Origin of the sequence: Nocardioides sp. Root151 (assembly GCF_001427925.1) — a bacterium.
GTDB lineage: Bacteria > Actinomycetota > Actinomycetes > Propionibacteriales > Nocardioidaceae > Nocardioides.
The window spans coordinates 845,511-927,768 of record NZ_LMGG01000007.1 but is presented as its reverse complement, the minus strand read 5'-3'; the positions used below and the strand labels follow the sequence as shown (position 1 = coordinate 927,768).

At 69.5% G+C, this 82,258-nt stretch carries 85 protein-coding genes and 4 tRNA genes (1 of these 89 running past the window's edge); 36 read left to right on the top strand and 53 right to left on the bottom strand.

Features of this window, described 5'->3' with window-relative positions; translation table 11 throughout:
• Positions 1–289: 289 nt before the first annotated feature.
• Positions 290–784: a DinB family protein gene (locus tag ASD66_RS21975; RefSeq protein ID WP_056892226.1), complete on the top strand. Its 495-nt coding sequence runs from the start codon at positions 290–292 to the stop codon at positions 782–784.
• A 41-nt stretch (positions 785–825) separates the two neighbouring features.
• On the opposite strand, the gene ASD66_RS21970 is transcribed toward ASD66_RS21975, so the two are convergent.
• Positions 826–1,746, bottom strand: coding sequence for a methylenetetrahydrofolate reductase (locus tag ASD66_RS21970; RefSeq protein ID WP_056892225.1), 921 nt, complete (start codon positions 1,744–1,746; stop codon positions 826–828).
• Positions 1,747–1,961: 215 nt separating this feature from the next.
• Here ASD66_RS21970 and ASD66_RS21965 point away from each other — a divergent pair, with 215 nt between their 5' ends.
• Complete coding sequence (locus ASD66_RS21965) at positions 1,962–2,951, top strand: GlxA family transcriptional regulator (RefSeq protein WP_056892224.1); 990 nt, start codon at positions 1,962–1,964, stop codon at positions 2,949–2,951.
• 23 nt (positions 2,952–2,974) lie between these two features.
• On the opposite strand, the gene ASD66_RS21960 is transcribed toward ASD66_RS21965, so the two are convergent.
• Positions 2,975–3,628 (bottom strand): HD domain-containing protein, encoded by a 654-nt coding sequence (locus ASD66_RS21960; protein ID WP_056675587.1) that lies wholly within the window; start codon positions 3,626–3,628, stop codon positions 2,975–2,977.
• 335 nt (positions 3,629–3,963) lie between these two features.
• Between ASD66_RS21960 and ASD66_RS21955 the strand changes: the two genes are divergently transcribed.
• Complete coding sequence (locus tag ASD66_RS21955) at positions 3,964–6,240, top strand: zinc-dependent metalloprotease family protein (RefSeq protein ID WP_056892223.1); 2,277 nt, start codon at positions 3,964–3,966, stop codon at positions 6,238–6,240.
• A 200-nt stretch (positions 6,241–6,440) separates the two neighbouring features.
• On the opposite strand, the gene ASD66_RS21950 is transcribed toward ASD66_RS21955, so the two are convergent.
• Positions 6,441–7,121 (bottom strand): FadR/GntR family transcriptional regulator, encoded by a 681-nt coding sequence (locus ASD66_RS21950; RefSeq protein ID WP_056892222.1) that lies wholly within the window; start codon positions 7,119–7,121, stop codon positions 6,441–6,443.
• A 176-nt stretch (positions 7,122–7,297) separates the two neighbouring features.
• On the opposite strand from ASD66_RS21950, the gene ASD66_RS21945 reads away from it, so the two are divergent.
• The 5 genes from ASD66_RS21945 to ASD66_RS21925 are packed head-to-tail and all read left to right on the top strand — an operon-like array spanning position 7,298 to position 12,186.
• Positions 7,298–8,725, top strand: a complete 1,428-nt coding sequence (locus ASD66_RS21945; protein ID WP_056675579.1) for an MFS transporter — start codon at positions 7,298–7,300, stop codon at positions 8,723–8,725.
• A 37-nt stretch (positions 8,726–8,762) separates the two neighbouring features.
• Positions 8,763–9,680 (top strand): ABC transporter substrate-binding protein, encoded by a 918-nt coding sequence (locus tag ASD66_RS21940; protein ID WP_056892221.1) that lies wholly within the window; start codon positions 8,763–8,765, stop codon positions 9,678–9,680.
• Complete coding sequence (locus ASD66_RS21935) at positions 9,677–10,663, top strand: ornithine cyclodeaminase family protein (protein ID WP_056892220.1); 987 nt, start codon at positions 9,677–9,679, stop codon at positions 10,661–10,663. The genes ASD66_RS21940 and ASD66_RS21935 overlap by 4 nt, the downstream gene beginning before the upstream one ends.
• Positions 10,664–10,669: 6 nt before the next feature.
• Entirely contained in the window at positions 10,670–11,425 is a 756-nt protein-coding gene (locus tag ASD66_RS21930; RefSeq protein ID WP_056892219.1) for an IclR family transcriptional regulator, read from the top strand.
• 23 nt (positions 11,426–11,448) lie between these two features.
• On the top strand, positions 11,449–12,186 hold the full coding sequence (locus ASD66_RS21925) for an aspartate/glutamate racemase family protein (RefSeq protein ID WP_056892218.1): 738 nt from the start codon (positions 11,449–11,451) through the stop codon (positions 12,184–12,186).
• Here the strand turns inward: ASD66_RS21925 and ASD66_RS21920 are convergent.
• The 12 genes from ASD66_RS21920 to ASD66_RS21865 all read right to left on the bottom strand — a co-directional run bounded on the left by ASD66_RS21920 (position 12,179) and on the right by ASD66_RS21865 (position 24,290).
• The gene (locus ASD66_RS21920; RefSeq protein WP_056892217.1) at positions 12,179–12,916 is read right to left on the bottom strand and encodes an IclR family transcriptional regulator; all 738 of its coding nucleotides are present in this window, start codon (positions 12,914–12,916) and stop codon (positions 12,179–12,181) included. The genes ASD66_RS21925 and ASD66_RS21920 overlap by 8 nt on opposite strands.
• Before the next feature lies 1 nt (position 12,917).
• Positions 12,918–14,306, bottom strand: coding sequence for an 8-oxoguanine deaminase (locus ASD66_RS21915; RefSeq protein ID WP_056892216.1), 1,389 nt, complete (start codon positions 14,304–14,306; stop codon positions 12,918–12,920).
• 140 nt (positions 14,307–14,446) lie between these two features.
• Positions 14,447–15,859 (bottom strand): nucleobase:cation symporter-2 family protein, encoded by a 1,413-nt coding sequence (locus tag ASD66_RS21910; protein WP_082599659.1) that lies wholly within the window; start codon positions 15,857–15,859, stop codon positions 14,447–14,449.
• Positions 15,860–15,867: 8 nt separating this feature from the next.
• Positions 15,868–16,788 (bottom strand): factor-independent urate hydroxylase, encoded by a 921-nt coding sequence (gene pucL / locus ASD66_RS21905; protein ID WP_056892215.1) that lies wholly within the window; start codon positions 16,786–16,788, stop codon positions 15,868–15,870.
• Between the two features lie 4 nt (positions 16,789–16,792).
• Positions 16,793–17,131 carry a hydroxyisourate hydrolase gene (gene uraH, locus ASD66_RS21900; RefSeq protein WP_056892214.1) on the bottom strand — a complete coding sequence of 113 codons (339 nt, stop codon included), beginning with the start codon at positions 17,129–17,131 and terminating at the stop codon, positions 16,793–16,795.
• Entirely contained in the window at positions 17,131–17,622 is a 492-nt protein-coding gene (uraD, locus tag ASD66_RS21895; RefSeq protein ID WP_082599658.1) for a 2-oxo-4-hydroxy-4-carboxy-5-ureidoimidazoline decarboxylase, read from the bottom strand. The genes uraH and uraD overlap by 1 nt, the downstream gene beginning before the upstream one ends.
• A 118-nt stretch (positions 17,623–17,740) precedes the next feature.
• Positions 17,741–17,929: a helix-turn-helix domain-containing protein gene (locus ASD66_RS25455; protein WP_235530225.1), complete on the bottom strand. Its 189-nt coding sequence runs from the start codon at positions 17,927–17,929 to the stop codon at positions 17,741–17,743.
• 237 nt (positions 17,930–18,166) lie between these two features.
• Positions 18,167–18,409, bottom strand: a complete 243-nt coding sequence (locus ASD66_RS21885; RefSeq protein WP_056675552.1) for a thiamine-binding protein — start codon at positions 18,407–18,409, stop codon at positions 18,167–18,169.
• 9 nt (positions 18,410–18,418) lie between these two features.
• Positions 18,419–19,831: a C4-dicarboxylate transporter DctA gene (dctA, locus tag ASD66_RS21880; RefSeq protein WP_082563464.1), complete on the bottom strand. Its 1,413-nt coding sequence runs from the start codon at positions 19,829–19,831 to the stop codon at positions 18,419–18,421.
• 192 nt (positions 19,832–20,023) lie between these two features.
• The gene (locus tag ASD66_RS21875; RefSeq protein ID WP_056892211.1) at positions 20,024–21,280 is read right to left on the bottom strand and encodes a DUF6986 family protein; all 1,257 of its coding nucleotides are present in this window, start codon (positions 21,278–21,280) and stop codon (positions 20,024–20,026) included.
• On the bottom strand, positions 21,277–22,878 hold the full coding sequence (gene aceB, locus ASD66_RS21870; RefSeq protein WP_056675545.1) for a malate synthase A: 1,602 nt from the start codon (positions 22,876–22,878) through the stop codon (positions 21,277–21,279). The genes ASD66_RS21875 and aceB overlap by 4 nt, the downstream gene beginning before the upstream one ends.
• 14 nt (positions 22,879–22,892) lie before the next feature.
• Entirely contained in the window at positions 22,893–24,290 is a 1,398-nt protein-coding gene (locus tag ASD66_RS21865; protein WP_056675543.1) for an NAD-dependent malic enzyme, read from the bottom strand.
• Between the two features lie 136 nt (positions 24,291–24,426).
• Between ASD66_RS21865 and ASD66_RS21860 the strand changes: the two genes are divergently transcribed.
• Together ASD66_RS21860 and ASD66_RS21855 are read left to right on the top strand one after the other, a co-directional pair.
• Positions 24,427–25,188, top strand: a complete 762-nt coding sequence (locus ASD66_RS21860) for an IclR family transcriptional regulator (RefSeq protein ID WP_056675540.1) — start codon at positions 24,427–24,429, stop codon at positions 25,186–25,188.
• 76 nt (positions 25,189–25,264) lie between these two features.
• Positions 25,265–25,338: transfer RNA gene (locus ASD66_RS21855), tRNA-Arg, on the top strand.
• Positions 25,339–25,359: 21 nt separating this feature from the next.
• Here ASD66_RS21855 and ASD66_RS21850 read toward each other — a convergent pair.
• The 8 genes from ASD66_RS21850 to ASD66_RS21815 are packed head-to-tail and all read right to left on the bottom strand — an operon-like array spanning position 25,360 to position 32,083.
• A complete protein-coding gene (locus ASD66_RS21850; RefSeq protein WP_056892210.1) occupies positions 25,360–26,571 on the bottom strand; it encodes a MalY/PatB family protein in 1,212 nt (403 codons plus the stop codon).
• 4 nt (positions 26,572–26,575) lie between these two features.
• Positions 26,576–27,589 (bottom strand): adenosine deaminase, encoded by a 1,014-nt coding sequence (locus ASD66_RS21845; RefSeq protein WP_200950162.1) that lies wholly within the window; start codon positions 27,587–27,589, stop codon positions 26,576–26,578.
• Positions 27,590–27,638: 49 nt separating this feature from the next.
• Entirely contained in the window at positions 27,639–28,562 is a 924-nt protein-coding gene (locus tag ASD66_RS21840) for a hypothetical protein (RefSeq protein WP_056892209.1), read from the bottom strand.
• Positions 28,559–29,257 (bottom strand): hypothetical protein, encoded by a 699-nt coding sequence (locus tag ASD66_RS21835; protein WP_056675531.1) that lies wholly within the window; start codon positions 29,255–29,257, stop codon positions 28,559–28,561. The genes ASD66_RS21840 and ASD66_RS21835 overlap by 4 nt, the downstream gene beginning before the upstream one ends.
• Complete coding sequence (locus ASD66_RS21830) at positions 29,254–30,504, bottom strand: hypothetical protein (protein WP_156388843.1); 1,251 nt, start codon at positions 30,502–30,504, stop codon at positions 29,254–29,256. The genes ASD66_RS21835 and ASD66_RS21830 overlap by 4 nt, the downstream gene beginning before the upstream one ends.
• A gap of 52 nt (positions 30,505–30,556) precedes the next feature.
• Positions 30,557–30,820 (bottom strand): hypothetical protein, encoded by a 264-nt coding sequence (locus ASD66_RS21825; protein WP_056675525.1) that lies wholly within the window; start codon positions 30,818–30,820, stop codon positions 30,557–30,559.
• Complete coding sequence (locus ASD66_RS21820) at positions 30,820–31,617, bottom strand: DsbA family protein (protein WP_056892207.1); 798 nt, start codon at positions 31,615–31,617, stop codon at positions 30,820–30,822. Before ASD66_RS21820 ends, ASD66_RS21825 begins: the two co-directional genes overlap by 1 nt.
• A 13-nt stretch (positions 31,618–31,630) precedes the next feature.
• Complete coding sequence (locus ASD66_RS21815; RefSeq protein ID WP_056675517.1) at positions 31,631–32,083, bottom strand: MauE/DoxX family redox-associated membrane protein; 453 nt, start codon at positions 32,081–32,083, stop codon at positions 31,631–31,633.
• 75 nt (positions 32,084–32,158) lie between these two features.
• Between ASD66_RS21815 and orn the strand changes: the two genes are divergently transcribed.
• The 3 genes from orn to ASD66_RS21800 all read left to right on the top strand — a co-directional run bounded on the left by orn (position 32,159) and on the right by ASD66_RS21800 (position 33,900).
• On the top strand, positions 32,159–32,794 hold the full coding sequence (gene orn / locus ASD66_RS21810) for an oligoribonuclease (RefSeq protein ID WP_056679032.1): 636 nt from the start codon (positions 32,159–32,161) through the stop codon (positions 32,792–32,794).
• 49 nt (positions 32,795–32,843) lie between these two features.
• Positions 32,844–32,919, top strand: a tRNA-His gene (locus ASD66_RS21805).
• A gap of 96 nt (positions 32,920–33,015) precedes the next feature.
• Positions 33,016–33,900, top strand: coding sequence for a helix-turn-helix domain-containing GNAT family N-acetyltransferase (locus tag ASD66_RS21800; protein WP_056892206.1), 885 nt, complete (start codon positions 33,016–33,018; stop codon positions 33,898–33,900).
• Between the two features lie 155 nt (positions 33,901–34,055).
• On the opposite strand, the gene ASD66_RS21795 is transcribed toward ASD66_RS21800, so the two are convergent.
• Positions 34,056–35,003 carry a pirin family protein gene (locus tag ASD66_RS21795; protein ID WP_056675511.1) on the bottom strand — a complete coding sequence of 316 codons (948 nt, stop codon included), beginning with the start codon at positions 35,001–35,003 and terminating at the stop codon, positions 34,056–34,058.
• Between the two features lie 138 nt (positions 35,004–35,141).
• On the opposite strand from ASD66_RS21795, the gene ASD66_RS21790 reads away from it, so the two are divergent.
• The gene (locus ASD66_RS21790) at positions 35,142–36,707 is read left to right on the top strand and encodes a phytoene desaturase family protein (protein WP_056892205.1); all 1,566 of its coding nucleotides are present in this window, start codon (positions 35,142–35,144) and stop codon (positions 36,705–36,707) included.
• Positions 36,708–36,762: 55 nt separating this feature from the next.
• Here ASD66_RS21790 and ASD66_RS21785 read toward each other — a convergent pair whose 3' ends face one another.
• Positions 36,763–38,439 carry an FAD-dependent oxidoreductase gene (locus tag ASD66_RS21785; protein WP_056892204.1) on the bottom strand — a complete coding sequence of 559 codons (1,677 nt, stop codon included), beginning with the start codon at positions 38,437–38,439 and terminating at the stop codon, positions 36,763–36,765.
• A gap of 109 nt (positions 38,440–38,548) precedes the next feature.
• On the opposite strand from ASD66_RS21785, the gene ASD66_RS21780 reads away from it, so the two are divergent.
• Entirely contained in the window at positions 38,549–39,151 is a 603-nt protein-coding gene (locus ASD66_RS21780; protein WP_162250905.1) for a DUF4357 domain-containing protein, read from the top strand.
• Between the two features lie 100 nt (positions 39,152–39,251).
• Here ASD66_RS21780 and ASD66_RS21775 read toward each other — a convergent pair.
• A tRNA-Lys gene (locus tag ASD66_RS21775) sits at positions 39,252–39,324 on the bottom strand.
• Between the two features lie 217 nt (positions 39,325–39,541).
• Between ASD66_RS21775 and ASD66_RS21770 the strand changes: the two genes are divergently transcribed.
• Complete coding sequence (locus tag ASD66_RS21770; RefSeq protein ID WP_056892203.1) at positions 39,542–40,216, top strand: Pr6Pr family membrane protein; 675 nt, start codon at positions 39,542–39,544, stop codon at positions 40,214–40,216.
• Here ASD66_RS21770 and ASD66_RS21765 read toward each other — a convergent pair.
• The 6 genes from ASD66_RS21765 to ASD66_RS21740 are packed head-to-tail and all read right to left on the bottom strand — an operon-like array spanning position 40,207 to position 43,254.
• A complete protein-coding gene (locus ASD66_RS21765; RefSeq protein ID WP_056679029.1) occupies positions 40,207–40,506 on the bottom strand; it encodes a GroES family chaperonin in 300 nt (99 codons plus the stop codon). The genes ASD66_RS21770 and ASD66_RS21765 overlap by 10 nt on opposite strands.
• Positions 40,507–40,533: 27 nt before the next feature.
• Complete coding sequence (locus ASD66_RS21760; protein WP_235530192.1) at positions 40,534–40,782, bottom strand: DUF3618 domain-containing protein; 249 nt, start codon at positions 40,780–40,782, stop codon at positions 40,534–40,536.
• Between the two features lie 49 nt (positions 40,783–40,831).
• Positions 40,832–41,587, bottom strand: a complete 756-nt coding sequence (locus ASD66_RS21755) for an energy-coupling factor ABC transporter ATP-binding protein (protein WP_056675495.1) — start codon at positions 41,585–41,587, stop codon at positions 40,832–40,834.
• Entirely contained in the window at positions 41,587–42,252 is a 666-nt protein-coding gene (cbiQ, locus tag ASD66_RS21750) for a cobalt ECF transporter T component CbiQ (protein WP_056675492.1), read from the bottom strand. Before cbiQ ends, ASD66_RS21755 begins: the two co-directional genes overlap by 1 nt.
• A gap of 4 nt (positions 42,253–42,256) precedes the next feature.
• Positions 42,257–42,571, bottom strand: coding sequence for a PDGLE domain-containing protein (locus tag ASD66_RS25070; protein WP_056675488.1), 315 nt, complete (start codon positions 42,569–42,571; stop codon positions 42,257–42,259).
• A complete protein-coding gene (locus ASD66_RS21740) occupies positions 42,568–43,254 on the bottom strand; it encodes an energy-coupling factor ABC transporter permease (RefSeq protein WP_056675485.1) in 687 nt (228 codons plus the stop codon). The genes ASD66_RS25070 and ASD66_RS21740 overlap by 4 nt, the downstream gene beginning before the upstream one ends.
• A 67-nt stretch (positions 43,255–43,321) precedes the next feature.
• Here ASD66_RS21740 and bcp point away from each other — a divergent pair, with 67 nt between their 5' ends.
• The 4 genes from bcp (at position 43,322) to ASD66_RS21720 (ending at position 45,503) form a co-directional block, all read left to right on the top strand.
• Positions 43,322–43,795 (top strand): thioredoxin-dependent thiol peroxidase, encoded by a 474-nt coding sequence (bcp, locus tag ASD66_RS21735; RefSeq protein WP_056675482.1) that lies wholly within the window; start codon positions 43,322–43,324, stop codon positions 43,793–43,795.
• 37 nt (positions 43,796–43,832) lie between these two features.
• Positions 43,833–43,917 (top strand) — tRNA-Leu (locus ASD66_RS21730).
• 22 nt (positions 43,918–43,939) lie between these two features.
• Positions 43,940–44,575: a hypothetical protein gene (locus ASD66_RS21725; RefSeq protein ID WP_056892202.1), complete on the top strand. Its 636-nt coding sequence runs from the start codon at positions 43,940–43,942 to the stop codon at positions 44,573–44,575.
• Positions 44,576–44,615: 40 nt separating this feature from the next.
• On the top strand, positions 44,616–45,503 hold the full coding sequence (locus ASD66_RS21720; protein ID WP_056892201.1) for a bile acid:sodium symporter family protein: 888 nt from the start codon (positions 44,616–44,618) through the stop codon (positions 45,501–45,503).
• On the opposite strand, the gene rdgB is transcribed toward ASD66_RS21720, so the two are convergent.
• The 5 genes from rdgB to ASD66_RS21695 form a co-directional block, all read right to left on the bottom strand.
• Positions 45,478–46,098, bottom strand: coding sequence for an RdgB/HAM1 family non-canonical purine NTP pyrophosphatase (gene rdgB / locus ASD66_RS21715; RefSeq protein WP_056675473.1), 621 nt, complete (start codon positions 46,096–46,098; stop codon positions 45,478–45,480). The two genes, ASD66_RS21720 and rdgB, sit on opposite strands and share 26 nt — an antisense overlap.
• The gene (gene rph, locus ASD66_RS21710) at positions 46,091–46,810 is read right to left on the bottom strand and encodes a ribonuclease PH (protein ID WP_056675469.1); all 720 of its coding nucleotides are present in this window, start codon (positions 46,808–46,810) and stop codon (positions 46,091–46,093) included. Before rph ends, rdgB begins: the two co-directional genes overlap by 8 nt.
• Entirely contained in the window at positions 46,807–47,622 is an 816-nt protein-coding gene (locus tag ASD66_RS21705; RefSeq protein WP_056892200.1) for an SGNH/GDSL hydrolase family protein, read from the bottom strand. The genes rph and ASD66_RS21705 overlap by 4 nt, the downstream gene beginning before the upstream one ends.
• A 155-nt stretch (positions 47,623–47,777) precedes the next feature.
• Entirely contained in the window at positions 47,778–48,569 is a 792-nt protein-coding gene (locus ASD66_RS21700; protein WP_056892199.1) for an ABC transporter permease, read from the bottom strand.
• Positions 48,566–49,471 carry an ABC transporter ATP-binding protein gene (locus tag ASD66_RS21695; protein WP_056892198.1) on the bottom strand — a complete coding sequence of 302 codons (906 nt, stop codon included), beginning with the start codon at positions 49,469–49,471 and terminating at the stop codon, positions 48,566–48,568. The genes ASD66_RS21700 and ASD66_RS21695 overlap by 4 nt, the downstream gene beginning before the upstream one ends.
• A gap of 130 nt (positions 49,472–49,601) precedes the next feature.
• On the opposite strand from ASD66_RS21695, the gene ASD66_RS21690 reads away from it, so the two are divergent.
• Together ASD66_RS21690 and ASD66_RS21685 are read left to right on the top strand one after the other, a co-directional pair.
• Entirely contained in the window at positions 49,602–50,762 is a 1,161-nt protein-coding gene (locus tag ASD66_RS21690) for a sensor histidine kinase (protein WP_056892197.1), read from the top strand.
• Positions 50,759–51,409, top strand: a complete 651-nt coding sequence (locus ASD66_RS21685) for a response regulator (protein WP_200950145.1) — start codon at positions 50,759–50,761, stop codon at positions 51,407–51,409. Before ASD66_RS21690 ends, ASD66_RS21685 begins: the two co-directional genes overlap by 4 nt.
• Before the next feature lie 196 nt (positions 51,410–51,605).
• Here the strand turns inward: ASD66_RS21685 and ASD66_RS21680 are convergent, their stop codons facing one another.
• The 3 genes from ASD66_RS21680 to murI form a co-directional block, all read right to left on the bottom strand.
• On the bottom strand, positions 51,606–52,568 hold the full coding sequence (locus ASD66_RS21680; protein WP_156388842.1) for a hypothetical protein: 963 nt from the start codon (positions 52,566–52,568) through the stop codon (positions 51,606–51,608).
• 257 nt (positions 52,569–52,825) lie between these two features.
• A complete protein-coding gene (locus tag ASD66_RS21675) occupies positions 52,826–53,584 on the bottom strand; it encodes an MBL fold metallo-hydrolase (protein WP_056675432.1) in 759 nt (252 codons plus the stop codon).
• Entirely contained in the window at positions 53,581–54,381 is an 801-nt protein-coding gene (gene murI / locus ASD66_RS21670; protein ID WP_056892196.1) for a glutamate racemase, read from the bottom strand. Before murI ends, ASD66_RS21675 begins: the two co-directional genes overlap by 4 nt.
• 93 nt (positions 54,382–54,474) lie before the next feature.
• Between murI and ASD66_RS21665 the strand changes: the two genes are divergently transcribed.
• On the top strand, positions 54,475–55,551 hold the full coding sequence (locus tag ASD66_RS21665) for an alkaline phosphatase family protein (RefSeq protein ID WP_056892195.1): 1,077 nt from the start codon (positions 54,475–54,477) through the stop codon (positions 55,549–55,551).
• Here the strand turns inward: ASD66_RS21665 and ASD66_RS21660 are convergent.
• From ASD66_RS21660 to ASD66_RS21645, 4 genes are all read right to left on the bottom strand, one after another.
• The gene (locus ASD66_RS21660; RefSeq protein ID WP_156388841.1) at positions 55,548–58,670 is read right to left on the bottom strand and encodes a DUF3604 domain-containing protein; all 3,123 of its coding nucleotides are present in this window, start codon (positions 58,668–58,670) and stop codon (positions 55,548–55,550) included. The two genes, ASD66_RS21665 and ASD66_RS21660, sit on opposite strands and share 4 nt — an antisense overlap.
• Positions 58,671–58,732: 62 nt before the next feature.
• A complete protein-coding gene (locus ASD66_RS21655) occupies positions 58,733–59,683 on the bottom strand; it encodes a PLP-dependent cysteine synthase family protein (protein WP_056892193.1) in 951 nt (316 codons plus the stop codon).
• Positions 59,680–59,952: a MoaD/ThiS family protein gene (locus tag ASD66_RS21650; protein WP_056675417.1), complete on the bottom strand. Its 273-nt coding sequence runs from the start codon at positions 59,950–59,952 to the stop codon at positions 59,680–59,682. Before ASD66_RS21650 ends, ASD66_RS21655 begins: the two co-directional genes overlap by 4 nt.
• Positions 59,953–59,968: 16 nt before the next feature.
• Positions 59,969–60,409: a Mov34/MPN/PAD-1 family protein gene (locus ASD66_RS21645; RefSeq protein ID WP_056675414.1), complete on the bottom strand. Its 441-nt coding sequence runs from the start codon at positions 60,407–60,409 to the stop codon at positions 59,969–59,971.
• A gap of 96 nt (positions 60,410–60,505) precedes the next feature.
• Here ASD66_RS21645 and gdhA point away from each other — a divergent pair, with 96 nt between their 5' ends.
• A complete protein-coding gene (gene gdhA / locus ASD66_RS21640) occupies positions 60,506–61,852 on the top strand; it encodes an NADP-specific glutamate dehydrogenase (protein WP_056675411.1) in 1,347 nt (448 codons plus the stop codon).
• A 69-nt stretch (positions 61,853–61,921) separates the two neighbouring features.
• Here gdhA and ASD66_RS21635 read toward each other — a convergent pair whose 3' ends face one another.
• A complete protein-coding gene (locus ASD66_RS21635) occupies positions 61,922–62,506 on the bottom strand; it encodes a DUF2017 domain-containing protein (RefSeq protein ID WP_056892192.1) in 585 nt (194 codons plus the stop codon).
• A complete protein-coding gene (gene clpS, locus ASD66_RS21630) occupies positions 62,503–62,808 on the bottom strand; it encodes an ATP-dependent Clp protease adapter ClpS (protein WP_056675405.1) in 306 nt (101 codons plus the stop codon). Before clpS ends, ASD66_RS21635 begins: the two co-directional genes overlap by 4 nt.
• A gap of 17 nt (positions 62,809–62,825) precedes the next feature.
• Between clpS and ASD66_RS21625 the strand changes: the two genes are divergently transcribed.
• Positions 62,826–64,145 (top strand): nicotinate phosphoribosyltransferase, encoded by a 1,320-nt coding sequence (locus tag ASD66_RS21625; RefSeq protein WP_056892191.1) that lies wholly within the window; start codon positions 62,826–62,828, stop codon positions 64,143–64,145.
• Positions 64,146–64,279: 134 nt separating this feature from the next.
• Positions 64,280–68,023: a S8 family peptidase gene (locus tag ASD66_RS21620; protein ID WP_056892190.1), complete on the top strand. Its 3,744-nt coding sequence runs from the start codon at positions 64,280–64,282 to the stop codon at positions 68,021–68,023.
• Here the strand turns inward: ASD66_RS21620 and ASD66_RS21615 are convergent.
• Positions 68,016–69,050, bottom strand: coding sequence for a helix-turn-helix domain-containing protein (locus tag ASD66_RS21615; RefSeq protein WP_056892359.1), 1,035 nt, complete (start codon positions 69,048–69,050; stop codon positions 68,016–68,018). The two genes, ASD66_RS21620 and ASD66_RS21615, sit on opposite strands and share 8 nt — an antisense overlap.
• A gap of 76 nt (positions 69,051–69,126) precedes the next feature.
• Here ASD66_RS21615 and ASD66_RS21610 point away from each other — a divergent pair, with 76 nt between their 5' ends.
• Complete coding sequence (locus tag ASD66_RS21610) at positions 69,127–69,702, top strand: nicotinamidase (protein ID WP_056892189.1); 576 nt, start codon at positions 69,127–69,129, stop codon at positions 69,700–69,702.
• A 20-nt stretch (positions 69,703–69,722) separates the two neighbouring features.
• Here ASD66_RS21610 and ASD66_RS21605 read toward each other — a convergent pair whose 3' ends face one another.
• Entirely contained in the window at positions 69,723–70,505 is a 783-nt protein-coding gene (locus ASD66_RS21605; RefSeq protein WP_056675392.1) for an enoyl-CoA hydratase, read from the bottom strand.
• Between the two features lie 142 nt (positions 70,506–70,647).
• Between ASD66_RS21605 and ASD66_RS21600 the strand changes: the two genes are divergently transcribed.
• Positions 70,648–71,214 (top strand): ArsR/SmtB family transcription factor, encoded by a 567-nt coding sequence (locus ASD66_RS21600; RefSeq protein WP_056892188.1) that lies wholly within the window; start codon positions 70,648–70,650, stop codon positions 71,212–71,214.
• Positions 71,211–72,443 carry an MFS transporter gene (locus tag ASD66_RS21595; RefSeq protein ID WP_056892187.1) on the top strand — a complete coding sequence of 411 codons (1,233 nt, stop codon included), beginning with the start codon at positions 71,211–71,213 and terminating at the stop codon, positions 72,441–72,443. Before ASD66_RS21600 ends, ASD66_RS21595 begins: the two co-directional genes overlap by 4 nt.
• Here the strand turns inward: ASD66_RS21595 and ASD66_RS21590 are convergent.
• Together ASD66_RS21590 and ASD66_RS21585 are read right to left on the bottom strand one after the other, a co-directional pair.
• On the bottom strand, positions 72,436–73,698 hold the full coding sequence (locus ASD66_RS21590; RefSeq protein WP_056892186.1) for a calcium-binding protein: 1,263 nt from the start codon (positions 73,696–73,698) through the stop codon (positions 72,436–72,438). The genes ASD66_RS21595 and ASD66_RS21590 overlap by 8 nt on opposite strands.
• 114 nt (positions 73,699–73,812) lie before the next feature.
• On the bottom strand, positions 73,813–74,349 hold the full coding sequence (locus ASD66_RS21585) for a DUF1697 domain-containing protein (protein ID WP_056675382.1): 537 nt from the start codon (positions 74,347–74,349) through the stop codon (positions 73,813–73,815).
• A 37-nt stretch (positions 74,350–74,386) separates the two neighbouring features.
• Between ASD66_RS21585 and ASD66_RS21580 the strand changes: the two genes are divergently transcribed.
• A complete protein-coding gene (locus ASD66_RS21580; protein ID WP_056675379.1) occupies positions 74,387–75,139 on the top strand; it encodes a hypothetical protein in 753 nt (250 codons plus the stop codon).
• Entirely contained in the window at positions 75,136–75,765 is a 630-nt protein-coding gene (locus ASD66_RS21575) for a hypothetical protein (protein ID WP_056675376.1), read from the top strand. The genes ASD66_RS21580 and ASD66_RS21575 overlap by 4 nt, the downstream gene beginning before the upstream one ends.
• Positions 75,766–75,775: 10 nt before the next feature.
• On the opposite strand, the gene ASD66_RS21570 is transcribed toward ASD66_RS21575, so the two are convergent.
• Both ASD66_RS21570 and ASD66_RS21565 read right to left on the bottom strand, forming a co-directional pair.
• A complete protein-coding gene (locus ASD66_RS21570; protein ID WP_056675374.1) occupies positions 75,776–77,209 on the bottom strand; it encodes a glycosyltransferase family 39 protein in 1,434 nt (477 codons plus the stop codon).
• Positions 77,210–77,383: 174 nt separating this feature from the next.
• Complete coding sequence (locus tag ASD66_RS21565) at positions 77,384–78,259, bottom strand: AurF N-oxygenase family protein (RefSeq protein ID WP_056679020.1); 876 nt, start codon at positions 78,257–78,259, stop codon at positions 77,384–77,386.
• 82 nt (positions 78,260–78,341) lie between these two features.
• Between ASD66_RS21565 and ASD66_RS21560 the strand changes: the two genes are divergently transcribed.
• The 5 genes from ASD66_RS21560 (at position 78,342) to ASD66_RS21540 (ending at position 81,728) form a co-directional block, all read left to right on the top strand.
• Complete coding sequence (locus ASD66_RS21560) at positions 78,342–79,034, top strand: TetR/AcrR family transcriptional regulator (protein ID WP_056892185.1); 693 nt, start codon at positions 78,342–78,344, stop codon at positions 79,032–79,034.
• Positions 79,031–79,363, top strand: coding sequence for a DUF4873 domain-containing protein (locus tag ASD66_RS21555; RefSeq protein ID WP_056892184.1), 333 nt, complete (start codon positions 79,031–79,033; stop codon positions 79,361–79,363). Before ASD66_RS21560 ends, ASD66_RS21555 begins: the two co-directional genes overlap by 4 nt.
• Before the next feature lie 70 nt (positions 79,364–79,433).
• Positions 79,434–79,880, top strand: coding sequence for a MarR family winged helix-turn-helix transcriptional regulator (locus ASD66_RS21550; protein ID WP_056675363.1), 447 nt, complete (start codon positions 79,434–79,436; stop codon positions 79,878–79,880).
• Positions 79,877–81,133: an MFS transporter gene (locus ASD66_RS21545; protein WP_082563457.1), complete on the top strand. Its 1,257-nt coding sequence runs from the start codon at positions 79,877–79,879 to the stop codon at positions 81,131–81,133. Before ASD66_RS21550 ends, ASD66_RS21545 begins: the two co-directional genes overlap by 4 nt.
• A gap of 76 nt (positions 81,134–81,209) precedes the next feature.
• Entirely contained in the window at positions 81,210–81,728 is a 519-nt protein-coding gene (locus ASD66_RS21540; RefSeq protein WP_082563456.1) for an RDD family protein, read from the top strand.
• Here ASD66_RS21540 and ASD66_RS21535 read toward each other — a convergent pair.
• On the bottom strand, positions 81,718–82,258 hold the final stretch of the coding sequence (locus ASD66_RS21535) for a multidrug effflux MFS transporter (RefSeq protein WP_200950141.1). Its footprint extends 692 nt past the window's final position; only the last 541 of its 1,233 coding nucleotides appear in the window; its start codon lies beyond the right edge, outside the window; its stop codon occupies positions 81,718–81,720. The two genes, ASD66_RS21540 and ASD66_RS21535, sit on opposite strands and share 11 nt — an antisense overlap.

The following is an 82,258-nucleotide window of genomic DNA, read 5'->3' as shown; positions in this document are numbered from 1 at the left end:
TCACCGCTGCGCACTCGAGCACCGGGTGGGTGCCGGGGCCGGTGTGGTCGGGGTTGCTCATGGACACGATTTTACGCCCGATATGCCTATTTTTGAACAAATGCACGAAGGTGGTGACCATTGTGAACACGTGTGACGAATGAGCCGAGTTATCCCCAGAAACACCCGAGCAGGTTTGGCCTGCACGGATCAATTTCGCTCCGACCACCGACAAGCCGGGCCCAGACGCGACATGCTCGGCTCCCGCCCAGGACGACACGCACTCCCGTGGTTCCACTAGCGTTCGGACATGCTTGAGTCCCAACGAGAGCCGACACCTCGCGAAGATTCTGGGGAACTGGAGACCGCCCTCGCGTTTCTGACGTTCGCCCGCCACTGCCTGCTGAAGAAGGTCGACGGGCTGAACGAGGAGCAGCTCCGCCGTAGCCTGGTCGTCTCGGACACCACGCTTCTTGGCCTGGTGCAGCATTGCGCAGCCGGAGAGCGCTGGTGGTTCGCCCATCACCTCGGAGGCGACCCGGCATACGCCACGACCGACTTCTCGATGGTGGTCCCTCCCGGCCGCTCCGCAGCAGAAGTGATCGCCGACTATCGCGCAGCCATCGCGGAGAGCAACCGCCACATCGCAGCGGCCGGAGCACCCGAGGCGCTGACAGTCCTCCCCGTCGATGGCTCCCACAAGACGCTGCGCTGGGTCTTGGCGCACGAGACCGGCGAGGTGATCAGGCACGTGGGCCACGCCGACATACTGCGCGAGCAGATCGACGGAGTCACCGGCCGCTGAAGGAGCTTCCTTCGCGCGCAGGTCTTCCAGCAGCAGGCTGGCTACTTCCGCAGATGCCCGGCTAGTTGACCGGCGAGCTCCACGGACGCTTCGATTTCTTCGCGGCGGATCGAAACGCTCTCGACGTTGAGGCCGAACGGCACCCCGAGCCGGCGGCAGTAGTCGATGAGCTCGACCGCCGTCGCGGTGGCTTGCGCCAAGGATGCCAACAGCGGGTTCGCCGCGTGCCGGAGGTCGTTCTCGATCCACCTCGGAACGTCGACTCCCAGCCAGCGCAGGAACTCCAGGGTCTTCATCGAGCCGCACACCGAGAAGGTGAACACGATCGGCACCGGCACCAGCCCTCGTGACTCGCACTCGTATCGGTAGTCGGAGACGAGGTTCTTGGCCGCATTGAGGTCGTAGACGACCTGCGTCACGAAGAACCGGCAGCCCGCCTCCTGCTTCGCGATCAGTCGCAGGTGCTCGTTCTCGCGGCGGCTGTGCCGCTCGGGGATTGCGACCCCGCCCAGCAGAAGGTCCGGGTTGAGCGCGACGCTCATCGCTTGCGCATCAGCGAGCGAGACCGAGGGAGAAGATCCGCTCGAGGCTGCGCCGACCATCACCGACAAGGTGCGCCGAGGGTCCTGCTCGGCGATCCAGGAGCGCAGGTCCTCGCGTTGGTACTTGCCCACGGCGCGGTAGACGATCACCGGAGTCCCCCACTGCTCCAGATGTTCCGCTCGGTATTCGGCGGGGTCGACCGTGGGACTGAACGGGAACGGACGCTCCTCCGGATTGCGGGAGCTCTCGTCGTCGATGTCGTAGAGGACCAGGCCATCGAGATCGAGGTGCTCAAGTCGTTCGACGGTCGCGCGTGCGATCTCCGGCAGTCGGTCCGTCGGTGTCGACCTCCTGGGCGGCGTCACCGCAAAGATGACGAAGTCCCCCTGGCCAGATTTGATGCGAGCTGCGATGTCCACAACGCGACCGTACGTCCACTCAAGGCCGAGACCGTTTCTCCCACTGGTTCGAGACTATGCAGAGCTGCACAGGAGCAGGGGTCCTACGTTGTCCGCGACGCTGCGCCACATGTCACCAGGCGTTGGTTCTCAGCCACCGTGCTCCGCCACCGTGCGAACGGGCACACTGACCCGAGCAAGACTCCGCCGTTGACTCAGCAGGGAAGGAACTGGCCATGCCCCGGACGCACCACGTCGTATTCCTGGTGTTCGACGGTATGAAGATGCTCGATGTGACCGGGCCTGCTGAGGTCTTCGCCGAAGCCAACCGACTCGGAACTCGCTACCAGCTTCGCTACGTCTCCCCTACGGGTCACGCAGTCGTCACGTCGATCGGAGCCACCCTGCCCGTCGACCGTGCGTCCACGGATGTCCTCGAAGCAGAGACGGTCATCGTCTCGGGCGGTGACGACCTCCCGGTGAAGCCCATCCCGGGCGACCTCACCGCTGCCGCGACCGAACTTCACGCCCGGTCGCGTCGCACGGTGTCCATCTGCACGGGATCATTCGTGCTCGCAGCCGCCGGTCTGCTGGACGGCCGTCGGGCGACAACACACTGGCGTCACGCGGATCTGCTCGCACGCGCGTTCCCCAAGGTTTCCGTGTCCCCGGATGCGCTCTTCGTGCAGGACCGCGGGATCTACACCTCGGCCGGTGTCTCTGCCGGCATCGACCTCGCACTCGCCCTCGTCGAGGAGGACCACGGACCAGATCTCGCCCGCGAGGTCGCACGCAACCTGGTGATGTTCATGCAGCGACCCGGCGGGCAGTCGCAGTTCGCCGCTCCCCTGCAGATCCGCCCTCCACGAACACCTTCACTGCGGGCTGTGGTGGACCTGGTCTCCGCACAGCCGTCTCTCGAGCACAGCACCCGTTCGCTGGCTCAGCACGCTGGGGTCAGCCCCCGTCACCTGGCCCGACTGTTCGCCGCCGAGCTCGACACCTCCCCGGCCAGGTTCGTGGAGCGCACCCGGCTCGAGCACGCCCAGTCACTCCTCGATCGCGGTCACGGGGTCGCCGAGGCCGCGAGCCTGGTCGGCTTCGGTAGCGCGGAGACCATGCGACGACTCTTCAAGGCCAGGTTCGGTGTCTCGCCGAGCCAGTACCGGGCACGGTTCACCACGACGACTCCCGCTCAGGAGACAGGAACGGGCGCGTCCCACTGACCCCGATGGGGCCACAGAAGACGTCACTCCGGCCAGGCGTTGTTCTCGATGATGTCGACGAAGTTCGCGCGCTCGAACCGGGGATCGAAGTGGGCGAGCACGTCGTCGTTCATCGTGCCGAACGTGGTCTCCGGGCGGTCCGCCATCCCCTCGTTGAAGGCGTGCAGGATCTGCCGCTTGAAGTCCGGGCGCGGATGGGCCGCGACAACAGTCTTCTTGTCCTCGTCGCGTATCTCGTCCAGATCCAGACCGAGTACGTCGGTCTCCACACCCAGCGTGACCACACCGACCTCGGGGGCCAGGTGCAGGGGCAGCTCGGGAGTCGTGTGGAGGGCGATGGCGAGCCACACGTCGCGCGCGTCCGCCTCCGAGCGGCCGTGCTCACGCAGGAAGTCGTACGCCGCGTCGGCACCGTCGATCTCGAAACGTTGGTCGGTCGTGCGGAACTTCTGAGTGAGTCCCAGGTCGTGGAACATGCCGCCGACGTACGCCAGCTCGGCGTCCACTTCGATGTCCCGCGCCCTCGACTTCAACATCCCCCAGAGGAAGACGCGCCGGGAGTGATGGAACAGCGAGTCCCCCACCAGCGGGTCGTCGGTCGCCTCCCGCACCAGCGCGGTGGCCGCGCGAGCCAGCTCGGTGTCGGGGATCTGGATGCCTGCGATGGTCTCGGTCACGGGTACGTCTCCTGTCGAGTGCTGATGACCCCACCAGCATCGCGCCGCCCTGCCCCAGACGACCCCGCGAAAACGGACAAGGATCACCTGATCTGCGCCAGACGGACGCAGCCCCAATGCCTCAGAACTCCTCCCGGCAACACAGCGACGCCACGAGCTGGACGCCCGCTTGCCTGCGTGGACAGAGCCTGCCGTGGCGTGATTGCGGAGGTTGACCGCAGCGAGGAGAACCACTGCGTCCTGCCACAAGATTGTGGAGCAGACCCACACAGGCGATGTCGGACGAGATTCCCAAAGCGCTGCGAAGACCGGTGCCCAACGGACAAACTCGCCCAATGGCCTTCGTGCGGTTCCTGACCGCAGCATCCCTGTCTGCTCTCGCCCTCGGTTCCATGTGTACGGGCACGGTGGCAGGAGCGGCCGCGGCGTCCTCGGACCGCTCGACGGATCCCGGCCTGCACGGGAAGGCCGCGATCGACCGGCTCGGTGACGAGCTCGATGACGCTGCCCGTCGTTCCGGGCTGAGCACGAGCGAGCTCCGCAGGATCTTGACCACCGACGACTCGGCCCAAGTGGTGCCGGGTGGTCAGTTGGTCTACGCCGACACGTTCCCCGCGCAACCCAGCGCCGCATCGGCAGAGGTGGCCCAAGCCCAGTTCCCCGAGGCCCAGACCTTCACCCTGCACAGCCGACCAACCTCGAAGCACACGATCTTCCTGGACTTCGACGGTGCCGACGTCAGCAACACGTACTGGAACTTTGCGTCCGGGATCCCGAACGGCCAGTACGACGGGTTCTCGATCGACGGCGACCTGGGCACCTTCAACGCCGACGAGCACAGCTACATCCAGGAGCTGTGGCGGATCGTCGCCGAGATGTATACGGCGTACGACGTCGACATCACCACCGAGGACACCGGCCCCCCGGCGTACCACCGCGACGGCATCGCCGACGACACCTACGGCGACCACGTCCTGTTCAGCGACGACCCGGACTCCAGACCGATCTGCTCCGGTTGCGCCGGAATCGCCGTCTTCGGCCAGTTCGCGGATCCGACCGACTCGGGGACCGACTCCAAGGAGCCCATCTGGGTGCGCAAGCAGGCGAACGCGTTCCTCACGGCCACCGTCACCGCGCACGAGATCGGGCACACTCTCGGCCTGAACCACGACGGACACACCCCTGACGAGGAGTACTACGGAGGCCAGGGCGCCTGGACGCCGATCATGGGCGCCGGCTTCAACGGGATCTTCCAGTTCAGCAACGGCGACTACACCGACGCCTCCAACAAGCAGGACGACTTCGCGACCATGGTCGCCACCGGCCTGCCTCTGCTGCCCGACGACGCCGGCAACACCGCGGCCTCCGCGACGAGCCTGGGAGCACGGACCGACTACACGGTCGACGGCATCATCACCAGTCGCGACGTCGACTACTACAAGGTCGGCCCGTGCGTCGCAGCACCTTCGGTGGGAGCCCTCGGAAACAGTGCGGGCAGCGGTCTCGATCTGCGCGTCGACCTGCGTACGGCGAACGACACGCTGGTCGCGTTCTCGGACCAGCCGTCCGGCCAGGTCATCGTCGGTGGCTTCGACCACCGGATCGCGAGCGGCATGGACGCGGACACGATCTCACCGAGCGGCGGGCCGGGAACCTACTACGTCAAGGTCGACGGCGTCGGCAACGGCGATCCGCTCGCCACCGGCTACTCCGACTACGGCAGCGTCGGCACCTACAAGCTTTCGATCACCGGCTGCGCGGACACGAACGGCGCTACGCCGAACGCTCCTGCGTCGATCAACCTGACCACCAGCAAGAGCGCTGGCACGCTGACCTGGACGGCCCCGTCGTCCGGACCGGCGCCGAACGGCTACCGGATCAGCGGGATCGAGGGAGGACCGGTCGAGGTCTCCGCAAGCACCAGGTCGAGGGCGATCACCGTGCAGGGCGGCCACGACGTCAACGTCGCGGTCACGGCTCTGAACGCCGCCGGGGGCGGAGTCCCGAAGACGTTGAACCGGCATGTCGCGAGCTGGGTCCCGACCACGGCGCCTGCCATCACCGTGACCACCAGCGGCCTGAAGGCCACGATCAACTGGAAGCCCGCCGCGAACCCCGGCAACGCCTACCTGCGCTACTGGTTGCTGACCATCGACGACCAGATCCTCCCGCAGACCGCAGCAGTGCGGAGCTTCACGAAGACGTTCTCGACGTACGGCTACCACACCGTGAAGCTGAGTCCCCAGATGGACGCCGAGCTCCCAGGAACGGCCCCGGGTCGGACCGTCAGGGTCCTGGTGGCTCTCAAGCCATCGGCTCCCAGGATCGGGAGTCCGTCATCGGGCAAGGCGGGGACGCCCGTCAACGCCACCGCTCGCTGGGCGGCTCCGTTGCACAACGGTGGCGCTGCGATCACCTCGTACAAGGTGATCGCCTCGAAGATCGTGGAGGGCCGGGTCGTCGGCTCGAAGGTCTCCGGACCGGTCTCGGCCAAGGCCCGCGCGTACACGTTCAGGCTCGCGAAGGGCTACTACAGGTTCCGGGTCGTCGCCTACAACGCCAAGGGCGGGTCGCCAGCGTCGGCGTACTCGAAGAAGGTCACCGCGAGGTAGGTCGTCCACCCGGAAGACGGGCCAGGACCGAGCCTCACGACCACCCGACCGTCCGAACCGCCCGGACGACTGCCGAAACACTCGTCCCAACCGCCGGTGGAGATGACGGTTCGCTCGCTCAGGGTCGCGCGTAGCGTCATCGTGTCGCGGGCGCCGTACTCCTCTCCACGACGACTGCCACCCGAACTGCGCGCACTGTCTCAGCCGATCTCCCCCTCGCCTGCGCCGGCGTTGTCGATCAGCGCCAGGGCAGCGGTCGCAGCCGCATGGACGTCGCCGTCCCGGATGGCAACGAACAATCCCTCGTGCCAGTCGTGCTGCCCCGTGATGAACCGGGAGAAGCACTGCCCGCCCTTCAGGTCCAGCGCCATCGCCTCACTCAGACTTGAGTAGAGCTCCGCGAGCACGTCGTTCCCCGAGACCTCGGCGACCGCGAGGTGGAATGCGACGTCGGCGGTCGCAAAGTCCTCCTCCGCCAGTGCCGCGCCTGCTGCCGCTCGGGCGTCCAGGGTCTGACGCAGGTGTTTCAGCTGGTCCTCGGTGCGCCGTTCGGCTGCGAGCCGCGCCGCGATCACGTCCAGGCCGCGGCGTACGTCGGCGATGTCGTCGTGCGTGGCAGTGAGGAGCCGGCGCCGCAGCGCCACCTCCGTGGCATTGGTCGCGACGACGTAGGTGCCGTCGCCCTGGCGCGGTTGCAGCAGTCCCGCGTGCACGAGGCCGCGCACCGCCTCGCGCACGGTCGTGCGGCTCACGCCCAGCGACTCGATCAGTGCGGTCTCGGGCGGAATCCGGTGCCCGACCGGCCAGTTTCCTGCCGCGATCTCCTCGCGCAGGGACTCGGTCGCGGCGTCCGCCATGGACATACGCGGGATTGCTTTCATCAGAACTCCCTCTTGCAAATTCGTCATACGTATGGTCATAGTACATCTACCGAGTGACGCACACCACATGGCATGGTCGATGAAGACCTCACCCGAACCCAGCCTGTGATCCCCCTCTTCTCGCTCGCAGCTCTGGAAGGTCCGCCCTGATGACCACCTCAGAATCAGTACCGCCCATGACATCCTCCGACGCCACCGATGCGTCACGTTCCTCGTCCGGCGCCGTGACTCGCGCCCTCGATGCGATCCCATTCAACCGTGCCCACAAGCTCATCCTCGCCATGGTGCTCTTCGGCGCCTTCTTCGACGTGATGGAGGAGAACGCGCTGGGTGCGATCGGCCCCACCCTGAAGGACATCTGGGGCATCTCCACACCACAGCTCGCATTGCTGCAGACCATCACCATCTCCGCGATGATCATCGGCAAGGTCTTCGCCGGCATCGTCGGCGACTACCGCGGCCGGCGCTATGCCCTGGCGTTCAACCTCGTCCTCTACTGCTTCGGCGCCCTCGTCTGCGCTCTGGCGCCCAACTACCTCGTGCTCGCCATCGGCCGCTTCATCGTCGGGCTCGGCCTCGGTGGCGAGATCGCCGCCGGCATGACCATCCTGAGCGAGTTGGTCGCCACCAAGTACCGCGGCGCCATCGTCGCGTCGCTCAACATCGGAGCCGGCGGCCTGGGCAACGTGATCTCCTTCGGCTTCGCCGCGATGGTGCTCGGTCCTCTCGGCCAGTTCTTCGGCGGCCCCGAGACGAGCTGGCGCTGGATGTTCGGCCTGCTCGTGCTTCCCGCCCTCATGGTGATGTTCTACCGGCGCTACCTGCCTGAGACTCCGCGCTATCTGGTGAGCAGGGGACGACACGACGAGGCCAACCGCGTGCTCAGCCTCCTGCAGGCGGGGAGGCTGCACGACGACCAGCTCGTCGTGACGGAGTTCGTGCCGCCCAAGACCGACGTCGAGGGTCCCGCTCCGAAGGTGCACCTGGGCGAGGTCTTCCAGGGCGTGCTCCTGCGCCGCACCTGCGCCCTGGCCGTCGCGTCGTGGATGACGTTCGGTGCCCAGATCACGGTGCTGGTGCTGATGCCGACCATCTTGGTCGAACAGGGCTTCACCGTGACCAAGAGCCTCACGTTCACCATGGTGATGAACTTCGGCAGCCTCTTCGGCGCCGTCGCCGCGACGTACGCCGCGATCCACTGGCCACGCCGTCTGGTGATGACCGTCGGCGCCATTGCCGCCTGCCTCTCCGCCCTGGCCTTCGGCACGCTCGCATCGTCGGCTGCCACGATCCTGCTCTTCGGCGGTGCCTTCCAGTTCTTCGTGCTGCTCCTGAACAGCACGATCTTCGCCTGGTCCCCCGAGCTCTATCCCACCCGCGTGCGTGCCTTCGGTACCGCGATGATCGCTGTCCAGGGGAACGTCGCAGGGGCCCTTGCGCCGATCGGCGCCGGCTGGCTGCTCGACAGCTCCGGCATGGGAACCGTCTTCATCGTGATCTCCGGAATGTACGCCGTGATGGCCGTCGCCACCCGCTTCGCCCCGGAAACTCACGGCCGGACCCTCGAGGAGATCAACCCCACCTCACTGCTCCCCCGCTCCTGACCACCACCAGATCACCAATTCCGAAAGGACCATGACCATGGACAAGTTCCACGTCTCAGCCACCTCCCACTGGCCCAACTACCTCCCCGAGTACGTCGCCCGAGAACAGGGCTTCTTCGCGGACGAGGGACTCGACTTCACCCGCAGCGCGCCGACGGACTGGACGCAGGTCCTGACCGACCTCAGCGACGGCACCGCCGACCTGGTGCTGGGCGGGATCTGGGTCCCGACGATGTATCACGGCCGCGGCCGCGACTACGTCGCCGTCGCCGCCCTCAACTCGCGAAACCCGAAGGTCCTGGTGATGCGCGAGCCAGCTCCCGGATTCTCCTGGCGAGACCTTGAGGGCAAGATCGTCCTGGCCCCGGGGGCCGGTGGCACGGCGCCGTACGTCCACACCGCTGGCCTGATGCGGAAGGCCGGGGTCGACATGACCAAGGTCCGCTGGGTCCGCGACCTGGCCGGCTCGACCCTCACCGAGCTCTTCCTCGGGGGGCACGGCGACGCGCTCGTCACCGACGCCATCAACGGCGCGCTCCTCGAGCGTGCGGGCAAGGCCTCGATCGTGGCACGCCACGACGTCGACGGCGGGCTGATGCCCAACAGCGTCTACTACACCGACCGTGAGCGGCTCGAGCGCGACGACACGGTGTGGCGCTTCTGCCGTGCGATGCAGCGTGCCTACGACTGGCTGCGGGAGCACTCCGCGGTCGAGGCGAAGTCGCTCCTGGCCCGCGAGTGGCCGGGGATCGAGACCGACCACCTGATCGAGATCGTTGACGACCTGCGTCAGCGCGGGATCTGGGAGGACATCCGCATCGCGCCCGAGGGGTACGACGAGTGGTTGCGGATCCAGGTCGAGGACGGCCTGGTGGGAAAACCGGTCCGCTACGACGACCTGGTCGACCCGCGCCCGGCCGAGGACGCCGTACGCGCCGTCGGAGCAGCCCGATGACGATCGTGCTCACGCGCTCGGACGTGGCCGAGGTCATCGACATGACCGACGTGATCGAGGTCGTGGAGCAGGCGCACCTCGCCCTCGCCTCAGGCGACGCGATCCAGCCAGAGCGCGCGGCCTTCGAGCTGAAGGGCAGCGACGTGCTCTATGTGCCGATGGTCGCCGGCATCGGCTCCATGGAGGTCGGGGGCGTCAAGCTGATGACCGACACCCCGAGCAACCGGGCCCGGGGACTGCCCGCCCAGCAGTCCGCCATCTTGCTGGCCGACGGGACGTCGGGTGCCCCGAAGGCGCTCATCGACGGTGGGATCGTCACCCGATTTCGCACCGCCGCCGCCTCGGCCGTGGCTACCAGACACCTCGCGAACCCGTCCGGCGGTTGCCTCGGGCTCATCGGGGCAGGCGGGCAGGCTCGGGCACACCTCGAAGCCATTCGGCTGGTGCGCCCCGTGGACCGGGTCCTGGTCTGGACGCGATCCAGCGCGACCGCCGCGGGCTTCGTCGAGCACGCCCGACAGACGGGCGTGCACGTCGAGGTGGCCGACTCCGTCGAGGACGTCGTGTCGCAGGCGGACATCCTGTGCACGCTCACCCCGTCGAGGGAACCGCTGGTGAGCGGCGCCTGGTTCAGGCCGGGCATGCACATCAACGCTGTGGGGGCGCCGCCACGGGTGGACCACCGCGAGATCGACTCCGAGGGCATCCGCCGCAGCCTGGTCGTCGTCGACCGGGTGGACGTGGCACGCCAGGAGTCGGGCGACGTCATGATTCCGTTCGCGAACGGCGACATCGGCTACGACCACTTTGACCTGGAGCTCGGTGAAGTCGCGTCCGGGAGCAGGCCGGGTCGCAGCTCGCCGGACCAGATCACGCTCTACAACTCGGTCGGCCTCGCCATCCAGGACATGGCGACCGCACGCATGGTCGTGGAGAAGGCGCTGCTCAAGGGTCTCGGCCGGACCATCGACCTGGGCAGCTGACCTGCCATGGCCACCGGCGCCCAGGTCGAAGCCCACCGCGCGCTGCAGCGGGCGTTCGAGGTGCTCGAGCTGATCGCGGACAACGACGGGAGGATGGGCGTTGCTCAGCTGGCGGCTGAGTCGCGCCTCCCCTTGTCGTCGATGCATCGACTGGTCAGCACGTTGGTCAAGCTCGGCTACCTCCACCAGGAGCCCTCACGGAAGTATGTCCTGGGCGCTCCGCTCGTCCGTCTGGGCCACGCGTCCTCCAGGCTGCTGCTCGCGAACTGGGGGCAACCGAGGTTGGCCAGGCTTGCGGACGAGCTCGGAGAGTCCGTGCACCTGGCCATGCTGGACGGGGACGAGGTGCGATACGTCGCCCAGGCCCCGTCCAGCCGTTCAATGCGGATGTTCACCGAGGTCGGCCGCCGCGTACTGCCGCACTGCTGCGCGGCCGGCAACGCGATCCTCTCCGCGATGGCGGAGGACGAGGTACGCCGCCTGCTCGCCCGCACCGGCATGCCGCGCTACACCGAGAACACGATCACCGACACGGACACCTATGTCGAGAGACTGCGCCTGACCGCCGAGGCGGGCTACGCGCTCGACGACGCAGAGCAGGAGACGGGGGTCCGCTGCGTGGCAGTCCTGGTGCCGGACAGTGCGGAACGGTTCGCGCTCTCGGTCTCCGGCCCCACCACCCGGATGTCGGACGAGGTCGTCTCCCGGGTCGTGCCACTGCTGATCCGGGCCAGCTGGGACATCGCCGCCGTCCTGCCCTGACCCAACAACGAAAGGCTCACCTCATGCGCATCCTCGTGGTCAACGTCAACACCACCGTCTCGATGACCGACGCGATCGTCGCCTCGGCCCGGTCCGTCGCCTCCTCCGGCACCGAGATCATCGGCCTCACTCCCTCGTTCGGTCCCGACTCCTGCGAGGGCAACTTCGACAGCTACCTCGCCGCGGTTGGCGTGATGGACGCGGTCGCCCGCTACCAGGGCACCTACGACGCCGTGGTGCAGGCCGGCTTCGGCGAGCACGGCCGCGAGGGTCTCCAGGAACTCCTCGACGTGCCGGTTGTCGACATCACCGAAGCAGCCGGCCACGTCGCCTCCCTGCTCGGCCACAGCTACTCCGTGGTCACCACCCTCGACCGCACCGTGCCCCTGATCGAGGACCGGCTCAAGTTGGCCGGCCTCGACGCCCGATGCGCATCCGTGCGCTCCAGCGGGCTGTCCGTCCTCGAACTCGAGGAGGACCCCGAGGCCGCCGTGAAGGCGATCACCACACAGGCACAGCGCGCGGTCCAGGAGGACAGGGCCGAGGTGATCGTGCTGGGTTGCGGCGGCATGGCCGGTCTGGACCACGCCGTCAGGGCCGCCACCGGCGTGCCCGTCGTCGACGGCGTGACCGCCGCCATCAAGCTCGCCGAGGCCCTGATCGGGCTCGGCCTTTCCACCAGCAAGATCCGGACCTACGCCACCCCGCGAACGAAGCGACTCAGCGGCTGGCCACTCGGTGCCGTGCATGAGGTCAGCTGATCACCCGGTGCAGTTCGGCGGCGAGGGCGGGGACACGCTCTCGGGTGACGCGGGCGGACGGGCCGGCCACGGAAACCGCCAGCGGGAACGGCGCGGACGGCACGGGTACGGCGACACAGCGCGCGCCGTACTCCTCCTCCTCGTCGTCGAGGGCGAAACCCTGGCGGCGTACGACGCGAACGGCGGCGACCAGCTCCGAGACTGACCCGACCGTGTGTGAGGTCGACCGAGCCAGGCCGGTCCGCGAGGCGAGAGCAGTCACCTCGTCGTCGGCCAGCAGCGACAACAGCGCCTTCCCCACGGCCGAGCAGTGCGCCATCGTCCGGCGGTGCACCTCGGTCGAGGAGCGCATCGCCTGTGACGACTGGACCTGCGCGACGAAGAGCACCGTGTCCCCGCACAGGGTCGCGGCGTTCGCCGTCTCACCGGTGGCCTCGACCAGCCTGGCCAGCCAGGTGGAGACGTCGGGAGCGATCGGCAGCATGGCCGCACCACCGAGGGCGACCAGACGCGGGCCGAGGCGATAGCGCCGGTCGGATCCCTTGTAGAGATAGCCCGCCTGGCACAACCCGCCCAGCATCCGGTGCGTCGTCGAGACCGGGATCCGACAGAGTGCCGCGAGCTCCGAGAGCCCCAGGGGCTGGCCGGCGTCGGCGAGGTGCTCGAGCAGGCCGAGCGCGCGACCGATCGACTGGACCGGACCGCTGGGCGCGGCTGCCTCGGCGCTCACGTCAACCGGCCTTTCGGACCAGGTCGCGCTGCACCCGGGCCACTCGACGCGCGAGCGACTCCTCGTCCACCGTGGCCATCCGCCCCTGCTCGACCACGGGACGGCCGTTGACCAGCAGCAGCTCCAGCGGCGGGGTCGACCCGAGCACGAGCGCCGCCACCGGATCATCGATGCCGGCATGGGCAAGCGTGTCGAGCCGCCACACGGCGAGGTCCGCGAGCTTGCCGACCTCGAGGGACCCGATCTCGTCCTCACGGCCGAGGATCCGGGCACCGTCGAGGGTTGCCATCTCCAACGCGGCACGTACGCCGAGCGCTCGCGGCCCACCACGCGCCCGAGCGAAGAGCACCGCGTGCCGCGCCTCCTCCAACAGCGACCCGGCTTCGTTGCTGGCCGCGCCGTCGACACCGAGGCCGACCGGCGAGCCGGCCTCGCGCAGGTCGGCGGCGCGGGCGATTCCGGCACCGAGGCGGGCGTTGGAGCTCGGGCAGTGCGCGACGCCGGTCGCGGCCGCCCCGAGCCGCTTGACCTCGGCGTCGTCGAAGTGGATGCCATGGGCGAACCACACGTCGGAGCCCGACCAGCCCAACTGCTCGGCGTACTCCAAGGGCGTGCAGCCCCGCTGCACCTCGCACCACTCGGTCTCGTCGACGGTCTCGGCGAGATGTGTGTGGAGCCGTACGCCGCGGTGTCGGGCCAGATCGGCCGAGTCACGCATGAGCCCTTCACTGACCGAGAACGGCGAGCACGGCCCGACCGAGATCCGCAGCATCGACTCTGGCGACGGGTCGTGCCAGCGCGTGATGGCGGCATCCGTCGCGGCGAGGATCTCGTCACGCTCCTGGACCACCGAGTCCGGCGGCAGCCCGCCGTCCTTGCGGCTGAGGTCCATCGAGCCGCGGGCCGGGTGGAACCGCAGCCCGACCTCCTCCGCAGCCACGATCGATGCGGCGAGCGGGTCGCCGCCCTCACGCGGGAAGACGTAGTGGTGGTCGGCTGCCGTGGTGCAGCCGGTGAGCGCCATGCGGGCCAGGCCTGCCTGGGTCGCCACGTGGACGGAGGTCTCGTCGATGCCGGCCCACACCGGGTAGAGCGTGGTGAGCCACTCGAAGAGCGTCGCGTCGGCGGCCAGCCCGCGGGTGACCCACTGGTAGAGGTGCTGGTGCGTGTTGACGAAGCCCGGGGTGATCAGGCAGCCGCGGCCGTCGGCGACCCGGGCACCTGGGTACGACGGCGCCGGGCCCGGGCCGACGTCGACGATGCGCGAGCCCTGCACCACGACGTACCCGTCGGCGATCTCGCGCCGTGAGCCGTCCATCGTGACGATGGTCGCGCCCTCGATGACGGTGCTTCCCGAGGGGGCAGTGCGTGCGGAACTGGTGAGCTGCATGGCCTGTCTCCCGATGAGTCGTGGGTGGGATTCCAGTGAACCCGCGCACGTCCGGCGCGGTAAGTCACAGCGGGCACGAACCAGGGCCACGAAGCGGCCGACGGCTTGGAGCAATCTCCAAGCCGTCGGTCGGATTGACGTCAGTCCGCGTGACGGATGTCGTCGTCGAGCCGGTCACCGAAGCCGTCGCGCCGGTCTTCCGACGCGGCGAAGACGGAGGCGCCCGACCTGTTGCCGGCGGTGACCTCGTTGAACAGGTAGTTCAGGACCACCGCGACGACGGCGGTGGCGCTGATGCCCGAGTGCATGATCACGCCGAACCACTCCGGGAACGCGTCCCAGAAAGTGGGGGCGGCGATCGGGATGATGCCGACCGCGACGGCGACCGAGACGATCACCATGTTGAGGTTGTCCTCATAGCTGACCCGCGACAGCGTGCGGATGCCGCTGGCCGCGACCGAACCGAAGAGCACGATGCCGGCGCCACCGAGCACGGGATACGGGATCGCCGCGACGACGGCACCGACCACCGGGAGCAACCCGAGCAGCAGCAGGACCAGCCCACCCGTCGCGACGACGAACCTGCTCTTGATGCCGGTCAGCGCGACCAGTCCGACGTTCTGCGCGAACGCGCTGCACGGGAAGCTGCCGAAGAGCGGTGCCACTGTCGTGGCGGCCATGTCGGCGCGCAGCCCCTGTGCGACCCGCTTCGAGTCCACCTCGGTGTCGACGATCTCGCCGATCGCCAGGATGTCGGCAGTGGTCTCGGTCATGATCACCAGCATCACCACGGTCATCGACACGATCGCGCCGATCTCGAACGTCGGTGTGCCGAAGTGCAGGACCGAAGGCGCGGCGAACGGCTTCGCGTCACCGACGGCCGAGAAGTCCGCACGACCGGCCAGCGCCGCGATCACTGTGCCGACCACGAGACCGAGCAGGATCGAGAGCCGCGACACCGCGCCCTGGAACAGTCGACTGATCACCAGGATGATCAGCAGGGTCAGGCCGGCGTACCCGATGTTGGTCATCGACCCGAAGTCGGACGCCGTCTCGTCGTTGCCCATCGCCCAGCGGAACGACACCGGCATCAGGGAGAGCCCGATGACGGTGATCAGGCTGCCGGTCACCACGGCCGGGAACAGTCGCACCAGCTGGGCGAAGAACGACGAGAGCAGCAGGCCGATCACGCCGGCGACGATGATCGCGCCGAAGACCGGCCGCAGCCCGTCCTCACTCGCGATCGCGACCATCGTGGAGACGCTGGCGAACGAGATGCCCTGCACGATCGGCAGCCGGCTGCCGAACGGCCCGAGGCCGAGGGTCTGCAGCAAGGTGGCCAGCCCGGAGACGAACAGTCCGGCGGTCACCAGCAGTGCCATGTCAGAGGCCGACAGCCCCGCCGCACCGCCGACGATCAGCGGCGGCGCGATCACGCCGCCGTACATCGTCAGGATGTGCTGGGTTCCGTAGGCGAGCAGCTGCCCGGGTGGGTGCCGCTCGTCCTCAGGACGCGTGGAAGCAGGCGCGGTCGTACGACGGCGGAAGTTCATCGCGCACCTCAGCAGAAGCCGGGCAGGCCGAGCCAGGCATTGCCCGCGTCGGTGGCGTCGTCACGGATGACGGAGGCCTCGATCAGGCCGTAGGGGCGGTCGGCGGCGATGAAGACCTCGCCCGGGTTCTCCAGGCCGAACGGCGCCAGGTCGACCGTGAAGTGATGCTTGTTGGGCGCGGAGAACTTGATCTCGGCGATCTCGGGGTGCTGCTCGAGCACGGACTCCCCCATGCCGTAGAGCGTCTGCTGCAGGGCGAGGCTGTGGATCTCGGCGAACCGCTGGAGCAGCAGGGCGCGCACTGCGTCGTACGACTTGTCCCAGTCGACGTCACCGCGGGCGACGAACGCGGCGTCGTAGCGCCAGCGGGCGACCAGCGAGGTGGCGAGGATCCGGTCGTGGGTCTCGGGGAGCGTCGTGTACTCGTCCTTGAGGTAGCCGAAGAACTCCGACCCGGTCGACTTGAGCACGGTCAGGTCCTTGAACCCGGAGACCACGTGGGCGATCCGGTCGTCACCGCGGCCGTCGACGTTGACCGCGGTGGTGCGGGTGCCGCCGCCGGTGCGGACGAACGCGTGGTCGTGGCCAGAGCCATCGACGGGGATGCGGTCCCAGGCGTACTCCTCGACCTCGACCTTGGCGCCGTCGACGGCGGGGGCCGCGTCGATGAAGCGGTCGGCGAGGGCGAGCGCGTAGTCCTCGATCGCGCCGACGCCCTTCTCCTTGGCGAAGGCGAAGGCGGTGTTCTTCTGGGTGTCGGTGGGCAGTACGTCGCCCTGGTCGCCACTGATGTGCGCGTCCTCGAAGCGGCCGCGCAGGGCGGACGAGACGTTCAGGTCGCGGATCTGGTGGCGCGCGGTGTCGCGGTAGATGCGGACGACGCGGCTCTCGGCCTTGCCGTACTGGTTGGGGCCCAGGCGAATGGCCATGGGATCAACTCCCTCGGTAGGTGGAATAGGCGAACGGGCTGAGCAGGAGTGGGACGTGGTGGTGCAGGGTCGCGTCGGTCAGCGCGAAGGTGACGCCGACCTCCGGGAAGAAGCAGTCCTGGCCGGTCGCGGCGGCGTAGGCCGCGACGTCGAAGACCAGCCGGTAGGTGCCCGGCTCGACCCGGTCGGGTCCGAGCTCGGTGGCGCGTCCGTCGTCATCGGTCGCGGCCTCGGCGAGGACGACGACCCGGTCGCCGTCGAGGTGCTCGAGCCGCAGGCGACAGCCGGCGGCCGGGCGCCCGAGGGCGGTGTCGAGGACGTGGGTCGTGATGGCGCTACTCATCAGTCGAGGACCTTTCGCAGACGGAGGAGGGCGATCTTGCGCAGCTCGTCGGCGACCACGGACGACTCGGTCGCGTCGTCGTGCTCGAGCCTGCTGCGCAAGGACTTCAGGATCTCCTCACCGGACAGTCCGGTGGCACAGATCAGGAAGACCCGGCCGAAGCGGTCCTCGTAGGCCCGGTTCCCGTCGGCCAGCGCCCGCTCCGTGTCGGTGTCGCGGGACACCGCGGCCTGCTCGGCCCGGGACCAGGCGGCCTCGGTGCCGGCGCCCTTGGCCCGCTCGCCGATGCGCGGGTGTGCGGCCAGTGCGCGGTCGACATCGGCCGGCGTGAACGCGCGGGCGGCGCGGTCGGCCACGGCCTCGAGCGCGTCGCTGTCGGCGTACGGCCTGCCGGCGAGCACCGCGTCGGCCCAGGCCGGCACGTCGGCGCAGGCGAGCAGGTGCGGACGAACGTCGGCCGCAGGCAAGGTGTTGAGCTCCTCGAGCTTCACCGTCCACCTACTTTCGTGATGCGGAATGTGTTTTCCGTCACGATGAGCGTGGCACGGCGTCGGCCGCTACGTCAACAGTTTGTTGAAATTTCTGGTGGTCGAACTTTCGGCCTCACGCTCATCGGGACCGGTTCAGGTAGTTGTAGACGGTGAACCGGCTGACCCCGATCGCCTCCGCGATGGTCTCGGCGGAGCGGCGGTAGGCGAACGCGCCCCGCTCCTCGAGCACGCGCACCGCGCGTTGCTTGTCGGCCCGGGACAAGTCGGCAAGCGGCAGACCGCGCTCACCGGCGATCTCCGCGGCCACCTCGTCGATCAACGCGGCCAGGTCGCCCGCGGACTCCGTGCCCGAAGCCGCCCCCGACGACTCAGCTGACGAGGTGCCGGACGGCGCGTCCGCGCTGGCGAGGCGCACGCCGGCCACGGTCTCCCCCTCCCACACGAGAGGGACGTCGCCCTTGCGCAGCTTCGCCGGCTCGACCACCTCGGCGTCGAGGCGGGCCAACAGCGGCGCCACCGCNGCAGGGGGTGGCCCGCCGCGGACTCAGCCATCGGCGGGCTCGACCTGCAGGGTGACCCGGGTGGCGCCGTGCGAGAGTGCCGAGCGGAGCACGTCGGCCAGCGCCTGCACCACCTCGTCGGCGTCGCCGCTGACGGTCGTACCCAAGGGCCCGAACTCGCACTCGAGGCCGGCATCCTCCACCGCCTTCAGCGCGACCACGGCATGCTTGGGCGGCTTCCCTTCGCCATGGAAGGGCTCGGTGGTGAACTCGGCGACGAGGCGCATGGAAGCAGGCTACTCGCGGATCGGGAGCGCCGCGGCTGCAACCGGGTGGTGCTCCGGGTGGTCGACGTGATGCCCGGGAACGTGGAGCTCCTCCGGCTCTGGCACGTCGTCGGTGACCACGATCTCGCCGTTCAGCACCGCGTGCATCCGCTCGACGTCGAGCTGGCCCTCCCACTTGGAGACCACGAAGGTGGCGACGCAGTTGCCGAGCAGGTTCACGAAGACCCGCATCGAGTCCATGATCCGGTCGGCGCCCAGCAGCACCGCCACCGCGGCGACGGGATAGGCACCGATCGCGGTGGCCGTCGCCGAGAGCGCCAGGAACGAGGATCCGGGGACGCCGGCCATGCCCTTCGAGGTCAGCATGAGTACGCCGACCATGGCGAGCTGATCCATCAGGGACATGTCCACGCCGACCGCCTGTGCCAGGAAGATCGAGCAGATGGAGAGGTAGATGGTGGCGCCGTCGAGGTTGAACGAGTAGCCGGTCGGCACGACCAGGCCGGTGGAGGCGGGCGAGTTGCCGGCGTTCTGCAGCTTGCTCATGATCCGCGGCAACACGGCCTCGGTGGAGGCGGTGCCGAGCGCGAGGGCGAACTCCTCACGGGCGTACTTGATGAACTTGAACAGGTTGAGACCGACGTACAGCTTGGCGATCGCGGCGAGCACCAGGGCGAAGAGCACCGCGGCCAGGTAGCAGGCTCCGATCAGCTTGCCGAACGAGGCGAGCGACTCGATGCCGTACTGGCCGATGATGAACGCCATCGCACCGAACGCTCCGATCGGGGCGACCTTCATGATGTAGCCGACGAGCGTGAACAGCACGTGGCTGAACTGGTCGATCAGCTCGAGGATCGCCGAGCCCTTGCCGGTGTCGTTGACCTGGGCCAGGCCGATGCCGAACAACACCGAGAAGAAGAGCACGGCGAGCAGTTGGTTGTCGGCGAAGGCGCCCAGGACGCTCTCCGGGATGATGCCCATCAGGAAGTCGACGGTGTGCGGCAGCTCGCCGCCTGCGGTCTTCTCGGCGAGCGCCTGCTCGCCGCCGGCCAGGGTGTCCGGGTCGATGTTGAAGCCCTGCCCGGGCTTGAGCACGTTGGCGATGACGAGGCCGAAGACCAGTGCGAAGGTCGTCACCAGCTCGAAGTAGATCAGCGCCTTGAGGCCGATCCGGCCGACGGACTTCACATCGCCCACGTGGGCGATGCCGGTGACGACCACGCAGAAGATCAGCGGCGCGATGATCATCTTGATCAGCTTGATGAACCCGTCACCCAACGGGCGCAGGTCGGAGCCGAAGTCCGGGAAGAAGTGTCCGACCGAGATGCCCGCGACGATCGCGACACCCACCTGGAGGAACAGCGACGTGTAGAGCGGCTTGCGCTTGGCCTTGGTGGTTTCCGAGGTGGCGACGGATGACATTGCGAGCCCTTCATTGAATTCCGCATTGTGGAACTAACTTTCCGTGTGTAGAAAAGTGTGTCCCCGCTCACACGGACGTGTCAAGGGTTCGCGGCCTCTTATCGCGATCCGGACACGCAGAACGCCCGCCCTGCCGGAACGAGGTCCGGAAGAGCGGGCGTTGTGCAGGGCGTCGTACAGGAGCGGGCCGGATCAGGCCGGCACGGACCTCCTGGCGAGGCGCGCGAGGCCCTCGAGGTCGACGCCGATCAGCTTGTCGATCTCGGTAGCCCCGACGGCACCACACTCGAGCCCGCGCAGCACGAAGGCGGCCAGGGCAGCGGCGGTCGCCGGCTCGTCGAGGTAGCCCGAGTCGCCCCCGTGCACGTAGGCGCGGAGCCGGTCGGAGGCAGCGACCAGGCCCTCGCGATAGAACGCGTAGGTGGCCACGAAACGGCTCGGCAGCTGGGCCGGGTGCAGGTCCCACCCCTGGTAGATGCCGCGGGTCAGCGAGCGGCGTACCAGCCGGACGTGGAGACGCCAGGCCGCGCGTACGGCGTCGCGGTCCCCCACGGGCAGCTGGTTGGTCGAGCCGTCGGAGACGAAGACACCGGTCCCGGCGGCCGCGACCTGCATGACGTCCTTGGCGTGGTCGGCGACCGGGTGCTCCATGCTCTGGTACGCCGCGGCGACGCCCAGCGAGGCGGAGTAGTCGTAGGTGCCGTAGTGGAGACCGGTCACCCGTCCGACGCCGGCGTGGATCATCTTCGCCACGAGGGCGGAGCCGTCCGGCCCGAGGATCGCCTGCGGGGTCTCGACCTGGATCTCGAAGCGCAGCGACCCGGCGGGTACGCCGTGGGCGGACTCGATCGCGTCGAGGGCGGCCACCATCGCCGACACCTGGTCGACTGACGTCACCTTGGGCAGCGTGATCACGAAGCCGTCGGTGATCGCGTCGGCGCCGGCCAGCTCGCCGACGAAGAGGTCGAGCGTGCGCAGGCCGCGGCGACGCGTCGGCGCCTCGAACGACTTGATCCGCAGGCCGTGGTACGGCGAGGCGGTGCCGGCCTTGACGGTCACCGCGAGGGCCCGGGCCGCGGCGATGACGGCAGCGTCCTCCTGCTCGTCGGGGCGGTTGCCGTAGCCGTCCTCGAAGTCGATCCGGAGGTCTTCGATCGGCTCGCGGTCGAGCTTGGCGCGGACCCGGTCATAGACCTCGACGGCCAGGCTGGGCCGCAGCTCGAGCGCCTCGGCCAGTTCCATGACCGAGCGGCCGTGCTGGGCCAGCACGGTCTTGGCCTCCTCGCCCCACTGGGTGACGGTGCCGGCGTCGAAGCGGTCACCCGGGACGTAGACGGTGTGCACGGGCTGTCGGGTGCCGCGGTCGCCGGGGAAGCAGGCGAGCAGCTCGGCGTCAGCCGCGGCCAGCCTCTGGTCGAGGTCGTCGGCCAGGTCGTCGAAGGCGCTCACGCCGACACCACCGCGTCGTACGCCGGCAGGGTCAGGAAGTCGACGAACTCGTCGGCCAACGCGACCTCCTCGAAGATGGTGCGGGCCTCGGCGAAGCGGTTGCCCTCAGGAGCGTCGGCCAGGATCTTGGCCTGCTCCTGGTCGAGCACCTCGCGGACCAGGGCGGCCGTGATCACGGTGCCGTCCTCGAGCTTGGACTCGTTGTGCACCCACTGCCAGATCTGCGAGCGGGAGATCTCGGCGGTCGCGGCGTCCTCCATCAGGTTGTGGATGCCGACGGCACCGAGCCCACGGAGCCAGGCCTCGAGGTAGAGCAGGGAGACCTCGACGTTGCCGTGCAGTCCTTCGCGGGTCACGCTGCCCGGCGTGGCCTTGAGGTCGAGCAGGTCGGCGGCCGAGACCTCGACGTCCTCGCGCAGCCGGTCGAGCTGGTTCGGCTTGTCGCCGAGCACCCGGTCGAAGATCTCGCGGCACACCGGGACCAGGTCGGGGTGGGCGACCCAGGAGCCGTCGAACCCGTCGCCGGCCTCGCGCTCCTTGTCCTCACGCACCTTCTCGAACGCGCGGGCGTTGACCTCCTCGTCCTTGCGGCTCGGGATGAACGCCGCCATGCCGCCGATCGCGAAGGCGCCGCGTCGGTGGCAGGTCCTCACCAGCAGCTGGGCGTAGGCCCGCATGAACGGCGCGGCCATGGTCACCGAGGCGCGGTCGGGCAGCACGAAGTCGGCACCGGAGTCGCGGAAGTACTTGATGATGCTGAACAGGTAGTCCCACCGGCCGGCGTTGAGACCGGAGGCATGGTCGCGCAGCTCGTAGAGGATCTCGTCCATCTCGAACGCGGCCGGGATGGTCTCGATCAGCACCGTGGCGCGGACCGTGCCGTGTGGAATCTCCAACGAGGCCTGGGCAAACGTGAACACGTCGTTCCACAGGCGGGCCTCGAGGTGACTCTCGGTCTTCGGCAGGTAGAAGTAGGGGCCGCTCCCCCGGGCCAACAGCTCGGCGGCGTTGTGGAAGAAGTAGAGACCGAAGTCGACCAGCGCACCGACCACCGGCCTGCCGTCGACGAGGAGGTGCTGCTCATCAAAGTGCCACCCACGCGGGCGCATCACGATGGTGGCCAGTGGCTGGTCGTCGCGCAGCTCGTAGGTCTTGCCTCCACCGGCTGCGGTGAAGGAGATCTGGCGCCGGATGGCGTCGTACAGGCTGACCTGGCCGCCGACCACGTTGCTCCAGTGCGGCGTGCTGGCGTCCTCCATGTCGGCCAGCCAGACCCGGGCGCCGGAGTTGAGCGCGTTGATGGTCATCTTGCGGTCGGTGGGGCCGGTGATCTCGACGCGGCGGTCCACGAGGTCGGCCGGCGCGGGTGCGACCTTCCAGTCACCCGCGCGGATCTCCGCCGTCTCCGGGAGGAAGTCGAGCGTGCCCGTGCGCGAGACCTCCTCGCGTCGAGCCTTGCGGGCGGCCAGCAGCTCGTCGCGACGGCCTCCGAACCTGCGCTGCAACTCGGCCACGAAGGCGAGGGCTTCAGCGGTGAGGATCTTCTCCCCGCCGTCGACCTGCTCTCCCGACACCTGGATGTCGTCGGTCTTCTCCATCACTGCTCCCTCACTCACTTAAGGCTCTCCACTTCCTGGGCTGCCGCCTGCACGCCCGCCGCGACGGCGGGGGCGACAGCGGGGTCGAACACGGACGGAACGATGTAGCTCGCGTTCAGTTCGTCGGGATGCACGCAGTCGGCGATGGCGCCCGCCGCGGCGAGCATCACCTCGTCGGTGATCTCGCGTGCGGCTGCATCCAGCATGCCCCGGAACAGGCCGGGGAACGCAAGCACGTTGTTGATCTGGTTGGGGTGGTCGGACCGTCCGGTCGCGACGATCGCTGCGTGCTCGTTGGCGGCCACCGGATCGACCTCGGGGTCGGGGTTGGCCAGCGCGAAGACGATCGCGTCGTCGGCCATGGTGGCGATGTCGGCCCCGTCGAGCAGGTTCGGCGCCGAGACCCCCACGAAGACGTCGGCGTCGGCCAGGGCTGCCTTGAGGCTGCCGGTGAAGCCGTCGACGTTCGTGTGGTCGGCAATCCAGCGGCGGTCGGGGTCGAGGCCCTCCTGCCCGCTGTGTACGGCGCCGCGCCGGTCACAGGCCACGATGTGCCGCGCGCCCTGGGCGTGGAGCAGCCTGATGATCGCGTGGCCGGCGGCACCCACACCGCTCACCACGATGCGGACCTTGTCGAGATCCTTGCCGACCACGCGCAGCGCGTTGGTGAGCGCGGCGAGTACGACGATCGCCGTACCGTGCTGGTCGTCGTGGAAGACGGGGATGTCGAGCTCGGCGCGGAGCCGGCGCTCGATCTCGAAGCACCGGGGGGCGGCGATGTCCTCGAGGTTGATGCCGCCGTAGGAGACCGCGATCGCCTTGACGATCATGATGATCTCTTCGGTGTCCTGGGTGTCGAGGCAGACCGGCCAGGCGTCGACGTCGGCGAACTGCTTGAACAGCGCCGCCTTGCCCTCCATCACGGGGAGCGCGGCGCCGGGGCCGATGTTGCCGAGGCCGAGCACGGCCGAGCCGTCGGTCACCACGGCGACGGTGTTGCGCTTGATGGTGAGCCGGCGCAGGTCCTCCGGGTTCTCGGCGATCGCCATGCAGACCCGCGCGACGCCCGGCGTGTAGGCGCGCGAGAGGTCGTCGCGGTTCTTGAGCGGGACCTTGGGAACGACCTCGAGCTTGCCGCCGAGGTGCATCAGGAAGGTGCGGTCACTGACCTTGCGCACCTTGACGTCGGGCACTGCAGCGAGGGCCTTGGTGATGGCGTCGACGTGTGCGACGTCGACGGCGTCGCAGGTCAGGTCGACGACGAGCCGGTCGGCGTGGGACTCGGCGACGTCGAGCGCGGTGACCGATCCGCCCGCCCCTGCGACCGCGGCGACGAGGCGGCCGGTGGCCCCCGCGGAGGACGGAGTGTCGACACGGACCGTGACGGCGTATCCAGGACTTGGGGTAGCCAACGTTCTCGACCTCTCAGCGGTAGGTATTTCGCATTACGGATACTAGTATCTACCTAGTGGAACTTCAACCCACCACTTCCCACAAATTTCCCGCTACACTTCCACCATCCGGAAACCTTATTGAGGAGCAGAGCACGTGGCAGAGAAAGAGCCGAAGGTCCGCGCCGGGGGCGTGCAGTCGATCGAGCGGGCCTTCGGGTTGCTCGAGATGATGGCCGACGCGGGCGGGATGATGGGACTCTCCCAGCTCGCGACGGCGTCGGGACTGCCGTTGCCGACGATCCACCGACTGGTGCGCACGCTGGTCGACCTCGGCTACCTTCGCCAGGAGCCCTCCCGGCAGTACGTCCTCGGCCCGCGCCTGATCCGGCTCGGTGAGAGCTCCTCCAACATGCTGAGCACCTGGGCCCGCCCCCACCTCGCGGCACTGGTCGACGAGCTTGGTGAGTCGGCCAACCTCGCGATGCTCGACGGCGACCAGATCGTGTACGTCGCCCAGGTCCCCTCCCGGCACTCCATGCGGATGTTCACCGAGGTCGGGCGCCGCGTGCTGCCCCACTGCACCGCGGTAGGCAAGGCGATCCTGGCCGACTTCCCCGACACCCAGGTGCGCGACCTCTTGCGGCGTACCGGCATGCCGCAGCACACGGACAACACGATCACCGACCCCGACGAGTTCGCCAAGCAGCTCGCGCTGGCCGCGAAGAACGGCTACGCCATGGACGAGGGCGAGCAGGAGATCGGCGTGCGCTGCGTCGCCGTCTCGGTGCCCGACGTACCCACCCGTCTGGCCCTGTCCGTCTCGGGCCCGGCCCAGCGGATGTCGCCGGAACTGGTCGATCGCGCCGTGCCGCTGCTCGTCCAGGCGGGCAAGGCGCTCAGCGTCGACCTCAACTGACGGCCACGGGTCGGGCGGCTCCCCCCGGATGCGGCATACTTTGCCGCGCGGATCGGGGGCTGCCTCCGGTCCGCATGCCCCCGTAGCTCAGCTGGATAGAGCAAGTCACTTCTAATGATTAGGTCGCAGGTTCGAATCCTGCCGGGGGCGCTTTCTGACCTGCCCGACAGGTCAGCCGATCGACCGGGCCATCCGGGTGACCGCCCCGGTGAGGATCGCGCGTGACGTGGCGAAGTTGATCCGCACGTGCCCACGCCCTCCGGCACCGAACACGTGCCCGGAGCTCAGCGCCACGCGGGCGTGGTCGAGGAAGTGTCGGGCCGGACCGGCCAGGTCGGAGACCACCGCCAGGTCGCCCTCGACGTTGTCCTCGGAGTCCGGCGCGTCCAGGCCGAGTGGACGACAGTCGACCCAGGCCAGGTAGGTGCCCTCAGGACGCAGGAACCCGACCTGCGGCAGGTGCTCGGTCAACAGGTCGCCGAGCAGTGTGCGGTTCTCGTCGAGGCCGACCAGGAGCGCGTCGAGCCAGTCGCCGCCGTGCCGGAAGGCCGCCGCGTGAGCAATGATGCCGAGGTGGCTGGGGCCGTGGCTGACCTCCTCAGGCATCCGGGCCAGGTCGTCGACGGCCTCGCTCCCGGCGATGACCAGGGCAGCCTTGAGGCCGGCCAGGTTCCAGCCCTTCGAGGCCGACATCAGGGAGAACGCGTCGTCCGAGCCCGCCACGGTGAGGTACGGCGTGAACTCCGCGCCGGCCAGGATCAACGGGGCGTGGATCTCGTCGACGATCACGCGCACGCCGTGCTGCCGGGCGAGGACCGCGATCGCCTCGAGCTCGGCACGCGTGTGCACCGCACCGGTGGGGTTGTGCGGGTTGCTGATCAGGTACGCCGCCCGTGGACTCGTGGTCCGCACCTGGCGGAACACCTCCACGAGCGCGTCGAGGTCGACCCGCCCTGCCTCGGTCAACGGTGACTCGACGACCTGGCGGTCGGCATGGGTGAGGAACGCGTAGAACGGCGCATAGACCGGCGCGTTGACGATCACCGGGTCGCCCGGTTCGGTGACCAGTCGCAGCACCTCGACGATGCCCAGCATCACGTCGGGCACGATCGCCGTACGGTCGACCGGGAAGTCCGACCAGCCCCAGCGCTTCGCGGCGAACTCCGCGAGGGCCCGTGCGAGTCCGTCGCCGAACGGGTAGCCGGTGTCACCCAGTTCGACCGCCCTGTGCAGCGCTTGCGCCACCGGCTCCGCGAGCGACACGTCCATCTCCGCCACCCACAGCGGGAGCACGTCCGCAGGATGGCTGTTCCACTTGAGGCTGGTCCGTTGCTGCAACTGCTCGCGCGACAGGGCCTCGAGCGGGTTCGGCACCGGCGCCATGGCGTCAGCCCCTCAGCGCGGCGGCGTGCCGGTCGATCTCCGCGGAGAGCTCGGCCTTCACGATGCTCGGGGCGTACGACGCGTCGACGGCAGCCCGCGCCAACGAGGCCACGCCGGCCTGGTCCAGGTCGAGCAGGTCGGCGGCGATCTCGTACTCCCGGTTCAGTGTGGTGCCGAACATCGGCGGGTCGTCGGAGTTGATCGTGATCGTCACCCCCGCGTCGCGGAACTTCGTGATCGGGTGCTGGTCGAGCGACTCGACGGCCCGGGTGGCGATGTTGGACGACGGGCACACCTCGAGAGGAATCCCCTCGGCAGCCAGGTGGGCCAGCAGCTCCGGGTCCTGCGCCGACGTCGTGCCGTGGCCGATCCGCTCGGCGCCGAGCACCCGCACGGCGTCCCAGACCGTCTCGGGCCCGGTGGTCTCGCCGGCGTGCGGCACGCTGTGCAGCCCGGCGGCACGGGCGGCGTCGAAGTGCGGCTTGAACTGCGGGCGTGGCACACCGATCTCGGGTCCGCCGAGGCCGAAGCCGACCAGCGAGTCGGTGCGGTGCTCCAGCGCGTAGGACAAGGTCGCGTCGGCGGCGGGGATGCCGCTCTCCCCCGGGATGTCGTAGATCCAGCGCAGCACCAGCCCGAAGTCGCGCTCGGCCTTGCGCCGCGCCTCCTCGATCGCCTCGGTGTAGGCCTCGATCGGGATGCCGCGGACCACCGAGGTGTAGGGCGTGCACGTCAGCTCGGCGTACTTCACGTTCTGCCCGGTCGACATCTCGCGGGCGATCTCGTAGGTCAGCAGCTCGACGTCCTCCGGCGTGCGGATCAGGTCGACCACCGCGAGGTAGACGTCGATGAAGTGCGCGAAGTCGCGGAACGCGAAGAACTCCCGCAACGCCGCCGGGTCGCTCGGCACCGTGCCGGGGTGGCGCTCGGCCAGCTCGGCGACGATGCGCGGCGAGGCCGACCCGACGTGGTGCACGTGCAGTTCCGCCTTGGGCAGCGCGGTGATGAAAGCAGCCAGATCAGTCACCCGCGCAGTCTGCCAGCGCAACCGGCCAAGCCCCAAGCCGTCAGCGTTGCGCCTTGGCCAGTCGGTCGCGGCCACGGGCACAGATCTCGATCACCTTGCGATCATCGGCAGCGCCGGTGCGGGCGTCGTACAACCGCGACGCCTTGTCGTAGTCGTCGAGGGCGAGGTTCCACAACGGCAGGGCGTCGTGATGGTCCATGCTCTCCGCGTCGATCGCGGCACCGAACGCGGCGAGGTCGGCCTTCGCCCGGTCGGCCAGGGTCTTCTCGCGCGCCTCGCCGGCCGCCTCCTCGATGCCGCGCGCCCTGCGTCGGCGCTTCCACCAGCCCGCGACGGCCCGACCGCGGAAGCCCACGAAGAGCAGCACCAGCACGGCCACCACGGCGACGAAGACCCAGCGCAGCACCAGGACCTTCGTGCTGGCCGGCTCCTTCGAGCCACCGGTGTCCTGCGACGAGAGCTCGGGCTCCTCCCAGATCTTGGCCATCTCCTCGTCCATGCGCTGCGCGCCCGTGCGGGTGGTGGTCATCTCCACGAGTTCGACGAACTTCTCCTGGGGAGTGCCGTCGAGGTCCTTCTCGACGACGCTGAGCGCGTAGATCACGTCCTTGTCGAGCGACGAGTCGTAGGCGCCGTACTCGGGAATCGTGTCGGGCGTGAAGACCAGGGTCATGCCCACCCGCTCGTCGTCCTTCTTGAAGCGGGCCAGCTCAAGGTTCGATGCATGGAGGTCGGGCGACCCCTTGGCCGACTTCGGCAGGTCGTTGAGGATGAGCACCCGGGTGCGGATCTTCGCGTCGGCCACCAGCGCACGGATCTCGTCGACCTGGGCGCGGGTGAAGCCGGTGCCCGGCTCCACAGTCACGTCGGGCTCGGCCGGCGCGGCGTACGACGGCGCGGTCACTCCCCCACCGACCAGCCCCCAGCCGACCAGGGCCAGCAGCAGCACGATCACGGCCTTCATTCCTTGAAACCCTTCAGGTAGGAACGGTCACGGCGCGCAGACCAGCGGATGAGTTTCATCAAGTACCACAGGGGAACCGCGAAGGTGAGACCCATGAAGCTCCCGAGCATCACGGGACTGTTCGCCCATCCGGACTCGTCGTCGCTCCCCTTGACCTGCTCCTGAACGGAGTGATCGGTGTCCCGGATCATCGCCCGGACGCCGAGCTCGGACGTGTCGCCGGTCTGCGGATACAGGTAGATTGACTCGTCGTCGTGGCCGCGCACGTGGTGCTGCGCCACGACGCCAGTCTGGTCCAGCAGCAGGTAGATGCCGACGCGGTCGGTGGCGTCGGCGATCCGTGCCAGGAGCACCTCCTCGCCCTCGAGGCTGTAGCCGAACCTCGGCGAGGCGACGAGGAAGATCGGCGACGTGCTCCCGGCGATCTCGTCCCGGACACCACTGGTCTCCAGGCTGGACCACACCGTGTCGCGCAGCACCGGGTCGACGTACACCGACTTCTCGCGCAGGGCAGCCGCCGCTTCCTCCTCGTACGGTGTGTGCACCGTGACGTCCGCGACCGACTCATCTGCATACGGATCCTGGTAGACGTCCTGCGAGTTGAAAAGCACGATGATCCAGACCATCGACGCGATGAAGGACCCTACGACCAGGTACCACTTCAGCATGTGGATCTTGATGCTCCTGACACTCATCGCGCCTCCAGTGACGCGAGGAGCGCACGTTTGGCCCAGCGCTCGTCGAGCGCGCCGTAGCCGGTCGTGGTCCACACGTCCTCGGACTCGTAGTAGGCGCGGACGGTGCCGTCGTCTCCGGTGACCATCAACGACTGCGGAGCCTTCCCGTCGGTGACGCCACGGGCACACGGCTTGCAGCAGGGCAACGAGACCGAGCGTCGCTTCACCGAGGTGGTCGCCGGGTGCAGCGGGTGGAAGAAGCAGCGTGAGCTTCGCGCGCCTGCCAGGGCGGCATGGCCGTCCTCGACCAGGAGATGCACGCCGACCCGGTCGCGGTCTCGGGCGGAGTCGACGTACTTCGCGGCCGCGTCGAGACAGGCCTGCGCCTCGTCGTACGCCGGGTTGCCGGGTCGTACGTCGGAGCTCGAGATCGCCTCGGCGAGACGGGTGACCTGCTCCTCGAGGGCGAGCGGAGTCAGCGTGGCGATCAGGTCGTCCGGCGTGCGACGCGGCCCGGCGGCGACCCGGCTGGAGAGTGATCCGCGCGGCATCTGCCAGGTCTTCCAGACGAAGAGGCCGACCGCGCCGACCAGCACGCAGGCCGCCGAGACGAGCACCCACGGGGAGTTGAATTCGTCCTCGAAGTCCTCCGACGGTGGCTCGGGTGCCCGCGCGGTGTCGTCGAACAGGGACGTGTCGCCGGAGAGCTCGGCCACCAACTCCTGCGGGCTCGCGCCGTCGGCGTCGGCCACCCGCAGGTAGACCCACGCCTCGGCGACCGCGGACAAGGAGAGGTCACGATCGGCGTCCGAACCGGCCGCCTCGATGCGGCTGACCACCGCGTCGGCACGGTTCTCCCACGCCCGGACGCTCTCCGCGGCCCGTCCGGGAAGATGGCTCACCGACCTCAGGGAGCCGTCCTCGGTGAGCAGCGCCACGCTGCGCGGCGGCAGGTCGAACAGCTCGAGCAGCTCGGCGTCGTTCTTCACCACCACGTCTTCCGGATCCGGCCAGGCACCCGGTATCTCCGACCACAGCGCCACACTGACCGGCACCGGCAGGTCGGCCTTGCGCACGCCGGCCTTGAGTCGTGTGCGCCAGAGGTCGGCGTCGCCCATGGCCGCCGCCGGCTCGAGGTAGACGCCGGTGGCCTTCAGGTCTGCCGGCATGGTGGTCGACCTGTCGTCGGCGTACGACGGCGCGACGGTGGCCAGCACCACCCACAGCGAGGCGAGGAGCGCGGCCAGGGCCCGGGGCAATGTCACGCGCGGATGCTAACCGCTGCAGGGCCCTGGCAAACCCGGCGGTGGTGCAGCGTCAGCGCAGCAGCAGGAGCCAGGCCCCCACGGCCGCCGGCACCAGTCCGACCAGCAACCACGGCGAGAGCATGCTGTGCTGGTTGATGGTCAGGACCCCGGCAAGTGTGACCAGGCCGACGACGGCGGCGATGACCAGCAGCCCCGGCTCGGCGCCAGGGCGTTCGGCGACTCCCGCGAGGAAGCAGAGCCCGGCGGCGAAGATGAAGCCCACCGTGGTGAGCAACGCCGACATGACCCATCGCTGGACCCGCTCGACCTTCATCAGCCGGCGTCGATCCCGGCCATCACGTTGGCGAGCAGCTCGTCGATGCTGTTCCCGGTGACCGGGTCGCCGTCGACGAACACGGTCGGGGTGCTGTTCACCCCACGCTTCGACGCGGCATCGCTGGCATTCACCGCCCACTGGCCGAACTCGCTGGTCTCCACGCCACGGCGGATCTGGCCCTCGTCGGCCCCGGCCTCGACGGCGAGGTCGATCAGGTCGTCGTCACTCGGGTAGGGGCCGCTCTCGGACGGCTGGTTCGCGAAGAGCAGGTCGTGGAACTTCAGCGCCACCTCGCCGCCCGACGCGTCGAGCACGACACCGAAGGCGTTGAGCGCTCGGCCGGAGTAGTCGTTGATGAACGCCATCGGCCGGTAGATCAGGTAGGCGTCACCGTCGGCCGCGGCCTGCTGCAGCTGCTCGTGCGAGGCCTCCTCGAACTGCATGCAGAACGGGCACTGGAAGTCCTCGAACACCTCGACCTTCACCGGTGCGTCCGGGTCGCCGACACCGAGTCCGTAGGTGTCGGTGATCGCCGGAGCGCCCTTCGCCGGGGCGGTCGACGACGTTCCCGGCGACGGGCTGGTCGTCGTACTCGGGGTGCTTCCCGAGCTGGTCGAGTCGCCCGGGGTCTTGGCGTCGTCGCCGGTGGTGTCGCGGTTGGCCTGCACCGCCCAGCCGATGCCGACGATCAGCAGCAGCACCGCCGCGATGGCGCTGCCGATGAGGACGTTTCGCTTTCCGTTGCTCCCGGAGCCGGAGGAAGACGAGGTGTTCGTGTTGTACGGCGAAGGCATGCGAACCATTCTCTCAGGGGTTGAACAGGAGGTTGTCGACGGCGAGGCGGGTGCGGGCGCGCCACACCAGGAGCGCCGAGGCCAGGAGGAGCCCGACGTCGCGGGCGATCTCCCACGGGTAGTCGTCGGTGGCGTTGGAGGAGTAGCCACCACCGCCGAAGCAGCCGCACTCGATCTGGAGCCCGCGGCTCCACGCCGAGGCGATGCCGAAGATGAACGCCGCGAACAGCAGCACCGAGAGCAGCGCCATCGGCCGCGTGAGCAGGCCGATGACCAGGCACACCCCGACGACGACCTCGACCAGCGGCAGCACGTGTCCCACGGTCGGCACCACGGACTCGGGCAACAGGTCGTAGGCCCGCACGGCGCGCACACTGGCCGCCGGGTCGGGCAGCTTCAGGGCGCCGGCGACGATCCACACGCCCCCGACGACGAGGCGCGCGAGCAGACCGACCCATCCCAGCATGCGACAGACAGTAGGCCGGGCACCTGAGACGAGACTGAATCGGCCTCTGGCGCTGTGGCCGCTAGTGTCGTGCGGGTGAACGAACGACTTGTATGGATCGACTGCGAGATGACCGGGCTCGACCTGGGCGCCGATGCGTTGATCGAAGTGGCCGCCCTGGTGACCGACTTCGACCTCAACGTGCTCGGTGACGGCATCGACCTCATCATCAAGCCCACCGACGCTGCGCTCGCGCAGATGAACGAGTTCGTGCGTGACATGCACACGAAGTCCGGGCTCCTCGAGGAGCTCAAGGACGGCATCACGATGGCCGAGGCCGAGCAGCAGGTGCTGGCCTACATCAAGAAGCACTGCCCCGACGGCTCACGGCCCCCGTTGGCCGGCAACACGGTCGCCACCGACCGCGCCTTCCTGGCCCGCGACATGGTCGAGCTCGAGGCCTTCCTGCACTACCGCATCGTCGACGTCTCCTCGATCAAGGAGCTGTCGCGCCGCTGGTTCCCGAAGGCGTACTTCTCCTCGCCGCCCAAGCGCGGGAACCACCGCGCCCTGGCCGACATCCAGGAGAGCATCGAGGAGCTGCGCTACTACCGCGAGGCCGTCTTCGTGCCGGCTCCGGGCCCGGACAGCACGGCCGCCAAGGAGATCGCCAACCGCCACGGTGGCTCGCTCACCGGGTTGGGCGACCCCGATTCGCAAACCACCCCCTGACTACGGCTACACTTCTCTCCGGTCGCGCCGCTCCGGCGTCGCGCCCATGGTGGGTATAGCTCAGCTGGTAGAGCGCCGCCTTGTGGTGGCGGATGTCGCGGGTTCAAGTCCCGTTACTCACCCCAAGAGATCGAGCCCCTGACTGCGTGCAACGCGGTCAGGGGCTCGGTTCATTTCGGCGTCGATTGACCCGGCTTGATTTGCCTGACTAAAGTCAGAGAATGCTCTCCGCCGTCGAAACGCTCCGTCATTTCAACCGCGCCTGGTCGCAGCGCGTCGGCGTGCTCGATGAGTCGTTCCTCGGCTCCGGCCGGCCACTCGGCCCCTCGCGGCTCCTCTTCGAGATCGGCAGTACGCCGGGCGGCGCGGTCGTCCGCGACCTTCGTGACCGACTGGGTCTCGACAGCGGTCACCTCAGCCGCCTGCTCCGCCGTCTCGAGTCCGAGGGCCTGGTCGCGATGGAGCCCGATCCCCACGATGCCCGGCGTCGCGTCGCCACGCTGACTCCAGACGGACGCGCCACGTGGTCCGAGCTGGAGGACCGCTCCGACGAGCTCGCCCGGCGGATCGTCGAGCCGCTGACCGAGCGCCAGGGCACCCGGCTGGCCGAGGCACTGGCCACGGCCGAGCTGCTGGTCCGCGCCGCGACCGTCGACATCTCCCCCGTCGACCCCGCCTCGCCCGAGGGCCAGTCGGCGATGGTCTCCTACTTCGCGGAGATCGACCGGCGCCTCGAGTCGGGCTTCGATGCCGGTGATGCCTCTGCCTCCGATGCGGCGACGCTTCGTGCGCCGTACGGCGTGTTCCTGCTGGCCCGCAGCGAAGGACGTACGGCGGCGTGCGGTGGCGTCCGCGACCTCGGGGACGGCATCGCCGAGATCAAGCGCATGTGGGTCAGCGAGGACTGGCGCGGCGCCGGACTCGGCGGCCGGATGCTCCGCGAGCTCGAGGCCAGCGCGCGCGACCTCGGCCACACCACCGTGCGCCTCGACACGAACGGGACCCTGGTCGAGGCGATCGCGATGTATGACCGGGCCGGCTACTCACGCATTGAGCGTTACAACGACAACCCCTACGCCCAGGCCTGGTTCGAGAAACGCCTCTGACGGGTGGCGAATCGGGACCACGGCCGCGTGCTTGAAGAGCTCACGCCGAGCGCCGGCAGGTCAGCACGCCGAGAGTTGCAGTTTGCACCTCTCGGAGCGGCCCACACGTACAAACTGCAACTCTCGCGGCCTGCTTCTGGAGAACCAGAACCCACTCAGGGCTGCGGGTGGCCGAACCGACCCTTCTGGAAGTCCTCGTAGGCCTGCATCACCTCGGCCTTGGTGTTCATCACGAACGGGCCGGCCCAGGCCAGCGCCTCACCGATGGGGCGGCCTCCGACGATGATCACGTCGAGCGCCGGCGTACGACTCTCCTGTCGCTCGGCACCGGTGACAGTGACGTAGTCCCCCGCCCCGAGCACGGCCGCCTGCCCCATCTGCACCGGATGCGCGTCGATGCCGACGGAACCGTGGCCACCGAGCACGTAGGCCAACGCGTTGAACTCCACCGGCCAGGGCAGGTCGAGCCGGGCACCGGGCTCGATCGTGGCGTGGACCAGCGTCATCGGGGTGTACGTCGCCCCGGGTCCACCCTGCCCGTCGACCTCGCCGGCGATGATGCGCACCAGGGCGCCGGCGTCCTGCGAGGTGGCCAGCGCGACAGTGCTGGCGCGCAGGTCCTGGTACTTCGGGGGCGTCATCTTGGCGTCCTTGGGCAGGTTCACCCAGAGCTGGATGCCGTGGAACAGGCCACCCTTGACGACCAGCCACTCGGGCGGTGCCTCGATGTGCAGGATGCCACCGCCGGCCGTCATCCACTGGGTGTCGCCGTTGGTGATCGTGCCGCCGCCACCGTGACTGTCCTGGTGGTCGAACTGGCCGTCGATGATGTAGGTGACGGTCTCGAAGCCGCGGTGCGGGTGCCACGACGTCCCCTTCGGCTCCCCCGGCGCGTAGTCGACCTCGCCCATCTGGTCCATCATGATGAACGGGTCGAGCTGTCGCATGTCGATGCCCGCGAATGCGCGACGTACGGGGAATCCCTCACCCTCGTAGCCCTGCGGCGCGGTGGACACGGAGGTCACCGGACGCGGCTGGTCGCCCAGGCCGGGGCCCTTGATGCGGTGCAGGACGGTGAGGTCGTCGACGGTGACGGCAGGCATGTCTCCACGGTAGTCCGACTTTGCAGGCAGGTCACCGCCCCGCCGTACCTCACCGTGGTTTCGACCCGCCGGTCCGTCTTCCTCAACCCGCCGCGCCACGCCGCGTGCTCCTGCGTCGTACGCGGCTAGTCTCGGCGCATGACTTCAGCCAGCAGCAGGTCGTCGTACGACGTGGTCATCGTCGGTGGCGGCCACAACGGACTCACCGCCGCGGCGTACCTGGCCCGCGCCGGACTGTCGACGCTCGTGCTCGAGAGGCTGCCGGCCACCGGGGGTGCCGCCGTCTCCAAGGTCGCGTTCAGCGGTCACGACACCCGACTGTCGCGCTACTCCTACCTGGTCTCGCTGATGCCGCAGGAGCTGGTCAGCGACCTGGGCCTCTCCCTCGACCTGCGCTCGCGCACCACCGCGTCGTACACGCCCTGGCTGCGCGACGGTCGCGCCGGCGGCCTGCTCGCCGAGCGGCCCGAGGGCAAGGCCACCCGCAAGTCGTTCAAGAAGCTGACCGGCTCGCACGACGAGTACGACGCGTGGTGCAGGTTCTACGCCGACATCGGCACGCTGGCCGCCGCGATCTCACCCACGTTGCTCCAACCGTTGCAGAAGGAGTCCGCACTGGCGGCGGGCGTGGACGCCGACCTGTGGCGCGAGTTCACCAAGGAGCCTCTCGGCGCCTCGGTCGAGCGACGCTTCACCGACGACACCGTGCGCGGCGTGGTGGCGACCGACGGGCTGATCGGCACGTTCGCCGACCTGCACGACCCGTCGCTGATCCAGAACCGCTGCTTCCTCTACCACCTGATCGGCAACGGGGACGGCGAGTGGCGGGTGCCCGTGGGCGGCATGGGCGCGGTCACCGACGCCCTCTTGAAGGCGGCCGTCGACGCGGGCGCCGAGGTGCTCACCGGCGCCGGTGTCAGCTCGATCAGGAGCGACGGCACCACCGGCGAGGTCACCTGGCACGACGGCAAGGCGCACCACACGGTGACGGCCGGCCACGTCCTCGCCAACGTCGCGCCGTGGGTGCTGCGCATCCTGCTCGGTGAGGAGCCGGAGCCGGAGACCAAGCCGGTCGGCGCCCAGCTGAAGATCAACTTCCTGCTCGACCGACTGCCCGAGCTCAGGTCGGGCATGGATCCTGCGGTCGCGTTCGCCGGCACCCTGCACCTGTCGGAGGACTACTCACAGCTGCAGAGGTCATACGCCGAGGCCGCCGCCGGGCAGGTGCCGAGCCAGATGCCGGGCGAGGTCTACTGCCACTCGCTGACCGACCCGTCGATCCTGGGTTCCTTCGAGGGCCACACGCTGACCTACTTCGGGCTGCACACCCCGGCCACGCTCTTCGAGGACCCGCGCAACAAGGACCTCGCCGTCTCACGCGCGTTGGCGTCGCTCAACGAGCACCTGGTCACTCCGATCGAGGAGTGCGTGGCCCTCGACGTCGACGGCAGGCCGTGCATCGAGGCCAAGGTGCCGCAGGACATCGAGGCCGATCTCGCCATGCCCGGCGGGCACATCTTCCACGGCGACCTCGAATGGCCGTGGGCCTCCAACCGGGCGATGCTCGAGACGCCGGCCCAGCAGTGGGGCGTCGCGACCGACATCGAGAACCTGCTGCTCTGCGGCTCGGGTGCACGTCGGGGTGGTGCGGTCTCCGGGCTCGGCGGGCACAACGCCGCACAGACCGTTCTGGCAGCGCGCTGAGGGTCGGCGTACGACAACAATCCACGGCTCGCGCGTCAAGAACCCACGGTTCGCGTCAATCGGGGGTGGGGTCCTCGGCGAGCCAGGCGTGGACGAGGGGTACGACGGACGCGCCCTCACCGCTGGCGGAGGCGACCCGCTTCATCGACCCGTCGCGGATGTCGCCGACCGCGAAGACGCCCGGCACGTTCGTGGCCAGCCCGGGCGGAGGCATGCCGTCGACCCACGTGTCGCGTGAGGTGTTGCGGCCGGTGAGCACGTAGCCGTCGTCGCTGCGGGTGATCACGTCGGGCACCCACTCGCAGTGCGGCTCCGCGCCGAGCAGCAGGAACAACCCGGCTGCTTCACGACGCTCGACCTCGCCCGTGGTGATGCGGTGGATGCCGAGCCACTCCAGGCGACCGTCGCCACCGCCGTCGACGACCTCGGAGGCGGCCTCGACCTGGATCCGCGGGTTGAAGTCGATCTCGCGGATCAGGTAGTCCGACATCGTCTCGGCCAGCCCGGCACGTCGCACCAGGATCGTCACGGACCGCGCGAAGCGGGCCAGGTGCACAGCGGCCTGTCCGGCCGAGTTGCCGCCGCCGACGACGAACACCTCGCGCCCGGTCATCTCGCGCGCGGCGGTCATCGCGGCGCCGTAGAAGACACCGGAGCCGGTCAGCGCCTCGAGGGGCTCGACCCGCAGCTTGCGGTAGCTGACGCCGGTGGCGATCACGACCGCCCGGGCGCGCAGCGTGCCGCCGTCGGTGTGGATGACGTGCGGCTCACCGGCGGCGCCCACGTCGAGGCCGGTCACCGGCCACCCGGTGAAGAAACGGGTGCCGAAGCGGATCGCCTGGCTGCGCGCCCTCTGCGCCAGCCGCATGCCGGAGATGCCCCGCGGGAAGCCGAGGTAGTTGCGGATCATCGAGCTGGTGCCGGCCTGTCCGCCGATCGCCTCGGCCTCGATGACGACCGTGGTCAGGCCCTCCGATGCGCCGTACACCGCGGTCGCGAGGCCGGCCGGTCCGGCGCCGACCACGGCCAGGTCGACCACCGTGTCGACGTCGATGTCGGCCGGCTGCCCGTAGATCGTGATCGCCAGGTCATGCACCGACCGGACCGTCACGGGCGCCCGGTCGAAGGCGTCGACCAGCGGGTACGCCGGCTCGCCGTCGAGCCCCGCGACGACTGCAGCGCCGACCTGGTCCTCAGGAGAGAAGGTGCGATTGGGCAGGCCCATGCGGTCGAGGAAGTCGCGCAGGGACAGCACCAGCGAGTCGACGTACGGCGTCACGATGCGCACGACCGCGACCTCGGGAGCAGCGACCGTCGAGCCCCAGTCGGAGAGCAGCTCGGTGACCGCGGTGTGGAACTCCTCGTCGCGGACCCCGCGCGGCATCAGGAGATACGCGTCGTACTTGCCGGCGGCGAGTCCTCCGCGCAGGGCGTCGGCGTCGAGGCGGAACCGCTCCCAGTGCGCGGCCACCAGCCGGCGTGCGGTCGGCACGACGGCGCGCCACCGCCCGAACGCGGCCATCACGCTGGCGTCGGGGAGCACCGACTCGCTGACGAACATTGCCACCTGTCCCCCGGCGGCGCAGACCTGCTCCGCGACCTTCTCGGCCTCGGCGGCGGTCGTGGCCTGTCGCAGGTCGTAGTCGCGGGCGTAGCGGCCGAACTCATCGACCAGGAAGTCACAGCGGGTCTCGGAGACGAGCAGGATCACCGGGCGGGCAGCGTCGTTCACGGGGTGAGCCTAGCGCCACTGTTGTCTTTTGTCTTTTTGTCTGTCACACTGTTCTGGCAAGACAAGATCTTGCACCTCCACCAGTCAGATGCGAGAAAGGTAGATGCAGATGACTCCCACGATCCGAATTGACCACGAGGTCTACGCATTGCTCCAGGAACAGGCCAAGCCGTTCGTGGACACCCCCAACGCCGTACTCCGCCGCCTGCTCGAGCTGCCCGAGGCACCCGAGCCCGAGCGTGGCCCCCGCCGTGGCGGCCACCCACGCGGACACGGCCGACACGACGGTGAGCGCGGCCCGCGCCGCAACCGTCTCTCCCTGCTCGTCGAGTCCGGCGCCCTCACTCCGGGCGACCGCCTGGTGTGGTCGCGCCCCCGCTCCGGCGAGGAGTTCCACGCCACGATCACCGACGACGGTCAGATCAGGCTCGACGACGACACCCTGCACGACTCCCCCTCGGGCGCCGGCAAGGCGCTCAACGGGTACGACGCCAACGGCTGGACCAACTGGCGCATCGAACGCACCGGCGACAGCCTGCGCGATGCCTGGATGGCCCTGCGCGAGGAGCGGCCACAGGGTCGCGGTCGCGCGCGGGGCGAGGGCCGGTCGCGCGGCGAAGGGCGGTCGCGGGGCGAAGGTCGCGGCCGGCGTGCCGGGACCGGGCGCGGCGGCGACGAGTCAGGCGAGCCCACCGACACCACCGACGACTGACGCCGGGCGACCACGATCGTGCACGTGCACGATCCGGGTCGCTCGACGTGCGACAAGAACGCAGAAGGCCGGATCCCGAGGGATCCGGCCTTCTGGCTTGTACGGCATCAGGGACTCGAACCCCGAACCCGCTGATTAAGAGTCAGCTGCTCTGCCAATTGAGCTAATGCCGCTTGCGCGAGAGAAACTTTAGCAGCCGGTGACCCCACAGAAAAATCGAGACGAGCCCGGTTCGGTGTGGGCTCCGGCACCCTCGTCGCCGGAGTCGCCGAGAGTCGCGATTCGTACCAACCCAGCGCCTCGAGTGGTACGAATCGCGACTCTCGCTGAGGGCGCGACGCGTGCCGGAAACTCGTGCGCGCGCCAGTCGCCGGCCCTAGGCTCAGGCTCATGGCAGCCACCTCGGATCGCTCCGCCAGCGCCTGGCACCTGCTGACCGCGGTCGTGACGACCGCGGCGCTCGTGCTCCAGCTCGTGCTGATCGTGCAGGGCAACGCGGTGCTCGACGAGACCGAGCAACCGGACCTCGGGACTCGCCTGATCCGGTTCGTCAGCTACCTGACGATCTGGAGCAACGCACTGGTCGCGTGGTCCTCGGCCACCCTCGTGAGGGACCCGTTCCGTGACGGCGGGCCCGCCTGGAGAGCGCTGCGACTGAATGCGGTCGTGCTCTGCCTCGGTGGCGGCATCGTGCACTTCTTCCTGCTCCGCCCGATCCTCGACCTCGGCGGCGCCGACTGGCTGGCCGACAAGCTGCTGCACGTCGTGGTGCCCCTCCTGGCCACCATCGGCTGGCTGGCGTTCGGACCACGCGGCCGCATCGGGCGCCTCGTGCCGTTCCTGGTGCTGCCGGTGTTCTGGCTGGTCTACACGCTGGTGCGCGGACCGTTCGCGAACTGGTACCCCTATCCGTTCATCGACGTCGACGAGCACGGGTACGCCGTCGTACTGGCCAACTGCGCGGGTGTCACCGTGCTGATGCTGGCGCTCTTCGCGGGCGCGTCGTGGCTCGACCGGCGACTACCGGTCAGGCCCGCCCAGGAGCGGGAGCCGGCTCAGAGGTAGAGGCCGGTCGACTCGTCGGCCAGCCGGTCGGCGGCGACGGCGTGGACGTCGCGCTCACGCATCACGACGTACACCTCGCCGTTGACCTCGACCTCGGCCTTCTCCTCCGGGTCGAAGAGCACCCGGTCGCCGATCTCGACGGCACGGGCGTGCGGGCCGACTCCGACGACCTTCGACCACGCCAGTCGACGACCACCCATCGCCGCGGTGGCGGGGATGACGATGCCGCCGGAGGAACGTCGTTCGCCGGCGTCCTTGTCGAGTTCGACCAGGATGCGGTCGTGCAGCATCTTGATCGGGGTCTTGTCACTCACGGGTCAGTTGACGACCTTGCGGATCACGCCGAACAGGACGATGACGCCGACCACGCCGCCGACGACCTTGAGGATGTTGTCGGTGCGCGGGGCGCCGGTGTTCACGTCGACGAAGTGCGCCTTCACCGAGGCCACCTCGCGGCTGACGATCGTCTTGGGGTGCGCACGGTAGGCGAGCTGGTCGATGGTCTTGGCAAGCCGCTCCCGCGTCTGCTCGATCTCGCTCTCGATCGAGCTGATCTCGTTCGCCACGATCAATCTCCTGGTTCGTCCGCCGAAAGGTTTGGATGCAGCTGGTGCGTCAGTGGGGAACGTTACCAATGCTGCGCGGGTCGAAGCCGAACGGGAGTTCCAGTCGGTTCGCCGCCATCAGCGCGTCGTCGGTCAGCACGTCGTACGTCGCACCGTCGGCGGCGACCACACCTCCGTGGAGCACGACGGAGCGCGAGCACAACTCGAGGGCATACGGCAGGTCGTGGGTGACCATCAGCACCGTCACGTCGAGCGAGCGCAGGATGTCGGCGAGCTCGCGGCGCGAGGCCGGGTCGAGGTTGGACGACGGCTCGTCGAGCACGAGGATCTCGGGCTCCATCGCCAGCACGGTCGCCACCGCCACCCGCCGACGCTGGCCGAACGAGAGGTGGTGCGGCGGCCGGTCGACGAACTCGGCCATCCCGACCCGCTCGAGCGCCTCCATCACCACGGCGTCGAGGGCGGCGCCCTTGATGCCCTGGTTGGCCGGGCCGAACGCGACGTCCTGGCGCACCGTCGGCATGAACAGCTGGTCGTCGGGGTCCTGGAAGACGATGCCGACGCGTCGCCGGATCTCCTTGAGGTTCTTCTGCTCGACCGGCATGCCGCTGACCGCCACCGATCCGGCGCCGGCAGTCAGGATGCCGTTGAGGTGGAGCACCAGCGTGGTCTTGCCGGCACCGTTGGGGCCGAGCAGGGCGACCCGCTCGCCGCGGTGCACGTGCAGGTCGACGCCGAACAGCGCCTGGTGGCCGTCGGGATAGGCGAACGCGAGGCCGCGTACGTCGAGCACGGGGGTGGCCATCAGGGCATCCGTCCGTCGTAGCCGCGCGACAGCATCGCGAGGTGGACACGCTCACCGCGCTCGTAGGAGCGGATGAACAACGCCCCGAGGGTGCGGGCCAGCATCGGCCAGTGCCGCGGTGAGCGCGGGTCGCAGCCACGGGATCGCATGCCGGTGACCATACGGCGCAGCTCGTCGGTGACCACGTCGAGGTAGCGGATCATGAAGCTCATGATCGAGACGATCTGGTCGGGCATCCGCAGCGTGCGCAGGCCGCGGAGCAGGTCGACGGGTTCGGTGGTGGCGGCCAGGGTCAGTGAGGCGACCACGCCGAGGGTGGCCTTGGCCAGGAAGCCGCCGGCCGCGACGAGGCCCGGCTCGGAGACGCTGACGCCGAGCACGTCGATGCGCGGACCGGTGGCGATGAACGGCATCAGCACCGCGAAGAACACGAACGGCACCTCGACCACCATGCGTCGTGCGATGTAGAGCAGCGGCACCCGCGAGGTCAGGATCACCGTCACCAGGACGAGCGCGTAGCCACCGAAGGCGGCGTACCAGTGGTGCGGCGTGGCCACGACGGTGAGCATGAAGGCCAGCAGCGCGACGAGCTTCCAGTGCGCGGGCGCGCGGTGGATCGGGCTGTGGCCGTGGAAGAAGAGCCGGTGCCCGTGCCCGGCACCCATCGCGTCAGGCCTCGTCGCCGGTGCGGTCGCCGGAGCGGCGGCGTACGACGAGGAAGAGTCCGCCGGCCAGGACGAGCACGGTCAGCGTGCCGACCACGCCGGCCAGCCCGCCACTGAGTCGCGCGTTGTCGACGCCCTTGACGCCGTAGTCGGCGAAGGGGCTGTCGGAGGTGGCGGAGTCCTTGGCGGAGTCGCCGAACCCGGTCTTGGCCGCGACGTATTCGAGCCCGTCGGGGTGGGAGCTGGCGTAGTAGCTGCCCACACCCGCCACCAGCAGGGAGACGAGGAGGAACACGGCGAAGAACTTGCGGGACTTCATGCGACTGCCTTACGGATCTCGAGCTCACGGTCGGCGAGGAGGTGGCGGGCGCCGTACACCAGGTCGGGCCTGGACGCGACGACGGAGCCGACCACGAGGGCGGTGATGACGGCCTCGCCGATGCCGATCACGACGTGCCAGCCGACCATCGCGACCAGCACCTTGCCCGAGTCGACCGGTGCGGTGCCGCCGATGACGAACAGGGCGGTGAAGGCCAGGGCCGCGGTTGGCACACTGACCAGGGCCGCGACGGCGGCGGCGGGCGCGACCATCGACCTGCGTTTGGGCAGCACGGAGAGGACGCCGCGGAAGACCAGCCAGCCGGCGACGACGCCGACGATGCCCATCAGCGTGATGTTGGTGCCGAGTGCGGTCACGCCACCGTCGGCCATCAGCAGGGCCTGCACGAGGAGTACGACGCTCAGGCACAGCACGGCCGTGAACGGGCCGGCCAGCACCGCGGCGAGCACGCCGCCGAGGAGGTGTCCGCTGGTGCCGCCGGCGACCGGGAAGTTGATCATCTGGGCCGCGAACACGAACGTGGCGACCAGGCCGGCGAGCGGGGCGGTACGGTCATCGAGTTCCTTGCGCGCCCCCCGCAGGGCGACGGCCACACCGGCCGCGGCCACGACACCGGTCGCGATCGACGTGGGAGCGTCGAGGAATCCATCAGGTACGTGCATACTGCGCAGCCTACGTTATTGCACATGGTGTGCAACAACTGTCCGAACGGTCAGGAGGACCCCTACCTTGAGCGAGCAGCGCCTCTCCCCCGGAGACCCCGCACCCGACTTCACCCTCACGTCCGACACCGGCGACCAGGTCTCCCTGGCCGACCTGCGCGGCCGCAAGGTGATCGTCTACTTCTACCCGGCCGCGATGACGCCGGGCTGCACCAAGCAAGCCTGCGACTTCACCGACTCGCTCGACTCCCTCAAGGCGGCGGGCTACGAGGTGCTCGGCATCTCGCCCGACAAGCCGGAGAAGCTCGCGAAGTTCCGCGAGCGCGACGGGCTGACCATCACCCTGCTCTCCGACCCCGACAAGTCGGTGCTGTCGGCGTACGCCGCATTCGGTGAGAAGAAGCTCTACGGCAAGGTCGTGCAGGGCGTGATCCGCTCGACCTTCGTGATCGACGAGGGCGGCAACGTCGAGGTAGCGCAGTACAACGTCAAGGCCACCGGCCACGTGGCGAAGCTGCGTCGCGACCTCGCCCTCGACTGAGTTCTCGCGCACCCACGGTCCTAGACTCTCGGGGCCGGCCGGAGTGGTGGAATTGGCAGACACGCAGGTTTTAGGTACCTGTGCCCTAGGGCGTGGGGGTTCAAGTCCCCCCTCCGGCACCAGCAAGACTTCCCAGGAGATGCAGTGAGCAGAGACCCCTATGCGCGGCCGGGCTGGCTGCGCTTCGGGGTGATCGGGCCAGTGCTCGCACTGCTGGTGGTGATCGGGCTCCTGGTCGCCAACCTGACCGAGGACTCCTCGGACTCCCCTGACGAGATCAGTCAGTCGACCTCTCCGACCGTCACCCCTGAGCGGCCTGCCGATGCCGAGATCATCGAGGGACGTGGCTACAGCTATGCGCTGCCCGACGAGTGGACCGACCAGACCGAGGCCCTGCGCACCGAGGGGGGATTGCCCACCACGGACACCGGCGCTGTCTGGGGAGATGACCTGGACGACCTGTTGGCCAACGTGATCGTGCAGTTGGGCGACACCACCGACGAGACCGACCTCGAGTCGCTCCGCTCCACGTGGGAGGCCGGCCTCGCCTCGGGCGACCACGCCCGGACCGAGGTCCCGGCCACGAGCATCGGCGGGTACGACGCGATCGGCGTACGCCTCGAAGAGTCCAACGCACGCGGCAAGCGGGTGGCCTCGACGGCGTACCTCGTCGTCGTTGACGAGCAGACCTACACGATCGTGCTGAGCACGCCGCCGAGCTACGAGGACGACGCCCTCGCTGCCTTCACGACGATCCTGGACAGCTGGGCCTGGGCCTGATTCCGGTCCGCCCGGTCTGCTTTGTCCCTATAGTCCGGGCATGGACTCCGCGCTGACCACGATCGGCCTGCCCCTCGCCCTCGGCATCATCATGTTCGGGCTCGGCCTCGACCTGACCATTGCGGACTTCAAGCGGATCGGCCGCAACCCCAAGGCGGTGGCGATCGCGCTGGCCTGCCAGTTGCTGCTCCTGCCGGCCGTGTGCTTCGGGCTCGTGCTCGCCTTCGACCTGCCGGCCCTGCTCGCCATCGGCATGCTGCTGCTGGCCGCCTCCCCCGGTGGTACGACGGCCAACCTGTTCAGCCACCTGTTCCGCGGAGACGTGGCGCTGAACATCTCGCTGACGGCGATCAACTCGATCATCTCGATCGTCACCCTGCCGTTGATCACCAACCTCGCGATCGACCACTACGACAAGGGCGACAGCATCTCGATGCCGATCGGCGAGGTCGTGCAGGTGTTCGCGATCGTGCTGATCCCGGTCGGCATCGGCATGCTGGTGCGCGACAGGAAGCCGTCCTTCGCGGCCGCCATGGACAAGCCGGTGCGGGTCGCCTCCGCGATCATCCTCGCCGCACTGGTGCTCGCCATCCTCGTCGACCAGCGCGACAACGTGGTCGACTACCTCGGCGACGTCGGGCTGGTGGCCGCACTGTTCTGCGCGATCAGCCTGCTCACCGGCTACTTCGTGCCCCGGGCGTTCGGCGTGATCGAACGCCAGGCGATCGCCTCGTCGATGGAGATCGGGGTGCACAACGGCACCCTGGCGATCTTCGTCGCGGTCGAGATCCTCGAGAGCACGGAGGCGTCGGTCCCGGCCGCGGTCTACTCGATCGTGATGTTCGTCCTCGCGACGCTGTGGGGCCTCACGCTGGTGCGGCTGCTCCGTCGCGACGAGCCGGTCAGCGCCCCGACAGCACGCGGCTGACCAACGGTGCGATCTCGCGCAACGCCTTGCCCCGGTGGGAGATCGCGTCCTTCTCCTCGCGTGACAGCTCGGCGGTCGTGACGTCGTACCCGTCGGCGGTGAAGAGCACGTCGTAGCCGAAGCCGCCGGTCCCGCGCACCTCGCGCAGGATGTGGCCGTCCATGCGGCCGTGCACCACGTGCTGGTCGACCTTGCCGTCGCCGACCGGGTGGCACAGCGCCACCGCGCAGGTGAAGAAGGCCGTACGTCGAGCGTCCGGCACGTCCTCCAACTGCGCCAGCAGCAGCTCGTTGTTGCGCGCATCGGACTTCGGCGGGCCCGACCAACGCGCCGACAGCACGCCGGGCATGCCGTTCAACGCGTCGACGCAGAGCCCGGAGTCGTCGGCCAGTGACGGCAGGCCGGTGGCCTCGACCCCTGCCCGCGCCTTCAGGAGTGCGTTGCCCTCGAACGTCGGCTGGTCCTCGACCGGTTCGTCGTACGCCGGCACGTCGTCGAGGCCCAGCACACGGATGTCGGGGATCAGCGGCGCGAGGATGCGCTGCATCTCCTCCAGCTTCTTCGCGTTGCGCGAGGCGAGGAAGACCTCAGGCACGTTGCCGCTCCACCGCCAGCGCCTCGGTCTGCAGACGGGTGAGGTCGGCGCAGCCCTTCTCGCCGAGGCCGAGCAGCGCGTCGAGCTCGGCGCGGTTGAACGGGGCGCCCTCGGCGGTGCCCTGCACCTCGATGAAGGAGCCGGTGCCGGTCATCACGATGTTCATGTCGGTCTCGGCGCGCACGTCCTCCTCGTAGGGCAGGTCGAGCCGCGGCACGCCGTCGATGATGCCGACGCTGACCGCGGCGACAGAACCGGTCAGGGCACCGGTCACACCGAGGTGTGCGCAGGCGTCGGCCAGGGCGACGTACGCCCCGGTGATCGCGGCGGTGCGGGTGCCGCCGTCGGCCTGGAGCACGTCGCAGTCGAGCTGGATGGTGTTCTCACCGAGCGCCTTGTAGTCGATGACCGCGCGCAGCGACCGGCCGATCAGGCGGGAGATCTCGTGGGTGCGGCCGCCGATGCGGCCCTTGACCGACTCGCGGTCGGAACGCGTGTTCGTCGAGGCCGGCAGCATCGCGTATTCGGCGGTCACCCAGCCCAGGCCCGAGCCCTTGCGCCACCGCGGCACGCCCTCGGAGGCGGAGGCGGCACACAGCACGCGGGTGCGGCCGAACTCGACCAGCACCGATCCGGCCGGGTGGTCCAGCCAGTCACGGGTGATCTTGATGGGGCGGAGTTCGTCGTCGGCACGGCCGTCAGCTCGGGTCATGGGTCGAGCGTAACGAGGCCGGGCCCGACCACCGGCACGGCGGGTGCGGCAGGCCGTTGCGTGCGCGGCTCGACCAGCGCCCTCCGCACCGCCCACGGCCCGAGGTCGCGGGCCCGTCGACCGATCCAGGGCGCGCCCTCGGTGACCATCCAGGCGAGGTCGGAGCGCCAGTTCGGGAGGAACAGTCCGTCGCTCGTCGCGGACGGCAGCTCGAAATCGAGTCCGTGCTCGAGCAGTCCGGCACCGAACGCACGGGCCAGTGCACGGTGGCCCAGCTCCGAGGGGTGCAGCCGGTCGACCGACCAGAAGACGCGTTCGTGGGTCTGCGGGAGGGCAGCCAGGTCGACCCGCACCCCGTCGTACGTCTCGTGGATCTCGTCGTAGATCGCGTTGACCGCCTCGATCCGTCGCCACAGCGCGCGGCGCAGCACGCCGGGCAGCCCGAAGATCGCACCGTGGTCGTGGAATCGCGCGGTCAGCAGCAGCGCGCCCGAGCCGTGCAGGGCGTCGGCGCACTCGAAGAGCTCGGCCCGCATCCGCGGCGGGTGCCACGTGGAGCGCATGGTGTCGTTGATGCCGACCACCAGGGAGGCGACGTCGGGTTGGTGGGCCAGTGCGGCTCGCAGCTGCCCGTCGCGTACGTCGGTCGCGGTCGCGCCCGAGACGGCGAGGTTGCAGAACGAGATGTCGTGCCCGGAGTCCATGGCGGTGGCCAGCAGGCGGGCCCAGCCACGCCAGCCGTCCGGCACCGGGTCACCGATGCCGTGAGTCGTCGAGTCACCCAGCGCCGCGAACCGCACGTAGGACCGCATGCCTCCAGCGTGGGGTCCCCCGGTACGACGAACCGGCGTCGCCGCGTCACGTCCGGCAACACTGCATGAACAGCCTGCCCGCCGGTTCACCGAAATGACCGGAACCGGTCTCCCCCCGTTTCGGGAGACCGGCTCCGGTCAGATCGAGGTGGCGCCTACTTGATCTCGGCGCGCAGGATGCGCCAGACGCCGATCGCCAGCGGCAGGGCGATCCAGAGAAGCACTCCGGTGCCGATCTGCGCCCACTCCTCGCCAGAGAGGCCGTCCGACTCGAAGAGCCGCGTCGAGGAGGTCGACAGGTCGAACCAGAGCAGCTTCTCCTGGGCGGAGGTCCAGATCGCGGTCACGATGCTGACCACCATCGGCACCGCGAAGTAGGACACGATCGCGAAGGCGCTGTTGAGCAGTGCGGCACCGAAGGCGTAGCCCCAGACCGCGCCGATCACGAGAGCCAGGATCGAGCGCGAGAGCCAGCCGACGGAGACACCGTCCCAGCCGTCCGGGGCCCCGCTGATCGGGGTCAGCACCGTGGCGATCAGCACCGCCACCGCGAAGGCAGCGAGCACGAACACGATCGCCGCAGCGAGCTTCGCGACCAGCACCCGGCCACGGTGCGGCACCAGGCTGAAGGTGACCAGTCCTGTGCGCTGGCCCCATTCTTGGGTGACCAGCAGCACCGCCAGCACCGGCAGCAGGATGCCCTGGGGCATGCCGGAGAACTGGAGGAAGTCGTTGAACGTGAGGTCGTCGGGTCCCCAGATCAGGAAGGCGGCGTTGATGATCACCGTCACGGCGGCGATCACGATCAGCAGCCACAGGCCGGCCTTGGTGTCGGTCATCTTGCGGATCTCGACGCCGACCAGACGCAGGAACGAGGGCCGGTGGCTGTCGGAGATGTCGATGTAGCCGGGGTCTCCGGCCTGGACGGGGGCGGTTGCCGTGCTCACTTCTGGCCTCCTTCGGTGTAGGTCTCGCGCTGGGTCTCGGCAGTGAGCTCGAGGAAGAGGTCTTCGAGGCCGCCGTCGGCCAGTTTCAGCTCGACGAGGGTGATCTGGTGCTCGGCGGCGACCTTGCCGACCTGCACGGGCTCGGCGTCGGTGCGGAAGCCGTCGGCGACCGGCGCGGCCTGGATGCCGTTGTCGGCAAGGGCCTTGACCAGCTGGTCGGCCTCGAGGGCACGGAAGAAGGTGCCGCTGTCGCGCAGCAGCTCCTCCGGCGTCCCCTGGGCGACGATCTCGCCCCGGCCGATCATCACCAGCTCGTCGGCGATCATCTGGACCTCGTGGAGCAGGTGGCTCGACAGGAGCACCGTGCCGCCACGGTCGGCGTACCCCTTGAGCAGACCGCGCATCCAGCGGATACCGGCCGGATCGAGACCGTTGGCGGGTTCGTCGAGGATCAGCACCGACGGGTCACCCATCAGCGCGTTCGCGATACCGAGCCGCTGCCGCATGCCGAGGGAGTAGTTCTTCACCCGGCGCTTGGCCTCGCTGTCGGTCAACGAGACCAGGTGGAGCATCTCGTCGACGCGCGAGGCGGGCAGGCCCATCGTCGCGGCGCTCAGCGCGAGCACCTCGCGGCCGGTGCGGCCGGCGTGCTGCGCCGAGGCGTCGAGAAGCACGCCGACATGGCGGCCCGGGTTGGGGATGTCCATGTAGTCGTGTCCGCCGATGGTGACCGAGCCGGCGTCGGCCTTGGTGAGGCCGACCATCATCCGCATGCTCGTGCTCTTGCCTGCGCCGTTCGGGCCCAGGAAGCCGGTGACGCGTCCGGGTTGGGACACGAAACTGATGTCGTTGACGGCGGTGAAGTCGCCGTACTTCTTGGTGAGGTTCTCGACCTTGATCATGACGACAAGTCAACCGGTCCAGGCCGCTGCGCACATCGGCCCACAGGATGCTTCCGACGCGACCAAAGTAGGGGGCGTCGCCGACGCGGGACGGATCCTCAGCGCACTCGTCTGGGCCTAGGGTTGACGAGTGCCCGCCTCCCCCGACCTCTACCAGCCGCCGCTGACCAAGTGGTCGTCGTTCTGGCGGTACGTCGGTGTGCTGGCGATCAGCGCCCTGGCCTGGAGCCCGTACCTCGCGTTCCAGTGGCGCGAGCAGCGGATCCTGTTCTGGGTCGACCTCGTCGTGGGCCTGGTCTCCTACCTGCTGCTGCACCTGCGGCGCAGGTATCCCCTGGCCATCGCCCTGATCACCAATGCGCTCGCCTCGGTCTCCGGCGTCGCGGGTGGGCCGGCCACCCTGGCCACCGTGTCCATGGCCACCCGCCGTCGACTGCGCGAACTGGTGCCGGTGGGGGTCGTGGGCCTGGCGGCCGCCCAGTTCTACTCGGTGTCGCAGCCGTCGTACGACGACGACCCGTACTGGCTCAACCTCACCGTCAACACCGTGTTCGTCGCCGCCACACTGGCGTGGGGCATGTTCATCGGCTCGCGTCGGGAGCTGCTGTGGACGCTGCGCGACCGCGCCGAACGGGCCGAGGACGAGCGCGACCTGCGTGTGGGCAAGGCGCGTGGCGACGAGCGTGCCCGCATCGCCCGCGAGATGCACGACGTGCTGGCCCACCGCATCTCACAGGTCTCCATGCAGTCCGGTGCGCTGGCCTTCCGCACGGACCTCACCGCCGACGAGATGCGCGCCACCGCATCGGTCGTCCAGGAACAGGCCAACCAGGCGCTGATCGACCTGCGCGCCGTGCTCGGCGTGCTCCGCGACCCCGGCACCGGCGACCTGCTCGACCGTCCGCAACCGACGTACGACGACGTGGCCGAGCTGATCGAGGACGCCCGCGAGTCGGGCATGCACATCGAGTACGCCGCACACGTGGACGACGGCGACGTGCCGACCGCGGCGGGCCGCACCATCTACCGCATCGTCCAGGAAGGGCTGACCAACGCCCGCAAGCACGCACCGGGCACCACCGTGTTCGTCGACCTGGCCGGCACCCCCGACGAGGGCATCGACGTGCGCATCCGCAACCCGATCGGCTTCGGCACCAACGCATCGGCGCCCGGAGCGGGACTCGGCCTGGTCGGACTGACCGAACGCGCCGAGCTCGGCGGCGGACGGCTCACGTTCCGCAAGGACGGCTCGATGTTCCTGTTGCAGGCTTGGATACCGTGGTCCGCGTGATCCGGGTTCTCATCGTCGACGACGATCCGTTGGTGCGGTCCGCACTGACCCTGATGCTCGGCGGCCAGGCCGACATCGAGGTGATCGGCGAGGCCGAGAACGGCCGCCTCGGCGTCGCCATGGCCCGACGCGAACGCCCCGACGTCGTGCTGATGGACATCCGCATGCCGGTGCTCAGCGGGCTCGAGGCCACCCGCGAGCTGCACGCCGACCCGTCGCCGCCGCGGGTGATCGTGCTGACCACGTTCGACGCCGACGACCACGTGGTCGGCGCCCTGGCCGCGGGCGCCGACGGCTTCGTGCTCAAGGACACCCCGCCACCGGAGATCGTCGCCGCGATCCGCAAGGTGGCCGACGGCGAGCCGATGCTCTCCCCCTCGGCCACGGCGACCCTGATCCGCCAGGTGCGGTCCGACGCCCCCGACGGTCGCGCCGAGGCAGCCCAGATCCGGGTGGCCACGCTGACCGACCGCGAACGTGAGGTGGCCGTGGCCGTCGGTCGCGGGCTCAGCAACGCAGACATCGCCGGCGAGCTCTACCTCTCGGTCCCGACCGTCAAGGCGCACGTCTCCCGGCTCTTCGACAAGCTGGGCGCGACCAACCGGGTGCAGATCGCGATCTGCGTGCACGACGCCGGCCTGGTCTGAGCCTCGGCCGTACGCCGCGCGCGTCAGGTCGCCTCGGCCGAGCGGCGAGCGGCGAGCGGCGAGCGGCGACCGCGCGGGCGACCACGATCGTGCAGGTGTTGCGTTGTGACACACGAATCGCCGAAAAGGCGACCACGATCATGCACGTGCACGATCCGGGTCAGCGCCCGCGAGGCCGGCGGTCGTCACTCAGGTCTCAGCGTCCGGGAAAGTTTGGGCGCCAGTCGTCGGAGAGCCGGCGCGGCAGGCCCGGCAGTCGACGCGACCGCAGCAGCCGGACGATGCGTCCCAGGGTGCGCTCCGGCCTCTTGAAGATGTCGGCGGCCACGATCACCAGGATGCGCCAATGGTCGTCGTCGATCGCCTCGCGCCGCTCGAGGTCTGCCTCCCACTGGTCGATGCGCTCGATGTGGTGGCGCCCGTCGTACTCGATGATCACCCGCACCTCCGGATAGCTGAGGTCGTAGCGCCGCACCACCTCACCGTCGACCGTGCGCAGCGACAGGTTGACCTGCGGCTCGGGCAGTCCGGCCAGGACGATCAGCAGGCGCAGACGGGTCTCCATCGGCGAGTCCACGCGGTCGCGCACGAGGCTGGCGGCGTGACGTGCCTTGGCGGCATACGGCAGCTGCGCGGTCTCGCAGAAGTTGACCAGGTCGGCCAGCGTGACCCGACCAGTGCGCACCAGGTTGTCGCCGACGACCACCAGATCGACGAGCGGCAGCAGGGATGAGAGCTCGACGAACATCTGTGCGTGTGCGGAGACCCGGATGCCGTCGCGCACGATCACCTTGGCCTGCGAGACCACGTGGCAGACGATCCCGGGCCGTGGTCGACGCAGGTTCGGATGCAGGACGGTGACGTGTTCGTCGGGCAGGGTCGGGATGGGTACGCCGTGCATCCGGGCCGCCGAGGTGTGACTGAGGAACGACTGTTCGGGGTCGAACACGCACCAGGCGGCTTCGGCGTGCACGCGGGGAGTCACCACCACCGAGGCGTCGATGAGCACCGACCGGAAGATGCGCCGGAAGCGCGAGCCGCGCAACTGGCGCGGGGAAATGCCCGCGGCGAGGGCGTCCGCCCGGGTGAAGGGACGACGGGTGTCGAGGTCGGAGTCGGTTGCCGTGGTCGCGGCGCCAGTGCCAGTCGTCGATTTCATCCCGGCAGCATGTCGCGATTCGAGGTGCCCTGCCGGCGTCATCCACAGGGCCGGTGCTCAGCCCTTCGGGCGGGCAGCCGGTGCCGCTGGTTCGAGCGTGCACCGGTGGACGGGCACGGCACGCGTCCGTCGAGCGACCACGATCATGCAGGTGTCGAGTTGTGACACGCATTCCGGTGAAAGGGCGACCCGGATCATGCACGTGCACGATCCGGGTCAGGCGGCGCCGCGCAGCCAGCGAGCGACGGTCGTTCGGCTCAGACCTCGTACGTCGCGCCGGTGTGGGCCAGGTCGAGCGGGCCCTCCCAGATCGACTTCGCCTCGGCGTACGCGATCTGCTTGTCGTGCCACGGCGGGATGTGGGTGAGCACGAGGTGGGCGGCGCCGGCGCGCTGGGCGAGCTCGGCGACCTCGACCCCGGTGAGGTGCAGGTCCTCGGGGTTCTCGTCGCCGTCGCAGAACGCGGCCTCGGCCAGCAGCAGGTCGGCACCGTCGGCGGCGCGGTCGAGTCCGTCGCACGGGCCGCAGTCACCGGTGTAGACCAGCAGCCGGTCGTTGCTGGTGACGCGCAGGGAGTACGCCGGCACCGGGTGCACGACCTCCACGGCCTGGACGGTGAACGGCCCGAACTCGAAAGACGTGGTGGGGTACTCGCGGAAGTCGAACTCCTCGTGCATGCCAGGGTCGAGCGGCAGGTCGTAGGAGACCGACAGCCGGTCCGCCGTACCGGCCGGTCCCCAGACCGGGATCTGCGGCTGGGCTCCGAGGGGGTGGTACTTGCGCATCACGTAGTAGCCGCAGAGGTCCATGAAGTGGTCGGCGTGCAGGTGGCTGAGCAGGACCGCGTCGATGGTCAGCGGGTCGACATGGTTGTGCAGCTCGCCGAGCGCGCCGTTGCCGAGGTCGAGCAGGATCCGCCAGGTGCGACCCTCGAACTGTTCTTCCACCAGGTAGCAGCTGGCCGGCGAGTCAGGACCCGGGTAGGAGCCGGAGCAGCCGATGACGGTGAGCTTCATCCGCGCACCCCCACGAACTGGCTGGCCACGTGCAGCTCCGGGCCGAGGAACCGGCGACCGATCGTCTCGAAGTCGCCGGGGTTGCCGGTGGTCACGAAGCGGTACGACGGCTCGCCCGAGGCGCGCACCAGGTTGTTGCGGACCAGCAGCTTGTAGACGTCCTTTGCGCACTCCTCGGCGCTGCTGACCAGGGTGACCTGGTCGCCCATCACGTAGGAGATGACGCCGGTGAGCAGGGGGTAGTGGGTGCAGCCCAGGATCAACGTGTCGATGCCCTCGGAGACCAGCGGGTCGAGGTAGTCGTGGGCGTGCGAGATCAGGTCGTCGCCGGCGGTGATGCCCTGCTCGACGAAGTCGACGAACTGCGGGCACGCGCGGGTGAACAGCTCGACGTGCGGTGCGGCGGCGAACGCGTCGTCGTAGGCCAGCGAGTCGGCGGTCGCGCGGGTGCAGATCACGCCGATCCGGCCGGTGCGGCTGGCCGCCACGGCACGACGGGCGGCCGGGTAGATCACCTCGACCACGGGAACGTCGTAGCGCTCGCGGGCGTCGCGGAGCATCGCGGCGCTGGCGCTGTTGCAGGCGATGACCAGTGCCTTCACGCCCTGGTCGACGAGGTGGTCGAGGCACTCGAGCGCATACTCGCGGACCTCGCCGATCGGCTTGGGACCGTAGGGCTGGCGTGCGGTGTCGCCGACGTACAGGATCGATTCGTGGGGCAACTGGTCGATCACTGAGCGGGCAACGGTCAGTCCGCCGAAGCCCGAGTCGAAGATGCCTATGGGTCGCTCCACCATGATCGAACAATCTAGACGGATCCCCCGACGATTGCTGCCAATGGCGATCCACATCACCAATGGCGCGGGTCACGTGGGGGTTAGGGTCGTGCCGTGCTCTTCTCTCGGAACGCCCGCACCGCCCTCGCGACGACCCTGCTCCTGCTCCTCCCGACGGCCGCCTGTGCCGGTCACGAGTCGGCCGGATCGAACGGATCGGCCGACTCCGGGGACTCCATCGCGCTGCGCCAGGCGCCCCAGAGGGCCGCCGCCGGGCGCGCCACCAACCCCACGCACTACGTGCTGGCCATCTCCGTCGACGGCCTGAACGCCGAGGCCCTCGACACGTTGGGCAAGGCCGGTACGCCGAACTTCCACCGCATGATGGAGAACGGCGCCGCGACCAGCAACGCGCGCACCGAGTTCGAGCGCACGCTCACCCTGCCGAACCACACCGGCATGATCACCGGACGGCGCGTCTCGCGGTCGAGTGGCGGTCACGGCGTCGACTTCAACGACGACAACCACCGCACCGTCCAGCAGGCGGCCGGCCACCCGGTCGCGTCGGTGTTCAGCGTGTTCCACAACCACGACCTCAGCACCGCCCTGTTCGCGTCGAAGCAGAAGTTCGCGATCTTCAAGCGGTCGTGGCCGGGTGCCGTCGACCGGTTCACCGTCAACCTCGACAACCGTGAGCTGGTGCGGTCGGTGCGTGCCGACCTGGTCGCGCACCCGCGCGCCTTCACGTTCCTGCATCTCTCCCGCCCCGACGACGTCGGCCACGCGAAGGGCTTCATGTCCCCCGCCTACATGCAGGCGGTCAAGGCCACCGACCAGCGCCTGGGCGAGCTCATCCACACGATCAACACCCACCCGGAGCTGCTCGAGCACCTCACCGTGGTGCTCACCGCCGACCACGGTGGCGAGGGCCCCAACGGGCACAGCGACATCAGGTCGTTCGCGAACTACCGGGTGCCGTTCGTGGTCTGGGGCGCCGGCGTGAAGCGGGGCGCCCGGCTCTACGACCTGAACCGGGCGTTCGCCACTCCCGGCTTCGCGCGACCGACGTACGCCGCCGCCAAGCAGCCGATCCGCAACGCTGACGTGGCCAACCTGTCGACCAGCCTGGTCGACCTCGGCCCGGTGCCCGGCAGCGAGCTCAACTTCGACCAGGCCCTGCTCACGCGCTAGGACAACGCCCAGATCGGCGAGGACCAGGCCATCTCCCCGTCGGTCTGGAAGACCCGCGTGTAGTAGAAGGCATTGTCCGCGAAGTCGTCGGTCCAGGTCAGGTCGGCCTCGCGGGCACCGAGCGAGGCCAACCCACCGACGCCTGGCTGCAGCCGCAGGTGGCCCGGACCTCCCGCAACCTCCCAGGCTCGCCCTTCGGCCAGCGTCGCGTGCAGTGCCGCCAGCTCGACCGTCGCTCCGCGACCCTGGACGCCGAGGCGGATCACGGCGGTCGGCGGCCCCACGAAGGTGACCTCGACACCGCCACGCTGGGCGCCGTACGGCTCCCCGAAGCTGCGGGTCTCGGCCTCCCAGTGAAGGCTCGTGTCGGTCACCGCGGTCACCTCCGGACCCACGTGCGAGGTCTGGACGACGGCGCCGTCGGTGACCTGCACCGAGCCGCTCCAGGTCGTGGTGACGTCGGCGCCACCCCACTCCACGCGGAGCGGGACGGTCAACCAACCGTCGGGGAGACCGAGGTCTGGTGTGACCTGATGGACCACCTCGCCGTTGCGGATGATGTCGATCCGGGCCAGATCGGTGTAACCCGCGGCGTGGATGGTGAAGGTGCGCTCGGCCCCGGCCGGCGCCTCCTCCCCCATGAAGGTCTCACCCATACGGACGTCGAGGAGGACGTCGCGGGTGGTGGCCGCGAAGGTACGCCGCTCGTGGAGCGCCTCGAAGACGTCGGCCCGCTGGAGCGAACCGGAGAAGGCCCCGACATAGCTGGCGCCGTGGCCGTGGTCGGAGGAGGCGATCAGACCGAACTTGTGGCCACGCTTGAGGCCGTCGAGCGCGAAGGTGCCCTGACGGGTGCCGTCGGCGTACTGACGGAAGCAGCCGTCGGACTCGTAGTTGCCGCGGCAGGCCTGGAAGACCTCGACGAGCCGACTGAACCGCGGGTCGTGGTAGTCCCAGTCGTTGTTGACCATCGCCGCGCCGGGATGGTGCGGAATCGTGATCGCCGGGAACTCCGGGTGCTCTGCCAACGCCGCCCACAGCCCGTCGGGGTCGGTGGTGCCGTCGGCGAAGGCGGAGAAGATCGGTGCGCCCCGCTCGACGTCACCGAAGATGACGTTCTGGTGGCCCGAGTCGGCCGACGTCCACTCGAAGCCGTAGAGCGGGACGAATCGGCCGGGGATGTGGAACAGGTCGGCGATCTTCTGGATCGACCACCACTGGTAGTCGCTGGAGTTCTCGGAGTGGTCGGTCACCGCCCAGAAGTCGTAGTCGCAGACGTCCCACGCGTAGCGGTAGAAGTCCTCCAGCGAGGGTTCGTCGCCGGCGGTGCAGCGGCTCACCAACGAGTGCCGATGCAGGTCACCCCAGTAGAGCGTGAGCTCGCGGTCGCCGACCGAGGTGACGTATCGCTCCTTCGGCACCCCGGAGACCCAGCGCCTCGCTTCGGTGCGGAGGTCCTCCACGAGCACCTGCCGGACCGGCACCAGCTCGGCGAGCCGCTCCGCGGTCGGCACCGGGCCGCCCGCGGCCAGCTGGGCGGTGACCACCGTGCCGAGCCCGTGGATGCCGTGCCAGATCACCGAGCCGTGGTGCTCGAGCAGGTAGGGGCATTCGCGGCCGCCGAACCCTTCGGTCCACTGCAGCGCACGCTCGAGCCGGGCGTCGGTCTGGGCGACCATGACCGCGCCGCCGGGCACGGCGGCGACGCTGACCTCTTCGAGCGGCCCGTCGGTGTCGTTGAACGTGGAGGGCACCGACCAACCCACGGCGGTGAGGGCCTGGCTGGCAACCTCCCAGTAGTAGGTCATCAGGGGCAGCTGGCGGTGGATCCGGTAGCACACGGTGAGGCCGCCGTCATCGGTCGGCACGAGCCGCGGGAGTCCCGCAGGAACGACGTTGAGCCGGGGCGCGAGGTCTCCGGGTGGCTGGCGCAGCCCGTCGTCGGCGACGTTGACGACCCGGATCGAGGCGGCCACCTCCGGCAGCAGCTCGGGCGGGACGCTGTCGCCGGGTTCCCGCATGCCGTCGAGCTGACCGGGGTGGCTGTCCAGTGTGTCGACCGGCCGGAGCCTGGTCGGTCCGCTGCCCCCGTGCCCGGAGACGGTGATCACGTCGAAGGCGCACCACAGCTGCTGGTCGGCAGTGACCGCGAGGTGCGGGTGCAGGGCGTAGTCGTCGCCGGAGGTGAGATCGACGGTCTCGTGGAGGCGCCCGTCCGCGTCACGACGCCGTACGACGACCCGGTAGGCGCCGTCGCGGTACTCCGACCAGCCATGGGCCGTCGACCCGTCGTCGAACGCGGCGACGGTCGGGTCCCAGACGTTGGCCGTGACCCCGTCGGTCACGAGATCGACGGGCGACCAGGACCCGCTCTCGAGGGTGCGGTGGAAGATGCCGAACCGGTCCTCGTTGCGGCCCTGCCAGACCAGGTGCAGCCGACCGAGCGAGTCGGTGACCACTTCCTGGTTGAACGCAGGCTGCTCGGCGCCGCTGACCAGGCTCGGGTCGGTCCAGGAGCCGCCGACCATGGTGGTTGCCCAGACCCCGACCAGGCCGTCGACCCGTGCACCGTAGAACACCCACGGTGCGCCGTCGTCCGCGATGACTGCGGTGGGCCGGAAGACGTCGACGATCCCGGCGGACACGACATCCTCACGGGTCCCACCGCCGGCCTGTCGGAAGACGGTGCGCACGATGTCACCCCGGTCGGGGATCCACTCGATCCAGGCGGTGAGGCTGGCGCCGTCCGCTCCGGTCGCGAGCGTCGGACGGGCGGCATGTCGTGAACCCTCGACGACGTCGACCTCGTGGCGGGTGTGCCCCGTGATCTGCGGCGCACTGGCCAGCAGCTCGCCCGCCTTGGCGATGACCCTCGGGATCTGTCCCTGCCCTTCGTCGACCCACATGTAGCGCAGCGGGTCGGGGTCGAGGTACCGCTCGGTCTCGAGGGTGTCGAGGCTGGCCTTGATCGCGTCGGCCATGCGCCGGTTGAAGGCGAGGACCAGGTCGAGGTCGGCCTGCTGTTGCGGCGTGTAGTCGCCGGCGGAGTGGTCGAGTCCGCCGCACATCGCGGCGTGGCTGTGCCCGTGCCCGTGTCCGTGGCCGACGTCGCTCGACACGTTCCGCACCTCGCTCACTCGGTGTCCGGGTGGTCAGGTCGAATTCTGCACCCGCCGACCGCTCAGGCCCAGAGCTGGCCCTCGAGGCGGTCCTCGGCCTCGTCGATCGTGCCTTCGTAGGCCCCGGTGGAGAGGTACTTCCAGCCCGCGTCGGCCACGACGAACGCGATGTCGGCCGACTCCCCCGCCTTGACCGCCTTGGCGGCCTGGCCGATGGCAGCGTGCAGGATTGCGCCGGTCGAGATGCCGGCGAAGATTCCCTCGAGCTCGAGCAGCTCACGCACCCGGCGTACGGCGTCACGCGGGCCGACCGAGAAGCGTGAGTCGATCAGCGACGCGTCGTACAGCTCGGGGACGAAGCCCTCGTCGAGGTTGCGCAGTCCGTAGACCAGCTCGCCGTACCGCGGCTCGGCCGCGACGATCTTCACGTCCGGCTTCGCGGAGCGGAAGAAGCGGCTGACGCCCATCAGGGTGCCGGTGGTGCCCAGGCCCGCGACGAAGTGGGTGATCTCGGGGAGGTCGGCCAGGATCTCGGGGCCGGTGCCCTCCTCGTGGGCGAGGGCGTTGGCAGGGTTGCCGTACTGGTAGAGCATCACCCAGTCGGGGTGCTCCTCGGCAACCCGCTTGGCCACCCGGACCGCCTCGTTGGAGCCGCCGGCCGCGGGTGAGGAGACGATCTCGGCGCCCCACATGCGCAGCAGGAGGCGACGCTCCTCGGAGGTGTTCTCGGGCATCACGCAGACCAGGCGGTATCCCTTGAGCTTGGCGGCCATCGCCAGCGAGATGCCGGTGTTGCCCGACGTCGGCTCGAGGATCGTGCAGCCGGGGCGGAGCGACCCGTCCTTCTCGGCCTGCTCGATCATCTTCAGGGCCGGGCGGTCCTTGATCGAGCCGGTCGGGTTGCGGTCCTCGAGCTTGGCCCAGATGCGGACGTCGGGGCTCGGGGACAGCCGAGGGAGCCCGATCAGCGGCGTGCCGCCGACGGACTCCAGGAGGTTGTCGAAGCGGGTCATCCGCCGGCGACGGCAGGAAGGACGACGACCTGGTCGCCGTCGTTGAGGGTGGCCTCGAGCCCGCCGATGAAGCGGACGTCCTCGTCGTTGACGTAGACGTTGACGAAGCGGCGCAGGTCACCGTCGTCGAGGAGGCGGTCGCCGATGCCGGGGTGGTTGGCCTCGAGGTCGGCGATGAGCGCGGACAGCGTGGCGCCCTCGGCGTTCACGGCCTTCTCACCGTTGGTGTAGGTGCGCAGGATGGTGGGGATCCGAACTTCGATGGCCATCAGCCAAGTCTCCTCATCAGGCGGGATGCCTTGTTTCGGTGGTGGTGACGGTGACCTCTTCTTCGGTTACCTCACCGTCGATGATTCTGTAGGACCTGAACTCCACGGGACCGTCGTTATTCCCGTGCTCGCGCGTCGACACGAGCACGTAGTGGGCGTTCGGCTCACTCGCCAGCCCGATGTCGGTGCGGCTCGGGTAGGCCTCGGTGGCGGTGTGCGAGTGGTAGACGACGACGGGTTCCTCGTCGTTGTCCCACATCTCCTTGTAGAGCGCGAGAAGCTCGGTGGAGTCGAACTCGTAGAACGTCGGACTGCCCGCGGCGTTGACCATCTCGATGAACCGCACCGGACGGTCACTGCCCTCGGGCCCGGCGACGATGCCGCAGGCCTCGTCAGGGTGGTCCCGCTTCGCGTGCGCGACGATCGCGTCGTACGTCGCCTGGTCAATGGTCAACACGGTCCCAAGGGTAGGTGAAGCGGCGAAGCCGCCTCGACCGGAGCCCGGCCCTGAGACGCGACCTCACAACCTCACAACGCCACGTAGCCTGCGGCCATGGCTGAACTCGACCCGACCCTGGACACCGCCCTGCAGACCGTTCTTGCCCGCAACCCGGGAGAGTCCGAGTTCCACCAGGCGGTCCGCGAGGTGCTCGAGTGCCTCAACCCGGTCGTCAGGGCCCACCCGCAGTACGTCGAGGGCCGCATCATCGAGCGCCTCTGCGAGCCCGAGCGCCAGCTGATGTTCCGGGTGCCGTGGACCGACGACTCCGGCGACATCCACATCAACCGCGGCTTCCGCGTCGAGTTCAACTCCGCGCTCGGACCGTTCAAGGGTGGCCTGCGCTTCCACCCGACGGTCAACCTCGGCATCGTGAAGTTCCTCGGCTTCGAGCAGATCTTCAAGAACGCCCTGACCGGGCTGCCGATCGGCGGCGGGAAGGGCGGTTCCGACTTCGACCCGAAGGGCCGCAGCGACGCGGAGGTCATGCGCTTCTGCCAGTCGCTGATGACCGAGCTCTACCGCCACATCGGCGAGTACACCGACGTCCCCGCCGGCGACATCGGCGTGGGCGGCCGCGAGATCGGCTACCTGTTCGGGCAGTACAAGCGGATCACCAACCGCTACGAGTCCGGCGTGCTCACCGGCAAGGGCCTGGCGTACGGCGGCTCGCAGGTGCGCACCGAGGCCACCGGCTACGGCACCGTGATCTTCGCCCGCGAGATGCTCGCCACCCGCGGGCTCGAGCTCTCCGGCCGCCGCGTGATCGTCTCGGGCTCGGGCAACGTGGCGATCTACGCCGCCCAGAAGGCACAGCAGCTGGGCGCCCACGTCGTGGCGTGCTCCGACTCCGGCGGCTACGTCGTCGACGAGGACGGCCTCGACCTCGCCCTGCTCAAGCAGGTCAAGGAGGTCGACCGCGGCCGCCTCACCGACTACGCCGACCAGCGTCCGAACGCCACGCACCACGCCGACGGCTCGGTGTGGGAGGTGCCCTGCGAGATCGCACTCCCCTGCGCGACCCAGAACGAGCTCACCGCCGACCACGCGAAGGCCCTGGTCGCCGGCGGCGTGCTCGCCGTCGCCGAGGGCGCCAACATGCCGTGCACGCCGGACGCGGTGGCGGTGCTCGTCGAGAACGACGTGCTGTTCGCCCCGGGCAAGGCCGCGAATGCCGGTGGTGTCGCGACCAGCGCGCTCGAGATGCAGCAGAACGCCTCCCGCGACTCGTGGCACTTCGACCACACGGAGCAGCGGCTCGAGCAGATCATGGTCGACCTGCACGCCCGCTGTGCCGAGGCCGCCGACCACTACGGCCAGCCCGGCAACTACGTGGCCGGCGCCAACATCTCGAGCTTCATCCAGGTCGCCGACGCGATGTTGGCCCACGGCGTCATCTGACGAACCGCGTGTTCTTGATGCGCGAACCGCGTGTTCTTGATGCGCGAACCGGGGATTCTTGACGCCCGGTCAGTCCATCAGGGCTTCGACCAGGGTCTCCTGCAGATAGCCGACCCAATCGTAGATGTCGTGGGCCTGCGCCTCGGGATCGTCGTCGGGGAGGCTGTGCCAGTAGGCCTCGTCGCCGTCCTCGACACCGAGACGGGTGGCCAACGCGAGCCGCAGGTCGGTGAACGAGCGCATCCACGTCTCGGCGGTCGGCTCGTCGAGCTCGACGTCGAAGTGCAGGCCGTCCTCGGTCAGCTCCTGGGGCAGGCCGGCCTCCTCGAGACCGTCGATGATCGCGATCGCGGCCGCGGACTTGCCGTCACGCAGGGCACCCTCGGTGAACCGGCGGAACTCGGCGGAGGCCTCCTCGTCCTCGGCGTACGCCGACGGGAACAACCTGGCCAGCACCGGGTCCTCGGGCTCGTTCGTCGGGCCGGAGAAGTCCATCATCGCCTCGAACGGGTCCGTCGTCTCCGAGGGTACGGCGGCCTCGTTGCGCAGCAGCTCGACGAGCTGGGCAGCCAGCGAGCGCAGCAGCTCCGCCTCGAACCCGGTGAAGTTGGCGATGATGCTGCGACTCTTGCGGTGCCGGGCGAACCCGCTCATGCCTTCTCCATCGTGGCCCACAGGCCGTACTCATGCATGGCCTGCACGTCGCGCTCCATCTCCTCGCGGGTGCCGGTCGAGACCACGGACCGGCCGTCCTCGTGCACCTCGAGCATGAGCTTCTCGGCCTTCTTCCGGTCGTAGCCGAAGTACTTGCCGAACACGTAGGTCACGTAGGACATCAGGTTGACCGGGTCGTTCCACACGATCGTCACCCACGGCTTGGCCAGGAACGTGATCTCGTCGGGAGTGACCGTCTCCTCGACGTCGGGATCCGCATGTGCGGGGCTCGCTGTTGACACGGCTACATCGTGGCACAGTGTCCTGCGTGACCGACTCATCCGGCGCCTCTTCGACCGCCCTGCTGACCGACCACTACGAGCTCACGATGCTCCAGGCGGCCCTGGCCGCGGGCACGGCCGATCGCCGCTCCGTGTTCGAGCTCTTCCCGAGACGGCTTCCCGAGGGACGCCGGTACGGCGTGGTCGCGGGGGTCGGCCGGGCCCTCGACGCGATCGAGCGCTTCCGCTTCGATGACCACGTCCTCGGTGTGCTGCGCGAGGGCCACGTGGTCGACGGCCCCACCCTCGACTGGCTGGCCGACTACCGCTTCTCCGGCGACATCTGGGGCTACGCCGAGGGCGAGGCCTACTTCCCCTACTCCCCCCTCGTCGTGGTCGAGTCGACGTTCGCGGAGGCCGTCGTCCTCGAGACGGTGCTGCTCTCGATCTACAACCACGACGCGGCGATCGCCGGTGCGGCTTCGCGCATGACGATGGCCGCCCACGGCCGCCCGTGCATCGAGATGGGTTCCCGGCGTACGCACGAGGAGGCCGCCGTGGCGTGCGCGCGTGCGGCCTACATCGCCGGTTTCGAGACCACCTCAAACCTCGCAGCCCGTGAGAGGTACGGCGTGCCGACCGCAGGCACCTCCGCGCACAGCTTCACGCTCCTGCACGACACCGAGGAGGACGCGTTCCGCGCGCAGATCGCGTCGCTCGGGAAGGGCACGTCCCTGCTGGTCGACACCTACGACGTCAAGGAGGCGGTGCGCCTGGGTGTCGAGCTGGCCGGCACCGAGCTGGGCGCCGTACGCCTCGACTCCGGCGACCTCGGCGTGCTGGCCCACCAGGTGCGCAAGCAGCTCGACGAGCTCGGCGCGACGCAGACCCGCATCATCGTCACCAGCGACCTCGACGAGTACGCCATCGCCGGGCTCGCCGCGGCACCCGTCGACGGGTACGGCGTGGGCACGCAGCTGGTCACCGGCAGCGGACACCCGACCTGTGGCTTCGTCTACAAGCTGGTCGCGCGCGAGGGCGACGACGGCGAGATGGTGTCGGTGGCGAAGAAGAGCAAGGACAAGATCTCGATCGGCGGTCGCAAGTTCGCCCTGCGCCGGCTCGGCCCCGACGGCCGGGCGCAGGCCGAGGTGGTCGGCATCGGTGAGCCGCCGGAGAACGACGGCAACGACCGTCCCCTCCTGGTGCCGCTGGTCAGCGGTGGCGAGATCGTGGGCCGCGAGACGCTGGCGCAGGCTCGCGAACGCCATGTCTCGTCGATGGCCGAGCTGCCGTTGCCGGCCCAGATGCTCAGCAAGGGTGAGCCGGTCCTGGAGACCCAGCACATCGGCGGCTGAACCCGCGCGGGTTGTCGCGGTTGCGCCATGTCGCAACTGCGGCACCCGCGACCGCTGACACGGGTGCCGCCACGCAGGGAGAGTGCAGACAGACGAGCTCCCCGAGCTCCCTGGTAAACGAAGGACTCCCTGGCATGCCGCACCGCCGTTCCTCCTCCACCCGCGTCCGTCGACTGGCTGCGCTGACCGGCCTGGGCCTGGTCGTCGCCGGACTGACCTCAGGCCTGACCACGGGCCCGGCCACCGGCTCCCCGGGCGGAGCCGCCCCCGGCCCGGCCGGGGCCGCCGCTGGTCCCGGCCGCGGTGCCGACGACACGGTCACCCTGGTCACCGGCGACCGGGTGCACGTCCGCGACGAGACCGGCGGCCACAGCTCGGTCGTCATCGAACCCGCCGCGGGTCGGGACGGTGTCGACTTCCACCAGCTGGAGATCGACGGAGAGCTGCACGTGCTGCCCGGCGACGCCGTACCGCTGCTCGCCGCCGGCCGCCTCGACGACGACCTGTTCAACATCGACCTGTTGCTCGCCGACGGGTACGACGACGCGGCGGCCGACACGCTGCCCCTGATCGCGACCACCTCCGGCACCATGCGCGGACTGTCCACGCTGGACGGCGCGGACCAGGGCGCCACGCTGGAGAGCGTCGACGGGCGGGTGATGGAGGTCCGCAAGGACGAGGCCGCAGACTTCTGGACCTCCCTGACGCAACCGGGAACGGCCCGGATGGCGGCCGGTGTGCGGAAGCTGTGGCTCGACGGCCGGGTCCGCGCAGACCTGGACCGCAGCGTGGCGCAGATCGGTGCCCCGACCGCCTGGGAGGCCGGCTTCGACGGCGCGGGCGTCAGGGTCGCCGTGCTGGACACCGGCGTCGACACCGAGCACCCCGACCTGGCCGGGCGGGTGAGCGAGTCACGCAACTTCTCCGACAGTGCCACCGTGGCCGACCGCTTCGGCCACGGCACCCATGTCGCCGCCACGATCGGCGGCAGCGGCGACGGGTCCGACGGCCAGCGCAAGGGTGTCGCGCCGGGCTCGGACATCCTGTCCGGCAAGGTGCTCGACGACACCGGCAACGGATACGAGTCCGACATCATCGAGGCGATGGAGTGGGCCGTCGCGGCCGACGCCGACGTGGTCAACATGAGCCTCGGCGGAGGCCCCACCGACGGCACCGACCCGCTCAGCCAGGCGGTGAACGAGCTCAGCGCGAGCAGCGACTCCCTGTTCGTGGTCTCCGCCGGTAACGACGGCCCGGGCGCCTCCACGATCGGCACCCCCGGCAGCGCTGACGCGTCGCTCACGGTCGGCGCGGTGGATCGTGACGAGTCGCTGGCGGACTTCTCCAGCCGCGGCCCCCGCCTCGGGGACCTCGCCATCAAGCCCGACCTCACCGCACCCGGTGTCGACATCGTCGCCGCCCGCGCCTCCGGTACGTCGATGGGCACCCCGGTCGACGCCCTCTACACCAGGGCGAGCGGCACGTCGATGGCCGCACCACACGTCGCCGGCGCCGCCGTACTGCTCGCGCAGCAGCACCCGGACTGGACCGGTGAGCAGCTCAAGGACGCCCTGATCAGCACTGCCCTCCCGGGTGATCTCACCGAGCACGAGCAGGGCGGTGGCCGGGTCGACGTGGCGCGCGCGGTCACCCAGGCGGTGCACGGCACCGGCACGGTCAACCTCGGCGACATCAGCGACGGCCAGACCGACGCCGTGACCCGACAGATCACCTGGACCAACACCGGGGACACTGAGGTCACCCTCGACCTCGATCTCGACGTCACCGATCTCGGCGGCGACGCGCCCGCCGAGGGCTCGCTGGCCCTGGCCAGCGACAGCGTGGTCGTGCCGGCACAGGGCACCGCGGAGGTCACCCTCACGCTCGACCCCACGAAGCTCGAGCGCGGACGGTACGCCGGCCAGCTGGTCGCGACAAGTGGCGACGTCGTCGTGCACACGACGATCGGTGCGGTGAAGGCCGCACCCACCCACGAGGTCACCTTCCGGGCGGTGGGCTTCGACGGCGAGTCGATCACTGCGACACCGGTGGTGCTCACCGGTGAGGACCCGCGCTTCGACACGCTCGTGCACGTCTGGAAGGACCGCGAGGTGACCGTCGAGGTGGGCGAGGGGGACTACTTCCTCAGCGCGATGGTCACTCCGGACGTCGACGACGAGAACTCCGGGGTCGCGATCATCGATCCCGACCTCGAGGTGACCGGCGACATGGAGGTCGTGCTCGATGCCCGCAAGGCGACGAGGGTGCAGGTCCGCACACCGCTCCCGACCACGCCCCGCGGCAACCTGGGCTACTCGGCGTACCGGAAGATCGCCGGGCGCACGATCACGCACAGTGTGCAGAAGTTCGACGACACCCGCTCGATCTGGGTGACCCCGACCGAGCACGCCAAGGGCGGCGAGTTCGAGTTCACCTCGCGCTGGCAGCTGGCCGAGCCGATGGTCACCGCGACCACCGTGGGGCGCAAGCCGCTGACCCTGCTGCCGGCCCTCGAGCGCTACTCCCCGACCGTCACCGGGAGCCGGCAGCTCGAGGTGGTCGAAGCCGGGGCTGGCAAGGCCGCCGACTACGCCGGCCTCGACGTCGCCGGCAAGATCGCCCTGGTCCACCCGGCAGGCAAGGGCAGCCAGGACGTCAAGGCGGCGGTCGACGCCGGCGTGGCGATGCTGCTGATCGCGCCGAAGGAGGGCACCCAGTGGTGGACGAAGTTCACCGGCCGGGGCACCCGTCTGGCGCTGCCCGTGCTGGTGCTCTCGCCGAAGGAACGTGACCTGCTCACCGACCGCATGGCCCAGGGGCGGGTCGACCTGCGCGTCTCGGGCGTCGAGGACAGTCGTTACACCTACGACGTGGTGCAGGTCTCCGACGGCCGGGTCCCCGACCAGGTGGTCCACGAGGTGACCCGCAGGAACAGCGCGACGGTCACCGCGCGCTACGCCGAGATGGGCGGGGAGCCCTGGGCCAAGGAGCAGCGCTTCGCGTGGCGTCCGTGGCAGGCCTACACGATCATCGAGTCGCAGCGCGACCTGCACACCCCGCAGCAGCGCACCGAGACGATCTCGAGCGGCGCGGCCGACACGCTCTGGCGCCAGCACGTCCTGCACTTCTACAGCTGGGACACGATGAACCCGATCACGACCGGCGCGGTCCACGGGATCAGGACCTATCGGCCCGGCGAGAAGGTCACCTACGACTGGTTCGGCCCGGTGGTCCGCCCGGCGGTGCCGGCCGGCAACCGTCCGACCCGCACCGGCGACGCCCTCGAGCTCAAGGTCGCCGAGCTCGCCGGCAACGGCGGAACGGCGTACGACCGCGCCAAGGCCTCGGAGACCACCATGCACCTGTACGAGAACGAGCTGCTGATTGCCTCCGACGACCAGGCCTGGGGAAGCTACGACGTCGGTCAGCGGCCGGCGGACTACCGCCTCGACCTCGCGGTCGAACGCACCAAGGACACCACCTGGGAGTTCTCGACCCGCACGGACACGACCTGGAGGTTCCACTCGGAGCGGCCGGGTTCGGGATCGGCTGACCTCCCACTGCTGCAGGTCGACTACGACACTCCGGCAGGGCTCGACCACGAGGTCAGGGCAGGCAGCATCGGGGCCCTGAAGCTCTCGATCGGGCGGGTGGACGCTCCGCACCTCGCTCGCCTGGCCGACGTACGAGCCTGGGTGTCGTACGACGACGGCGCGACCTGGCAGCGGCTCGGCCTCCTCAAGTGGGGCAAGGACGGCTGGCGCACGCTGCTCAGGCACTCACGCACGGCCGACCACGTCTCGCTGCGGGTGCACGCGAAGGACGCCGACGGCAACAGCATCGAGCAGACCGTGATGCGGGCCTACGGGATCAGCTGAGCGGACCCACGTCCCCGGACCCGGGGCCATCGAGCCAGCCACGGCGAGAGATCTGCCAGGCGAGCTGCATCCGGGTCTGGGCGTGGGTCAGCGTCATCACCTCACTGATCCGGCGCTGCACGGTGCGCACGCTCATCCCGAGCCGGGTCGCGATCGCCTTGTCGCTCACCCCGGCGACCAGGAGCGAGAGCAGGGCCCGGGTCTCGTCCGCCAAAGGGTCGGTCGGGGAGGCCTCGACGAGGGCTGTCTCGCCGGGCTCGGGCGGCGCCAGCAGCGGCGAGGACCCCGACCAGTAGCTGTCGAAGAGCGCCAGCAACGCGGTCAGCAGGTTGCTGTCGCGCACCAGTGCCGCCGTCGGCTCGCTGACCCCGTCGCGACCCGGCACCAACGGGCACAGGGCGATCGAGCGGTCGGAGATCGCCATCCGCACCGGCAAGGACGGCGCGGCCCGCGCCACCTCGCCGGCCCGGACACCCTGGGCGAGGCTGTCGAGCATCCCGGTCTCCTCGAGGAGCGCCTGCTCGTAGATCACCCGGTAGCTGACGCCGCGGGCCAGCATCGCGAACTCCTCGTCGTTGTCTGCCGAAGGCATCGCCACCACGCCGGCGCGACAGAACCACAGCATCTCCGAGCGGGTCGACAGCTGCAGGTTGCGCAGCTGCTGGCGGATCGCGTCGGTGCCGCTGATCACCTCCACGAGCTGGTTGGCGTCGCGGCGGCGGATCGACGCCCGGTGCTCCTCGGTCAGCTCGTTGACCGTGATGCGGGCCCGGTCCAGCGCGTCCATGCCGCTGCGGAGCAACGGTGCGAAGCCCACGTCCGGCGGCGTCGGTGCGTAGCGGCGCGGCTCACCTCCGACGGAGGTGACCAGTCCGACGGACTGCAGGTCCTCGAGCAGTGTTCGCACCTCGGTCTCGTCCAGGCCGAGCACCTCGGCGACGTGGGCGGCCGGCGCCTCACCGACCCGCACCAGCAGCCGGTAGGCATTCTCCTGCGCGGGCCCGAGGCCCGCCGCTTGCAACGACATCGATCCATTGTCGCCGATCAGGCTCACCCACCGCACCCGGTGGCCCGAGGCATGCCGTGCGCACTACCCTCGGTCCATGAAGCGCGCACTGATCGTCGTCGACGTCCAGAACGACTTCTGCGAGGGCGGTTCCCTGGCCGTGGCCGGCGGGGCCCAGGTGGCCCACGACGTCGCCGAGCTCCTCCACCTGTGGAGCGCCCGGGGTCCCGACGCCCCCGACTACGACCACGTGGTGGCCACCAAGGACCATCACATCGACCCCGGCGCGCACTGGTCCGACGACCCCGACTTCGTCGACTCGTGGCCGGTGCACTGCAAGGTCGGCACCGACGGCGAGGCGTTCCACCCCAACCTCGACCCACAGCCGTTCGACGCGATCTTCCTCAAGGGCGAGTACGTCGCGGCCTACTCCGGGTTCGAGGGTCGCGACGCCAACGGTCACGGGCTGGTCGGCTGGCTGCGTGAGCACGAGGTGACCGAGGTCGACGTGTGCGGCCTCGCCACCGACCACTGCGTGCGGGCCACCGCCCTCGACGCGGCGGCCGAGGGCTTCACGGTGCGCCTGCTCCCCCACCTCTGTGCGGGTGTGGCGCCGGAGTCGACCGAGCGGGCCCTGGCCGAGATGCGCGAGGCCGGCGTCGACGTCGGCTGATCGTCGACGTCGGTCGACCCTCACTCGCCCGTGAAGTGCGGGTGACGCTTCTCGCCGAACGCGCGCATGCCCTCGGCCACGTCGGCGGTGCGCAACAGCATCGTCTGCGTGGTGCGCTCGTTCTCCAGTGACGCCTCGAGCTGCGCGAGTGTCGCGGCGTTGACGGCCCGCTTCGTCGCGGCCTGGGCCAGCGGGGCACCGTGGCGCAACCGCTTGACGATGCCGGCCAGCCCGTCGGCGTACTCGCTGTCGGGGAAGACGTGGGAGACCAGCCCGGCGTCGTACGCCTCGCGGCCCGGGAGCGGTTCGGCGAGCAGGGCCAGACGCATCGCCCGGGCCCGGCCGATCGAGGCGGCCACGGTGGCCGACGAGCCGCCGTCCGGCATCAGGCCGACGCGCGCGAACGCCAGCAGGAACGCGGCCGACTCGGCGCACACGGCCAGGTCGCAGGCCAGGGCCACCGAGAGCCCGACGCCGGCGGCGATGCCGTTGACCCCGGCCACGACGGGCTTGTCGCACTGCACGACGGCGCGGATCAGCAGGTTGGCCGCGTCGAGGGCGCGCACGTCGAACCCCTCGTGGGCGTTCTCCCCCGCGATGTCGGCCCCGGTGCTGAACGCACCGGCCGTGCCGGTCAGCAGCACCACGCGTACGTCGTCACGCACGCTCGCCTCGTTGAGCAGCCCGGCCGTGCCGACCACCATCTCGCCGGTGAAGGCGTTCAGCGCCTCCGGCCGGTCGAACCGGATCGTCAGCACGCCGTCGGACTCGGTCACCTGCAGCCCCGGAACCTGGTTCGTCATCCCCGCAACCTAGTCCCACGAACCGGCAATCCTTGATGCGCGAGCCAGCAGTTCTTGATTTCCAGCAACTCCCCAACAAGTGCTTGACAGTCAGGGGCGACCTGCGACACACTCCCCAAGAACCCTTTGAGAGTGAGGCGACATGAGCGACGAGAAGACGCCGGTCTCGGCCCTGCGGGCGATCGCCCACCCGGTGCGGTTGCAGATGCTGTCCCTGCTGACCAGCACCGACATGAGTGCCGCCGAGGTGGCCCGAGAGATGGACCTGACCCATGCCAACGCCAGCTACCACCTGCGCGTCCTGGTCGACGCCGGCGAGATCGTGGTGGCCGGCGAGGAGAAGATCCGCGGCGGCATCGCCAAGCGCTATCGCCACCCGTGGCAGCACGAGGCCCGTCCCGACGGATCCGGTGTGGAACCCACCGAAGACGACCCGCAGATGTACATCCGGGCCGTCGCCGAGGAGCTGGTACGCCGGTTCGGCCAGCGCAGGAGCGGCACCAGGACGTTGCTCTCGGACGCCGAGATGTGGGTCGAGCCCGAGGTGTGGGAGCAGGTGATGCAGCACGTCGAGGCAGCCTCGTCGCTGATGCACTCCCATGCCCAGCCGCCGCGCACGCCCGGCACGGTGCACGCCAACCTCACGTCACTGGCCTTCCTGATGGAGGACAAGACCACGCAGGACACGACCGGGGAGGACGGGCGATGAGCTGGAGCGCCTCCTTCGCCCCCCTGCGCGAGACGAACTTCCGCTGGTACTTCGCGGCCCGCTTCATCAGCACCACCGGCTCGATGATGGCACCGATCGCGCTGGCCTTCGCCGTGCTCGACGTCAGCAACACCGCCAGCGCGCTGGGCCAGGTGCTGGCCGCACGCAGCATCCCGCTGGTGCTGTTCCTGCTGATCGGCGGGGTGATCGCCGACCGCATCGACCGGGCCCTGGTCATGCAGGTCTCCAACCTCGTCGCCGCACTGACGCAGGGCATCGTGGCCTGGCTGGTCATCTCCGGCAACGCCGAGCTGTGGCAGCTGATCGTGCTCGAGGCGATCAACGGCACCGTCGCGGCAGCCAGCTTCCCGGCGATGGCGAGCGTCGTACCCCAGCTCGTGCCACGCAACCAGCTCCAGCCGGCCAACGTGCTGCTCTCGATGACGCGCGGCGGCCTGGCCATCATCGGCCCGTCGATCGCCGCCCTGCTCGTGGTGACCGTCGGCTCGGGCTGGGCGCTGGCCGTCGATGCACTGACCTGGCTGATCGCCTCACTGTGCCTGACCCGGCTGCACATCCCCCAGCGCGACCGCTCCGGCGACGCCGCACCGAACATGATCCGTGAGCTCAAGGAGGGCTGGTCGGTGTTCACCGGCCACACCTGGCTGTGGGTCATCGTGCTCGCCTTCGGCATCCTGAACGCGATCCACGCCGGCGCCTGGTTCACCCTCGGACCGGTCGTCGCCAAGGCCACGATCGGCGAGAAGGGCTGGGGCTACGCGGTCTCCGCCGAAGCCATCGGGCTCCTGCTGATGACCGTGGTCATGCTGCGCGTCTCGCTCAGGTTCCCCCTGCGCGCCGGCATGCTCGGCATGACCTGCTTCGCCGTACCGCTGCTGATGCTCGGGGTCGACCCGCACCTGCTCCCGCTGATCGGCGCCACGTTCATCGCAGGCGCCGGCATGGAGGTCTTCGGGATCGGCTGGAGCCTGGCCATGCAGGAGAACATCGACGAGGCTGTTCTCTCGCGCGCCTATTCGTACGACGCACTGGGCTCGTTCGTCGCGATGCCCCTGGGCCAGCTGGTCTACGGCCCACTCGGGAGCTGGTTCGGCTACCGCGACGTGCTGGTCGTCAGCGCGATCGTGTACGCCGCGGTAGCCCTGGTCACGTTGACCTCGAAGTCGGTGCGTGACCTGGAGCGGGTCCAGCTCGAGAAGGTCAGCTGACGATCTCGCAGGCCGGTCCGGTGACGCGTTCCACGGAGGTGCAGGTGTCCCTGCCCGGGCCCACGTAGGCCTGGTCACGACCGGCCCCGCCGCTGATCACGTCGTCGAGCGCACCGCCCTCGAGGACATCGTCACCCCCACCGCCGCGCGCGATCAGCCGCAGCGACCGTCCCGCCCGGAACCGCTCGGCCGCGGCGGTGCCGGTGACCGTCCACGAACCACGACTGAGCAGGAACGCCTGCACGTCGGTCACGTTGCGCACGGTGAAGGCGCCCTCGCCCACGAAGTTGCTCGCGCCGGTGGCCAGGTTCATCACCAGGCGGGTGTACGTCGGGTCGCCGGCACCCGGCTTCGTCCACTCGAAGGTCAGCAGGTTCTTCCCCGGACCGCCGTCGACCTCCTGGCTGGTGCCGCGGGAGAAGACGTCCCAGATCTCGTCGTTGCCGGCTCCACCGAGGAGGCGGTCGACTCCGGCCCCGTGGTCGTCGAGGTAGTCGTTGCCGTCACCGCCGAGCAGCGTGTCGTGACCCTTGCTGCCCATCAGGGAGTCGTTGCCGCCCTGCCCGTCGAGGAGGTCACGATCGGCCCGCTGGAGCTGGTTGTAGGTGCCGTCACCGAGGGAGTCGTCGCCGGCGCCCGCGCGGATCACGTCGTCGCCCGATCCGCCCCAGATCTTGTCGTTCCGACCACTGCCCTGCACGACGTCGTCGTGCGGCGAGGCGAAGAACTCGAACCGTCCTGTCGTCGGCACCCGGTCACGCCCCTCGCCGGTGACCACGCCGGTGGCCAGGTTGGCCCGGATCGCGGTGGCCGAGGTGCTGTAGGTGATCCGCTTGTCGAGGTTGTACGTCGTGGACGTGCCGGGCTGGAGCACGTCGTCGCCGGGGCCGCCGCGCAGCACGTCGTTGGGCAGCGGGCCCTCGACGTCGTCGTAGTCGTCGATGACCGCACCCTGCCCGCCGTACAGCCTGTCGTTGCCGGCACCACCGTCGAGCCGGTCGGCGCCGACGTCGCCACAGATCACGTCGTCACCAGCGCCGCCGTTGATGACGTCGTGTCCGGCCAGGCCCACGATCACGTCCCGGTGCCGGGTGCCGTTGATCGTGTCGTTGCCGGGTGTGCCGACGATGGTGGCCCGCAGACCGTGGCAGGTGTGCGGCGCCGCCGTCGCCGGCGCGGCCAAGGGTACGACGAACGCGCCCGTGAGCGCCACGCCTCCGGCGATGCACATGCGCGCGGCCAGGTTGAGTCCCATGTTCGTTCCCCCGAGTCGTCCGGACGTGCGGCACCGACCGCGCCGGTGGCCCTACAGACATGGACGCAGCCCGGCACCGAAAGGTTGCCGGCCGGCTCGGGAAATCTCAGGAGGTCACGACGCGCACCACTTCGCGGCCAGCGTGGTCACCACGTTGTAGTTGCGGTTCGTGGCCACGCCCAGGTGCCTGGCCACGTTCATCGGGTCGACCGTGCCCTCCCGGTAGCCCTCCCCCATCAGCAGGTGGCAGGCCCGGCCGCGCACCACGGCGCGGTGCCCGTCGCGGGCCAGCCCGTCGATGGTCGCCATTGCGTCGGCGGTGAGCGGCTCCTTGAGCAGGTAGACGTAGTGGCGGCTCAGCTCGGGCGCGTGCAGCTCCTCGGCGTCGCGCCCGATCTGCGCGAACTCCGCGGTGGTGAACACCATGGTCGGCACCTCGAAGCCACGGTCGGCGAGGAACGCGTCCTCGAGGGCGACCTCGATCTTCGCGGTCGACCGCATCGCGGTCGTCAGCCTGACGTTGCCGGTGTTGATGTGCGTCTCCACGTCGGTGAAGCCGGCGCCCTCGACGGCAGCCTTGATGGCGTCCTTGGGGAACTTGCGGTTGGCACCCAGGTTGATCGCGCGCAGGAAGGCGACGTACGACGGCATGGCGTCGAGGTTAGCGACAGTCGCTACCCTGCGTGTCATGCCGGACGAGGTGGAGATCGGGTCGCCGCTGCGGCGTGCGTTCGCGCACAACGACTACGCCCGCGAGCGACCGCTGTTCGACGCCCTCGCCCACGGCTTCACGGCGATCGAGGTCGACGTGTTCCTCGAGGGCGGTCGGCTGCTGGTCGGCCACGGCACGAAGGACCTTCTCCCCGACCGCACCTTCGAGTCCCTCTACCTCGAACCGCTCGGGGCACTGGTCGAAGACCGCGGGCACGTCTGGCCGGACTGGCCGCTGACCCTGTTGATCGATGTCAAGAGCGAAGCACGGTCGTCGTACCTTGCGATCCACAATGCCTTGGCCCGCCGCGCTGACCTCTTCACCCAGCACCGCAACGACGGCCGCCTCAGCGGACCCGTCACGGTCGTGGTCAGCGGCCACACCGATCCGGTGCTGATGGCCTCGCAGCAGGTGCGCTACGCGACCCGCGACGGCAGGCCGGGAGACCTCGTCGACGGGCTGTCCGCGGTGACCACCACGATCAGCGCCAAGTTCGGCAAGCTCTTCGACTGGGACGGGCGCGGGCGCATCCCGTCCGGCGAACGGGAAGGCTTGCGGCGCGTGGTCAGCGAGATCCACCGGACCGGTCGCAGCGCCAGGTTCTGGGGCACCAACCAGCACATGTGGCCCGAATTGCTGTCCGCCGGGGTCGACCAGATCATCGCCGACGACCTCACCGCGCTGCGCGAGTTTCTCCTTGCCCATGACGGGGCATCACGACCCGCGTGAACCATCAGCCCCCGCCGTCGACCACCCGTTCCACCGTGCAGCGAATCGTCGCGCTCCCGTTCGTGCCGTTCGTGATGCTCTGGGACCTGCTCTGCTGGATCGGTCGCGGCATCGCCCGGGCGTTCGGCGCGCTGTTCGCGGCGATCGGCCGCTTCGTCTGGTGGCTGCTCTTCCCGGTCCGCTGGGCGTGTGCCCAACTGTGGCGCGGGTTGTGCGCTCTTGGCGGGGTGCTGGCCACAGGCCTGGGCTGGGTGTGGCGCCGGGTGCTGCGACCCGTGCTGCTCATCGTGCTGTTTCCGTTCGTGTGGATCGCGGACGCGGTCCTCGGCCTGATCGCCTGGCTGGGGCGCGGTGTCGCCGCGGGATGCCTCTGGGTCTGGCGACGGCTCCGTCCGGTGCTCACCATCGCGGCGGGCATGGCGGCGGCGTGCTGGCGATGGCTGGCCCGGGTGGCCGGCCACCTCTGGAGGGGCGTGACCCGGGTGGCCCTCGTCCTCTACTGGCCGTTCCGCCCGGTGGTGAAGGCCGTCGGCGTGGTCGCCCGTGCGGTGGGCCGCGCCGTGTCGCGCACGGCTGCCGCCTGTCGCGACTGGGCGCGCGGCGTGCGCTCGTGGATCTGGCAGTAGTCGGCAGACGTCAGTCGAGGTGCCGGAACTCCGCCCACAGGTCGCGCCACGGGGTGAGCGGTCCGGTGCAGATGGCGATCGGCTCGCCCTGCTCCTCGTTGTCGACGCCCTCGCCGCTGTCCAGACGCGCGACGACCTCGCACGACGTGAAGTGACGTTCGATCGACGCCAGTTGGGCGCCGACCATCACGATCGTGTCAGCATCGTCCGGCGGGCGTGCTACGTACCAGAGCTCGTTCTGGCCGCTGTACGGCGCGGGCAGGTCGGCGCCGAAACGGTCCACCGCCCCCACCTCGCCGTAGTTCGAGGTGATGATCGGCACGTCGCCGCCGCCGGCCTGTTCGTGCGCGCGGGCCACCTGCGCGACGTACTCGGGCCAGCCGACGGTGTCACCGACCAGCGGGCTGACGTCGGGGATCGGGGTGTCACCCACCGCATCCACCGGCACCAGGGGCAGGGCGAGCACCAGAGCCACCGCTGCGTTGAGGGCCACCCCGCCCGCCACGAGGGCCGTGCGGCCGCGGTGCCACACGGTCCAGTCGGCGACCGGCACACAGCCGGCGGCGAACATCACCGGCAGCAGCCCCATCAGGTAGTGCACCTGTGCGCCGCTGCCCCACGTGAAGGCGACCAGCACGACGAAGGCGACCGCCAGCCAGCGATGCTCGGGCCAGTCGGGACGCCGCACCAGCGACACGAACCCGGCCACCCAGATCGGCAGCAGGGGCACCCCGAGAAGCAAGGCCAGCATCAGCCAGACCTGGGTGCGCACCTCGTCGGCGTTGTTGTCGGCCAGCGCCTCGCCCATCGCGAGCTGCGGCCAGTCGTGGGTCGCCTGGAAGACCAGGTTGGGCGCGGCCACCAACAGTGCCAACCCGACTCCGCCCCACAGCTCGGGACGCCGCCACACCCGACGCGGCCCCACGAGCAGGAGGCCGAGCACCAGGCCGGCGGCGAGCACCACCACCAGCCAGCGGTTGTACGTCGACAGCCCGCCGAGCACACCGGTCACCAGCCACCAGCGCGGGGAACGCATGGCTCGCAGCACCGTCCACACCAGCGCGGGCCAGAGCAGGAGGTCGACGGTCGAGGTGACCAGCAGGTGCCCGATCATCAACGTGGCGGCGGCGAATCCGTAGCCCCACGCCGCAAGGGCCTGTGCCCGCCGGCTGCCGCCGAGCTCGCGCGTGATCGCGGCGATCACCAGCACCGAGGCGGCCACGCACACCGTCGCCGGAATGCGCAGCGCCCACTGCTGGTCGGCGATCAGGTCGCGGGTCAGCCGGGCCAGGAACGGGGTCAGTGGCGGCTGGTCGACGTACCCGGTGTCCGGAGGAAGCATCCGGAAGTACAACTCGTCGCGGTGATAGCCGTAGCCACCGCTGAACACGGACAACACGAGCGCGACGGCGCCCGCGGCGTACCAGTCCCCGCGCAGGCGCATGCCGATCACATTAGTGGGTATCGCCGGAGGTTCGTCGGGGGTGGCCCGTGCCCTGGGTGCGTGCATCGCAAGGCGGAGGAGCGATGGCGGGGCGGAGCCCCGTCGAGTCTCCGACAACGCCGCGAGGTGCGTGCACAGGGTGCGAGACACACGACGAACCTCCGGTGATGCCCATTAGGTCAGCAGGAAGGACGCCCGCCATGCCTTGCGGTTCGCGCCGCCGCCGACCATGCCCTGCTCCTCGAGGTAGGGCATGACCTTCTCGCCCATCCACGCGATCGTGGCGCGGTAGTTCGGGTTGCCCAACGCCGTACGCCGTCCGAGCTGCGGGTCGATGCCGACCGCCTTGTAGACGTCGGGGTGCACCAGCGAACGCATCATGATGAAGGCACCTTGCGCGGTGAGGGTCTGCGCCCAGAGGCGCTCGGCGCGCGACATCGTCGCCACCGACTTCTCCAGCTCCTCCCGGGCGAAGGTGACGTGGCGGGCCTCCTCGAGCACGTGGATGCGCGAGACCATGCGGACCAGGGGCTGGATGCGCTCGTCCTTCATCATGTCGCGCTGCCAGCGGTCGACCGGCTCCTCGCCGATCAGGATCGAGGCGTACGCCGCGGCGCCACGCGCGATCGGCGGGAAGACCCGCGCCAGCTTGTGGATGTGCGGCCTGGGCCCGTAGGCCGGGGCGCCGAAGGTGCCGATCGCCTTGCCGAACATGGTGGAGTGGCGGCACTCGTCGGCGATCTCGGTCAGCGCGTAGTGCGTGCGGCCGGTGCGCGGGTCGCTGCGATAGACGTCGCGGAGCAGGATCTCCATCAGCAGGATCTCGAACCACAAGCCCACGCTGGCGATCGAGGCCACCTCGTGCTTGGTCAGCTCGATCTGCTGCTCCGGGGTCAGACCGTCCCACAGGTCGGTGCCGTAGAGGGAGGTGCGCTCGGGCTGCATCCAGTGCAGGCCGGGCACCGGCGGTGCGTCCCAGTCGATGTCGACCTCGGGGTCGTAGGACTGGCGGGCCGACGACTTCAGGAGGCGGTCGGAGAGCGGATCCATGAGGGCCACGAGCGAGGTCCTTTCGACATTGGCACGACGTTTAACTGTAACTTCGAGTAACACTAAGGCTAGAGTGACTCACATGACCCGACCAGTCAAGGGATCCACAGACGGCCGCACCACCCGATGGGACGCCCACCGAGACCAGCGACGTGCCGACTTCGTGGCAGCCGCAGTGGCCTCGATCGACCGACACGGGCCCGATGTGGGCATCGCCGCGATCGCCGAGGAGGCCGGGGTCAGCAAGCCCGTCCTCTACCGCTACTTCTCCGACAAGGCCGAGCTGCACGCCGAGGTCGGCAGCTGGGCGGCCCAGCAGGTGCTCGACCGGATCGTCCCGGCGCTCCTCGCCGACGCCCCGATCCGCGACAAGGTGGCGCGCGGCGTCGACGGCTACCTGTCCACGATCGCCGAGCACCCGCAGGTGTTCCTGCTCCTCGTGCGCCACCGCAGCGACGGCAACGACCCCCTGGCCGACGGCAAGCAGCGCATCGCCACGACCTTCGCGCGGATCCTCGGCGACACCCTGCGCCACCTCGGCGTCGACGCGGCGGGCGCCGAGCCGTGGTCGCACGGACTGGTCGGCCTCGGACTCAGCACCGGCGAGTGGTGGCTGACTCGCGAGACGATGTCGCGCGAAGCCGTCGCGCGCTACCTGACCGCCTTCGTGTGGCATGCGTTCGAGGGCATCTCCCTGGAGTACGGCGTCCCACTCACCGCACTCGACACACCCTCGAAGAAGCCGACCCCGATCACGAAGGGACGACGCACATGACGGTCCGCGAACACGACCCCTACGAGCTCGACGAGTGGTCCGGCGCCGCGACGGTGATCACCGAGGAGACCGAGATCCCGGTCGAGGTCACGCTGCGCGGATCGTTCCAGCCCATCGACGGCCACTTCCACTGGTACGGACGGATCGCTCCCAACGTCGCACTGTCAGAGACCTGCCGCGGCGGAGCGAACGTGGCAGTCCGCGCGGGCGATCTCACCGCCCCGGCCCGCCTCAGTGACGTCGATCCCTGGGGCAGGTTCCGCGTCACCGGCACCGGTCGGCCGCCCTTCCCGGCCGCCGCCCCTGCCACCACCTCGCCCGCCGACTGAGGAAGTCACTCCACGACGGCCGGACCAGGCTCTCTGGATTTACATAGGCTTCCTATGCAATAATGGATGCATGGCACAACCACCTGACCCGCTCGCCCTGGCCGGCGACCTCGTCACGTACGCCGCCCGCGTCCTGCGCGCCTCGCGCCAGAACATCCACGAGACACCCGCCGCGGGCATGCGCGTGCTGTCCCTCATCGACGAGCACGGGCCGTCGGGCATCAGCGCCCTCGCGGCGTACGACCGCACCTCGCAACCCACGATGTCCGGCGCCGTCGCCGGCCTCGTCGAGCGCGCCTGGGTCGAGAAGACCGTCGACCCGACCGACGCCCGCGCGTCACTCGTGCACCTCACCGATGCCGGGCGCACGGCGCTGGCCGTCGTACGACGCCGCAACGCCGAGGCCGTGGCCTCGGCCATCGACGCACATCCCACCCTGACCACCGAGGATCTCGCCACGGCCGTCGCCGTGCTGCGCGGAGTCCTCGAAGGCACGTCCCCGAAAGGCACGCAGTGACCACCGCACCACCGACCGACCACTCCCCCGCTCCCACCTTCCGCGACACGTTCCGGCAGCCCCGGGCCGTGTGGGCGGTGGCCTTCGCCTGTGTCATCACGTTCATGGGCATCGGCCTGGTCGACCCGATCCTCAAGCCGATCGCCGACGAGCTCGGGGCAACCCCGAGCGAGACCTCGCTGCTGTTCACCAGCTACATGGCGGTGATGGGCGTCGCGATGCTCATCACCGGCGTCATCTCCTCGCGCATCGGCGCCAAGCGGACGCTGCTCAGTGGCCTCCTGCTGATCATCGTGTTCGCCGGCCTGGCCGGCATGTCCGACTCGATCGGCGCCATCGTCGGGTTCCGCGCCGGCTGGGGGCTGGGCAACGCACTCTTCGTGGCCACCGCCCTCTCGACGATCGTGGTGGCCTCGGCCGGCACGGCCGGGCAGGCGGTCATCTTCTTCGAGGCCGCACTCGGACTGGGCATCGCGGTCGGACCGATCGTCGGCGGACAGCTCGGCTCGATCTCGTGGCGGGCGCCGTTCTTCGGCGTCTCCGTGCTCATGCTGATCGCGCTGATCGCCACCGCGTTCCTGCTGCCGCCGACGCCGCCCTCGCCACGCAAGACCTCGCTCGCCGACCCGTTCAAGGCGCTGCGCCACCCCGGCCTGCTGACCATCGCGTTGACCGCGCTCTTCTACAACATGGGCTTCTTCACGCTGCTCGCCTTCGCACCGTTCCCGCTCGACATGACCGCCTCGCAGGTCGGCTGGATCTTCTTCGGCTGGGGCCTGTTCCTGGCCGTCGCCTCGGTGTGGACCGCCCCCGCGCTGCAACGCCGCTTCGGCACGGTGCCGACCATCCTGGTCGCCCTCGCGCTCTTCGCGGCCGACCTCGCCGTGATGGCGCTGTTCACGGAATCGAAGACGGTCCTGGTGGTCGGCATCATCGTCGCCGGCGCGTTCCTCGGCATCAACAACACCCTCATCACCGAGGCGGTCATGGGCGCTGCTCCGGTCGAGCGGCCTGTCGCCTCCTCGGCGTACAGCTTCGTGCGCTTCTCCGGCGGTGCGGTCGCACCGTGGGCCGCCGGTCGTCTCGGCGAGGAGATCAACGCCAGTGCGCCGTTCTGGATGGGTGCGGGCGTCGTCGTGATCGGCTTCATCATCATGGCCGTCGGCAGCAAGCACCTCCGCGTGCACCACGAAGCGCCGTCCGCCCACTCCTCCGAGGAGGCCGAGGCGGTGCTGGTCGGCGACATCGACTGACCACGTCGTACGACGAACCGGCCGGGGCTGTGGATAACTTCTGCAGCCCCGGCCGGTTCCGTTCTAGCGTCCCTGCATGACTCAGATCTCGGCTGAACCCTCCACGCGCTATGTCATCGCGGCCATGTCGACCCGCTTCTGGCTCTACGTCCTCGACAGCCTGTTGCTGGTGCCGGTGAACCTGCTCCTGCTGTTCGCCACAGTCCTCCTGCCGACCCCGGTGGCACTGGCCGTCAGTTTCCTGGCGGTGCCGCTGTGGTTCGCCCTCTGGTGGCGGGGGCTCTCCGCCACCCCGGCAAAGATGCTGTGCCGACTCTCGATCCAACCAGCCCTGGGGCCGGGCAGGCTGACCTGGTCAGTGATCCTGCGTCGGCTCGCCGCACAAACGGGCGTCCCCTACGTGATCAGCACGGTGGCACTGCTCCCCGCGTCAGCGGAGGAACTGGAGAGCGGGTCAGGCTGGCTGCTCCTGGCCGTCGTGGCCAGCTGGAGCTGGATCCTCGTCGACTGCCTGTGGGCACTGGGCAATCCCCAACGCCAGGCCCTGCACGACAAGTTCGCCGGCACGGTCGTGGTCGAGCGGATCAGGCGGTGAGCGGCGCGATCCCGCGGCGCAGCGCCCGCCGGTGCCATGCCCAACACACCACGCCGAGCACCACGAAGACGAAGGAGGTGAGAGCGAAGCCCAGCGCCGTGCCGCCGACGTACGGCGTGACGGCGACGGCCACCACCGCGTTGAAGACCAAGGTCACGAACGTGGCGCCCGACATCACCGCACCGCGTCGGGTCGGCAGCAGGTCGAGCATCATCAGCTGCACGATCGGGTAACCCAGGCCGTTGCCGAACGCCACAGCGGCCAGGCCCACCACGGCCCACGGCAGCTCGGAGCCCAGGCTGGTCAGTGAGACCAGCACGCCGACTGCGGCACCGACGAGGGCGATCCCGAACCCCACCGTCACCAGTTGCACGGGCTCGATGATCCCCGCCGTACGACCGCTGACCCACGAGCCGGCAACCATCGCGCCGATCATCGGCACGAAGAGCTTCCAGAAGTCCAGCTCACCCTGGCCGAGCACGTCGACCACGAAGATCGCGGCGCCGCCGATGTAGAGGAACTGCGCCCCG

Coding starts and splice junctions, on each gene's coding strand:
- ASD66_RS21975 (WP_056892226.1), top strand. CDS start 290: ATGCTTGAGTCCCAACGAGAGCCGACACCTCGCGAAGATTCTGGGGAA.
- ASD66_RS21965 (WP_056892224.1), top strand. CDS start 1,962: ATGCCCCGGACGCACCACGTCGTATTCCTGGTGTTCGACGGTATGAAG.
- ASD66_RS21955 (WP_056892223.1), top strand. CDS start 3,964: ATGGCCTTCGTGCGGTTCCTGACCGCAGCATCCCTGTCTGCTCTCGCC.
- ASD66_RS21950 (WP_056892222.1), bottom strand. CDS start 7,121: ATGAAAGCAATCCCGCGTATGTCCATGGCGGACGCCGCGACCGAGTCC.
- ASD66_RS21945 (WP_056675579.1), top strand. CDS start 7,298: ATGACATCCTCCGACGCCACCGATGCGTCACGTTCCTCGTCCGGCGCC.
- ASD66_RS21940 (WP_056892221.1), top strand. CDS start 8,763: ATGGACAAGTTCCACGTCTCAGCCACCTCCCACTGGCCCAACTACCTC.
- ASD66_RS21935 (WP_056892220.1), top strand. CDS start 9,677: ATGACGATCGTGCTCACGCGCTCGGACGTGGCCGAGGTCATCGACATG.
- ASD66_RS21930 (WP_056892219.1), top strand. CDS start 10,670: ATGGCCACCGGCGCCCAGGTCGAAGCCCACCGCGCGCTGCAGCGGGCG.
- ASD66_RS21925 (WP_056892218.1), top strand. CDS start 11,449: ATGCGCATCCTCGTGGTCAACGTCAACACCACCGTCTCGATGACCGAC.
- ASD66_RS21915 (WP_056892216.1), bottom strand. CDS start 14,306: ATGCAGCTCACCAGTTCCGCACGCACTGCCCCCTCGGGAAGCACCGTC.
- ASD66_RS21910 (WP_082599659.1), bottom strand. CDS start 15,859: ATGAACTTCCGCCGTCGTACGACCGCGCCTGCTTCCACGCGTCCTGAG.
- pucL (WP_056892215.1), bottom strand. CDS start 16,788: ATGGCCATTCGCCTGGGCCCCAACCAGTACGGCAAGGCCGAGAGCCGC.
- uraH (WP_056892214.1), bottom strand. CDS start 17,131: ATGAGTAGCGCCATCACGACCCACGTCCTCGACACCGCCCTCGGGCGC.
- ASD66_RS21885 (WP_056675552.1), bottom strand. CDS start 18,409: ATGCGCCTCGTCGCCGAGTTCACCACCGAGCCCTTCCATGGCGAAGGG.
- dctA (WP_082563464.1), bottom strand. CDS start 19,831: ATGTCATCCGTCGCCACCTCGGAAACCACCAAGGCCAAGCGCAAGCCG.
- aceB (WP_056675545.1), bottom strand. CDS start 22,878: ATGGAGAAGACCGACGACATCCAGGTGTCGGGAGAGCAGGTCGACGGC.
- ASD66_RS21850 (WP_056892210.1), bottom strand. CDS start 26,571: ATGGCGCCGGTGCCGAACCCGCTCGAGGCCCTGTCGCGCGAGCAGTTG.
- ASD66_RS21840 (WP_056892209.1), bottom strand. CDS start 28,562: ATGAAGGCCGTGATCGTGCTGCTGCTGGCCCTGGTCGGCTGGGGGCTG.
- ASD66_RS21835 (WP_056675531.1), bottom strand. CDS start 29,257: ATGAGTGTCAGGAGCATCAAGATCCACATGCTGAAGTGGTACCTGGTC.
- ASD66_RS21825 (WP_056675525.1), bottom strand. CDS start 30,820: ATGAAGGTCGAGCGGGTCCAGCGATGGGTCATGTCGGCGTTGCTCACC.
- ASD66_RS21820 (WP_056892207.1), bottom strand. CDS start 31,617: ATGCCTTCGCCGTACAACACGAACACCTCGTCTTCCTCCGGCTCCGGG.
- ASD66_RS21815 (WP_056675517.1), bottom strand. CDS start 32,083: ATGCTGGGATGGGTCGGTCTGCTCGCGCGCCTCGTCGTCGGGGGCGTG.
- ASD66_RS21800 (WP_056892206.1), top strand. CDS start 33,016: ATGCTCTCCGCCGTCGAAACGCTCCGTCATTTCAACCGCGCCTGGTCG.
- ASD66_RS21795 (WP_056675511.1), bottom strand. CDS start 35,003: ATGCCTGCCGTCACCGTCGACGACCTCACCGTCCTGCACCGCATCAAG.
- ASD66_RS21790 (WP_056892205.1), top strand. CDS start 35,142: ATGACTTCAGCCAGCAGCAGGTCGTCGTACGACGTGGTCATCGTCGGT.
- ASD66_RS21780 (WP_162250905.1), top strand. CDS start 38,549: ATGACTCCCACGATCCGAATTGACCACGAGGTCTACGCATTGCTCCAG.
- ASD66_RS21770 (WP_056892203.1), top strand. CDS start 39,542: ATGGCAGCCACCTCGGATCGCTCCGCCAGCGCCTGGCACCTGCTGACC.
- ASD66_RS21765 (WP_056679029.1), bottom strand. CDS start 40,506: ATGCTGCACGACCGCATCCTGGTCGAACTCGACAAGGACGCCGGCGAA.
- ASD66_RS21755 (WP_056675495.1), bottom strand. CDS start 41,587: ATGGCCACCCCCGTGCTCGACGTACGCGGCCTCGCGTTCGCCTATCCC.
- cbiQ (WP_056675492.1), bottom strand. CDS start 42,252: ATGGGTGCCGGGCACGGGCACCGGCTCTTCTTCCACGGCCACAGCCCG.
- ASD66_RS25070 (WP_056675488.1), bottom strand. CDS start 42,571: ATGAAGTCCCGCAAGTTCTTCGCCGTGTTCCTCCTCGTCTCCCTGCTG.
- ASD66_RS21740 (WP_056675485.1), bottom strand. CDS start 43,254: ATGCACGTACCTGATGGATTCCTCGACGCTCCCACGTCGATCGCGACC.
- ASD66_RS21720 (WP_056892201.1), top strand. CDS start 44,616: ATGGACTCCGCGCTGACCACGATCGGCCTGCCCCTCGCCCTCGGCATC.
- rph (WP_056675469.1), bottom strand. CDS start 46,810: ATGACCCGAGCTGACGGCCGTGCCGACGACGAACTCCGCCCCATCAAG.
- ASD66_RS21705 (WP_056892200.1), bottom strand. CDS start 47,622: ATGCGGTCCTACGTGCGGTTCGCGGCGCTGGGTGACTCGACGACTCAC.
- ASD66_RS21695 (WP_056892198.1), bottom strand. CDS start 49,471: ATGATCAAGGTCGAGAACCTCACCAAGAAGTACGGCGACTTCACCGCC.
- ASD66_RS21680 (WP_156388842.1), bottom strand. CDS start 52,568: ATGAAATCGACGACTGGCACTGGCGCCGCGACCACGGCAACCGACTCC.
- ASD66_RS21675 (WP_056675432.1), bottom strand. CDS start 53,584: ATGAAGCTCACCGTCATCGGCTGCTCCGGCTCCTACCCGGGTCCTGAC.
- murI (WP_056892196.1), bottom strand. CDS start 54,381: ATGGTGGAGCGACCCATAGGCATCTTCGACTCGGGCTTCGGCGGACTG.
- ASD66_RS21655 (WP_056892193.1), bottom strand. CDS start 59,683: ATGACCCGCTTCGACAACCTCCTGGAGTCCGTCGGCGGCACGCCGCTG.
- ASD66_RS21650 (WP_056675417.1), bottom strand. CDS start 59,952: ATGGCCATCGAAGTTCGGATCCCCACCATCCTGCGCACCTACACCAAC.
- gdhA (WP_056675411.1), top strand. CDS start 60,506: ATGGCTGAACTCGACCCGACCCTGGACACCGCCCTGCAGACCGTTCTT.
- ASD66_RS21635 (WP_056892192.1), bottom strand. CDS start 62,506: ATGAGCGGGTTCGCCCGGCACCGCAAGAGTCGCAGCATCATCGCCAAC.
- ASD66_RS21620 (WP_056892190.1), top strand. CDS start 64,280: ATGCCGCACCGCCGTTCCTCCTCCACCCGCGTCCGTCGACTGGCTGCG.
- ASD66_RS21615 (WP_056892359.1), bottom strand. CDS start 69,050: ATGTCGTTGCAAGCGGCGGGCCTCGGGCCCGCGCAGGAGAATGCCTAC.
- ASD66_RS21610 (WP_056892189.1), top strand. CDS start 69,127: ATGAAGCGCGCACTGATCGTCGTCGACGTCCAGAACGACTTCTGCGAG.
- ASD66_RS21605 (WP_056675392.1), bottom strand. CDS start 70,505: ATGACGAACCAGGTTCCGGGGCTGCAGGTGACCGAGTCCGACGGCGTG.
- ASD66_RS21600 (WP_056892188.1), top strand. CDS start 70,648: ATGAGCGACGAGAAGACGCCGGTCTCGGCCCTGCGGGCGATCGCCCAC.
- ASD66_RS21595 (WP_056892187.1), top strand. CDS start 71,211: ATGAGCTGGAGCGCCTCCTTCGCCCCCCTGCGCGAGACGAACTTCCGC.
- ASD66_RS21590 (WP_056892186.1), bottom strand. CDS start 73,698: ATGGGACTCAACCTGGCCGCGCGCATGTGCATCGCCGGAGGCGTGGCG.
- ASD66_RS21585 (WP_056675382.1), bottom strand. CDS start 74,349: ATGCCGTCGTACGTCGCCTTCCTGCGCGCGATCAACCTGGGTGCCAAC.
- ASD66_RS21580 (WP_056675379.1), top strand. CDS start 74,387: ATGCCGGACGAGGTGGAGATCGGGTCGCCGCTGCGGCGTGCGTTCGCG.
- ASD66_RS21570 (WP_056675374.1), bottom strand. CDS start 77,209: ATGCGCCTGCGCGGGGACTGGTACGCCGCGGGCGCCGTCGCGCTCGTG.
- ASD66_RS21565 (WP_056679020.1), bottom strand. CDS start 78,259: ATGGATCCGCTCTCCGACCGCCTCCTGAAGTCGTCGGCCCGCCAGTCC.
- ASD66_RS21560 (WP_056892185.1), top strand. CDS start 78,342: ATGACCCGACCAGTCAAGGGATCCACAGACGGCCGCACCACCCGATGG.
- ASD66_RS21555 (WP_056892184.1), top strand. CDS start 79,031: ATGACGGTCCGCGAACACGACCCCTACGAGCTCGACGAGTGGTCCGGC.
- ASD66_RS21550 (WP_056675363.1), top strand. CDS start 79,434: ATGGCACAACCACCTGACCCGCTCGCCCTGGCCGGCGACCTCGTCACG.
- ASD66_RS21540 (WP_082563456.1), top strand. CDS start 81,210: ATGACTCAGATCTCGGCTGAACCCTCCACGCGCTATGTCATCGCGGCC.